The 114,308-nt window shown below is 70.9% G+C and carries 98 protein-coding genes and 1 pseudogene (1 of these 99 running past the window's edge); 61 read left to right on the forward strand and 38 right to left on the reverse strand.

Going from position 1 to position 114,308, the window contains the following annotated elements; genetic code table 11:
- Window positions 1–144: 144 nt before the first annotated feature.
- Window positions 145–639 carry a DUF3145 domain-containing protein gene (locus ACFWYS_RS08990; RefSeq protein ID WP_384765171.1) on the reverse strand — a complete coding sequence of 165 codons (495 nt, stop codon included), beginning with the start codon at window positions 637–639 and terminating at the stop codon, window positions 145–147.
- A 256-nt stretch (window positions 640–895) separates the two neighbouring features.
- Between ACFWYS_RS08990 and ACFWYS_RS08995 the strand changes: the two genes are divergently transcribed.
- Together ACFWYS_RS08995 and ACFWYS_RS09000 are read left to right on the forward strand one after the other, a co-directional pair.
- Window positions 896–1,786, forward strand: coding sequence for an SGNH/GDSL hydrolase family protein (locus tag ACFWYS_RS08995; protein ID WP_384765172.1), 891 nt, complete (start codon window positions 896–898; stop codon window positions 1,784–1,786).
- 10 nt (window positions 1,787–1,796) lie between these two features.
- The gene (locus ACFWYS_RS09000) at window positions 1,797–2,774 is read left to right on the forward strand and encodes an aldose epimerase family protein (protein WP_384765174.1); all 978 of its coding nucleotides are present in this window, start codon (window positions 1,797–1,799) and stop codon (window positions 2,772–2,774) included.
- Between the two features lie 85 nt (window positions 2,775–2,859).
- Here the strand turns inward: ACFWYS_RS09000 and ACFWYS_RS09005 are convergent, their stop codons facing one another.
- Window positions 2,860–5,298: a beta-glucosidase gene (locus tag ACFWYS_RS09005; RefSeq protein WP_384765176.1), complete on the reverse strand. Its 2,439-nt coding sequence runs from the start codon at window positions 5,296–5,298 to the stop codon at window positions 2,860–2,862.
- Between the two features lie 145 nt (window positions 5,299–5,443).
- Here ACFWYS_RS09005 and ACFWYS_RS09010 point away from each other — a divergent pair, with 145 nt between their 5' ends.
- The gene (locus ACFWYS_RS09010) at window positions 5,444–6,706 is read left to right on the forward strand and encodes a pyroglutamyl peptidase (protein ID WP_384765178.1); all 1,263 of its coding nucleotides are present in this window, start codon (window positions 5,444–5,446) and stop codon (window positions 6,704–6,706) included.
- Here the strand turns inward: ACFWYS_RS09010 and ACFWYS_RS09015 are convergent.
- Together ACFWYS_RS09015 and ACFWYS_RS09020 are read right to left on the reverse strand one after the other, a co-directional pair.
- Window positions 6,696–7,496 (reverse strand): EI24 domain-containing protein, encoded by an 801-nt coding sequence (locus tag ACFWYS_RS09015; protein WP_384765179.1) that lies wholly within the window; start codon window positions 7,494–7,496, stop codon window positions 6,696–6,698. The two genes, ACFWYS_RS09010 and ACFWYS_RS09015, sit on opposite strands and share 11 nt — an antisense overlap.
- Before the next feature lie 99 nt (window positions 7,497–7,595).
- Complete coding sequence (locus tag ACFWYS_RS09020; RefSeq protein WP_384765181.1) at window positions 7,596–8,459, reverse strand: hypothetical protein; 864 nt, start codon at window positions 8,457–8,459, stop codon at window positions 7,596–7,598.
- 183 nt (window positions 8,460–8,642) lie between these two features.
- Between ACFWYS_RS09020 and ACFWYS_RS09025 the strand changes: the two genes are divergently transcribed.
- Window positions 8,643–11,219 carry a M14 family zinc carboxypeptidase gene (locus tag ACFWYS_RS09025; RefSeq protein WP_384765183.1) on the forward strand — a complete coding sequence of 859 codons (2,577 nt, stop codon included), beginning with the start codon at window positions 8,643–8,645 and terminating at the stop codon, window positions 11,217–11,219.
- 10 nt (window positions 11,220–11,229) lie between these two features.
- The gene (locus ACFWYS_RS09030; protein ID WP_384765184.1) at window positions 11,230–12,381 is read left to right on the forward strand and encodes a serine hydrolase domain-containing protein; all 1,152 of its coding nucleotides are present in this window, start codon (window positions 11,230–11,232) and stop codon (window positions 12,379–12,381) included.
- An 86-nt stretch (window positions 12,382–12,467) separates the two neighbouring features.
- Here ACFWYS_RS09030 and ACFWYS_RS09035 read toward each other — a convergent pair whose 3' ends face one another.
- Both ACFWYS_RS09035 and ACFWYS_RS09040 read right to left on the reverse strand, forming a co-directional pair.
- Window positions 12,468–12,896, reverse strand: coding sequence for an organic hydroperoxide resistance protein (locus tag ACFWYS_RS09035; RefSeq protein ID WP_384765186.1), 429 nt, complete (start codon window positions 12,894–12,896; stop codon window positions 12,468–12,470).
- A 108-nt stretch (window positions 12,897–13,004) separates the two neighbouring features.
- Window positions 13,005–14,003: an NADP-dependent oxidoreductase gene (locus ACFWYS_RS09040; protein WP_384765188.1), complete on the reverse strand. Its 999-nt coding sequence runs from the start codon at window positions 14,001–14,003 to the stop codon at window positions 13,005–13,007.
- A 90-nt stretch (window positions 14,004–14,093) separates the two neighbouring features.
- On the opposite strand from ACFWYS_RS09040, the gene ACFWYS_RS09045 reads away from it, so the two are divergent.
- From ACFWYS_RS09045 to ACFWYS_RS09055, 3 genes are all read left to right on the forward strand, one after another.
- Entirely contained in the window at window positions 14,094–14,540 is a 447-nt protein-coding gene (locus ACFWYS_RS09045) for a MarR family winged helix-turn-helix transcriptional regulator (RefSeq protein ID WP_384765190.1), read from the forward strand.
- 90 nt (window positions 14,541–14,630) lie between these two features.
- The gene (locus ACFWYS_RS09050) at window positions 14,631–17,330 is read left to right on the forward strand and encodes a LuxR C-terminal-related transcriptional regulator (RefSeq protein ID WP_384765192.1); all 2,700 of its coding nucleotides are present in this window, start codon (window positions 14,631–14,633) and stop codon (window positions 17,328–17,330) included.
- Window positions 17,331–17,385: 55 nt separating this feature from the next.
- Window positions 17,386–17,583: a hypothetical protein gene (locus tag ACFWYS_RS09055; protein WP_272115233.1), complete on the forward strand. Its 198-nt coding sequence runs from the start codon at window positions 17,386–17,388 to the stop codon at window positions 17,581–17,583.
- Between the two features lie 36 nt (window positions 17,584–17,619).
- Here ACFWYS_RS09055 and ACFWYS_RS09060 read toward each other — a convergent pair whose 3' ends face one another.
- From ACFWYS_RS09060 to ACFWYS_RS09080, 5 genes are all read right to left on the reverse strand, one after another.
- The gene (locus ACFWYS_RS09060) at window positions 17,620–18,039 is read right to left on the reverse strand and encodes an SHOCT domain-containing protein (protein ID WP_384765194.1); all 420 of its coding nucleotides are present in this window, start codon (window positions 18,037–18,039) and stop codon (window positions 17,620–17,622) included.
- A 116-nt stretch (window positions 18,040–18,155) separates the two neighbouring features.
- The gene (locus tag ACFWYS_RS09065) at window positions 18,156–18,776 is read right to left on the reverse strand and encodes a GAP family protein (protein WP_384765196.1); all 621 of its coding nucleotides are present in this window, start codon (window positions 18,774–18,776) and stop codon (window positions 18,156–18,158) included.
- 19 nt (window positions 18,777–18,795) lie between these two features.
- Window positions 18,796–19,200 (reverse strand): SHOCT domain-containing protein, encoded by a 405-nt coding sequence (locus tag ACFWYS_RS09070; RefSeq protein ID WP_384765197.1) that lies wholly within the window; start codon window positions 19,198–19,200, stop codon window positions 18,796–18,798.
- Window positions 19,201–19,289: 89 nt separating this feature from the next.
- Window positions 19,290–20,543, reverse strand: coding sequence for a hypothetical protein (locus tag ACFWYS_RS09075; protein ID WP_384765199.1), 1,254 nt, complete (start codon window positions 20,541–20,543; stop codon window positions 19,290–19,292).
- Window positions 20,544–20,649: 106 nt separating this feature from the next.
- On the reverse strand, window positions 20,650–21,069 hold the full coding sequence (locus tag ACFWYS_RS09080) for a hypothetical protein (RefSeq protein WP_384765201.1): 420 nt from the start codon (window positions 21,067–21,069) through the stop codon (window positions 20,650–20,652).
- 190 nt (window positions 21,070–21,259) lie between these two features.
- Between ACFWYS_RS09080 and ACFWYS_RS09085 the strand changes: the two genes are divergently transcribed.
- Window positions 21,260–22,603, forward strand: coding sequence for a cation:proton antiporter (locus tag ACFWYS_RS09085; protein WP_384765202.1), 1,344 nt, complete (start codon window positions 21,260–21,262; stop codon window positions 22,601–22,603).
- Here the strand turns inward: ACFWYS_RS09085 and ACFWYS_RS09090 are convergent.
- On the reverse strand, window positions 22,575–23,990 hold the full coding sequence (locus ACFWYS_RS09090; RefSeq protein WP_384765509.1) for a DUF2252 domain-containing protein: 1,416 nt from the start codon (window positions 23,988–23,990) through the stop codon (window positions 22,575–22,577). The two genes, ACFWYS_RS09085 and ACFWYS_RS09090, sit on opposite strands and share 29 nt — an antisense overlap.
- A gap of 136 nt (window positions 23,991–24,126) precedes the next feature.
- Here ACFWYS_RS09090 and ACFWYS_RS09095 point away from each other — a divergent pair, with 136 nt between their 5' ends.
- Entirely contained in the window at window positions 24,127–25,476 is a 1,350-nt protein-coding gene (locus ACFWYS_RS09095) for a diacylglycerol/lipid kinase family protein (RefSeq protein ID WP_384765204.1), read from the forward strand.
- Window positions 25,477–25,564: 88 nt separating this feature from the next.
- Here ACFWYS_RS09095 and ACFWYS_RS09100 read toward each other — a convergent pair whose 3' ends face one another.
- Window positions 25,565–26,524 carry a hypothetical protein gene (locus ACFWYS_RS09100; protein ID WP_384765206.1) on the reverse strand — a complete coding sequence of 320 codons (960 nt, stop codon included), beginning with the start codon at window positions 26,522–26,524 and terminating at the stop codon, window positions 25,565–25,567.
- A 312-nt stretch (window positions 26,525–26,836) separates the two neighbouring features.
- On the opposite strand from ACFWYS_RS09100, the gene ACFWYS_RS09105 reads away from it, so the two are divergent.
- The 8 genes from ACFWYS_RS09105 to ACFWYS_RS09140 all read left to right on the forward strand — a co-directional run bounded on the left by ACFWYS_RS09105 (window position 26,837) and on the right by ACFWYS_RS09140 (window position 37,162).
- Window positions 26,837–28,003: a mandelate racemase/muconate lactonizing enzyme family protein gene (locus ACFWYS_RS09105; protein ID WP_384765207.1), complete on the forward strand. Its 1,167-nt coding sequence runs from the start codon at window positions 26,837–26,839 to the stop codon at window positions 28,001–28,003.
- Window positions 28,000–29,004 carry a zinc-binding dehydrogenase gene (locus tag ACFWYS_RS09110; protein WP_384765209.1) on the forward strand — a complete coding sequence of 335 codons (1,005 nt, stop codon included), beginning with the start codon at window positions 28,000–28,002 and terminating at the stop codon, window positions 29,002–29,004. The genes ACFWYS_RS09105 and ACFWYS_RS09110 overlap by 4 nt, the downstream gene beginning before the upstream one ends.
- A 111-nt stretch (window positions 29,005–29,115) precedes the next feature.
- Entirely contained in the window at window positions 29,116–30,078 is a 963-nt protein-coding gene (locus ACFWYS_RS09115; protein WP_384765211.1) for a hypothetical protein, read from the forward strand.
- A 132-nt stretch (window positions 30,079–30,210) separates the two neighbouring features.
- A complete protein-coding gene (gene chvE, locus ACFWYS_RS09120; RefSeq protein ID WP_384765213.1) occupies window positions 30,211–31,329 on the forward strand; it encodes a multiple monosaccharide ABC transporter substrate-binding protein in 1,119 nt (372 codons plus the stop codon).
- Window positions 31,330–31,361: 32 nt separating this feature from the next.
- Window positions 31,362–32,912, forward strand: a complete 1,551-nt coding sequence (mmsA, locus tag ACFWYS_RS09125) for a multiple monosaccharide ABC transporter ATP-binding protein (protein ID WP_384765215.1) — start codon at window positions 31,362–31,364, stop codon at window positions 32,910–32,912.
- Window positions 32,909–34,153: a multiple monosaccharide ABC transporter permease gene (gene mmsB / locus ACFWYS_RS09130; RefSeq protein WP_384765216.1), complete on the forward strand. Its 1,245-nt coding sequence runs from the start codon at window positions 32,909–32,911 to the stop codon at window positions 34,151–34,153. Before mmsA ends, mmsB begins: the two co-directional genes overlap by 4 nt.
- Before the next feature lie 93 nt (window positions 34,154–34,246).
- The gene (locus ACFWYS_RS09135; RefSeq protein ID WP_384765217.1) at window positions 34,247–35,395 is read left to right on the forward strand and encodes an aldose epimerase family protein; all 1,149 of its coding nucleotides are present in this window, start codon (window positions 34,247–34,249) and stop codon (window positions 35,393–35,395) included.
- A 153-nt stretch (window positions 35,396–35,548) separates the two neighbouring features.
- On the forward strand, window positions 35,549–37,162 hold the full coding sequence (locus ACFWYS_RS09140) for a pyridoxal phosphate-dependent aminotransferase (protein WP_384765219.1): 1,614 nt from the start codon (window positions 35,549–35,551) through the stop codon (window positions 37,160–37,162).
- A gap of 26 nt (window positions 37,163–37,188) precedes the next feature.
- On the opposite strand, the gene ACFWYS_RS09145 is transcribed toward ACFWYS_RS09140, so the two are convergent.
- Complete coding sequence (locus ACFWYS_RS09145; RefSeq protein WP_384765221.1) at window positions 37,189–38,157, reverse strand: arabinan endo-1,5-alpha-L-arabinosidase; 969 nt, start codon at window positions 38,155–38,157, stop codon at window positions 37,189–37,191.
- 251 nt (window positions 38,158–38,408) lie between these two features.
- On the opposite strand from ACFWYS_RS09145, the gene ACFWYS_RS09150 reads away from it, so the two are divergent.
- From ACFWYS_RS09150 to ACFWYS_RS09160, 3 genes are read left to right on the forward strand one after another with little or no spacing between them, the layout of a single operon-like run.
- Window positions 38,409–40,175 carry a hypothetical protein gene (locus ACFWYS_RS09150; protein ID WP_384765222.1) on the forward strand — a complete coding sequence of 589 codons (1,767 nt, stop codon included), beginning with the start codon at window positions 38,409–38,411 and terminating at the stop codon, window positions 40,173–40,175.
- Window positions 40,162–40,557, forward strand: coding sequence for a hypothetical protein (locus ACFWYS_RS09155; RefSeq protein WP_384765224.1), 396 nt, complete (start codon window positions 40,162–40,164; stop codon window positions 40,555–40,557). The genes ACFWYS_RS09150 and ACFWYS_RS09155 overlap by 14 nt, the downstream gene beginning before the upstream one ends.
- Window positions 40,558–40,564: 7 nt before the next feature.
- Window positions 40,565–41,470, forward strand: coding sequence for a hypothetical protein (locus ACFWYS_RS09160; RefSeq protein ID WP_384765226.1), 906 nt, complete (start codon window positions 40,565–40,567; stop codon window positions 41,468–41,470).
- On the opposite strand, the gene ACFWYS_RS09165 is transcribed toward ACFWYS_RS09160, so the two are convergent.
- A complete protein-coding gene (locus tag ACFWYS_RS09165; protein ID WP_384765228.1) occupies window positions 41,452–41,886 on the reverse strand; it encodes an ATP-binding protein in 435 nt (144 codons plus the stop codon). The two genes, ACFWYS_RS09160 and ACFWYS_RS09165, sit on opposite strands and share 19 nt — an antisense overlap.
- 130 nt (window positions 41,887–42,016) lie before the next feature.
- Between ACFWYS_RS09165 and ACFWYS_RS09170 the strand changes: the two genes are divergently transcribed.
- Window positions 42,017–42,862 (forward strand): Scr1 family TA system antitoxin-like transcriptional regulator, encoded by an 846-nt coding sequence (locus ACFWYS_RS09170; protein WP_384765230.1) that lies wholly within the window; start codon window positions 42,017–42,019, stop codon window positions 42,860–42,862.
- The gene (locus ACFWYS_RS09175) at window positions 42,859–43,050 is read left to right on the forward strand and encodes a DUF397 domain-containing protein (protein WP_384765232.1); all 192 of its coding nucleotides are present in this window, start codon (window positions 42,859–42,861) and stop codon (window positions 43,048–43,050) included. Before ACFWYS_RS09170 ends, ACFWYS_RS09175 begins: the two co-directional genes overlap by 4 nt.
- Here ACFWYS_RS09175 and ACFWYS_RS09180 read toward each other — a convergent pair.
- From ACFWYS_RS09180 to ACFWYS_RS09190, 3 genes are read right to left on the reverse strand one after another with little or no spacing between them, the layout of a single operon-like run.
- Window positions 42,984–45,920 (reverse strand): NACHT domain-containing protein, encoded by a 2,937-nt coding sequence (locus tag ACFWYS_RS09180; RefSeq protein WP_384765234.1) that lies wholly within the window; start codon window positions 45,918–45,920, stop codon window positions 42,984–42,986. The two genes, ACFWYS_RS09175 and ACFWYS_RS09180, sit on opposite strands and share 67 nt — an antisense overlap.
- A complete protein-coding gene (locus ACFWYS_RS09185) occupies window positions 45,917–46,255 on the reverse strand; it encodes a trypco2 family protein (protein ID WP_384765236.1) in 339 nt (112 codons plus the stop codon). Before ACFWYS_RS09185 ends, ACFWYS_RS09180 begins: the two co-directional genes overlap by 4 nt.
- Before the next feature lie 42 nt (window positions 46,256–46,297).
- On the reverse strand, window positions 46,298–46,873 hold the full coding sequence (locus ACFWYS_RS09190; RefSeq protein ID WP_384765238.1) for a TetR/AcrR family transcriptional regulator: 576 nt from the start codon (window positions 46,871–46,873) through the stop codon (window positions 46,298–46,300).
- Between the two features lie 186 nt (window positions 46,874–47,059).
- Between ACFWYS_RS09190 and ACFWYS_RS09195 the strand changes: the two genes are divergently transcribed.
- The 3 genes from ACFWYS_RS09195 to ACFWYS_RS09205 all read left to right on the forward strand — a co-directional run bounded on the left by ACFWYS_RS09195 (window position 47,060) and on the right by ACFWYS_RS09205 (window position 49,862).
- Entirely contained in the window at window positions 47,060–48,079 is a 1,020-nt protein-coding gene (locus ACFWYS_RS09195; protein ID WP_384765239.1) for an aldo/keto reductase, read from the forward strand.
- 90 nt (window positions 48,080–48,169) lie between these two features.
- The gene (locus ACFWYS_RS09200) at window positions 48,170–48,988 is read left to right on the forward strand and encodes a hypothetical protein (RefSeq protein ID WP_384765241.1); all 819 of its coding nucleotides are present in this window, start codon (window positions 48,170–48,172) and stop codon (window positions 48,986–48,988) included.
- A 79-nt stretch (window positions 48,989–49,067) separates the two neighbouring features.
- Complete coding sequence (locus ACFWYS_RS09205; RefSeq protein WP_384765243.1) at window positions 49,068–49,862, forward strand: intradiol ring-cleavage dioxygenase; 795 nt, start codon at window positions 49,068–49,070, stop codon at window positions 49,860–49,862.
- 89 nt (window positions 49,863–49,951) lie between these two features.
- Here ACFWYS_RS09205 and ACFWYS_RS09210 read toward each other — a convergent pair whose 3' ends face one another.
- From ACFWYS_RS09210 to ACFWYS_RS09240, 7 genes are all read right to left on the reverse strand, one after another.
- Window positions 49,952–50,623 carry a DUF4360 domain-containing protein gene (locus ACFWYS_RS09210; RefSeq protein WP_384765245.1) on the reverse strand — a complete coding sequence of 224 codons (672 nt, stop codon included), beginning with the start codon at window positions 50,621–50,623 and terminating at the stop codon, window positions 49,952–49,954.
- 207 nt (window positions 50,624–50,830) lie between these two features.
- The gene (locus tag ACFWYS_RS09215) at window positions 50,831–51,745 is read right to left on the reverse strand and encodes a sulfite exporter TauE/SafE family protein (RefSeq protein ID WP_384765246.1); all 915 of its coding nucleotides are present in this window, start codon (window positions 51,743–51,745) and stop codon (window positions 50,831–50,833) included.
- A gap of 148 nt (window positions 51,746–51,893) precedes the next feature.
- A complete protein-coding gene (locus tag ACFWYS_RS09220; protein WP_384765248.1) occupies window positions 51,894–53,411 on the reverse strand; it encodes an alpha-N-arabinofuranosidase in 1,518 nt (505 codons plus the stop codon).
- 107 nt (window positions 53,412–53,518) lie between these two features.
- Window positions 53,519–53,737, reverse strand: a complete 219-nt coding sequence (locus tag ACFWYS_RS09225) for a hypothetical protein (RefSeq protein WP_384765250.1) — start codon at window positions 53,735–53,737, stop codon at window positions 53,519–53,521.
- Entirely contained in the window at window positions 53,734–54,567 is an 834-nt protein-coding gene (locus tag ACFWYS_RS09230; RefSeq protein WP_384765252.1) for a carbohydrate ABC transporter permease, read from the reverse strand. The genes ACFWYS_RS09225 and ACFWYS_RS09230 overlap by 4 nt, the downstream gene beginning before the upstream one ends.
- Window positions 54,564–55,505, reverse strand: coding sequence for a carbohydrate ABC transporter permease (locus ACFWYS_RS09235; protein ID WP_384765254.1), 942 nt, complete (start codon window positions 55,503–55,505; stop codon window positions 54,564–54,566). The genes ACFWYS_RS09230 and ACFWYS_RS09235 overlap by 4 nt, the downstream gene beginning before the upstream one ends.
- A complete protein-coding gene (locus ACFWYS_RS09240; RefSeq protein WP_384765256.1) occupies window positions 55,502–56,857 on the reverse strand; it encodes an extracellular solute-binding protein in 1,356 nt (451 codons plus the stop codon). The genes ACFWYS_RS09235 and ACFWYS_RS09240 overlap by 4 nt, the downstream gene beginning before the upstream one ends.
- Window positions 56,858–57,094: 237 nt before the next feature.
- Here ACFWYS_RS09240 and ACFWYS_RS09245 point away from each other — a divergent pair, with 237 nt between their 5' ends.
- The 3 genes from ACFWYS_RS09245 to ACFWYS_RS09255 are packed head-to-tail and all read left to right on the forward strand — an operon-like array spanning window position 57,095 to window position 60,403.
- Window positions 57,095–57,715, forward strand: coding sequence for a toxin-antitoxin system, toxin component family protein (locus ACFWYS_RS09245; RefSeq protein WP_384765258.1), 621 nt, complete (start codon window positions 57,095–57,097; stop codon window positions 57,713–57,715).
- 14 nt (window positions 57,716–57,729) lie between these two features.
- Window positions 57,730–58,986, forward strand: a complete 1,257-nt coding sequence (locus tag ACFWYS_RS09250) for an MAB_1171c family putative transporter (RefSeq protein ID WP_384765511.1) — start codon at window positions 57,730–57,732, stop codon at window positions 58,984–58,986.
- Entirely contained in the window at window positions 58,979–60,403 is a 1,425-nt protein-coding gene (locus ACFWYS_RS09255; RefSeq protein ID WP_384765260.1) for an FAD-dependent oxidoreductase, read from the forward strand. Before ACFWYS_RS09250 ends, ACFWYS_RS09255 begins: the two co-directional genes overlap by 8 nt.
- Before the next feature lie 23 nt (window positions 60,404–60,426).
- Here ACFWYS_RS09255 and ACFWYS_RS09260 read toward each other — a convergent pair whose 3' ends face one another.
- Together ACFWYS_RS09260 and ACFWYS_RS09265 are read right to left on the reverse strand one after the other, a co-directional pair.
- Window positions 60,427–61,281, reverse strand: a complete 855-nt coding sequence (locus ACFWYS_RS09260; RefSeq protein ID WP_384765262.1) for an SMP-30/gluconolactonase/LRE family protein — start codon at window positions 61,279–61,281, stop codon at window positions 60,427–60,429.
- A complete protein-coding gene (locus ACFWYS_RS09265; protein WP_384765264.1) occupies window positions 61,278–62,051 on the reverse strand; it encodes an IclR family transcriptional regulator in 774 nt (257 codons plus the stop codon). The genes ACFWYS_RS09260 and ACFWYS_RS09265 overlap by 4 nt, the downstream gene beginning before the upstream one ends.
- 252 nt (window positions 62,052–62,303) lie before the next feature.
- Between ACFWYS_RS09265 and ACFWYS_RS09270 the strand changes: the two genes are divergently transcribed.
- The gene (locus ACFWYS_RS09270) at window positions 62,304–64,319 is read left to right on the forward strand and encodes a TerD family protein (protein ID WP_384765266.1); all 2,016 of its coding nucleotides are present in this window, start codon (window positions 62,304–62,306) and stop codon (window positions 64,317–64,319) included.
- Between the two features lie 27 nt (window positions 64,320–64,346).
- Here ACFWYS_RS09270 and ACFWYS_RS09275 read toward each other — a convergent pair whose 3' ends face one another.
- Complete coding sequence (locus ACFWYS_RS09275) at window positions 64,347–64,823, reverse strand: hypothetical protein (protein WP_384765267.1); 477 nt, start codon at window positions 64,821–64,823, stop codon at window positions 64,347–64,349.
- Between the two features lie 138 nt (window positions 64,824–64,961).
- On the opposite strand from ACFWYS_RS09275, the gene ACFWYS_RS09280 reads away from it, so the two are divergent.
- Window positions 64,962–65,552 carry a DUF2269 family protein gene (locus tag ACFWYS_RS09280; protein WP_384765268.1) on the forward strand — a complete coding sequence of 197 codons (591 nt, stop codon included), beginning with the start codon at window positions 64,962–64,964 and terminating at the stop codon, window positions 65,550–65,552.
- A 114-nt stretch (window positions 65,553–65,666) separates the two neighbouring features.
- Window positions 65,667–66,521, forward strand: a complete 855-nt coding sequence (locus ACFWYS_RS09285) for a hypothetical protein (protein ID WP_384765270.1) — start codon at window positions 65,667–65,669, stop codon at window positions 66,519–66,521.
- A gap of 20 nt (window positions 66,522–66,541) precedes the next feature.
- Here the strand turns inward: ACFWYS_RS09285 and ACFWYS_RS09290 are convergent, their stop codons facing one another.
- From ACFWYS_RS09290 to ACFWYS_RS09300, 3 genes are all read right to left on the reverse strand, one after another.
- Window positions 66,542–68,974 carry a hypothetical protein gene (locus ACFWYS_RS09290; RefSeq protein ID WP_384765272.1) on the reverse strand — a complete coding sequence of 811 codons (2,433 nt, stop codon included), beginning with the start codon at window positions 68,972–68,974 and terminating at the stop codon, window positions 66,542–66,544.
- Window positions 68,975–69,093: 119 nt separating this feature from the next.
- On the reverse strand, window positions 69,094–70,341 hold the full coding sequence (locus ACFWYS_RS09295) for a PucR family transcriptional regulator (RefSeq protein ID WP_384765274.1): 1,248 nt from the start codon (window positions 70,339–70,341) through the stop codon (window positions 69,094–69,096).
- Between the two features lie 2 nt (window positions 70,342–70,343).
- Window positions 70,344–70,496 carry a hypothetical protein gene (locus ACFWYS_RS09300; RefSeq protein WP_384765276.1) on the reverse strand — a complete coding sequence of 51 codons (153 nt, stop codon included), beginning with the start codon at window positions 70,494–70,496 and terminating at the stop codon, window positions 70,344–70,346.
- 287 nt (window positions 70,497–70,783) lie between these two features.
- On the opposite strand from ACFWYS_RS09300, the gene ACFWYS_RS09305 reads away from it, so the two are divergent.
- The 11 genes from ACFWYS_RS09305 (at window position 70,784) to ACFWYS_RS09355 (ending at window position 85,249) form a co-directional block, all read left to right on the forward strand.
- A complete protein-coding gene (locus ACFWYS_RS09305) occupies window positions 70,784–71,770 on the forward strand; it encodes a DUF3068 domain-containing protein (RefSeq protein ID WP_384765277.1) in 987 nt (328 codons plus the stop codon).
- Between the two features lie 219 nt (window positions 71,771–71,989).
- Entirely contained in the window at window positions 71,990–73,138 is a 1,149-nt protein-coding gene (locus ACFWYS_RS09310; RefSeq protein WP_384765279.1) for a glycosyltransferase family 4 protein, read from the forward strand.
- 152 nt (window positions 73,139–73,290) lie between these two features.
- The gene (locus ACFWYS_RS09315; protein ID WP_384765280.1) at window positions 73,291–73,968 is read left to right on the forward strand and encodes a class I SAM-dependent methyltransferase; all 678 of its coding nucleotides are present in this window, start codon (window positions 73,291–73,293) and stop codon (window positions 73,966–73,968) included.
- Complete coding sequence (locus ACFWYS_RS09320) at window positions 73,965–78,410, forward strand: DUF3367 domain-containing protein (protein WP_384765282.1); 4,446 nt, start codon at window positions 73,965–73,967, stop codon at window positions 78,408–78,410. The genes ACFWYS_RS09315 and ACFWYS_RS09320 overlap by 4 nt, the downstream gene beginning before the upstream one ends.
- Window positions 78,407–79,798: a condensation protein gene (locus tag ACFWYS_RS09325; protein ID WP_384765284.1), complete on the forward strand. Its 1,392-nt coding sequence runs from the start codon at window positions 78,407–78,409 to the stop codon at window positions 79,796–79,798. Before ACFWYS_RS09320 ends, ACFWYS_RS09325 begins: the two co-directional genes overlap by 4 nt.
- Window positions 79,795–80,550 carry a class I SAM-dependent methyltransferase gene (locus tag ACFWYS_RS09330; protein ID WP_384765286.1) on the forward strand — a complete coding sequence of 252 codons (756 nt, stop codon included), beginning with the start codon at window positions 79,795–79,797 and terminating at the stop codon, window positions 80,548–80,550. Before ACFWYS_RS09325 ends, ACFWYS_RS09330 begins: the two co-directional genes overlap by 4 nt.
- Window positions 80,551–80,564: 14 nt before the next feature.
- On the forward strand, window positions 80,565–81,479 hold the full coding sequence (locus ACFWYS_RS09335) for a hypothetical protein (protein WP_384765287.1): 915 nt from the start codon (window positions 80,565–80,567) through the stop codon (window positions 81,477–81,479).
- Entirely contained in the window at window positions 81,476–81,712 is a 237-nt protein-coding gene (locus ACFWYS_RS09340) for a Trm112 family protein (protein ID WP_384765289.1), read from the forward strand. The genes ACFWYS_RS09335 and ACFWYS_RS09340 overlap by 4 nt, the downstream gene beginning before the upstream one ends.
- On the forward strand, window positions 81,709–82,512 hold the full coding sequence (locus ACFWYS_RS09345; RefSeq protein ID WP_384765291.1) for an FkbM family methyltransferase: 804 nt from the start codon (window positions 81,709–81,711) through the stop codon (window positions 82,510–82,512). Before ACFWYS_RS09340 ends, ACFWYS_RS09345 begins: the two co-directional genes overlap by 4 nt.
- Entirely contained in the window at window positions 82,478–83,077 is a 600-nt protein-coding gene (locus tag ACFWYS_RS09350; RefSeq protein ID WP_384765293.1) for a hypothetical protein, read from the forward strand. Before ACFWYS_RS09345 ends, ACFWYS_RS09350 begins: the two co-directional genes overlap by 35 nt.
- 87 nt (window positions 83,078–83,164) lie before the next feature.
- Entirely contained in the window at window positions 83,165–85,249 is a 2,085-nt protein-coding gene (locus ACFWYS_RS09355; RefSeq protein ID WP_384765295.1) for a hypothetical protein, read from the forward strand.
- A gap of 4 nt (window positions 85,250–85,253) precedes the next feature.
- Here ACFWYS_RS09355 and ACFWYS_RS09360 read toward each other — a convergent pair whose 3' ends face one another.
- On the reverse strand, window positions 85,254–86,132 hold the full coding sequence (locus ACFWYS_RS09360) for a RimK family alpha-L-glutamate ligase (protein ID WP_384765297.1): 879 nt from the start codon (window positions 86,130–86,132) through the stop codon (window positions 85,254–85,256).
- A 132-nt stretch (window positions 86,133–86,264) separates the two neighbouring features.
- Between ACFWYS_RS09360 and ACFWYS_RS09365 the strand changes: the two genes are divergently transcribed.
- The 6 genes and pseudogenes from ACFWYS_RS09365 (at window position 86,265) to ACFWYS_RS09390 (ending at window position 92,280) form a co-directional block, all read left to right on the forward strand.
- Window positions 86,265–87,353, forward strand: coding sequence for a MerR family transcriptional regulator (locus ACFWYS_RS09365; protein ID WP_384765299.1), 1,089 nt, complete (start codon window positions 86,265–86,267; stop codon window positions 87,351–87,353).
- A 52-nt stretch (window positions 87,354–87,405) separates the two neighbouring features.
- Entirely contained in the window at window positions 87,406–87,849 is a 444-nt protein-coding gene (locus ACFWYS_RS09370) for a helix-turn-helix domain-containing protein (RefSeq protein WP_384765301.1), read from the forward strand.
- Between the two features lie 58 nt (window positions 87,850–87,907).
- Window positions 87,908–88,345 (forward strand): VOC family protein, encoded by a 438-nt coding sequence (locus ACFWYS_RS09375; protein WP_384765304.1) that lies wholly within the window; start codon window positions 87,908–87,910, stop codon window positions 88,343–88,345.
- 287 nt (window positions 88,346–88,632) lie between these two features.
- On the forward strand, window positions 88,633–91,020 hold the full coding sequence (locus ACFWYS_RS09380; RefSeq protein WP_384765306.1) for a glycosyltransferase: 2,388 nt from the start codon (window positions 88,633–88,635) through the stop codon (window positions 91,018–91,020).
- Window positions 91,017–91,571, forward strand: a pseudogene (locus tag ACFWYS_RS09385) (acyltransferase family protein); the annotation flags it as partial. The gene ACFWYS_RS09380 and the pseudogene ACFWYS_RS09385, both read left to right, overlap by 4 nt.
- Window positions 91,572–91,653: 82 nt before the next feature.
- Window positions 91,654–92,280, forward strand: a complete 627-nt coding sequence (locus tag ACFWYS_RS09390; RefSeq protein ID WP_384765308.1) for an acyltransferase family protein — start codon at window positions 91,654–91,656, stop codon at window positions 92,278–92,280.
- Between the two features lie 108 nt (window positions 92,281–92,388).
- Here the strand turns inward: ACFWYS_RS09390 and ACFWYS_RS09395 are convergent, their stop codons facing one another.
- Entirely contained in the window at window positions 92,389–93,096 is a 708-nt protein-coding gene (locus ACFWYS_RS09395; protein ID WP_384765310.1) for a FadR/GntR family transcriptional regulator, read from the reverse strand.
- A gap of 229 nt (window positions 93,097–93,325) precedes the next feature.
- On the opposite strand from ACFWYS_RS09395, the gene ACFWYS_RS09400 reads away from it, so the two are divergent.
- From ACFWYS_RS09400 to ACFWYS_RS09430, 7 genes are all read left to right on the forward strand, one after another.
- On the forward strand, window positions 93,326–94,723 hold the full coding sequence (locus tag ACFWYS_RS09400) for an SLC13 family permease (protein ID WP_384765312.1): 1,398 nt from the start codon (window positions 93,326–93,328) through the stop codon (window positions 94,721–94,723).
- Window positions 94,724–94,796: 73 nt separating this feature from the next.
- A complete protein-coding gene (locus ACFWYS_RS09405; protein WP_384765314.1) occupies window positions 94,797–96,254 on the forward strand; it encodes an acyl-CoA synthetase in 1,458 nt (485 codons plus the stop codon).
- Window positions 96,251–97,705, forward strand: coding sequence for a carboxyl transferase domain-containing protein (locus tag ACFWYS_RS09410; RefSeq protein WP_384765316.1), 1,455 nt, complete (start codon window positions 96,251–96,253; stop codon window positions 97,703–97,705). The genes ACFWYS_RS09405 and ACFWYS_RS09410 overlap by 4 nt, the downstream gene beginning before the upstream one ends.
- Window positions 97,706–97,826: 121 nt before the next feature.
- Window positions 97,827–98,216, forward strand: a complete 390-nt coding sequence (locus tag ACFWYS_RS09415) for a CU044_2847 family protein (RefSeq protein ID WP_384765317.1) — start codon at window positions 97,827–97,829, stop codon at window positions 98,214–98,216.
- Entirely contained in the window at window positions 98,213–98,335 is a 123-nt protein-coding gene (locus ACFWYS_RS09420) for a hypothetical protein (RefSeq protein WP_384765319.1), read from the forward strand. Before ACFWYS_RS09415 ends, ACFWYS_RS09420 begins: the two co-directional genes overlap by 4 nt.
- A gap of 306 nt (window positions 98,336–98,641) precedes the next feature.
- A complete protein-coding gene (locus ACFWYS_RS09425) occupies window positions 98,642–99,676 on the forward strand; it encodes a rod shape-determining protein (RefSeq protein WP_384765321.1) in 1,035 nt (344 codons plus the stop codon).
- Between the two features lie 140 nt (window positions 99,677–99,816).
- On the forward strand, window positions 99,817–100,347 hold the full coding sequence (locus ACFWYS_RS09430; protein ID WP_384765513.1) for a hypothetical protein: 531 nt from the start codon (window positions 99,817–99,819) through the stop codon (window positions 100,345–100,347).
- 42 nt (window positions 100,348–100,389) lie between these two features.
- Here ACFWYS_RS09430 and ACFWYS_RS09435 read toward each other — a convergent pair whose 3' ends face one another.
- Window positions 100,390–101,304, reverse strand: coding sequence for a DUF4231 domain-containing protein (locus ACFWYS_RS09435; protein ID WP_384765323.1), 915 nt, complete (start codon window positions 101,302–101,304; stop codon window positions 100,390–100,392).
- 216 nt (window positions 101,305–101,520) lie between these two features.
- Between ACFWYS_RS09435 and ACFWYS_RS09440 the strand changes: the two genes are divergently transcribed.
- The 5 genes from ACFWYS_RS09440 (at window position 101,521) to fxsT (ending at window position 110,223) form a co-directional block, all read left to right on the forward strand.
- On the forward strand, window positions 101,521–101,724 hold the full coding sequence (locus tag ACFWYS_RS09440) for a hypothetical protein (protein WP_384765325.1): 204 nt from the start codon (window positions 101,521–101,523) through the stop codon (window positions 101,722–101,724).
- Window positions 101,725–101,887: 163 nt separating this feature from the next.
- A complete protein-coding gene (fxsBH, locus tag ACFWYS_RS09445) occupies window positions 101,888–104,080 on the forward strand; it encodes a radical SAM/SPASM protein FxsBH, inactivated beta-hydroxylase extension form (protein WP_384765515.1) in 2,193 nt (730 codons plus the stop codon).
- 1 nt (window position 104,081) lies between these two features.
- A complete protein-coding gene (locus tag ACFWYS_RS09450) occupies window positions 104,082–104,855 on the forward strand; it encodes an AAC(3) family N-acetyltransferase (RefSeq protein ID WP_384765326.1) in 774 nt (257 codons plus the stop codon).
- A gap of 104 nt (window positions 104,856–104,959) precedes the next feature.
- Complete coding sequence (locus tag ACFWYS_RS09455) at window positions 104,960–106,291, forward strand: TIR-like protein FxsC (RefSeq protein ID WP_384765327.1); 1,332 nt, start codon at window positions 104,960–104,962, stop codon at window positions 106,289–106,291.
- Window positions 106,288–110,223 carry an FxSxx-COOH system tetratricopeptide repeat protein gene (fxsT, locus tag ACFWYS_RS09460; protein WP_384765329.1) on the forward strand — a complete coding sequence of 1,312 codons (3,936 nt, stop codon included), beginning with the start codon at window positions 106,288–106,290 and terminating at the stop codon, window positions 110,221–110,223. The genes ACFWYS_RS09455 and fxsT overlap by 4 nt, the downstream gene beginning before the upstream one ends.
- Window positions 110,224–110,230: 7 nt before the next feature.
- Here fxsT and ACFWYS_RS09465 read toward each other — a convergent pair whose 3' ends face one another.
- The 4 genes from ACFWYS_RS09465 to ACFWYS_RS09480 form a co-directional block, all read right to left on the reverse strand.
- Window positions 110,231–111,106, reverse strand: coding sequence for an alpha/beta fold hydrolase (locus ACFWYS_RS09465; RefSeq protein ID WP_384765330.1), 876 nt, complete (start codon window positions 111,104–111,106; stop codon window positions 110,231–110,233).
- A gap of 157 nt (window positions 111,107–111,263) precedes the next feature.
- Entirely contained in the window at window positions 111,264–112,622 is a 1,359-nt protein-coding gene (locus ACFWYS_RS09470; protein WP_384765332.1) for a hypothetical protein, read from the reverse strand.
- A gap of 221 nt (window positions 112,623–112,843) precedes the next feature.
- Complete coding sequence (locus ACFWYS_RS09475; protein ID WP_384765334.1) at window positions 112,844–114,088, reverse strand: sensor histidine kinase; 1,245 nt, start codon at window positions 114,086–114,088, stop codon at window positions 112,844–112,846.
- Between the two features lie 11 nt (window positions 114,089–114,099).
- Window positions 114,100–114,308 carry the 3' portion of a response regulator transcription factor gene (locus ACFWYS_RS09480; RefSeq protein ID WP_384765336.1) on the reverse strand. It continues 469 nt past the right edge of the window, so 209 of the gene's 678 nt are visible here — the last part of the coding sequence; its start codon lies beyond the right edge, outside the window; its stop codon occupies window positions 114,100–114,102.

Consider the following 114,308-nt stretch of genomic DNA (forward strand, 5'->3'; position numbering starts at 1 on the left):
TGGGGGGGCAAAAAGGTGGTGGGGGCGTACTGGACTATCTGCGCAGAATCCAAACTTTTGTGACGCGCCCCCCCCCCGAAGGGGGGGGGCTCTTCACATGTCCGATCGCATGTCCGATCGCATGTCCCGTCACATGTCCGGGCGCTACACCACCTGGTGCAGCCAGCGCACCGGCGCGCCCTCGCCCGCGTATCTGAACGGCTCCAACTCGTCGTCCCACGGCTTGCCCAGGAGCTTGGCGATCTCCGCCTCCAGGTCCGTCTCGCCCTGCTGGGAGCGGGCCAGGGCGGCGCGCAGCCGGTCCTCGGGGATCAGGATGTCGCCGTGGATTCCCGTCACCGCGTGGAAGATTCCCAGGTCGGGAGTGCAGCTGTAGCGCTCGCCCTCGGCGGTGGGGCAGGGCTCGGCCGTGACCTCGAAGCGCAGCAGGTGCCAGCCGCGCAGGGCGGAGGCCAGCTTGGAGGCCGTGCCCACCTCGCCCTGCCAGGAGAACTCCGAGCGCCAGGTGCCGGGTGCGGCGGGTTGCCGGATCCAGTCGAGGTTGACGCGCGTGCCGAGCACGCCGGCGACGGCCCACTCGACGTGCGGGCACAGCGCGCGCGGCGCGGAGTGCACGTACAGAACCCCACGTGTCGTCACCGGTACCTCCGGGCAGAGCGGGCATCTTGCGAACTGGCGGACGATCGTGGCCGGGCAGCCACGTTGATGGCGAGGCTACCGTGCGGCGGCGCAAGGAGTGTGACGTACCGTCCGTCCCGATGCCGCCAAACGCCCGCCATTCACCCGGCAGGACGCTTGTACGGGTGTGAGCCGTTGCATGAGCGCGGTGGGAACCCTTGTGCGTTGTTATTGGTTGGAGACCATGACGGGGCCGAGCGAGGGGATGGACCAGGGCATGCGCAAGCGACGGGACCTTTCGCGCGCTGTTCTGGCCGCGGTGACCGCGGCCGTGCTCGGTGTCGCCGGCTGCGATGCCGTCGGCGGTGACGCGGAGGGCCCGTCGGGGACCGAGGCGCGGAGCGCGCGGCCGTCGCCGAAGCCGACGCCCGCCTGGGACCGCAGCCCCGCCTCGATCGCGGCGGTGGGTGACTCGGTCACGACCGGCTTCGACGCCTGCGCGGTCCTGTCGGACTGCCCCGAGGTGTCGTGGGCGACCGGCAGCCGCGCCGACGTCGACAGTCTGGCCGTACGCCTGCTGGGGAAGGCGAAGGCGGCCGAGCGGAGTTGGAACTACGCGGTGACCGGGGCCCGGATGGCGGACGTGCCCGGGCAGATGGCACAGGCGGCGCTGCGCAGGCCCGAACTGGTGACGGTGATGGCGGGGGCGAACGACGCCTGCCGGGACACCGCCGACGCGATGACCTCGGTTGCCGATTTCCGGACACAGTTCGAGGACGCGATGAGCACCCTGCGGGACGCGCTGCCGAAGGCCCAGGTGTATGTCGCGAGCGTGCCGAACCTGAAGCGGCTGTGGGAGCAGGGCCGTACCAGTGCGATGGGCAAGCAGGTGTGGAAGCTCGGTATCTGCCCGTCGATGCTGAGCGACCCCGACGCGCTGACCGCGGCGGCCAACGAGCGGCGTGCGACGGTGCAGGAGCGGGTCGAGGCGTACAACAAGGTGCTGGAGCAGGTGTGTGCGAAGGACCGGCGCTGCCGGTTCGACGACGGGGCGGTGTACGACTTCCGGTTCGGCGTCGCGCAGCTCAGCCAGTGGGACTGGTTCCACCCGAGTGTGAACGGTCAGGCGCGACTGGCGGAGATCGCCTACCGGACGGTGACGAATTAGGGTTTCGCTCATGAGCGAACACTTCGGCACACTTTCCGACGGCACGGAGATCCACCGCTGGACCCTGGAGCGCGCGGGCGTACGGGTACGGGTGCTGTCGTACGGCGGGATCGTGCAGTCGCTTCAGGTGCCGGACCGGGACGGGCAGGCGGCGGACGTGGTGCTGGGGTTCGCCGGTCTGGACGGCTATCTGTCCCACCCGGGGCCTTATCTGGGCGCCCTCATCGGCCGGTACGCCAACCGGATCGCGGGCGGCCGCTTCCCGCTGGACGACCTGACGTACGCGCTCGAACCCAACAACGCGCCCAACTCCCTGCACGGCGGTGTGCACGGCTTCGACAAGCGGGTGTGGGAGGTGACGCCGGTCGAGCACGGGGTCCGGCTCAGCCGGGTCAGCCCGCACGGCGAAGAGGGGTTCCCGGGGCGTCTTGAGGTCTCGGCGACGTACACCCTGTCGTCCGACGGCTCGCTGCGGATCGCGTACGAGGCGGTGACGGACGCGCCGACCGTGGTGAATCTGACCAACCACAGCTACTTCAACCTCGGCGGAGCGCAGTCGGGCAACGCGGGCGGCCATGAACTGCGGCTGGCCGCCTCCCGGTTCACACCGGTCGACGCGGACCTCATTCCGACCGGCTCGCCGGACGAGGTCGAGGGCACCCGCTTCGACTTCCGTGAGGCGCGGAAGGTCGGCGCCGGGTACGACCACAACTTCGTGCTGGACAAGGGGGTGACGGAGAGTCCGGAGCTGGTCGCCGAGTTGTACGACCCGTCGAGCGGGCGGGTGCTGACGATCGCGACCACCGAGCCGGGCCTCCAGCTCTACACCGCGGACCATCTGAGCGAGCCCTTCGCCCCCGGCGACGGCATCGCGCTGGAGACCCAGCACTTCCCCGACTCCCCGAACCGGCCGGACTTCCCGAGCACGGTGCTGCGGCCGGGCGAGGTGTACCGCTCGGAGACGGTGTACGGCTTCGGCGTCCGGTAGTTCACGGGCGCCCGAGTGGCCCCGGAGCCCCGGTCCGGGGCGTCAGGACCCGGACCGGGACTGTTCCTGGGGCACTTCTCCCGCATCAGACGTTAATCGTCGCCGCCACCCGACGGTCGGCGATCGAGCGCCCCACCTGGATCTCGTACGAACCCTTCACAAAGATCCATGAACCGGTCTCCTCGTCCCACATCTCGAAGGCCCGGCGCGGCAGCTCGACCACCGTCTCGACGCTCTCCCCCGGCCCGGCCTCCACACCGGCGAACCCGGCCAGCCACCGCGCCGGGCGGTCGGTGTCCGGCCCGCCCGGCGCCAGATAGACCTGCACGACCTCGCGCCCCGCACGCGCACCGGAGTTGCGCAGCCGGACCGTCACCGTCGTGCCCCGGACCTCGGCGGACTCGTACGTCCACTCGGTGTAGCCGAGGCCGTGCCCGAAGGGGTACGACGGGACCCGGCCCGCCCGCTCCCAGGCCCGGTAGCCGATGAAGACGCCCTCGGTGTACGGGAGCCGACCGTCCGCGGGGACGACCTCGGTGACCGGGGCGTCGGCCAGGGAGCCCCAGGTGGTGGGCAGACGTCCGCCCGGCTCGTGCGTGCCGGTGAGGACGTCGGCCAGGGCCGCGCCGCCCTCCTGTCCCGGGAACCAGCCGATCAGCACGGCGGCGACGTCCTCGCGCCAGGGCAGTTCGACCGGGGAGCCGGAGTTGACGACCACGACGGTGCGGGGGTTGGCGGCGGTGACGGCGCGGACCAGGTCGTCCTGGCGGCCGGGGAGTGTCAGGTCGGTGCGGTCGAAGCCCTCGGACTCGACGCGCTCGGTGGTGGCGACCACGACGACGGCCGTGTCGGCGTTCCGGGCGGCCTCGACGGCCTCGGCGATCAGTTCGTCGGGGTCGCGCCGCGGCTCCTGGTGGCAGAGGGTGAAGCTCACGACCTTCATCGGGATGTGCTCGGGGAACTCGACGACGTATGTGAGGGAGACCTCGACGGGTCGGCCCGCGGTGAGTTCGGGGTGGGCGTGGGGGACGGGGGCGCCGAAGAAGGTGATGAAGGGGTCGTCCTTGGCGGGGCGCTGGACGTCGTCGTAGTACGTCGTGCCGTCGACGGTGAGGGTGAAGGCACCGATGCCCTTGATGCCGAAGGTGTGCGGGCCGGTGTCGCGCGGGGTGAAGGTGCCGGTCAGCTCGACGGTGTGCAGTGCGTCGTGGGTGACGCCGTCGGGGAGGTCCGGGCCCGTCCACTGAATGTGCCCGGCCGGGGCGGAGCCGCTGCCGAGGATGTTCCCCTCGCGGTCCCGGCACACGGCGCGCAGGTCGAAGCCCTTGTCGGCGATGCCGAGTTCGGTGTTGGGGTCGGCGCCGACGGCGTAGGTGAGGGTGCCGTCGGGGAGGGCGGCGGTGAGGCCGTCGAGCGGGGAGACGACACGGGCGGGGAAGACGGTGGCGGAGCCGCCGCCGAGGACGCGGGCGTCGCGGGCGGCGGCTCCGATGAGCGCGACCGTGCCGTGGGGCCGTAGCGGGAGGGCGGCGTTGTGGTTGCGGACCAGGACGAAGGAGCGGCGGGCGATCTCGCGGGCCAGGTCCGGGCCGTCGACGGTCTCGGGGTACTCGGTGACGGCGGGCTCGGCGCCGTCCAGGATGCCGACGCGGGCGGCGAGCCGCAGGACGTTGCGCACCGCGTCGTCGACCTTGGCCTCGGCCACCTTGCCCTCCCGTACGGCCTGGGCGAGGGCGGCACCGTAGACGGTCTGCGGCCCCGGCATCGCGGCGTCGAGGCCACCCTCGATGGCACCGACGGTGTCGCGGGCGGCCATCCAGTCGGAGACGTTGTAGCCGTCGAAGCCCCATTCGCCGCGCAGGACCTCGTTCACGAGGTGGTGGTGCTCGGTCATCGTCGTGCCGTTGACCGTGTTGTAGGCGGTCATGATGCCCCAGGGGCGGGCGTTCTCGACGATGATCTCGAAGGGCGCCAGATAGAGCTCGCGCAGGGCGCGTTCGGAGACGACGTTGTCGACGGTGAAACGCTCGGTCTCGGCGTCGTTGGCGACGAAGTGCTTGACGGTGGTGCCGACACCGCCGGACTGCACGCCGGCGACATACCCGGCACCGATCGTCCCCGTCAGGAACGGGTCTTCGCTGTACGCCTCGAAGTGCCGCCCGCCGAGCGGGGAGCGGTGGAGGTTGACGGTCGGGGCGAGGAGCACATGGACGCCCTTGCGGCGGGCCTCCTGGGCGAGGAGGGTGCCCGCGCGGCGGGCGAGCGCGGGGTCCCAGGCGGCGGCGAGGGCGGTGGGCGAGGGCAGCGCGACGGACGGGTCGTCGGCGGTCCAGCGCACACCCCGGACACCGATCGGCCCGTCGGACATGACAAGGGACTCCAGTCCGATCTCGGCGACCGCGGGCAACGTCCACGTGTCCTGCCCGGAGAGCAACCGCGCCTTCGCATCGAGACCGAGCCGACCGAGCGCGGCCTCGACGACCGCCTCACGCGCTGCGTCGGCCTGGGTACGGGTTCCCGCCATGTGGGTGCCTCCTCGTCGAAGTCCACGGACACCTCCATCCTGCCCGGCCATGGCGTAGACCTCTCCCGTCACGCGATACTTCCGGCGTCCCGCACGACGGATGCTCTGCCTCACCCCCCACCGTGACGGAAGGACCGTAACTCCCTTGAATTCCATACGTGTTCGGATCGGCGTCCTCGGCCTGGCCCTGCTGGCCGGTCTCTCGGCCCCGACGGCGGGGACCGCTGCCGCCGCCGGGACGGCCGCCGCTCCCACCGTCGAGGAGCAGCGACTCGACAAGGCGGTTCCGCAGGAGATACTGCGCCGCTCCGGATTCGACGCCCCGGCGGCGGAGTTCGCCCGTGATCTCGGCGCCGCGGGCTCCTACGCCCAGGCCCGGCGTGTCGTCGTACGGGAAGGGTCGGCGCTGTGGCGCAGGGCCGTTGAGCGGGCGCAGGGGCGGGGGCCGGCCGGGGGTGATCTGAGCCGGGATGACGACCGGCCGCTGTACTGGGCGCGGTTGTCGATGACGCGCGAAGTGCGGGGATGGGAGCCGGAGTTCGGGCTGAGTGAGGGGCAGCGGGCCGCGCTGCTGGGAGAGCTGGAGCGGGCCTCGCGCGGGCACGCCGATGTCCGCTATCCGCACGGCGGTCACGGGATCAAGCGGATCCTCGTCACCGGCTTCGACCCGTTCACGCTCGACCGGGACATCCGTATCTCCAACCCGTCCGGCGCGACCGCGCTCGCGCTCGACGGGACGGTGGTCGAGACGGCGAAGGGGCCGGCGCGGGTGGAGACCGTGGTGTTCCCGGTGCGCTGGCAGGACTTCGCGGACGGAACCGTGGAGCGGACGCTGCGGCCGTATCTGCCGAAGGTCGATCTGTTCACGACCGTGAGCCAGGGGCGGGTCGGGCGGTTCGACGTCGAGCGGACCAACGGGGCCTGGCGGGGCGGGTTCCCGGACAACGACAACATCAGCCGGACCGAGACGGTGCCCGTCCCCGATCCGGCCTCGCAGCCGCAGTGGACGACGACGACCCTGCCGTACGCGAAGATCGTCGCCGCGAACACCGGACGGTTCCCCGTGTACGACAACACGAGCGTGACCGAGATCCCGGCGGGCGGTACCGAGGCCGTCGTACGGCCGGACGGGCCGACGCCCGGCTCGACCGCGCGTGCCGGAGGTGGCGGGGACTACCTGTCCAACGAGATCGCCTACCGTGCCACGCTGCTCCGTGACCGGCTCGGCCTGCACGACACACTGCCGGGCGGGCATGTGCACACGCCGGTGCTGCAGTTCGGCGCGGGGAACACGGATCCGGCGACGGGGTCGGTGACCGATCCCGAGTTCGTACGGAACCGGCTGGACATCATCGCCCAGGTCCGGGCGATCCTGAAGGCGGCGGCGGAGAGCCCGGTCACCAGCTGACGGTCTCCCCGCCGGGTGCGGTCGCCTCCGCGCCCTCCTCCTCGGTCTCCTCGCCCATCAGCTCCCGCGCCATGAGCGTGGCCCCGGCGACCGCACCCGGCATCAGGAACACCGCGACGAACGGCACCAGGAAGGCCGCGGCGAGCGGCGTGCCGAAGCCCCAGACCAGGGTCTTGCGGGAGCGCAGGAGGGCCAGGCGGTCGCGGAGTTCGACGCGGCGGCGCTGCAGGGCGACGGCCGTGAGCTCCTCGGTGAGGAAGAAGCCGGTGACGACGACACCGAGCACCGGTACGGCCGTCTGGCCGACGACCGGGATGAACCCGAGGGCGAAGAGCAGCACACCCCACAGGGCGGCGCGCAGCACGACCCGCAGACTGTCGCGGCCGGAGATCCACAGCTCGCGCCAGAGCGGCAGGCCGGACTCGGGGGCGGTGCCGTCGGGCGAGACGTCCCGGTCGACGTTCTCGGAGAGCTTCTCGTAGAAGGGCTGGCCGATCAGCAGGGTGACCGCGGTGAAGGTGACCACGGACAGCAGCAGGCCCAGCGCGAACAGGACGGCGGTGAGGAAGCCGCGGAACAGGCCCTGCCAGGGGCTCGACCAGTCGTCGGCGAACGGCGTCGACCAGGCCACGAAGGCCTCGCCCCAGATGGCGAGGGCCACCAGGGCAGCCGCGTACAGGGCCAGGGTGATCAGGCCCGGGATCAGGCCGAACTCGTACTGCTTGCCGTGTCGGGCCACCCATCGCTGGCCTTTGAGCAGATACCTGAAACCGGCACCAAGATCGCGCATGATGGGAACTCTAGTCCGGCCTTGTCACATGGGAGTCACGGTCCCTTCGGGGCACGGTCACCGTGGGCCGCCGGGGGAAGGTGGGCGCCGTCCCGCCCTTCATCCGGGCGTCACCGCCACCACCACCCCCTGCTCGGCCGCCGGGCTCACCGCCGCCGACACCCGCACCGCCACCGCCCGGGCCAGCCGCCCCGCGTGCGAGGCCCCGGCGAGCAGCGCTGGCTGGATCCGCTCCAGCCCGGCCACCAGGAACTCCTCGCCCGCGATCAGCACCGGGCGGGCCGCCTTCGTGGTCGCCGCCGCCGCCTCCGTGAGGTCGGCCAGCGGCGGCAGGGTCACCCGGACGACGTTCGCGCCGGCGGCGGCCGCGCGCTCGGCCAGGGCCACCTGGAGCGGCATCAGCGGGGCGAGCGCGGCCGTCAACGCGTCGGCGATACGGCGCAGCTCCGGCGACGACTCGCGCAGGACCTCCGCCGCGGACCGCAGCAGCGGCGTCAGGGCGAGCAGCACGCCCGCGGCGACGCCCGCCGTCGCCGGCAGCAGCGGCGAGGTCGCCTCGACCAGCTCGCCGAGCGCCGCCGCGAACTCCTCCACGGCCGGTTCCACCGCGTCAAGGACCGGCATCAGGCTGTCGCCCAGGGCCGTCAGCAGGGCCTGCGCGGGCTCGCTCACCGGGTGGACGGCGAGAGGTGCCCCGCTGGCACCGAGACGGGTGAGGGTCTCGACGATGCGGTAGAACGCCTCCTGGGCCTGCGGCGACTCGCTCGCCTCGGCCAGTTCGGCGGTGGTCTGCCGCAGCACGCGCAGCACCTCGGCGCCCGAACCGTCTCTGGGGTCGAAGGTGTTGATCGCGATACGGGTGATGTTCCCGGCCGTGTCCAGGAGCTGGCCGGTGATGTCGGTCGTGCTGCGTGCCATGCGGAGTACGTCGTCCCTGCTGGGGAGCGAAGGAATCGTGCCCATGGGGCTCTCCTCACCGTTGAGCCGTTCGTCCTTCCACCGCCGGTGCCGCTCACAGCATGCCCCTCCGGACGCCCCGGCAGGGGCCGTCCGGGGCAACCGTGACGACAACTCCCTCTTGTTGCCGTTGAGTCGAACAGGTACACCTCGCCGTACCGATCTTTGGACGCTCCGGAGGAGGTACAGGTGCGCACCACGAGAACCGTTCCTGCGAGACCCGTTCCTGCCAGACCCGTTCCTGCCAGACCCGTTCTGTTCACCGCCCTCGCCCTCAGCACGGCGGGCTCCCTGCTCCTCGCCCCGCAGCCGGCCGTGGCGAAGCCCGGCCCGCCGGTGCACCGCGAGGCCGCGCTCGACCGGCATGCGGCGCTTACACCGGCGAGCGCCGCCCAACGGGCCCTGGCCGGCGCCGGGGAGGCCACCGGCCCGATCGCCGACGACAGCCGCGGCTACCCCCGCCGCCGGGTCCTCACGCCGGACCCCGAGAACCCGGCCGACAAGTCCATCAAGCTGGGCCTCACCCCGTACCACGCCATCGCGCCGAAGCTGAACACCCTTCAGGCCCTCGGCGACCGGGTGAGCGTCGAGGTCGCGGGCCGCTCGGCGGGCGGACACCGGCTGTATCTCGTCACCGTGACCGCCCCGGAGTCGGCCCGCCAGAGCCGGGCCCAGGCGCGGATGCGCGAGCTCATCGAGGACGCGCCCGCGCTCGCCGCCAAGTCCCCGGGGCTCAGGAAGACGTACAAGACCCCCGTCTTCCTCAACAACAACATCCACGGCAACGAGTGGGAGGGCACCGACGCCTCCCTGAAGCTCATCGAGAAGCTGGCCACCGCGGACGACGGCCGCACGCGCGACCTCCTCTCCCACAGCCGCCTGTACTTCAACATCACCGCCAACCCGGACGGCCGGATCGCCGGGACCCGCGCGAACGCCAACGGCTTCGACATGAACCGGGACTTCGTCACCGCCTCGCAGCCCGAGGTGCGGGCGATGCGCAAGATCATGGTCGACAAGCAGCCGGCCGTCATGCTCGACCTGCACGGCTACGTCAACGGCACCCTCATCGAGCCCACCACTCCCCCGCACGGCGAGAACTACGAGTACGACCTGTTCCTGAAGAACACCTACGCCAACGCGCTCGGCATGGAGTCCGCCGTCAACGGCCTCGGCTACACGCCCGCCGAGGACGGTGTCGAACCGGCCCAGATCCCGTTCCGTGACCAGGCGGAGGGCTGGGACGACTGGCCGCCGGTCTTCACCCCGCAGTACGCGGCCTTCCACGGCACGGTCGCCGCGCACACGGTGGAGATCCCGCTGGCGGTGAACAACGAGGAGTACGACACCCTGCCGGTCCCCGAACTGCGCCGCCGGTCCGCGATCAACGTCGACGTCGCCGGGGCCGCCCTGCGCGCCACCCTCGACTTCGTGCGGTCCAGGCGCGCCTCACTGCTCGCCGACCAGATCGAGGTCTTCCGGCGCGGAGCCGCGGGCGCCGCCCAGGTGCCGGTGTCGCCGCAGACCGTACCGGGCGTGCCCGGCATCGGCCCGGAGGACGTCTACACGACCACCTTCCCCCGCGCCTACGTCCTCCCGGCCGCAGGCACCACCACGGCCCGCCTCGTGGACCACCTGCTGGCCAACGACGTACGGGTCACCCGCGCCGCCCACCCCTTCCGCCTCGCCGGAACGACGTACCCCAGGGGCTCGTACGTCATCGACATGCACCAGCCCAAGCGCGGCCTCGCGAACGCGCTGCTCGCGGACGGGCGGGACATCAGCGACAAGGTCTCGGTGATGTACGACATCTCGGGCTGGAGCCTCGGCCGCCTGTGGGGCGCGTCCGTGGGCACCCTGCCGGGTGTGCCGTACGGCGTCCTGCTCCCCGTGCGTGCGGCGGCACCGGTCTCCTACGTCGCCCCGCGCGGCGACCTGCGGCTGCGTCTGGACGACCCCGCCGAGGTGGCCGCCCTCAACTCCCTGCTGCGCAAGGGCGTCAGGGCGCGCGGCGCCGCGGACGGCAGCGCGATCGTGCCGGGCTCGGCGCGCAAGCAGGCGGCGGAAGCGGCACGTACGTACAACGTCGCCTTCCGCACCACGAAGCTCACCGGCACCACCCCGCTCCACCGCACCCGCGTGGCCGCCGCCGTCACGCCGGGCGAGCTGTTCGCGCTGCGGGAGATGAACTTCGAGGTCACTCCGGTCTCGACGGACCTGCTGAACGCCGGTTTCGACTGGTCGTCGGTGGACGTCCTGTTCGCGTCGACCGACCTCGACCACACCGGCCTGACCCGCGAGGCCCGCACCGCCCTGGACGCCTTCCTCGCCGGCCACGGCCTGGTCGGCCGTGGGGTCACCGGCGCCGCGCTGGGCTCGGCGACCGGTCTGCTGGCCGCGAAGCCGGTCGAGGGCAACGGGGACGCCAACGGCGTGGTGCGCGTGCGGAACTCGGCCGGCGCGCTGATGTCCGGCGCCCCGGACCACGGCTTCGTGTACGCGCCCGTGTGGTTCACGGACCTCGGCCCGAAGGTCCGGGTGGAGCAGTCGTACGCGACCGGGAACCCACTGGTCTCCGGGCACTGGCGCCCCGCGCAGGACGGCTCCGGCGGACCGGCGGACGCGGCCGGCCGGGCATCGGTGATCAGCGGCCCGCGGGCGGTTCTGTTCGGCACCGAGCCCCTCTTCCGGGATCACCCCAAGGGAGAATTCGCCCAGGTCGGCAGGGCGTTGTTCAGCGTGGCGCAGGCCACCGGCAGCAGATAGAGGAGAGCGGATGACGCCAGTGATCCACGGCACGGTCGCGGACGGCTTCGAGACGGTGCGCGAGGAGTTCACCGCGTTCGTGGCGGGTGAACGGCCCGACTACGAGGGCCAGTTGTGCGCCTATGTGCACGGCCGGAAGGTCGTCGACCTGTGGGCCGGTGAGGGCTGTGAGCCCGACTCGCTCTACGGCGTGTTCTCCTCCACCAAGGGCGCCGCGTTTCTCGTGGTCGCGCTTTTGGTGCAGGAGGGCACGCTGGAGCTGGACCGCAAGGTGACGTACTACTGGCCGGAGTTCGCGGCCGAGGGCAAGGGCGCGGTGACGCTGCGCGAGCTGCTCTCGCACCGGGCGGGGCTGATCGGCCTGGACGCCGGTTTCACCGAGGCCGAGCTGGCCGACGACCGGGCCATCGCCGAACGGCTCGCGGACCAGCGGCCGTTCTGGCGCCCCGGCACGGCCTTCGGCTACCACGCGTTCACCATCGGCGCGCTGGCCGGCGAGGTGGTCCGGCGGGCCACGGGGCGCACGCTCCAGGAGGTGTACGAGGACCGGATCCGGGCGCCGTACGGCCTGGACCTCCACCTCGGGCTGCCCGAGGCGCTGGAGCCCCGATACCGCTCGGTGCGGCCGATGGCCCCCACGCCGGAGCAGCAGGCGGTCCTGGACTCGGAGCCGACGGGTCCGCACAGCCTGGCGTCGATCGCGTTCAACATGCAGGTGCCGGATCCGGTCGAGCTGCTGGACCACGCCAACTCCCGTACGGTGCGCGCCAAGGGCCCCGCGTCGGCGGGCGGGGTCGCCGCGGCGCGTGGCCTCGCCGGGATGTACGCGGCGGCGATCAGCGAGGTGGCCGGACAGCCGCCCCTGCTGAAGCCGGACACCATCGCCGAGGTCGGCCAGATCCACTCGTCCGGCTACGACCTGGTGGCCCGCACGCACAAGTCGTTCGGCCTCGGCTTCCACGCGGTCAACGACCCTTGGTACCCGTTCCTGGGCGCCGGGGCCTTCGGCCACAGCGGGGCGGGGGGCTCGCAGGCGTTCGCGGATCCGCGCAGCGGACTGGCCTACGGCTACACCCGTCGGCGTTACGCCTTCCCGGGCGGGGCGGCGCCGGAGAACGACCGGCTGGTGAGGGCGGCGCACGCGGCGGCGCTGGCGGGCTGACCCGACACCGGCCGACCGGCCCGTGCAACGACGGAGGCCGCACCCCACGTCCAGGGGTGCGGCCTCCGCTTACGCAACGAACGGCGTCAGAGCAGCGTCACGCTGATGTTGCCGCGCGTCGCCTTGGAGTACGGGCAGACCTGATGGGCCTTCTCAAGCAGCGCCCGGGCGGTCTCGGTGTCGACGGCCGGGATCGCCGCCGAGATCTCCACGATGATCCCGAATCCGTCGTCGTTCCTGCCGATGCCGACCTTCGCGGTGACGGTGGCCCCGGAGACGTCGGCCTTCTCCTGGCGGGCGACGACGCCGAGCGCTCCCTGGAAGCAGGCGCTGTACCCGGCCGCGAACAGCTGCTCCGGGTTGGTGCCGGCACCGCTGCCGCCCATCTCCTTCGGCGGGTTCACTACGACGTCGAGCCTGCCGTCGTCGGTGGCGACCCGGCCGTCGCGGCCGTTCTCGGCGGTGGCGACGGCGGTGTACAGGACATCGGCTCGACCTATGGGGGTGCTGGACATGCGGTGTCTTCTCCTCCTCGGTCCGCCGCGACTCGCGCCCACGATCGCGACGGAATTCGGAAAGAAGTTACCGCATGCCGGAAATCCAGCACAGACCTTCGGGCAGACCTACAGCTTGACGATCATCTTCCCGATGTTGTCGCCGCGCAGTACCCCGAGGAACGCCTCCAGGTTGTTCTCGATGCCCTCGACGACGGTCTCGCGGTACTTGAGCTGCCCGGAGGCGACCCAGGGCCCGACCTCCTGGACGAACTGGGGCTGGAGGTCGTAGTGGTCGCCGACCAGGACGCCCTCGATGCGGAGCCGGTTCTGGATGATCTTGACCATGTTGCGCGGGCCGGGCGGCGGCTCGGTCGAGTTGTACTGGGAGATCATGCCGCAGATCACGGCACGGCCGCCCAGGTTGAGCTCGCCGATCGCGGCTTCGAGGTGATCGCCGCCGACGTTGTCGAAGTAGACGTCGATGCCGTCGGGGGCGGCCTCCTTGAGCTGCTCCCAGACCGGGCCGTTCTTGTAGTTGAAGGCGGCGTCGAAGCCGTACTCCTCCACCAGCAGCTTGACCTTCTCGTCCGACCCGGCGGAGCCGATGACCCGCGAGGCGCCCTTGAGCTTGGCGATCTGGCCGACCTGGCCGCCGACGGCACCGGCGGCGCCGGACACGAAGACCGCGTCGCCCTCCTTGAAGGCGCCGGTCCGCAGCAGGCCCGCGTAGGCGGTCAGGCCGGTCATGCCGAGGACGCCGAGGTAGGTGCTCAGCGGCGCGACCTCCGGGTCGACCTTGACGGCGGCCGTGGCGTCCATCACCGCGTACTCGCGCCAGCCGAAGAAGTGCAGGACATGGTCGCCGACGGCGATACCCTCGGCGTTTGACTCGACGACCTCGCCGACGGCCCCGCCCTGCATGACCTTGCCGAGCTGGAAGGAGGCGGCGTAGGACTTGGCCGCCGACATGCGGCCGCGCATGTACGGGTCGACGGAGAGGTACTTGTTCCGGACGAGCACCTGGCCCTCACCGGGGGTCGGCATCGCCGCCTCGACCAGGGCGAAGTCCTCGGGCTTCGGCCAGCCGACGGGACGGCTGAGCAGGTGCCATTCGCGGTTGATCATGACGATTGCCTTTCAGATTTACTTCAGTACCTGAAACAACCATGCTCCTCAATATTTCACGTTGTCAAGTAACGAGGTAGGCTGGGGCGCATGTCCACTCCTCACAAGACCCGGCCCGACGCACTGACCATGGAGGTCGTCGAGCTCATCGGCGACGTGGTGGCCCGCTTCTACTCGGACTACGAGGACGCCGCCGGCGAGTACGCCCTCACCGGGGCGCAGGCGCGGCTGCTGAGTCTGCTGTCCCTGGAGCCGCTGCCCATGCGCAAGCTGGCGCACAAGCTGAAGTGCGAGCCGTCGAACGTGACCGGGATAGTGGACCGGCTTGAGGGACGCGGCCTGGTGGAGCGGCGGCCGGATCCCTCGGACCGGCGGGTGAAGGTGGCCGCGGTGACGGACGAGGGGCTGCGGGTGGCCCGCGACCTGCGCGAGGGCCTGCGGTTCGCCCGGGAGCCGCTGGCGGGACTGTCCGACGAGGAGCGGGAATCCCTGCGGGATCTGCTGCGCCGGATGCTGGGCGTGGACACCGCGTCCTGACGCGTCGCTTGCGGGTCGTCTGGTGCGGGGCGACGATCGTGGGGTGGGTGTAGTTTCGTTCGGCCATCCATGAGGTCTGTGATGGGCGTGATGTCGCACTCCGTGGGAGTCGGAGACGGCCACGGCGATCCCGGCGTGAAGGCGGTCACTCCGGACGGTGACCCGGTGCTCGCCGCACGGCTCGCCGTGCCGACGGTCCCCGGGACGTTCGTGCGCAGACAGCGGCTCGTGGAGCAGCTCGCCGAAGGCGCGCGCAGTCCGTTGACGCTGGTCAACGGCCCTGCGGGGGCGGGCAAGACACTGCTGGTCGCCGACTGGATCACGGCCTTCGACCCGGGGGACGTGGCCTGGCTGACCGTGGAGCCGCAGGACAGCGCGCCCGGTGTCTTCTGGGCCTATGTCCTGCACGCCTTCCGCCATCACGGCGTCGCCCTGCCCGAGTACATCGGCAGCCCGGCCCGCCCCGGCGAGGTGGACCACTCACTGCTGGCCCGGCTGGCGGCCTGGCTGAACGGGCGGGAGTCGCGGGTGGTCCTCGTCCTGGACGAGTTCGACCGGGTGGCGGGCTGTACCGAGGTGGCCGACGGGCTGCAGTTCGTGCTGCGCCATGCCGGTGCGGGGCTGCGCCTGGTGATCATCAGCCGTACGGAACCGCTGCTGCCGCTGCACCGCTATCGGGCCGCCGGTGAGCTCGTCGACATCCGCGCCGACGACCTGGCCTTCCGGGCCGAGGAGACGTCGGCCCTGGTCGACCGGCACGGGCTGCCGCTGTCGGCCGAGGGCGCGCGCATGCTGACGGAGCGCACCGGGGGCTGGGCGGCGGGGCTGCGGCTGTGCACGCTGGCGGCGCAGCGGGCCGTGGACCCGGAGAGCTTCCTGAAGGACTTCGAGGCCGGGCACAGCACGGTCGCCGACTATCTGCTGGGCGAGGTGCTGCGCGTGCACCCCGCCGAGACCCAGGACCTGCTGCTGCGCACCAGCATCCTGGAGGAGACGCACCCCGATCTCGCCAACGCCCTGACCGGGCGGGACGACGCGGAGCCGATCCTGGAGGAGCTGCAGCGGGCGAACGCGTTCGTGGAGCCCGTCGGGCACTCCTGGTACCGGCTGCATCCGCTGTTCGCCGAGATCCTGCGGGTGCATCTGGGCGTCCGCCATCCCGGCCTGGAGCCGGAGCTGCACCGTACGGCGGCCAAGTGGCTGATCGGGGCGGGGCTGCTCGACGAGGCTCTGCCGCACGCGGCGGACGCGGGTGACTGGGAGCTGGCCGCCGCCGAGTTCATCGACCATCTGGCGATCGGCCGGCTGCTGACGGGGCTGGCCGCCGAGCGGCTGGACGGTCTGTTCGCCCGGATGGCGCCGGAGGTGTCGGGGCCCGCGCCCGATCTGGTGCGTGCGGCGCGTGAGCTGGCCCGGCACGACGTCGACCGGGGTGTCACCTATCTGCGGCGGGCGGAGGAGCAGCTGCCCGACGGCGACTCGGGCGACGGCGCCGCGGTGCGGTTGAGCTGTGCGGTGCTGCGGGTGCTGGCCGCCCGGGTGGCGGGCTCGGCGGACATGGCGGAGACGGCGGCGCGGGCGGCCGCGGAGGCCGAACGCGCCCTGCCCGACGGCCAGTTGGGGCAGTCCCCGGAGCTGACCGCCCTCATGCTCACCGACCTGGGATCGGCCCAGCTGTGGGCGGGCCGCTTCGAGGCCGCCCGCTCGACGCTGTCCGACGCCGTGCGGGCCGCCGAGGGGCCCGCGACGGCCTTCCCCCGGCATGAGGCGCTCAGCAGGCTGGCGCTGATCGACTTCCTGCACGGACGGCCCGGCCGGGCCGAGGCGCATGCCCGGGACGCGATCGCCGAGGCCGAGCACTCGGGGCTGCCGGTGTCCGACCGGACCGGGATGGCACAGCTCGTCCTGGCCGCCGTGGCGATCGACCGGGACGACCTGGCGGCGGCGCAGGGCCATCTCGACCAGGCGGCCGCCACCTCCGCCGCCTCCCGCGATCCCATCGTGGCCGCCGAGCTGGCGGTCCTGCGGTCCCGGCTGCTGTGCGCGCGGGGGGACTCCCGGTCGGCCCTGCTGGCCCTGGACGACCTGGCGGAACAGCCCCTGGTCTCCGCCGAGCCCTCGGCGTGGGTGAGCGACCGGATCGCCACGGCGACGGCGGCGGCGCATCTGGCCGACGGTGATCCGAAGTCCGCGGTGCGGGTCTTCGAGGACCGGCCGGCGCACGGTCCAGAGAGCCTGGTGGCCGAGGCGCGGGCGTGGGTGGCGGCGGGCGGCGGCGAACGGGCGCTGCGGATCCTGGACCGGCTTCCCGACCGCCACAACCGGGGTCCTGCCATCGACGTGCGGGTGCTGCTGACCCGGGCGCAGGCCGTGGACGCGCTCGGCGAGTCGGCCGCCGCGGAGGGCCTGCTGCTGCGGGCCCTGGCCGCGGCCCGTCCACATCATCTGCGGCGGCCGTTCCTGGAGGCCGGGCCGTGGCTCGGACGGCTGCTGCTGCACCGGCCCGCGCTGGCCCGCGAGCACGCCTGGCTGACCGGCACCCTCGCGCGAGAACCCGGCGCCGCACGGCCCCGGAACGCGTATCCGGGCTCCCGCCCGGAGCCGCTCAGCGCTCGGGAACAGGACGTCCTGGAGCGGCTGGCCCAGCTGATGTCCACCGAGGAGATCGCCGCCGATCTGCATCTGTCGGTCAACACGGTGAAGACCCATCTGAAGAGCATCTACCGCAAGCTCGACGCCACCCGGCGCGGCGAGGCGGTCCGCCGGGCCCGCGAGTCCGGGCTGCTCTGATGTGTCACCTCGCCCGGGTGATGCTGTCCGTCGCCAGGTCGCCCAGCATGAGGACATGCGCTACGAGATCCGCATCGACGGACAGATGTCGGACGACCTGACCACGGCGTTCCCCGAGTTGGACAGCTTCGTCGTCCCCCACCAGACCGTGCTGTACGGGCAGGTCAACGACGATGCGCATCTGTACGGCCTGTTGATCCGGTTCCAGTCGCTGGGACTGCGCATCGTGGAGTTCCGCCAGGTCCCGGAGTGAGCCGCCGGGTGAACCGCCGGCGGCCACCGCGGGGGCTCAGCCCGCGAGCACCTTCGCCTTGGCCCGCTCGTACTCGGCGTCGGTGATGTCGCCGTGGTCGTGCAGCCCGGCGAGCTTGGTGAGCTCGTCCGCCCGGGTCGCCCCAGCCCCGGCCCCGGCCCCGGTCGCGGGGGCGCCGGCGGCCGCCTCCTGGACGTAGGAGCGGAACGCCTGCTCCTGCTTCTGTGCCTGACGCATGTCGCGTTCGCCCATCCCGCGCCCGCGGGCGATCAGGTAGATGAAGACGCCGACGAACGGCAGCACACAGACGAAGACCGTCCAGCCCGCCTTGGCCCAGCCGCCCATGCTGTCGTCCCGGAAGATGTCGCCGAAGACCCGGAACAGCATGACGAACCACATGACCCACAGGAAGAACCAGAGCATGGTCAGGAACGCGTCGAGCAGCGGGTAGTCCACTGTTGCCTCCACATACCGGCCGCCGCGAGAGGCGCGGCGGCGCTCCAACCCTGTCGTGCTCCACGCTGCGCCTGTCGGCCCCCGACGGCATCACCCGGAGCGGGTGGGGTGTCGCGTCACGCGAGGATCAGCACGATGAAGATCGCGCAGACGATGATGTTGATCAGCCAGCTGTGGGTGTTCATCCAGTCCCGCACGTGCGGCATCGCGGCGACCGCCCGGTGGTGGAACGCCAGCAGGAACAGCAGCGGCAGCGCGGCGATGAGCACGGTCGCCCCGATGAACGGCAGCGCCGCGGCGAAGTTCGCGTCGGCCTGCGACAGGTTGGTGCCCACCGTCAGCATGACGATGATGTCCGACGGCATCAGCAGGATGACGAGCAGGCCGACCTTCAGGGCCTGCGCGGGGCCCGCCGACATGAGCGTGCCCAGCCATGTCGGTGGCTGGACGGTCTCCCGCCGTACCCAGTTCTTGATCGCGGCCGCCGCCAGCAGAGCGACCAGCACATACTGGATGATCTTGCCGGCGGATCCGGAGTCGCCGGGATCGCCCAGGTCCAGCAGGGAGGCGAGGCCCAGGGTGATCGCGGTGCCGACGGTGGTGGCGACGGCGACCCCGGTGAGGAAGCCGAGCGAGACCCGGACGGCCCGGGGTGTGGTGACGAAGATGATGGCCGACATGATCTGCGGGCCGGCCATCATGGTCACGGCCAGCGGCAGCACATTCAGGCCGTCCACGTCGGCACCCCGTCCCGGATCAGCCGGTCAGGACCTTGGACTTGGCCCGCTCGTACTCGGCGTCGCTGATGGCGCCCTTGTCGTGCAGCGCGGCCAGCTTGCCCAGTTCGTCCGCCTTGGCGCCGGGCGCCCTCGGCGCGGGTCCGGCGGCGGCCTCCTGGACGTAGGCGCGGAACGCCCGGTCCCGGTCCTGCGCCTGGCGCAGCTCCCGCTCGCCCATGCCGCGCCCGCGGGCGATCAGGTAGACGAAGACGCCGAGGAACGGCAGCACGCACACCGTCAGCGTCCAGCCCGCCTTGCCCCAGCCGCTGAGCGTGTCGTCCCGGAAGATGTCGACGACCACGCGGAACAGCAGCATGATCCACATGATCCACAGGAAGAACCACAGCATGGTGAGGAACACGTTGAGCAGGGGATAGTCCATGGTCGCCTCCGCAGGCCGGCCGCCGCGACGCCCGCGCGGCTCGTGGGTGCCAGAGACCCTCACGATGCGCCGGGCCGGTCCATCCGGCATCACCCCTCACGGGTGGCCCTCGCCATCTCGACCCGGCCGCCCGCCGCGAGCAGCGCCAGGATCGCCAGGATCGCTACGAGGACCAGGGCGAAGACCACGGTGGTGATGGCGGTGGGGCGGTTCCACACCGCGAACACGAAGGCCACGACGGCCAGCACGGACAGGGTGATCGACCTGCGGTGGGTCTGCGCCCACACCCCGACCCGGCCGGCCCGGATCTCGTGGCCGTCGGCCCAGCCGGCCAGCGAGTCGGCGGTGCGGTCGGCGCCGCGGCGGATCGCCACCGGCAGCCGGCCGGGGCCGATCAGATAGGCGCCGAGCGCGATCACGACGCCGAGCACGATCGTGGTGACCAGGGCGTAGCGCAGGAAGCGCAGCAGTGTGTCGAAGACGGCCGCCGCGGCCGCGTCGGACTGCACTGCGGCCGGGAGGTGGTCCAGGTAGAAGCGGCGTACGACGACCAGGGCGATGGCCACCACCAGACAGGCGAACGCGGCGCCCAGCGCGGTACGGGCCAGCGCCCGGCGCCGTCGGCGGGCCAGCAGCACCCCGGCCACGCCGATCAGGACGGTGAGGACGGGCAGCCAGTGGCCGACCACGTCCAGCAGGTGGGCGCCGTCGCGGATCTTCTCCAGTTCCTCGGACTGGAACAGCACCAGCTGCTTGTTCACGTCGGGGATGGCCGCGGCGGGCGACAGACCCGCGTCGACGAGCTCCTTCTTCACCTGCTCGACGAGGGTGCCGACGTCGAGGGTGACCGTGCCGCCGGAGACCCCCACCGCGCCCCGGCCCTCTCCGGTGAGGGCGTGCACGACGGCGTTGTGGGCCCGTTCGTTGGCGTCCTTCCACACGGTGGCGAAGGCGTCGCTGTGCACGATCCGGGTGACGACCCGGTTGACCGCGCCGTCCACGGCCGAGTCGATCTGCGGCCCCAGCCCCCGGATCGCTGCGGTCGCCTTGGGCGGCAGCCCTTGCGACTTCAGCCAGTCGGCGAGCTCCCCGGCGGCCTGGTCGCCGTCGATCCGGGTGTCCACGGCGTCCGAGATCCGGTTGACGGCCGCGTCCTGGATGGCCGGTTCGGTGGCCAGCGGGGCGACCGTCTCGACGTACCGGTCGGTGTCGAGGGCGATGTCGTGCACCCACACCGTGATCAGTGCGACCGGCACCAGGATGCAGGTGACGACGATCAGCACCGCGGAGGCCGTGGCACGGGCGATCCGCCCGGGCGCGGAGGTCTGGTGCGCGGCGCTCATGCGGACTCCTGGTCTGCCGGGGCCCCTCCCTACCCCTCAATTGCGTCCGCGCACCACGGAAACGGCATGTCGAACAGGCCCATTCGGGCGAGCACCACGCTCGCCGCTAGTCGGCGAGCGGGTCCTTCCTCACCACGCACAGCGCCCAGATGATGAACGCGTACAGCGCGATCAGCGTGAGCGACCAGACCGGGTAGTACGGGATGGACAGGAAGTTGGCGATGAGCAGCAGTGCCGCGATGCCCACGCCGAGGACCCTCGCCCAGGTCTTCGCCGCGAACAGGCCGAAGCTCACGACCACCGCGATCGCCCCGAACAGCAGCTGGATCCAGCCCCAGCTGGTCAGATCGAACTTGAAGACGTAGTTGGGGGTGGACACGTACACGTCGTCCTCGGCGATCGCCATGATCCCGCGGAAGACGTCGAGGAGTCCGGCGATGAACAGCATCACTCCGGCGAACAGTGTCAGGCCGGTGGCGGCGACCTGCTTCCCCTCTCGGTGCCGGGGAGTAGCGGTGGTGGCCATGTCCGGCCTCCTTTCCTCACCGGGCTGCGGCGCGCAGCCGTACACCACGAGGGTGATCCCCGAGGGCCGCGCCCGTCGTCACCCCCGGAGGGTGAGGACGGGCCGGTCGCCGTCCTGCTGCCATGAGGACGAGGAAACGGGGGCGCCAGTGCTCGCCAGTCCTCGCCGGTCCTGAGGAGGTGGCGGCGCGATGAGCGACGGTGCCTGGGCGGGGCTGGCGGTGGCGGGTGTCACCGCCGCCTACGCCCTCGGCTCACGCCGGCTGTCGATCACGCCGGTCACGTCGGCGATCGTGTTCACGGGGAGCGGCCTGCTCATCGGTCCGCTCCTCCTCGACGTGATCGACGTCGAGCACTACGCCGCCCCGGTCACGGCCCTGTTGGAGGCGGCTCTGACCCTGGTCCTGTTCACCGACGCCATGACCGTCCGGCGGCCCGACCTGACCGTCGGCGGATTCCTGCCCGGCCGGCTGCTCGGCATCGGGCTGCCGCTGTGCATCGGCGCGGGCTGGCTGCTGGCCTGGCCGCTGCTGCCCGGGCTGACCGTGTGGGAGCTGGCCCTGGTGGGGGCGATCCTCGCGCCGACCGACGCGGCCGTGGGCAAGACGGCCATGTCCGAGCCGACCGTGCCGCCGCTCGTGCGCCACGGCCTCAACGTGGAGAGCGGGCTGAACGACGGCCTGATCCTGCCGTTCTTCATCGTCTTCGCCGCCAGTGTCCCCGGCACCTCCTACGCGGAGGAAGGCATCGCGGGCGCCTTCTGGCGCTCCCTGCTGCTCAGCAGCGCCCTCGGTCTGCTGGCCGGCGACGTCGGCGGACGGCTGCTGCGGATCGCCCGGGCCCGGGACTGGGTCGCCCGGCGCTGGGGGCAGGTGTACGTGCTCGGCGTCGCCGTGGCCGCGTACGAACTGGCCGTCGTCACCGACGGCAGCGGCTTCATCGCGGCCTGGGTCGCCGGGTTCGCCTTCGGACACGCCCTGCGCCGCCATCGCCCGGGCGGCCTGCCGGTGCCGCACGGCCCGGACCACACGCCCGAGTTCGCCGAGACCCTCGGATCGCTGCTGGCGTCGATCAGCCTGATGGTCTTCGGGGCGGTGCTGCTGGGCCCGGCGCTGGAGCATCTGACCTGGAAGATCGTCCTGTACGCGGTGCTCAGTCTGACGGTCGTGCGGATGCTGCCGGTGGCCGTCGCCCTGGCCGGGAGCGGGCTGCGGAGGCCCACGGTCGCCTACATCGGCTGGTTCGGGCCGCGCGGCCTCGCCTCCGTCGTCCTGGCGCTGCTCATCGTCGAGGAGCACGTGCCGGGGACGGAGACGCTCGGCCGGGTGGTCGCCGTCACCGTCGGCCTCAGCATCCTCTTCGAGGGCCTCTCGGCCACGGCTCTCGCCCGGCGGTACGGCCGCTGGTACGCGCGCGCCTCTGCCGCCGCCGGCGAGCGGGGGCTTCGGGAGGACGTGGCCGTGCCGGTCGAGTCCGTGGTCGAGTCCATGGCGGACAGGCGCCGGATCAGGCCACCAGGTCGGTCCGGGCGGTGACGCGGCCCTCGGCCACCGCCTCGCCCAGTGCCCTGTGGTCGCGCTCGTTCTGGTCGGCGTAGGACCGGGCGAACTCCACCAGGGCCCGGTCGAAGGAGTCGCTGCGGCCGAGATAGGCGGCGATGGCGATCGGGTCGCCCGAGCGGGCGTGTGCGCGGGCCAAGGAGGCGCCGCACATCTGGGCGAACAGCGCCAGGGTCTCGGCGTCCATGGTCTCGGGGCGGGCGATGCCCTTCCAGTCCCGCAACTGCCGTACATAGAAGTCGCGTTCACGGCCGTCGATGCCCGTGACGTGCTCCCAGCCGAGGAAGATGTCGCTGGCGGCCTGCATGAGCCGCTGCCCGGTGACCACGCGCTCGCCCTGGTTCTCGTACTCGCTCGCACCGCAGTAGGGGGCCAGGACCGACGCGTTCGCCTCCTTGGCCTGCAACAGCAGCGGGTCCTCGTCGTCGCGGCCGACCAGCAGGATGATCCAGCACCGGGTGCCGACGCTGCCGACCCCGACGACCTTGCGCGCCATGTCGGCGACATGGAACCGGCTCAGCACGTGCCGCCGCTCCGACGACAGCGTGCGCATGTAGCCGGCGACCAGATCGCGCAGCATCTGTTCCAGTTCCCCGCGTTCCGCGCTCGCCAGGAGCTCGTCGAGCGGTGTGATCAAGGGTGGATCGGAGATGATCCGCTGGACGCCGTCCTCGACCCGGGTCAGCTTCGCGGCCGCCTGGAGACTCGTCCGGGAACGAGCCTTCACCGAGGCCCGGGAAGCCCGCTGCTCGTCGTCCTTGCGCAGCGGTACGTCCAGCAACGCCTGCATCTGGTCGAAGTCGTCCCGCGCGTACCAGACGTCGAGGGTGCGCCACCCGGCGAACTCCCGCATGCGCTTGCGGTACGCCTCCACCCCGGCGCGCACGAGGGCGTCGCACTTCTTCGCCGGGAACTCGTTGGCCCGGCCGGCGATCACCAGGCTCGCGGCGAGCCTCTTGACGTCCCACTCGAACGGGCCCGGCAGGGTCTCGTCGAAGTCGTTGATGTCGAAGACGAGATGGCGTTCCGGGGAGGCCAGCAGCCGGAAGTTCAACAGGTGCGCATCGCCGCACAGCTGGGCGTACAACCCGGTGTGGGCACTGGCGCCGAGGTCGGACGCCATGATCGCCGCCGCTCCCCGGTAGAAGCGGAACGGCGATTCGAGCATCCGGCCGTACCGGACGGGGACCAGTTCGCTCACCCGGGTGGCGGACTGCCGCTCGATGATGTCCACGGGGTCCGGGCGTTTCTCGTCCGGCGCGTACACGGCGTGGGAAGAGCGCGGCACACGCATGCGTGCCTCTTTGCCGAGTGTGGCGCGCTCGGCCGGGGAGAGCGGCCCCTCGTTCCTCGGGGAGTTCATCGGGGAGAGCGGAGCGTCGTGCGTCGTCGCCATGACCGGACCTCCTTGCCTGCCCGCATGGTCACAATCCGGCGCGCCTGTGGGATCACCCGGAACAGGTGATGTGGGGCCGGGACCCGGGCGGTGCGATGCCCCTGTGGACGGTTCACGGAGGCCCGCCGCGACATCTGGGACGTCCGGTACGGCCGGGCGTCCCCGGGCGGCGGCCCAGCGGTGGGCGGCGCGGCTGGCACTGCTGGTCGCGGCGGCCGCGATCGCCCTGCTGCTGGCGTCCGCCGGAGTACGGAGCCTGACGCTGCTCGTCGTCGGCGTGGCGGGGCTCGCCGCCACGGCGGCCGCGCTGTGGTGGGCCCTCTCCCGGCATGGCACGGCACGGGCGCTCGCCGCCGCCCTGGCCGTACTCCTGCCGCTCGCGGTGCTGGTGGGCTACGCGACGGTCGGCCTGCTGTGGGCCGTGCTGGCGACCCTGGCGCTGTGGCTCCTGGCTGCGCTGATCGGACGGGCCGCCCTCGGCGCCGGCCTCGCACCGGCCGCTCCCCGGCAGCACCCCGCCGCACCGCCCATGGCGCCGTTCCTCATCATGAACCCCCGCTCGGGGGGCGGAAAGGTGGGCCGGTTCGACCTCGTTGCCAAGGCCCGGGCGCTTGGTGCCGAGGTCGCCGTACTCGACCCGGCCCACCCACAGGACGTCGCGGAGCTGGCCCGCGGGGCGGTGGCGCGGGGTGCGGACCTGCTCGGGGTGGCGGGAGGGGACGGCACCCAGGCGCTGGTGGCGGGGGTGGCGGCGCGGCACGGGCTGCCGTTCCTGGTGATCTCCGCCGGGACGCGCAACCACTTCGCCATGGACCTCGGCCTCGACCGGGACGACCCGTCGACCTGTCTGGACGCCCTCACCGACGGCGTCGAGCTCCGTATCGACCTCGGTCTCATCGGCGAGCGCGTCTTCGTCAACAACGCGTCCTTCGGGGTGTACGCGGCGGTCGTGCAGAGCCCCGCCTACCGCGACGACAAGGTGCACACCATCCTGCGGGAGCTCCCGGAGCTGCTGACCCACCAGGTCGGACCGCGGCTGACCGTCAGCGCCGGCGACTCGGTCATCGACGCGCCCCAAGGGGTTCTGATCAGCAACAACCCCTACCAGCTGGGCGACGCGGCCGGGCTCGGCCGACGGGCGCGGCTGGACTCCGGGGTCCTCGGTGTCCTCGGCGTCAAGGTCGACAACGCCGCGCAGGCGGCCGGTCTGCTGCGGGGCGGGCACGCGCGCGGGCTCACCCTGCTGACGGAGAGCGAGGTGGTGGTCGACTCCGACGCCCCCGACGTCCCGGTCGGCGTCGACGGCGAGGCCCTCCAGCTGCGCACACCCGTCACCTGCCGCATCGCACCCGGCGCCCTGCGCGTCCGGGTACCACGGGAGCGGCCGGGAGTGCCCGAGGCCAGACCGCGGGTGGACTGGCGGGCACTGGGGCGGCTGGCATTGCAAAAGTGAACGACCCTCGGGCGCCACCGGTGCAACGACCTACGCGCACCAGCGGCGGAACGGTCCGGCTACACGCACCACCGGCGGAACGGCCTGCCTACGTGCACCACCAGAGGAACCGGTTGCACGTCTCCGACGGTGTCGGATCCGGGGTCGGGACCGATGTGGTCGGCTTCTCGGTCGGCTCCTGGGTCTGCGGGTCGGACGTGGGAGCGGGTGCCGAGGTGGACGTACCGGAACCGCCGCCGCCCGTCGTGTCCGACCCCTCGTCCTCGTCGGCGGCCTTGTCCTTGTCCTTCTTCTTGTCGTCCTCGTCCTTCGGCGACTTCGAGGCCGAGGGAGACGCCGAGGGATCCGGTGACGGGGAGTTCCGGTCCACCCCCGTCGCCGCGTCCGTCGCGTCCGGGGACGCGGTGACCTCCTCCGAGGCCGCGCCCTCCGCCGACTCGTCCCCGGCCGCCGCCGGCTTCGGGCCCGACCCCGGGGCGTCCAAGCCGAGTTCGGCGAGGCTCAGACCGCCCGCGGCCAGCACGAACCCGGCGGTGATCAACAGAACCCGGCGACGGCGGCGCCGATGCGCGGCGGCCTTGCGATCGCGACGGCTCACCCCGCCCGTGGACTCGTCGTCGTCCAGGTCGCCGTCGTCCAGGTCGTCGCCAGCACGGCCATCGTGCTCACGATCACGGTCATCGTGCTCACGCGTGTCGTCGTGGCCGCCGCGGGCATCGCCGTAGCCGTCGCGAGCGCCGCTGTCGTCCGGGTACTCGCCCGCAGGGGCGGCGGCGTAGTCGTCCCGGTACTCACCACTGCCGTAGCCGCCATAGCCGCCGTAGCCGTCATACCCGGCGCTCTCGTACTGCCCGCCGTACTGCCCACCCTGCTGCCCGCCGTACTGACCCGCGTGAGCGGGCATCTCCTGGGTCATGGGCGGCATCTGGGGATACGCGTCACCCGCGTCCGCGTCCACGTACACGTGGAGCTGTTCGATCGTGGCACCGCACCCGGGGCAGGCGAGGGCGCCATTCAGGTGCCGTCGGCACGGGTGGCAGTAGTCCATGACGCGGGAAGACTAAGTTCCGCACAGGGAAGGTTGATAGTCACGGCTGTGAAAGTTGTGTATGGAACTTCCTGTTCCGGCATGGCGAGTTGACGGATATGCCAGGACACGCCAGACACGCCCCCCACCCTCCGTGAACCTCCGCCCGAAATCCGTATCGAAAGGGGTGTCGAAACCGTTATGCGTTCGACCCATTGACACCCCCGCCGCCGCCTCCCTACTGTCACGTCAGCATTTCGAACGTGTGACGAAATCTCGAACACGCCGGAGTGCAACGCCAAGTAGCCGACGACGCAGCAAGGGGCAACTGCCGTGCGCATCACCGGAATCAGCACACACGTGGTCGGGACGCCGTGGCGCAACCTGACATACGTCCAGGTGCACACCGACGAGGGCATCACCGGAGTCGGCGAGACCCGGATGCTGGGCCACACCGACGCGCTGATCGGCTACCTGCGGGAGGCCGAGGCCAACCACATTCTCGGTTCGGACCCGTTCGCCGTGGAAGACCTGCTCCGCCGGATGAAGTACGGCGACTACGGCCGCGCCGGCGAGATCGTCATGTCCGGCATCGCCGTGATCGAGATGGCCTGCTGGGACATCAAGGGCAAGGCCCTCGGGGTGCCGGTCTGGCAGCTGCTCGGCGGCAAGGTCACCGACAAGGTCAAGGCGTACGCCAACGGCTGGTACACCACGGAGCGGACGCCCGAGGCGTACCACAAGGCCGCGCAGGGCGTGATGGAGCGCGGGTACCGGGCGCTCAAGATCGACCCCTTCGGCACCGGCCACTTCGAGCTCGACCACGAGCAGACGCTGTACGCCCTCTCCCTCATCGAGGCGGTCCGCGACGCCATCGGCCCCGACGCCGAGCTGATGCTGGAGATGCACGGCCGCTTCTCCCCCGCCACCGCCGTACGGCTCGCCAAGGAGCTGGCGCCCTTCAAGCCGGCCTGGCTGGAGGAGCCCTGCCCGCCGGAGAACCTGAAGGCGCTGGAGAAGGTCGCCGCCAAGGTCGACATCCCGGTCGCCACCGGCGAGCGGATCCACGACCGCATCGAGTTCCGTGAGCTCTTCGAGAGCCAGGCCGTCGACATCATCCAGCCCGACGTCGGCCACATCGGCGGCATCTGGGAGACCCGGAAACTGGCCGCGACCGCCGAGACCCACTACATGCTGGTCGCCCCGCACAACGTCGGTGGCTCGGTCCTGACCGCCGCCTCCCTCCAGGTCGGCTTCACCTCCCCGAACTTCAAGATCCTGGAGCACTTCAACGACTTCGCCGACGCGGAGATCAAGAAGGTCGTCAAGGGCGCCCCGCAGGTGAACCCGGAGGACGGCTGCTTCCACCTCTCCGACGCCCCCGGTCTCGGGGTCGAGTTCGACGCCGACGCCGCCGCCGAGTTCCCGCAGCAGCAGGCCCGGTTCGACCTGTGGGCCGAGGGCTGGGAGCAGCGCAAGCCGAAGGGCGCCGGGCAGTGAGCACCGCCGTCGTCATCGAGGCGCCCGGCGAGCACCGGCTCACCGAGCACACGCCCCGTGAGCCCGGCCCCGGCGAGGCCCTGGTCCGCGTCCACGCGGTCGGCATCTGCGGCAGCGACCGCGAGGTGTACCAGGGCAACCGGCCCGAGGGGTACGTCCGTTACCCGCTGACGCCGGGCCACGAGTGGTCCGGGACCGTCGACCGGGTCGGCGCCGGAGTCCCCGGCTCCCTCGTCGGCCGCAAGGTCGTCGGCGAGGGCTTCCGCAACTGCCAGGTCTGCGACCGCTGCCACGCGGGCGAGACCACGCTGTGCAGCGCGGGGTACGAGGAGACCGGGTTCACCCAGCCCGGCGCCATGGCGACGACGCTCACGCTCCCGGCCCGGCTGCTGCACGTCCTGCCGGACGACTGCGACCTCACGGCCGCCGCGCTGCTGGAGCCGGCCGCCTGCATCGCCGCCGCGGCGATCAAGGCGAACGCCCTGCCGGGTGAGCGGGTGGCCGTGGTGGGCACCGGGACGCTCGGGATGTTCGCCGTTCAGTTCCTGAAGGCGGGCTCGCCGGCCGAGCTGCTCGTGGTGGGCACCCGGAGCGACCGCGAGGCGCTGTCGCGGCAGTACGGCGCCACCGACTTCCGCACCAAGGACCAGGAGCTCCCGGACGACTTCGACGTCGTCATCGAGACCGCCGGGTCCGCCGACGCCGCGCGCACCTCCGCCGCGCTGCTGAGGCGAGGCGGGCGGCTGATCCTCACCGGGATCCCGGCGTCGGGCGCGCAGGGCCTGGACCCGACCGATCTCGTCGTACGGCAACTGGAGGTGCACACCGTGTTCGGGGCGCCGCCGGACGCCTGGGCGCACACGGTGCGCGTGTTCGCGGCGGGGCTGCTCGATCCGCTGCCGCTGGTCACGCACGAGCTGCCGCTTCAGGAGTTCCCGCAGGCGATCGAGCTCGTCGGGTCCGGCGATCCGAAGGTGGGCAAGGTCCTGCTCCACCCCTAGACGTACGCCGGTACGGGGGCAACCTGACGGCTCCCGTACCGGCGTACCCCAGAGCCGCGCACACCCTGAGCCGCGAACCTCGTCCGACATATCGAACAAGAAGGACATCTTGTGACCGACGCCTCCGCAGCCCGTCGACCCGGTGAGCAGGCGCTCGCCGCCCTCGGCCTGGGCGCGCCCGACCTCTCCCCCGCCGACGCCTCGCCGCACACCTTCCCGGGCGGCGGCAGATGGCGCACCGAGATCCCCTCGTGCGAGGGTCCCGAAGCGCTGGCCGTCGTCCTGAAGGAAGCCTCGCGGCTGGACGTGCCGATCCACCGGATCAGCCAGGGCAGCGGTATCTGGATGCTGACCGACGCCGAGATCACCGAGATGGTCGACGCGACGAACGAGCGTGACATCGAGCTCTGCCTGTTCACCGGTCCGCGCGGCACCTGGGACATCGGCGGCTCCACGCGCACCGACTCGCGGGGGGCCGGACTGCGCGCACGGGGCCATGACGCGGTCGCCGGTTGCGTCGAGGACGCCGTACGGGCCACGGAGTTGGGCGTGAAGTGCCTGCTCGTCGCCGACGAGGGCGTGCTGTGGACGCTGCACCGGGCGCGCGTCGCCGGGATCATCCCGGCCGACACCACCCTCAAGGTGAGCGCGCTGATCGGTCCGGTCAACCCGGCCGCGTACGCGGTCTACGAGAACCTGGGCGGCGACTCGATCAACGTGCCCAGCGACCTCACGCTCGACCACCTCACCGAGATACGGCGGGTCTCCGCCGCCCCCATGGACATGTACATCGAGGCCCCCGACGATCTCGGCGGCTATGTGCGGATGTACGAGGTCGCCGAGCTCATCCGGCGCGGCGCACCGCTCTATCTGAAGTTCGGGCTCTCCAAGGCCCCCGGGATCTATCCCTACGGGCACCACATGAGGGACCTGACGCTGGCCACCGCCAAGGAACGCGTACGGCGCGGACGACTGGCGCTGGACCTGCTCGCACGGCACGGAGCCGACGGCGACATGGCACCCCTCGGCTCACGGCTGCCCGGAAATCTGCGGCGCTTCGAAACTCGCGCATAACGTTCCGGACAAACCCCCTTCACAGAAGACGACGTAGTCGAACACAATCCCACACACCCTCGGTCGACCCGCACAGCCCTCGCAGAGTCGTCGCTTCGCCAGACCGAGCCCTGCTCACACACATCAAGGATGATGACCATGCGCACTCGCAGAGCCGCACTCGCCGCCATAGCCGGAGCCGCCTCCCTCGCCCTGACCCTGTCCGCCTGTGGCCAGAGCGGTGAGGGCGGCAGCAAGGAGGAGGGCGGCGACACCAAGGGCGCCACCATCGGCATCGCGATGCCGACCAAGTCCTCCGAGCGCTGGATCGCCGACGGCAAGAACGTCGTCGCGGACCTGGAGTCGAAGGGCTACAAGACCAAGCTGGTCTACGGCGAGGACGACCCGGACCAGCAGGTCTCGCAGATCGAGAACCTGATCACCCAGGGCGTCAAGGCGCTCATCGTCGCGGCCATCGACAACAAGTCGATGAACAACGTGCTCCAGCAGGCCGCCGACGCCAAGATCCCGGTGATCTCCTACGACCGCCTCATCCTTGGCACCAAGAACGTCGACTACTACGCGTCGTTCGACAACGAGAAGGTCGGCGAGCTCCAGGCCACCTACATCGTCGAGAAGCTCGGCCTGAAGGACGGCTCCAAGAAGGGACCGTTCAACATCGAGCTGTTCGCCGGCTCCAACGACGACAACAACACGCGCTACTTCTTCGGCGGCGCGATGAAGGTCCTCCAGCCCTACATCGACAAGAAGCAGCTCGTCGTCAAGTCCGGCCAGACCAAGCTGACCCAGGTCACCACCCTGCGCTGGGACGGCGGCAAGGCCCAGAACCGCATGGACGAGATCCTGACGTCGGCGTACAAGAGCGCCCGGGTCGACGCGGTGCTCTCGCCGTACGACGGCATCTCCATCGGCATCCTCTCGGCGCTGAAGTCGGACGACTACGGCTCCGCGAGCAAGCCGCTGCCGATCGTCACCGGTCAGGACGCCGAGGTCGCCTCGGTGAAGTCGATCATCGCCGACGAGCAGTCGATGACCGTGTACAAGGACACCCGCGAGCTCGCCAAGGTCGCCTCGAACATGGTCGACTCGGCCCTCAACGGCAAGAAGCCCGAGGTCAACGACACCAAGACCTACGACAACGGCTCGAAGGTCGTCCCCGCCTACCTGCTCACGCCGGTCAGCGTGGACAAGACCAACTACCAGAAGGAAGTCGTGGACTCCGGCTACATCAAGGCAAGCGACCTCAAGTAACCGCCGGCCCACTCTGATTGGAAGGCACGACCATGGCGGGACCCGTCCTGGAAATGCGCTCGATCGTCAAGACCTTTCCCGGCGTCAAGGCGCTGTCGGACGTCACACTGACCGTCCAGCAGGGCGAGGTCCACGCCATCTGCGGGGAGAACGGCGCCGGTAAGTCGACGCTGATGAAGGTCCTCTCCGGCGTCCACCCGCACGGCACCTACGAGGGGGACATCCTCTTCGAGGGCGAGGTCTGCGAGTTCAAGGACATCCGGGCGAGCGAGCAGCACGGCATCGTCATCATCCACCAGGAGCTGGCGCTCTCGCCGTTCCTCTCCCTCGCGGAGAACATCTTCCTCGGCAACGAGCATGCCAAGGGCGGGTTCATCGACTGGCGGGAGACCCTGCGGCACGCCACCGAACTGCTGCGCCGGGTCGGTCTCTCCGACCACCCGGACACCCGCGTCGCCGACATCGGCGTGGGCAAGCAGCAGCTGGTGGAGATCGCGAAGGCGCTGTCGAAGAAGGTGAAGCTGCTCATCCTGGATGAGCCGACCGCGGCCCTGAACGACGAGGACAGCGGCAAACTCCTGGATCTGATCCTGGAGTTGAAGAAGCAGGGCATCACCTCGATCATCATCTCCCACAAGCTCAACGAGATCCGCAAGGTCGCCGACTCGGTGACGATCCTCCGTGACGGCCAGACGATCGAGACCCTCGATGTGAAGGCGCCGGAGACCACCGAGGACCGGATCATCAGCGGAATGGTCGGCCGGGACCTGGAGAACCGCTTCCCGGACCGCACCCCGCACGAGCCGGAGAAGGGCTCCGCCCCCGCGCTGGAGATCCGCAACTGGACCGTGCACCACCCGATCGACCAGCAGCGCAAGGTCGTCGACGATGTGTCGCTGTCCGTGCGGCGCGGCGAGATCGTCGGCATCGCGGGCCTGATGGGCGCCGGCCGCACCGAGCTCGCGATGAGCGTCTTCGGGCGGACGTACGGCCGTTACCACGGCGGCACGGTCCTCAAGGACGGCAAGGAGATCCGTACGAAGACAGTCCCCGAGGCGGTCAAGAACGGCATCGCGTACGTCACCGAGGACCGCAAGCACTACGGCCTCAACCTCATCGACACCATCAACCGCAACATCTCACTCAGCGCGCTGGGCAAGGTCGCCAAGCGGGGCGTGGTCGACGAGCACGAGGAGCGGCAGGTCGCCGAGGGCTTCCGCAAGTCCATGAACATCAAGGCGCCGACCGTCTTCGAGCCGGTGGGCAAGCTGTCCGGCGGCAACCAGCAGAAGGTCGTCCTGAGCAAGTGGATCTTCGCGGGTCCGGACGTGCTGATCCTGGACGAGCCCACGCGCGGTATCGACGTCGGTGCCAAGTACGAGATCTACACGGTCATCGACCAGCTGGCCGCCCAGGGCAAGGCGGTCGTCTTCATCTCCTCCGAGCTGCCCGAGCTGCTCGGCATGTGTGACCGCATCTACACGATGGCCGCGGGGCGGCTGACCGGTGAGTTCTCGCGGGCCGAGGCCTCGCAGGAATCGCTGATGCGTCAGATGACAAAGGACAAAGAGGTATCCCGATGAGCACGGATGTGACCGCCAAGACCCCGGCCCCCGCGCCGCCGGGCAAGAGCGGAGGGGCCGCGGGTGACGGCCTGCTCCAGCTGGTGATGGACGGCATGCGCCGCAACATGCGGCAGTACGGCATGCTGTTCGCGCTCGGCCTGATCGTGGTGCTGTTCGCCGTGTGGACCGACGGCGACCTGCTGCTGCCGCGCAACGTCTCCAACCTGGTGCTCCAGAACAGCTACATCCTGATCCTCGCGATCGGCATGATGCTCGTGATCATCGCGGGCCATATCGACCTGTCGGTCGGCTCGTTGACGGCCTTCGTGGGCTCGATGGCAGCCGTGTTCATGGTCAAGAACGACATACCATGGGTCCTCGCCGTGGCGCTGTGCCTGGCCATCGGCGCGCTTGCGGGTGCGGCGCAAGGGTTCTTCATCGCGTATCTCGGCATACCGTCGTTCATCGTGACCCTGGCGGGCATGCTGATCTTCCGTGGTCTGACCGAGATCTTCCTTGAGGGCCAGACGCTCGGCCCGTTCCCCGAGGGTCTGCAGAAGGTCGCCAACGGCTTCCTGCCCGAGGTCGGTCCGGAGACCAACTACCACAACCTGACGCTGCTGCTGGGCTTCGCCCTGATCGGCTTCGTGGTGCTCCAGGAGTTCCGTGACCGCAAGCGGCAGCAGGAGTTCGCGCTGGACGTGCCGCCCACCAGCCTCTTCCTGCTCAAGCTGGTCGCGATCGGCGCCGCCGTGCTCACCATCACACTGCTGCTGGCCAGCTACAAGGGTGCCCCGATCGTGCTGCTGATCCTGGGCGCGCTGCTCGTCGGCTTCGGCTACGTCATGCGCAACGCGATCATCGGCCGGCACATCTACGCCATCGGCGGCAACCTGCCCGCGGCCAAGCTGTCGGGTGTGAAGGACAAGAAGGTCGTCTTCCTGATCTTCCTGAACATGGGCATGCTCGCGGCCCTGGCGGGTCTGGTCTTCGCCGCCCGCTTCAACGCGGCCTCTCCCAAGGCCGGCCTCAACTTCGAGCTGGAGGCGATCGCCGCCTCGTTCATCGGCGGCGCGTCGATGAGCGGCGGCGTCGGCACCGTCCTCGGCGCGATCATCGGTGGCCTGGTCCTGGGCGTGCTGAACAACGGTATGAACCTCGTCGGCATCGGCACCGACTGGCAGCAGGTCATCAAGGGCCTGGTGCTCCTGACGGCGGTCGGATTCGACGTGTGGAACAAGCGCAAGGTCGGTTCGTAAGTCCCCATCGGGCCCCGCCGGAAGGCGGGGCCCGGTTCATTCCCAGCAGCTTCCGCTGCTTCCGCAGTTTCCCAACGAAGTGGAGCCGCAAGCATGGACATGAGCAGACGTACGGTCATAGCCGGGGCCGCGGCGGCGGGGATCACCGCCGCGACCGTCGGCACCGCACACGCCACCACGGGAGGCAACAAGCCGGTGAAGTCCCTCTTCGGCACGCTCGCCGACGGCACGAAGGTCTACAGCTGGGCGCTGGCCAACGGCGGCACCCGGATGAAGGTCCTCTCCTACGGCGGCATCGTGCAGTCCCTGGAGGTCCCGGACCGGCGTGGCCGGTACGCCAACATCTCCCTGGGCTTCGACAACATCGAGGACTACGTCGCCAAGAGCCCGTACTTCGGCGCGCTGATCGGCCGCTACGGCAACCGCATCGGGAAGGGCAGGTTCACCCTGGACGGCAAGAGCTACCAGCTCTCCGTCAACGACGGCGAGAACAGCCTGCACGGCGGCGCCAAGGGCTTCGACAAGCGCGTGTGGGACATCGAGCCGTTCACCAAGGGCTCCGACGTCGGCCTGCACCTGCACTACACCTCCGTCGACGGCGAGATGGGCTACCCGGGCACGCTCAAGGTGAAGGTGACGTACACCCTCACCAAGCACGGCGACTGGCGCATCGACTACGCGGCCACCACCGACAAGGCCACGGTCGTCAACCTCACCAGCCATGTGTACTGGAACCTCGCCGGCGAGGGCAGCGGCACGATCGAGAACCACGAGCTGAAGATCGCCGCGTCCCGCTACACCCCCGTCGACTCGGGCCTCATCCCCACCGGTGAGCTGGCCCCCGTCGCGGGCACCCCCTTCGACTTCCGCCGCACCAAGGCGATCGGCGAGGACATCCGCGAAGCACACCAGCAGCTGCTGTACGGCAAGGGCATCGACCACAACTGGGTGCTCGACAAGGGCATCTCGCCGCGCCCCGAGTGGTGCGCCACGCTGAAGGACCCGTCCTCCGGCCGCACCCTGCGCATGGCGACCACCGAGCCGGGTCTGCAGTTCTACTCCGGCAACTTCCTCGACGGCACGCTCGTCGGTTCGGGCGGCAGCGTCTACCGGCAGGGCGACGCGCTGTGCCTGGAGACGCAGCACTTCCCGGACTCGCCGAACAAGCCGTCGTTCCCGTCGACGGTGCTGCGGCCCGGACAGACGTACCGCTCGACGACGGTGCACTCGTTCACCTGCTGACGTTCACCTGCTGACGTTCATCTCCTGACGGATCTTCACAGGTGGCCCACAAGTTCTCACCGATTTCTCAGTGGTTGAACAGCGTCACCCCAGCCTCCGTATGTAAGGGCGGCCCGTGCTCCCCCGCGCGGGCCACCCAAACACGGAGGTTCCATGGCCGACAACGTCACCTCGCTGTTCCGCAGCACCGCGGCACACAGCCCGTCGATGGCGGCGCTGACGCGGGAGGGCGGCGACGGGGCCGGTCCGGTCGACTTCTGCATTCCCTGCAACCCGTATTTTCCGACGCCGGAGATGTTCCAGGACATGGCGTCCCGGTTGCGGGACATCATCACGTACTACCCGAGCAGCGCCGACACGATCACGGCCGAACTGTGCAGCCTGCTCCAGCTTCCGCCGCAGTGCGTGGCGATGGGCAACGGATCCACCGAGCTGATCACCTGGATCGATCACCTCCTGGTCCGTGAGTCCCTCGCCATCCCCGTCCCCACGTTCGGCCGCTGGACCGACCAGCCGATGGAGACCGGCAAGCGGGTCGACATGTTCCCGCTGCAGGAGTCCAGCGGTTTCGCCCTGGACCTGGCCCAGTACGCCGAGTTCATCCGCGCCCGGGGGACGCGGGTGGCGGTGATCTGCAACCCGAACAACCCCGACGGCGGCTACCTCCACAAGCACGCGCTCGTGCAGTTCATGGACGCGATGGCCGACCTGGACCTGGTGATCATCGACGAGTCCTTCCTGGAGTTCGCCGACGCCGAGCAGGAGCCGTCGGTCGTCCAGGAGGCGATGCTCCGCCCGAACGTCATCGTCCTGCGCTCCCTCGGCAAGAACTTCGGTCTGCACGGCATCCGCTTCGGCTACCTGGTCGCCAACCCGGCGCTCGCGGGCATGGTCCGCTCGATGCTGCCCAAGTGGAACCTCAACGCCTTCGCCGAGCACGTGGTGTTCATGCTGAAGGAGCATGGATCCGAGTACGCGCAGAGCCTGATGCAGGTGCGCCGGGACCGTCTCGACATGGCCAGCCACCTGGCCCAACTCCCCGGCCTGACGGTCTACCCCTCCCAGGGCAACTTCCTCTTCGTGCGCCTCCCCGTGGGCGCGGAAGGCACCGTGGTCCGGGACCGGCTGCTCACCGAGCACCGGATCCTGGTCCGCGAGTGCGGCAACAAGATCGGTTCGTCCAGCCGCTTCCTGCGACTCGTGGTGCGCCCCCAGGTGGACGTGCGTCGCCTGGTGTCCGGCCTGGAACAGGTGCTCTACGGGACCAGGAGGGGAGCCGCCGTACCCGAGCTCGGTACAGGGACCAACTACAGCTCGGGTACGGCGGCCGTGGACCGCTTGGTCAGCTCCACCAACGGCGCGGGGATGCCGGGTCTTGCCGCGCAGGCCATGGCGGCGCCGATGCCTGCGGCGCCTCAGCCGCAGGGGGGCGGCATGCCGATGCCGGCACCGGTCCCGGTGGCCCCGGCCGCCGCGGCCCCGGCGCCTGCTCCGACGCCCATGCCCATGCCCGCGCCGATGCCGGCGCCGGCTCCCGTGCCCACGCCCGCGCCCGCCCCCGCGCCGATGTCGTTCCCGTCGCCCGTGGCGCCGGCTGCGGCGGTGGTACCGCCCGGGCCCACCCCGCCGGGGGTGCCGGCGCGTGGGGGGCTTACGGCCGCGCAGGTGCGGGGTACGACGGGTCCGGGGCTTACTCCCGCGCCGGCCACCGGGTGGCCGAACGCGCAGAGCTGGCCGAACCCGGCGGGGATGGGACAGGCGGGGTAGGGCCGTCGGCTACGCCGGGTTCAGGGTCAGTAGGCGACGGGCCATCCGCTGCTCCAGTTCAGTAGGTTGATGCCCAGCTTGGGCGTGCCGTTGTCGTTGCCGTCGTAGTAGTGGTAGACGATCAGGTCCCCGTCGGCGTCGTTCATGATCGACTGACCGCCCGGGCCGATAATGCTGCCGTGTGACTCCAGAACCGGCGTCCCGCCGTTGCTCATCATCGAGACGCCGTTCTTGTCGACGTACGGGCCGGTGACGCTGGTGGACCGCCCGACCTTGACCTTGTAGGTGGAGCTGGTGCCCGCACAGCAGGTGTCGTAGGAGGCGAAGAGGTAGTAGTAGCCGCCCCGCTTGACGATGTAGGGGGCTTCGACGGCCTTGGTGCCGGTCGGGCGGGAGGCGAGCGAGTACCGAGTCGTATTGCTCGACAGCTGCTTCCCGGTGGACGGGTTGATCCGGATCATCTTGATGCCGGTCCACCAACTGCCGAAGGACAGCCACCACTTGCCGTCACCGTCGACGAAGAGGTTGGGGTCGATGGCGTTGTAGTCGCTGGAGGAGCCGGACGTGTAGACGGTGCCGTAGTCGGTCCAGCTGCCGGGCTGCCCGGTCGTCGAACCGGCCAGCCCGATGGCGGAGGTGTTCGAGCCGAACTTGGAGACGGAGTAGTACATCAGGTACTTGCCGCCCTGGTACGAGATGTCGGGCGCCCAGGCCTCCGGCACGGAGGAGTAGGTCGACCACCAGCCCGGGCGGCTGCCGAAGGCGTCGGCGCCCGCGCTGAAGGCGGTGCGGTCGGACGACGTCTTGCTGGCGATGCCGCCACCGGTCGCGTACAGCAGGTACTGGCCCGAGGAGGTGCGGAGCATCGTCGGGTCGTGCGTGACGACGGAGCCGGTGACCCGGCCGGGGTTGGGGTAGGCCGACGCCGAGGACGGGATCAGGGCGAGGAGGGCGGCGGCGGGGAGGGCGAGGAGGGTCGTGCGCTTGCGGCTCATGCGAACACCCCTGTTCTCTGACTCGAAATTCACGGACTCGCATGTTCTGTATTTCGAACAACGATCGTCACTTCGGACGGGAACGTAGAATCGAATCACTTGCGCGTCAATGGTCCGGGCAGCTCCAGGCATCTCCGGGCAGTCCCAACTCACCTGCCCCGACAGCGTTTCCACACCGTTTATTCACGGGGTAATCGGCCCGTCACTCCTTATGCTTGAGTGTCGGCTGAACACACTCGGGGGACGAGACAGTGACCCAGCAGAGCTCGGTGACCCAACACACCGCAACGCCTCAGCGCACCGCCCCGCACGCCAGCGAGGCGACGCGTCTGCTGTGCGCCGGTACCTACCTCGACGAGACGTTCCGCCGCACGGTGATAGAGGAGCTCTACGTCCACGACGAACGCATCGTCGCCCCCTCGTTCGGCTTCGACGCGGCCCGCGTCCTGGCCCACGCCCTGCGCGCGCAGCGGCTCCAACTGGGCTGGGCGGCGGCGGTCCTGGCGCTGTGGATCCTCAGCGTGCCGCTCACCAACTGGCTGAGCCTGATGTTCCTGATGCCGGTGGCGCTGATGTACCTGGCCACCAAGATGCGCGGACCGGCCGCACGCCCCGCCTGGTACCGCCGCTACCCGGCCTGGATCCTGCGCCTGTACGCACGCCTCTCCGTGGTCTACGCAGTGCTGACGCTGTACTCGCGCGCCACCGAGGACTACGACCTGCTGGAGTCGGTCGGCGACCTCTGGAACTTCCTCCTGGTCCCCGGCCTGACACTCGAACAGGCCGTCCTCGACACCTCTCGCCTCAACGCCTGGATCGCACTGGCGCTGCCGCTGCTGGTGGCGCTGGGCGTCGGTGTCGAGCGCCACCAGTTCTCCCGCGCGCTGGCCGGCGAGCTCTCCCGCCCGAGGTTCCCCGACGCGGCCGCCGACCCCGCCGAACGGGCCACGCAGGGCGGCCGCTTCCACCACCTGCGGGACCGCATCCGCACCGAGCAGAGCGCCGGGCTGGTGATGTACCGGGCGGACCGGCCGTTCTGCGGCGCGGGTTCCCCGTACGACACCTGGTCCCTGTCGGTCGAGCTACGCCCCCGCGACGACCTCGCCAAGCCCGCACTCCCCCTGGACAACGACACGATCCTCGACCGGATCAGGCCCTTGCTGGAGGCCCTGCGCGAGCCGTCGACCGCCCGTACCCCGAAGGGAGCGGCGGCGGTGCGGGACCGGCTGCGCCAGCTCCAGATCGACGAGTGCGTGTTCCTCCCGGTGGACGGACTGCCCGGCAGGCAGTACGCCCCTTACGCCCCCGGCCAGTTCGAGCAGCACCGCGCACGCGCCGTCGAGGAGGGCGGCGAGACCCGGCGCCACTTCCTGCGCGTACAGGTGGGCGGCTGGGAGGAGGAGATGGTCACGACCGTCTTCGTCCGAGTCCACACCCAGGGCGGCATGCTGATGCTGGAGGTCGCGCCACACGTCCTGCGCCCGGTACGGCCGCGGTTCCGCGAAGCCGACCGGCTGGCCCACGACTTCCTGCACGCCAACCCGCTCGGCAAGGCGGTCTGGGCACTGTCCCGGGTCCCGCACACCGCCGGCGAGTCCGTGGTCACCGTATGGCGCACCCTCACCCTGCTGGGCCGGGTGGCCGCCCAGGGCACCGGCCGGGCGATGCCGGACGGCCCGTCCGTGTCGATCCGCGAACTCGGCTCGGACGACGAGGCGTCGCTGTTCCAGGAGATGGACCACCAGCGCTACCTCAAGACGATCCAGGACCGGGTGGCCAACGGCGTACGCCGCGCACTGCGCGAGGCGGGCTACCGCACCGAGGAGTTCGAGCAGAAGGTCATCAACGTCAGCAACGGCGGCGTACTGATCGAGCAGGCCAGCGGAGCGTTTGCCTTCGGCGAGCACAGCGAGGCCCACAACCTGGAGGCCGGTGACCGAGGAATCGGCTATTCGGCAGCCGGGAATTCGGGAGCCGGGAATTCGGCAGGGATGGAGAGTGACAGTGGCAGCGGATGAGGAGGCGCCGGGCGGCGACGGCCGTGGTGGCACTCAGAACATCCACATCGGCTCGGCGAAGGGGGCGTTCGCCTTCGGCGCCCACAGCGTGGCGAACAACTACGAGGCCCCGCCGCAGCAGCTGGCGGCCGAGCAGGAGCAACTGCTCCGAGCGGTACGCAAGTTGAGCGCGGACCTCCAGGCGTTCGCCCGGACCCCCGAGACCGCCGAGCTGACACGGCAGCTCGGCGAGACCGAGGACGAGATCCAGAACACCGGCGAGGCGAGCCCGAGCCGCCTGACCCGCCTGCGCCAGGCCCTCCAGGACGCGGCCACGGCGGTGGGCCTGGCGGCGTCGGGGGCGGCGGTGACACAGGCGGTGGCGGCACTGCTGGGAGGGTGACGGCGGGATGAGCGGCATATCGGGGGACGGCGGGGCGCACGGGGGTGGTGGGATGCAGGACGGCGGCATCCACTGGAACGACGAGACGCAGCGCTGGGAGACGGCGAGCGGGTCGGGGGCGGTGGTCCCGCCGACGGCACCGCCTCCGCCGGTCCCCGCGTACGCCCCGCCGATACCGGCCGAGGGGCAGGGCGAGGACCCGACGTACACGGTGACGCCGCCGCCCGCATCGCTGCCGAGGTCGCGCCGTACGTCGGCGATCGTCGCGGGCGCGGCGGTTGCGGTGATCGCGGGCGCGGTGGCCTTCGGGGTGCTGGCGTTACAGGACGACGACGCCGGGACGGACGTGAGCGCATCACCGACGGCTACGGCGACATCCGCCCCAGGGGCGGGTGGCGGCGTGCCCACGGACACGGTCGGCACCTGGCCCACGGAGACGCCGTCACGGTCACCGTCACCGACCTCTGACGTGCCGTCGGGATACACGCTCCAGGAGGACACGGCGGGCTTCACGATCGCCGTACCGGAAGGCTGGGAGCGCCAGGAGAAGACCAACGGCAGCGTCTTCTACAACTCCCCCGACGGCCTGAGCCTGGTACAGATCTACACCGACACGGAGGGCCGCCTGACCCCGCACGAGTCGCTGCGCCAGACCTCCCGGACCCTGAAGAGCGCGAACAAGAACTACCGCCAACTCAGCCTCCAGGACGCCCCGTCCGGCCCCGGCGAGCAGGCGGCAGAGCTGATCTACGTGTACGACCGCCCGGACGGCACCCGGCGCCAAGTGGTCGACCGGGCCTTCGTCGCCGAGAACGGCACGCAGTACGCGGTACTGGTGGCGGGACCGGAGAAGATCTGGCCACGACAGCGAGAGACCCTCCAGGTGGCGCTGACCTACTTCGCGGCGCCGTGACCTCGCCATAGATCGACTTCAACGCGGACGGTCTTCCCGGGCGCGGGTTCGCGGTCCACGACCTCCCACCGGTCGGCCAGGGCGTCGACGAGGACGAGCCCACGCCCGTGTTCGTCGAGGGGGTGGGGAAGTCGTACGTCGCCGGGTTTCGGGGGGCGGGGTTCGGTACGGGTGTCGCTGACCTCGATACGCACGCTGCCGGTGGGGAGCGACAGCCGCAGCTCGAAGTCGCGTCCGGGGACGCGGCCATGGGTGACGGCGTTGGCGGCGAGTTCGGCGACGATCACTACGACGGCCTCGGATACGTCACTGCCGTACGGAATGCCCCATGCCTGGAGCTGATTCAGGGTGAGGTGCCGGGCGAGGCGGGCGCCTCGGGGGGTGGCGCTGAGGCGCTGGGTGAGCGGTACTGACATGTGCTCAATTTGGCGGCCGGGGAGGGTGGTTCACCAGGTGAGTGCCGCGTACGGTGCGGGAGCGTACGCGGTTACGGACTGGACAGTACGCGTGACCGACCGTGACCATGTGCGCGGGAGGTGACCGACGGTGGTCGATGGTGCGGGTGCGGTTGCGGGAACGGGTGGCGAGCCGGAGTCGTCGGACAGTCTGCGGACGTTCGGGGCGGTCGTGCAAGCGTTGCGGGAGCATGCGGGGCTGAGCCGGGAGGAGTTCGGGGACCGGGTGGGGCTGTCCAAACACACCGTGGCTTCGGTGGAGTTGGGGCGACGGATGCCGGATCCGACGTTCGCGGATCGGTCGGAGGAGGTGCTGGGGAACACGGGGGCCGTGCGGAACGCGGCCAAGCATTTGGCTCGGCAGCCGGGCTTGGCGGCGTGGTTCCGGCGGTGGGCGCAGCTTGAGGCCACGGCGATCACTCTGTACACGTACGAATGCCGATTGATTCCAGGGTTGTTGCAGACCGAGGCGTACGCGCGGACGCTGTTCACGAACCAGTTGCCGCCGCTGAGTGACGAGCAGGTCGAGGCGCAGTGGGTCGCGCGAGCGGAACGGCAAGAGTTGCTGCGAGAGCGGCCGAACACTGCGTTCGCCTTCGTCCTGGAGGAGCACGTGTTCCGGCGGCGGACGGGCGGTGTGGAGGTCACGCGGGAGCTCATCGATCACGTGCTGGAGATCGCCCAATTGCGAAACGTCGAGCTTCAGATCATGCCGACGGTTCGGGAGACGCATGCGGGACTCGATGGCCCCATGCGGCTGCTGGAGACTCCAGAGAACAAGTGGTTCTCCTACTGCGAGGGGCAACGGGGCGGTGTGCTCATTTCTGACCCGAAGGAGGTCAGCGTCCTCCAAAGGCGGTATGCCAGGATGCGTTCGCAGGCTCTTACCCTTGAAGACTCCGTGAGCCTGTTGCAGCGGATGCGAGGACAGCTATGAGCACGCCCGAACTGGCCTGGTTCAAGAGCAGCTACAGCGGCGGAGACGGTGATGACTGCGTAGAGGTCGCCACCTGCCCCCACACCATCCACGTCCGCGACTCCAAGGCGCCGACGGAGCGTCAGCTGGCCGTTTCGCCGGAAAATTGGCGGACGTTCCTCTCGTTCGTGTCCACCACCCACAGCTGACTCGGTTTGCGGCCCCCGAACGCTTCGGCGCTCAGAGCCGCAAGGTCGGGCGGTGCCACTGCGTCTCCCGCGAGCACCAGCGTCAGTTCGTTCAGGTTGGGGAACACGCGGCGCACCTGCGTCATGTGAGCCCAGTCCCGCACCCCGCGGAAGTGCAATCGCCGCACAGCGGGCAGCGGCGCAAAGGCGGTCAGCAGGTCGAGCGATCCCATCGGCAGCTCAAGGTCCAGTTCACACAAGTCCTTCCGGGTCCGCAAGAAGTCAAGGTGGGTGATCTTCCGGTTGTTCCACAAGTTGATCACCTCGACCTTCCGCGTCGGCAGATGAGCGTCGAGCTCTTCCGCGGTGTACGACCCGGTCACGCTGATCTCGGGGATCGAGTCCAAGTGCGGCAACTGGGCCAGCTGGGAACTGTTCTGAACGAACAGGCTTTGAATGCCAGCGCCGGCCAGTACTTCGCGGGCGTACTCCTCCGCAGGTTGGTGGAGCCAACCAGAGACGATCAAGTGCTCGACGCCCCTTCCACAACGCAACGCGAACTGCTTCAGCCTCTGCCGTGCGTCCGCCGTGCGGATCCTCGTAAGGGCCCCAATGGCGAACTCGTCGGCGCCGCCTTCCCCCTCCGGCCCGGGCAACAGATCCACGGACCACGCACCCAGGCTCGCGATGTCATCCGCCTCCGCATGGCTCCGCAACGGCATCAGGGCCCGTACACGCCCCCGGACGACCTCCATCAGCGCCGCGTCCAATGACAGCAGGCTGGTGGCGCATTGGGCGGCCAGCACGTGGAAATACCACTTCTCGTGGCGCCCCTCCACGACATCCCCGAACTGAACCAGCCTCTCAATGAGCAGCTGCGCATCCGTCCGCGTCGCGTGGCCGACGGCCATTACGATCACGTCCCGCCAGATTTCGTTGCCGGCCTGATTCAGGAGTTCGAGGACATACCCGCTCTCGTGGAACTCCTTCGCCGCGAGGAAGTCCTGGAACGTCCGGTGGATGAACTCGATCGCGTTGTCCGTACGCTCTTGAAGCAGACCGCTGCGTTCGATCAGGAAATGCAACGCTCGCTCAGGTGTCACCTGTGCACTGATCTGCGGCATGTCACGCATCGCGAGGTCGAGTTGCTGGGTCGCGTGATCGTGCGTCATCTGCTGCTGCGCGGTCCGCACGAGCCAAATGGCGAGCCGTTGGAGGAGGGCGTGCTGTTCGTCGGAGTCGAGGCTGACGTCGTCTGGGCGGGCGACGCCTCGCGCGGCGTCACGGCCGCCGAGGAGCATGGCGAGGGCGGCTCGGTACAGGGACCAGCGCGTCGTGGGGAGAAGGCCACGGCGGCGTCGGTGCAGGGCGCAGATCACGGCGCAGAGGAGCGGGGTCCGGGCGAGGTCGCGGAGCGCGGCGTTCTGCTCCAGTTGATGGGCGAGGTCCTGCTCCAGCGAGGCGAGGAGTTCCTGTTCGTCGCCGCACCGACGGGCGTCGTAGAGGTGCTCGGCCTCCAGGCGTGCGGCCTCGTGCCAGGCTGTGACGAAGGCCTGGATGTCCTCGTCGCTCATGGGGAGCAGCGTCAGCTCGCTGAAGCGCTCGGCAAGGAGCCAGTCCTTCTCGACCGCGTCAGGGCGGACCGTGGCCAGGCACAGGGTCTCCGGATATCTGTCGAGGAGAGCTGAGAGCCAGCGGCGAGCCTTCTCCCGTTCCTCCGGCGGCACTTCGTCCAGGCCGTCGACCAGGAGCAGCCCTCGGCCGGCCTCCAGGACTCGTCCGGCCCAGCCGTCCGGGGCGTCGTCCGAGATGACTCGTCCGGCGGACAGCAGCTCCGACACCGCTGGGAACCGTCCGCCCCGCGCGTACACCTCGCGCATCGGAATAACGAAGGGGACCAGGCCATTCAGCTCCGCAAGGTTCTCGCTGAGGGTGCCGTTCGCCGCATGCGCCGCCAGCCACCAGACGAGGGTGGTCTTGCCGGCGCCCGCCTGGCCGCGCAGCAAGGTGCGGGGGCGTGTCCTCAGCAGAGCGTCGATGCGCTGCGCGGGGGTTCCGGCCTCCTTGCGCTCATCCAGGGTGGACTCGGCTTCCAGGCTCAGATATGCCGTGTCGAGGTCCCACCGGGACTCGGTGCGGCCGAGTTCCTCGATGCCGAAGATCTCGGTCTTGCGGTACTGCGCCGCCAGGTCCTTGGCATACCGGGTTTCGAACAACTCGTCCCTGGGGTGGACGTCGGTGATCTGCTCCACCTTGCCGACCCAGCGCATCTTGCTACTCGTCGACCTTGCCATCGCGGTCATCACGGCTTCCACCGGGACCGCTTCGATCCTGACGTGGGAGCGGCCCCGGGGCACCTGCGTCACCACTCCGAGGAGCACCGCTCCCGCAAAGACAGGAGCCCCCGACAGCCCTGCCAACGGTGAGGTCCCGTCGCCTGGTTCCTCTGCGGCAGCCACGTCGAGTTCGCTGACGAGGACGTCCCTCATACGCCCGGCCACGGGCAGCACGGTCGCGCGGTACTGGTCGTACTCCAGGTCCTCGCCCATGTCCCCGTAGCGCTGGATTCGGGGGAATCCCACGATCTGGCAGTGCGAGAGCGGAGAGCCGGTGGCGACGCTGCCCGCTCTGAGCTCCCCCCAGGGAGCGGCACGTTCAGCGCTGATCACCATCGACTTGGCACGCAACAGCGCGGCGTCAAGGGCCTCGTCGGCCCATACGACCTCACACTTCACCAGCCTGCTGCCCGACGGGTGAATCACCTCGACGACATCGCTGCCGCCCACCACATGCTGCGCGGTGAGCACCGCCCGGGTTCCAAGCAGCACACCGCTGCCCTGCCCCTCCCCGAAAACCGCGACGACCCGGTCCGCGACCCTCCCCGCGATCACTCCGCGTCGCCACCCTTGCCGAACCGAGCCACACTCCCCCGACTCTCGTTCCGCACCTTCCACGGCTGCCCGGTCCGCGAGTCCAGCGCCCTCAGCGTCACCGCCACCCGATGAGTCCGGGTCGTACCCCCACCCCCATCGACCCCGGCCTCCACCACCCACGCCTTCACCTTGACGCCCCCCTTGGCCTCCCTCCGCAGCTCAACACTGAACTCCAGCTCAATGTCGCCCACTTCGAAGACCACGTCCTGCCCGGACGAACGCCCCGCCGCAGTGATCAGTTCATCCCGTACCGCCTGCACGGCATCGGCCAGTTCGATCCGGTCGTCACTCATGTGCCCAACGCTAGAGAGCCGTTGACGTCCCCCGCCATCGATTCACCCCAACCGCAGCCCCGCAACAAGGAGTTCAACCAGCCGCCGCGCGTCATAGCGAGGATCACTGTCCGCCCCGATGCACAGGTTCCCCACCCCCCGCATGAGCTCATACGCCTCGACGTCCGCCCGGATCTCCCCGGCGTCGGCCGCCGCGTCAAGCAGCTCACCGCACACCGGCACCAGCCGGTCCAGGAAGTACGCGTGCAGCGCCTCGAACCCGGCACTGTCGGACCGCATCACCGCGGCGAGCCCGTGCTTGGTCACCAGGAAGTCCACGAACAGGTCGATCCACCGCCCCAGCGCGGCATACGGCGTCTCCCCCGCCGCCAGCAGCGCCGGCCCCGCCTCGGCACACGCGTCCACCTGATGCCGGTACACGGCGATGATCAGATCCGCCCGCGTCGGGAAGTGCCGGTAGATCGTGCCCACCCCGACACCCGCCTCGGCCGCGATGTCACGCACCGGCGCGTCCACGCCCTTCACAACGAAGACCCGGGCGGCCGCGTCGAGCAGCGTCTCCTTGTTGCGCCGGGCGTCCTTGCGCTTGGGCGGGGCCGCCTCACCGTTGCCACTCATCGCGCCGCTCCCTTCACGATCACGCTTGCCAAAACGGAACCGTGTTCCGTATCGTCGATTCCACCGAAGCGGAACATCGTTCCGCTTGCTCATCATGCCAGACCCGTGCCAGACCCACGCCACAGCCATGCCAGAGCCATGTCAGAGCCCTGCCAGTACCACCCCGCAACCACGGAGGACGCAGTCATGCAGTACCGCCCCCTCGGCCGCACCGGCATCCAGGTCAGCTCCCTCGCGCTCGGCGCCATGAACTTCGGCGCGATCGGCCGCACCACCCAGCAAGAGGCCACCGCCATCGTCGACGCCGCCCTCGAAGCCGGGGTCAACCTCATCGACACCGCCGACAGGTACAGCCAGGGCGAGTCGGAGGAGATGGTCGGCAAGGCCATCGCAGGCCGCCGCGACGACATCGTGCTGGCCACGAAGGCGGGCATGCCGATGGGCGAGGAGCGCAACCACCAGGGCTCGTCGCGCCGCTGGCTGGTCACCGCGCTGGACGACAGCCTGCGCCGCCTCGGCGTCGACCACGTCGACCTGTACCAGATCCACCGCTGGGACCCGAGCACCGGCGACGAGGAGACCCTGTCGGCACTGACCGACCTGCAACGCGCGGGGAAGATACGGCAGTTCGGCTCCTCGACCTTCCCGGCCCACCGCATCGTGCAGGCGCAGTGGGCCGCCCGCGAGCACCGCCTGAGCCGGTACACGACCGAACAGCCCAGCTACTCGATCCTGCAGCGCGGCATCGAGGCCCATGTCCTGCCCGTGACCGAGGAGTACGGGCTCGGGGTGCTGGCGTGGAGCCCGCTGGCGTCCGGCTGGCTGACCGGCGCGGTGCGCGCGGGCCGGGACGTCACCACCCACCGCTCGGCGTTCATGCCGGACCGCTTCGACATGACCACACCGTTCAACCGGGCCCGGCTCGACGCCGTGGAACGGCTGGCCGAGGTCGCCGACGAGGCCGGCCTGACGATGATCCAGCTCGCGCTCGGATTCGTGACCGCGCATCCCGCCGTCACCAGCGCGCTCATCGGCCCCCGCACCATGGACCACCTGCGCTCACAACTCGCCGCCGCCGACACCGTGCTCTCCGCCGACGTCCTCGACGCGATCGACGCGATCGTCGCCCCCGGCACCGACCTCGCCGCCCACGAGAAGTACGACGCCCCGCCCGCCCTGCTCGAACCGTCACTGCGCAGGCGATGACGGCGCCGACACCCCCGCCCTTCGGGAGAGGTCTCTCGCCAACGATCCTGTGCGATACGGGAATTACCTCTTCGGATACAAAGGCAGCCAGTGGCACCTGACGAAACAGGCAGTGCGGTGGTCACGGGGCGGGCGTACCGTCTCGTGACCACCGGCTGCCTGACCATCCTGATCGCGCTGATCGTCGTACTCGGCATCGTCGTCTCCTGGTTGTGGTACCGGCACTGGCACGACGGGAACGTCAACAGCCGGCGCAGCGAGCAGGCACTCGCGTCGATCCTGAAGCAGGCCCGTGCCAAGGCGGACGACACGGCCCGCGCACTCGGCACGACCGCCGCCACCGACCCCGCCACCGATCCCGCCACCGACGCCGACGCACTCACCGAGGTGATCTGGCAGCGCACCGAGGCGCCCGTGATCAACTACAACGCGTCCCGCCGCGAGTTCACCGCCACGGCCGCGAGATCCGCCGTGTACGACGAAGCGGGCATCCTCCCCGGAGGGGGACCCGTCAAGGTGACCCGGTGTCTCGTCTTCACCTACACCCCTCACCCCGGCCGGGCGTGGACGTCGCGGGTGACCGAGCGGGACGAGGACATGTGCCGTCCGGGCACCGAGATCGGCGGCCGGGTGCGTCTCGCGTGGACGCGCATCGCCGGGATGCCCGCCGAGGACCTGACGCGAGCCGGAGTGCAGAAGGCCCTCGATCCGACCGGACAGCGGCGTTCCTACGACGTCAAGAGCGCGGCGCGCAGGGGAGACACGGTGACCGTCTCTCTCGTTGTCTCCAGCCGTGGCCCTGGCACAACGGTCGATCAGTGCTACCGCTTCACCCGGCCCGCTGCGGGCGGCGACGGCCAGAATTCCGCCACAGCGGTTCCGGCGTCCTCGTGCCGACCCCGCGGCTGACCGACAAGGAACTTGACGTTCCGCCACTTTGCTCAATTGACAGCCCGTCAACAGAATCCACTTCTACGGTGCCGTGTCCATGACAGACACACCTTCGAAAGGCACAGCGAACGCAACCCCCACCTCGATCGGCCGCCGCACCGTGCTGATCGCCACCGGCGCCACGGCCGCCACCCTGGCCGTCACCGCCGCCGCGCCCGAAGCCCCCACCGCCGGGACGACCGAGGCGGCCGACACGGCACCCGTCGCCGCCTCGGCCGTCTGCACGCTCACGAAGGAGATGACCGAAGGCCCCTACTACCTGGACGGACAGCTCGTCCGCGCCGACATCAGCGAGGACAAGACGGGATTCCCGCTGGAGCTGACCCTCACCGTCGTCGACGACGACACCTGCGCTCCGCTCGGCAACGCCCTGGTCGAGATCTGGCACTCCGACGCTCTCGGCGAGTACTCCGGCTTCGTCGGCAACAACGGCCACAACGAACCCGACAACGGCACCTTCCTGCGCGGCGGCGTCCTCACGAACTCCAGCGGCGTCGCCAAGATCACCACGGTCTACCCGGGCTGGTACCGAGGCCGCTGCGTCCACATCCACATCAAGGTGCACACGGACGTCACCCTGACCTCCGACGGCTCGTTCGAGGGCGGCCGGGAACTCCACACCGGCCAGCTCTTCTTCGCCGAGGCGATCACGACCAGAGTCGCCGCACTGTCCCCGTACTCGGCCAACACGGTCGCCCGCACCACCCTCGCCCAGGACTCCATCTACGACGACGGAGGCGCCGCGTCCGGCCTGCTGACGCTGACCGCACTGGGCGGTTCGCCGTCGGCCGGCTACTCCGGGACCCTGACCCTGGGCGTCGAGCAGGGCTGACACGCGCCGCCCGCACAGACGGGTGTCCGACCGTCAGGCACGACGCCACAGGTCGGACACCCGCAGGTGCGGCTACTTACCGGGGGCGGCTACTTACCCGGGCACTCCTTCCACGCCAGGTGGTAGATCGTGCTGATGTCCCCGTCCGTCGAGTCCATCGTCATGAAGCTGACCTTGCTCGCCGACGACGTGCCGAGGTTGACTCTCAGCTCGGTGTTGATGTTGAAGTTGCGCTGAACTCCACAGGGCGCCCAGACCAGTTGGGCCCAGTCGGTGCTGTCGGTGGCCTGCCAGTTGTCGGCCAGGGGGCCGCTGAAGGAGTGGTTGCGGAACTGCGTGTTCGGTGAGCCCTGGAAGTAGTACGAGGCCCTCTGGATGGAGCTCGCGCCGGACTGGAGGGAGGCGAAGCCGCGGTAGTCGGCGCTCGCGATGGCGTATGTGAAGCCCTGCGGGACGTGCACGACCAGGTTGAGCTGGCAGTTCTTGCGGAAGTCCGTGGGATCGGAGTTACCGCCGACCTTGGCGAGGTAGTCGCTGTAGGTCACGGTGAAGGCGGTGTTGTCCTCGGAGACGGCGACGGCGGTGGTGCCCTGGGGGCAGCCGGAGCCGTTCACCGTGGCGACCTTGATGACGATCTTGTCCGGCGGCGGGTCCTCGAAGGAGCCGCCGGAGGACGGTGCCGCCTGCGCGGGCAGTGCCGCTGTGAGCAGGGCGGCCAGCGCGCCGCCGCTCAGCAGGAATCTCAGGAGTCCACGTGCCATGGATCTCTCCCTGGGGTTGGGGGGTGGCTGCGCCTCCGGCGACCAGATCAGACCTCATTGGATCTTTGAAGAAACAGTGGGGTTTCTGTGAAGGTCGGAGGCGTTGGAATCGTAGGGAGCCTCCTGTGGTGCGGCTAGGTCGAACTCCAGCCATTTACAACAGAGTTGAGGACCACTGAGCCGCCATGCCGCCTGATGCCCGACCGGTCAGGCGCTGACGGGCTGCCGCTCCTCGACGGAACCGGTCCCGGCCGCCTTCCCTTCCCTCAGGTGGGCGCGGATCGAGTAGGCGAGGGCGGCGGCCCACAGGACGTAGAGGGCGACGTACACCGCCACGGCCGTCGCCCCCGACACCGCGAGCCAGTCGCTGTTCAGCAGGGTGCGGACATTGGTGACGAGGATGACGCCGCCCACCGCGGAGCCCAGGACGCGCGGCGGCAGGATACGGACCAGCCAGGCGGCGATCGGGGCGGCGACCAGGCCGCCGACGAGGAAGGCGGCGACCCAGACGAAGTCGATGCCCTGCGAGCCCAGCGAGAGCAGGAAGCCGAGGCTCGCGGCCACCGCGACCAGGAACTCGCTGGTGTCGATCGAGCCGATGACCTTGCGCGGTTCCATCCGGCCGGAGGCGAGCAGCGCGGGCGTCCCGACCGGGCCCCAGCCTCCGCCGCCCGTCGCGTCCAGGAAGCCGGCGACCAGTCCGAGGGGGGCGAGGAATCGGCGGCGCAACGGCAGCCCCACCCGGTCCTTGGGAAGGCCTCGGAAGGTGAAGCGGGACATGACGTAGACACCGAGGCCCAGCAGGATCAGCGACATCAGCGGGGCCGCCAGCTCGGTCGACAGCTTCGACAGGACCGTCGCACCGAGGAAGGAGCCGATCGCGCCGGGCGCGCCGATCTTGCCCACGACCTTCCAGTCGACGTTGCCGAAGCGCCAGTGCGAGGCGCCCGACATCAGCGTCGTACCGATCTCGGCGAGGTGGACCGTGGCCGAGGCGGCGGCCGGATTGGTGCCCATCGCCAGCAGCAGGGTGGTCGACGTCACGCCGTAGGCCATGCCGAGGCTGCCGTCCACGAGCTGGGCTCCCAGGCCCGCGAGGGCGAGCAGTATCAGCGTGCGCATGGGGCCGGTCCCGTCTTTCCGATGTTTCCTACCGGGTTGGTAGGGATGGACGGGACCGGACTCTAGGGCATCAGACTGAGGGCGGGCTGAGAGTGTCCATATACAGAGACTCTCAGCCCAGAATGCGGATACCTCGGATGCGGATACCTCAGCGCAGCCGGATCACGTTCCACGACATCGGTTCCAGTACGGCGGTGAGACGGCCGTCCGTCAGCGTCGTGCCCTCGACCTGGTGCGGAGCGACCCGCTCGGGGTCGTCCAGGGTGTTGCGGGCGTCCGGGTCGGCGTCCGCGAGGGCGCTGTGCTCGACGACCGTCGTCAGGTCGAGGCCGTTCAGGGCGACTTCCACCGGCAGCGCCTCGGTGCGGCTGCGGTTGACCGCGAAGACGGTGACCGTGCCGTCGTCGGCGCGTACGGCGGTGGCGTGCAGCAGGTCGGCCTCGCCGTACTTCTTCGTCTCGTACGTCGGGGAGTCCACGCGGACGTCCAGGACCTGACCGCGGCCGTACTGCGACGCCTGGGCGAAGGGGAAGAACGTCGTCTGGCGCCACGCCGGGCCGCCCGGCTCGGTCATGATCGGGGCGATGACGTTGACCAGCTGCGCGAGGCAGGCGACGGTGACGCGGTCGGCGTGGCGGAGCAGCGCGATGAGGAGCGAGCCGAAGACGACGGCGTCCATGACGCTGTAATTGTCCTCCAGGAGGCGGGGTGCCTCGGGCCAGTCGTTCTGCTCGAACGTCTTGGCGTGCTCCTCCCACTCGGGCAGGTACCAGACGTTCCACTCGTCGAAGGAGAGGTTGATCTTCTTCTTGGACTTGAGGCGGGCGCCGACGTGGTCGCAGGTCGCGACGACGTTCTCGATGAAGGACTCCATGTCGACGGCGGAGGCGAGGAAGGAGTCGACGTCGCCGTTCTCGGGCCAGTAGTAGGCGTGGAGAGAGACGTAGTCGACCAGGTCGTACGTCTCCTTCAGGACCGTCGCCTCCCACTCGGCGAACGTCGGCATCGACTGGCTGGAGGAGCCACAGGCCACGAGTTCGACGCTCGGGTCGATCTGGCGCATGGCGCGGGCCGTCTCGGCGGCGATACGGCCGTACTCCTCGGCCGTCTTGTGGCCGGTCTGCCACGGGCCGTCCATCTCGTTGCCGAGGCACCAGAGCCGGATGTCGAACGGGTCCTTGTCGCCGTGGGCGATCCGGAGGTCGGAGAGGGCGGTGCCTTCGGGGTGGTTGGCGTACTCCTGGAGTTCGAGGGCTTCCGCGACGCCCCGCGTGCCGAGGTTGACGGCCATCATCGGCTCGGCCTGGGGGCCGACCTTGCGGAGGAAGTCGATGTACTCGGAGAGTCCGAAGCGGTTGGACTCCGTCGAGTGCCAGGCGAGGTCGAGGCGGCGGGGGCGGTCTTCCGCGGGGCCCACCGAATCCTCCCACTTGTAGCCGCTGACGAAGTTGCCGCCGGGGTAGCGGATGGCTGTGACGCCGAGTTCGCGGACGAGGCCGAGGACGTCCTGGCGCAGGCCGCTCTCGTCGGCTGTGGGGTGGTCCGGTTCGAAGATGCCGGTGTAGACGCAGCGGCCGAGGTGTTCCACGAAGCTGCCGAAGAGGCGGGGGTTGACTTCGCCGACGGTGAAGGCCGGGTCGAGGGTGAAGCGGGCCGTGTTGTGCATGGTCGCCTTTCCAGAGGGGTGGTTCTTGTTTCGTTGGCGGCTGCGGGATTGTGGGGGCTGGTCGCGCCCGCGCGGCGGAGCCGCATATCGGACACAGCCCCGCGCCCCTAGAGGGCGATCGGCCAGCCGTTGGCCGTCCGGCGCAGTTGGTTCAGGCCCGGTTTGGGTGTGCGTATGACGGTCGGGTCGTGGATGATCTGCCGGCCGGTGATCGGCTGCGGGTCGGGGTGACTCGCCGTCGTCTGGGCCGTGTTGGGGAGAAGGGCCAGGATGGCCGCCGCCAGCGCGGCGCGACCTGCGGCCGTCAGTGCTCTGCGTGCTCTCACTGTCCCGCCAAACCCGTGTGAGCCACGCCCGCCACGATCTGCCGCTGGAAGAAGACGAAGACGACGATCAGCGGCAGGCCCGCCATCAGGCCGCCGGCCATGAGCTGGGCCCACTGGATGCCGTAGGAGTTCATGACGGTCGCGATGCCGTTCGGCATGGTCATCAGGTCGGGGTTGTTGGTCACCATGTAGGGCCACAGGAAGTTGTTCCACGAGGCGATGAAGGTGAAGATGCCGACCGCGGCGAGGGAGGGGCGGGCGAGCGGGACCACGATGGTGAAGAAGACCCGCCAGCGGCCGGCGCCGTCGATGAACGCGGCCTCCTCCAGCTCGCGCGGGATGCCCTGGAAGAACTTGTAGAGGATGTAGACCATCGCGGCGGGGGCGCATTGGGGGAGGATCATGCCCCAGTAGGTGTCGACCATCCCCATCTGCTGGACCGTGGTGAACAGCGGTACGCCGAGCACCGCCGGGGAGATCATCAGGCCCGCCATCACCACGCCCATCAGCACGCCCTTGCCGCGGAACTCGGTGCGGGCGAAGCCGTATCCGGCCAGCGCGCTCACCAGCAGGACGACGGATGTCACGCACACCGACACCACGAGGGAGTTGATGAACCAGTTCGTGATGTTGCCGGTCTCGAAGAGAGCCGTCCACGCCTGGCCCGTCCAGTCCTGCGGCAGCCAGTGCGAAGGGACCTCGACGGCTTCGGTCTCCGACTTCAGGGACGTGAACAGGCCCCAGGCGAAGGGGGCGAGGAACACGACGGAGACGGCCGTACCGAGGAGGGTGAGGATGATCTGGCTCGGGGTCCACGCCTTGGTCGTCATCGGGCCGCGCCCTCCTCACGGTTGCGCAGCAGCCACATCCTCACGAGGGCGACGGCCGCGATGAGCACGAAGAAGATGATGGAGATCGCGGAGGCGTAGCCCACGCGGTAGCTGGTGAAGCCCTCTTCGAGGGTGTACTGGACGAAGGTGCGCGTCGAGTTCTCCGGTCCGGGGCTGAAGTCCATCATCACGACGGCCTGGTCGAAGACCTGGAGCGAGGCGAGGATCTGCAGGGCGATGACGAGGCCGGTGATGTTGCGCAGCATCGGCAGCGTGATGTGGACCATGCGGTGCCAGGCGTTCGCGCCGTCCAGCTTGGCGGCCTCGTAGAGGTGGTCGGGGATGGACTGGAGCGCGGCGAGGTAGAGCAGGAAGCTGAAGCCGACGGTCCACCACAGGGTGGTGATGACGATGGCGAGCATCGCGTACGACTTGTCCGTCAGCCAGGGCGTCTCGATGCCGAAGACGTGGTTGATCATTCCCGTACCGGGGTTGAACAGCCACTGCCACAGGTTGCCCGCGACCGTGGACGGGAGGAGGAAGGGAGCGAAGAAGCAGAGCCTCCACAGCCATTTGCCGCGCTCTATGTGGTGGGCGAGCATCGCGAGGAGGAAGGCCAGGACCGTGATGCAGGGGACGACCAGGAGGGTGAAGTAGGCGCTGTGGCCCAGCGCGTCCCACATCAGCGGGTCCTTGAGAGCCTCGCGGTAGTTGTCGAGGCCGACGAAGCTGGCCGCCTCGCCCGAGATGTTGGCGTCGGTGAAGCTGAGGTAGACGCCGCGCAGCAGCGGCCAGATCACGAACAGGGTGAACAGGACCAGGAACGGCGCCACGAACCAGCCGCCGTGCTGGAAGCCCTGCCCCCGGCGGAGGGTGGCGCTGTCGGCGGCGGTGGTGGCGCGTGCCGGTGCGAGGACCGTCTCGGCGCTGGTGGTCATGCGGCCGTACCTCCCTGCGCGGCGGTCCTGCCGTCCATGGGGTTCTTCATCGCGAGCAGCGTGGTGAGCTCCCGCTTCATCCGGCGGGCCACGGCGTCCGGCCCCGCGGAGCCCAGCGTCGAGGAGACGACGATCGGGCCGATCCGCTGGGCGAGGACGCCGGTGGAGCCCGCGAACCACACCTTCGGCTCGGTGGCCTGGTGGTCCATGGCGGAGACGTACTCGCTCTGCGGGTCCAGCTTCCGGTACGCCGGTGTGGACAGGGTCGGCGTGTACGCGGGGATGTGGCCGCCGGCCGCCCACTGCTGGGCGTGGGTGACGACGTAGGCGGCGAGCCGGTGGGCCGCCTCGTTCGTGGCGCCGCCGCGGTCGGACTGGTGGGGCAGGACGAAGGAGTGGGACTCGGCGTGGGTGGCCTGCCCGCCGAAGACGGGCGGCAGCGGGATCGCCCCGTAGTCCAGCTTCGCTCCGGAGTAGACCGGCACCGACCAGTTGCCCTCCCAGGCGAAGGGGGCGCCGTTGATGAACTGTTCGGCGTTGACGGAGCCCAGGGCCGGGTCGGCGTATCCGTCGGTGATGTGCCGGCGCAGGAACTCCAGGACCTGGACGGCCTTGTCGGTGTCGAAGGTGACCTCGCGCTGGGCGGTGTCGAACCAGGTGCCGCCGAGCTGGGTGTAGAAGGCGAGGAAGAACCACCACTGGAAGTTCTGGTCGTTGACCCACAGGCCGATGGTCTGCAGGCCCTTCTTGGTGGCCTTCTTGGCCTCCTTGAGCACACCGAACCAGTCGTCGGTCGAGGTGACCGGCACGATCCGGCCGTCGCCGCCGAGCAGGCCCGCCCTCTTCAGCACGTCCTTGCGGTAGAAGCAGAGCTGGACGTGGATGTCGAGCGGAAGGGCGTACAGCTTGCCGTCCACGATGCCGCGCTGCCACAGCCTGGGGTTGAAGTCCTGTTCCCGTACGCCGTACCTGGCGAGCAGGCCGACGTCCCAGGGGTCCAGGAGGCGGCCGGGCGAGAAGCCGGGGACCCGGCCGAGGTGCATGACGCCGAGGTCCGGGGCGCGGTTTCCGGCGGCTGCCATGGCGAGCTTGGTGTAGAAGGGGTTGCCCCACTGGAGCGTGGAGTCCTTCACGTCGATGTCGGGGGCGGCTCTGCGGAAGGCGTCCAGCATCGCGATCATGTTGGCGCCGTCGCCGCCGCTGAAGAGGTTCCAGTACCGCACCCGGGTACGGGCACCGGAGGCGAGCGCGTCGGCGCCGGTGCCGAGGGCCGCGAACCCGAAGCTGCCGGCGACGGCCAATCCGCCCGCTGTGGCCAGAAGTTGCCTGCGGTTCAGGCCAGGTCGTCCCATTCCCTGCCCTAACTGTTCGAGATATCGAATTTTGCACGTAACTTCGAACGGGACCGTAGAGGGAAAGCGCTTTCCAGTCAATGCCCCGGGCAGCGCCTCGCGCAATGGCTGGTGCACGCATTCCGAGGGACAACGGTCGTTGGCGGTTGAACAACGGTCGCCGTACCGCATGACGCGGACACATCGGGACGCGTAGGCTCGAACAGCCCGCCGGACGGCGGAGGAACAGGGGGTGTGATGGACATCGCGGGCCTGCGCAGGAGAGCGGCCCGGGTCGCTGCGGCGCTACGGCTGCGGCGCTCTCCCACCGCCTCGGCGATGCGCGACCTGGCCGCCGATCTGAGCACCGCCCTGCGGGCCGGACCCCACCCCCCGGTCGACATACGCGAGTTGTGCCGCGCGCTGTGCGCGGAGATGAGCGCGCGGCGCGGCGGACGGCCCGTCGAGCTGCGGTTCGAGCGGTTCCCCGACGAGATCGAGGTGACCGGGCTCTGGGTGGAGTTCCAGGACTTCGACCTGGTCATCGTCGAGGAGCGGGCCGAGGCGGTGCAGCAACTGGTCATCCTCGGCCATGAGCTGTGGCATCTGCACGCCGGGCACGGACACCACCACACCCCCGGTACGGCGGCCGCACACGCCCTCGCCGACCGGCCCGCGTGGCGGGACCTCGCCCTCGCGGTGGCCGCGCGTGACGGCTCCCGGGCACGGGACGAGGCCGAGGCCGACGACTTCGGGCACCGGCTGGCCGCCGCCTTCCGGCCGCTGCTGTCGGGACGGGACGGGCGCGACACGGACACACCGCTCGGGCCGCTGCAGCGTTCGCTGGGCTATCGCGGAAGCGGGAGGTCGGCACGGTGAACAGCACTCTCGCGATGAACGGCACTCTGGCGCAGGATCCCTCCAGCGTCCTCGGCGAGATGTGGATCTCGTTCTGGATCCCGACCGTGGTCCTCACCGCCGCCCTGGCGATCAAGCTGCCCACCATCATCCGGCTCTGGCGCGACCCGCTGCTGCGCGCCGTCGGCGGCCTGCTGGTGATCGCCTGCTCCGTGTTCGTCTTCGCGGCCCCGGCGACGATCGCATGGGTCAACCGCGTCACCGGCGTACCGAACTTCGCGGCCCCCCTGGTCTACTCCCTCATCACCGCGTTCTGCGGCTCCTGTCTGCTGCTGATCATCGCCTGGCGCAACGGCCTGTCCGACCGCAGCGCCGAGACCCGCCGCGCGATGCGCCTGGTCATCTGCGCGTACTCGGGTGTGATCGTCGCGCTGTGGGTGCTGTTCGCCCTCGCGGACGCGCCCGTGGAGCGGGTGCGGGACCTGGACACGTACTACGCCAACACGCCGTTCATGCGCGAGGAGACGCTGCTCTATCTGCTCGCGCACTGCACGGCCGTCCTCATCACGTCCCGGCTGATCTGGAACTGGGTGCGCACCGACGGCCTCGACGCCTGGCTGCGCTGGGGGCTGGTGCTCCTGGGCGTCGGCTACGCCCTCAACCTCATCTTCGACGCGGCCAAACTGACCGCCGTCACCGCCCGCTGGACGGGCAACGACCTGGACTGGCTGAGCACCGACCTGGCGCCGCCGGTCGCCTGTCTGTCGGCCATCCTGATCGCGGTGGGCTTCATCCTCCCGCACGCCGGCCAGTATCTGCACGACCGCTGGCGGGTCCGGCTCGCCCACCACGAACTGCGGCCCCTGTACCTGCTGATGAAGTCCGTCAACGGCTCCGGCGTGCCGTTCGTGCTGCGTGCCTCGCCCGAGCTGCGGCTGATCCGTCGCGAGACCTTCATCCGCGACGTACTGCTGCCGCTGGCCCGGCACATCGACGAGGAACTGCGCAGGCGTTCGTACGACGCCGCGCTCGCCCTCGGCCGGCCGCCCGCGCGCGCGAAGGCGCTCGCCGCCGCCGTGACCATCCAGGACGCCGCCGACCGCCGCAGCCGGGCGCCGGACAGCAGCGGCGCCAACGGCCCCGAAACCGCCGGCACCCCCGACACGGCGGATCTCCTCCAGGAGATCGGGGCCGTCTCCCGAGCCCTTCGCCACCCCGACGAGATCGAGGCGGTCCGTGCCCACACGGCAGCTCCGGCCGCCCCAGCAGAGAACGTGCCCGTACATGACTGAACGCCCCACCACCGCCGTCGTCCTCGGCGGCTCCCTCACCGGCATGCTCGCCGCCCGCGCGCTGGCCGACGTCGCCGACCGAGTCACCGTCGTGGAACGCGACGTACTGCCATCCGGCCCCGAGCCGCGCAAGGGCCTGCCGCAGGCCCGGCACGTCCACCAGCTGTGGTCGGGCGGCGCGCACGCCCTGGAGGACCTGCTGCCGGGCATCGTCGACCGGCTGCGGGAGGCGGGGGCGAACCGGCTGCCGGTGACCACCGACATGGTCGCGCTGTCGCCGTACGGCTGGTACCGGCGGTGGGCCGAGTCGCACCACATGCTGCTGTGCAGCCGGGACCTGCTGGACGCGACGGTGCGCGAGGCGGTCCTCGCCGACGAGCGCATCGAGGTGGTCGAGGGGGTGGAGGTGCTGGGGCCGACCGGTACGGCGGCCGGGGTGACGGGCGTACGTATCCGCGAGCGCGACGGCGTTCACGACGGCCTGCACGACGGCGGCCCTGCCGAGCGAACCCTCTCCGCCGACCTGGTCGTCGACGCCACGGGACGTGGTTCGCGGGCGCCGGGCTGGCTGACGGACCTCGGGCTGCCGGCCGTCGAACGACGTGAGGTCAACTCCGGGGTGGCGTACGCGAGCCGGGTGTTCCGCGCGCCCGAGGCGGCGCGCGAGGGGTTCCCGGTCGTCAACGTCCAGCCGGACCCACGCGCCGGGAAGCCCGGGTGCGGAGGCGTGCTGCTGCCCATCGAGGACGGGCGGTGGATCGTCACCCTCTTCGGCTCCCGGGGCGGCGAACCGCCCACGGACGCGGAGCACTTCGTACGGTATGCACGCGACGACCTGCGCCACCCGGTCATCGCCGAACTGCTCGCGCACGCCGAGCCGTTGACCGACGTGGCGTACACCCGCACGACCGCCAACCGCCGCCACTACTACGAGCGCATGCGGACCTGGCCGGAGAACTTCGCCGTCCTCGGGGACGCTCTGTGCGCGCTCAACCCGATCTACGGGCACGGCATGTCGGTGGCCGCCCAGGGCGCGGTCGCCCTGCGTGACACGGTACGACGGCACGGCTGGGGTTCCCCCGGCCTGTCCCGCCGGATCCAGCGGGCGGTGGCCCGACCGGCGTCGGCGGCGTGGGACCTCGCCCTCGGCATGGACGTCTTCTACCCCGGGGCGACTCCGAACGGCCCCACCCTGCGCGACCGTCTGCTGGCGGCGTACGTCGGCCGGCTCCTGTACACGGCCACGGGGAACGGACGGATCGCGCGCCGGGTGACGGACGTGACGTCCCTTGAGCGTGGAGCTGCGGTGCTGCTGGCCCCGTCGATGCTGCTGGCCGCACTGGTCGGCCCGCTCAAGCCGGCATTGACGGGGCCGCCGTTGATGGTGGAGGAGCTCAAGGCGGCGGGGGTTCGGTAGGCCCCCCGGGGAGCGGCGTCGGCTCAGCCCTTGAACGCCGGTTGGAGCAGGCCCTTGCCCGCCCCCGGTACCACGAACACCGAGCCCGCAAGGGGCGGTGGTGAGGTGAGGCCGACCCGGGCCGTGGTGATGTACAGGTCGGTCAGGTCGGGACCGGCGAAGGCGCAGGCCGTGACGCGGGGGACGGGGAGGGGGATCACCCGGTCCAGTTCGCCGGCCGGCGTGTAGCGGCGTACCGCCGAGCCCTCCCACAGGGCCACCCACACGCACCCGTCCGCGTCCACCGTCAGCCCGTCCGGGAACCCGGCGCCGTCCTCGATCTCGGCGAAGGGCCGCCGATCGGAGACCTCCCCGTCCGCGTGGTCGAAGACGTCGATGCGACGGGTCGGCGAGTCGACGTAGTACATGAGGCGCCCGTCCGGGCTCCAGCCCGTGCCGTTGCTCACCGCGACGTCGTCGAGAACCACGCGCGCCGCACCGTCACCGGTGAACCGGGACAGCGTGCCGCCGCCCGGCGCCTCGTCGTAGCGCATGGTGCCGGCCCACAGGGCGCCGTCGGGTGCGACGGCGGCGTCGTTGGCGCGGCGGCCGGGGACCGGCTCGTGGTGCAGCCAGCGGAAGGTGTCGTCCGGGTCCAGCAGTCCCACACCGTCCCGGAGGTTCAGGACGAGGCCGCCGCCGACGCGCGGCTTGACGGCGCCGATGTGCTGCGGGGTCGTACGGACCGAACGACGTCCGGAGACGGGGTCGTAGGTGTGGATCCGGGACCGCAGGATGTCGATCCAGAGCAGCCGTCCGGTGGCCGGGTCCCAGGTGGGCCCCTCCCCCAGCGCGGCGTCCGTCTGTACCGCGACCTCGTACCCGGCCGCCGCCGTCACGCCACGCTCCGGTGCCCGAGGCGCTCCGACAGCTCGGCGGCGCCCTTGGCGGCGAGCTGCTCCAGCTCGACGCGCCGGTCGTCGCTCCAGCGGATCATGGGGACGGAGATGGACAGAGCGGCGACGACCTGCCCGGTACGGTCCCGAACCGGCGCGGCGACGCACGACACGTCCGGGTTGGACTCCCGGCTCTCGACGGCGATCCCCCGCTCACGGATCCCTGCAAGGGCCTCGCGCAGAGCGACGGGGTCGGTGATGCTGTTGGGTGTCATGCGCACCAGCTCGGCCCCGTCGGGGACCCGGGCGGTGAGTTCCGGCTCGGGAAGGGAGGCCAGCAGCATCTTGCCGACGGAGGTGCAGTGCGCGGGCAGCCGCCGCCCGGCGGCCGACACCATCCGCACCGCGTGCGTCGAGTCGACCTTGGCGATGTAGATGACGTCCGTGCCCTCCAGGATGGCCACGTGCACGGTCTCGTCGCAGGTCTCGGCGACGGACCGGGCGACCTGCTGCCCCTCGGCCGCGAGGTCGAGCTGCTCGGCGTACCGGCTGCCGAGCTGGTACGGCCGTACACCGAGCCGGTACCGTCCCGGCTGACCCGGCACCTGGACGATGTACGACCGGGCTGCGAGCGTGGTGACCAGTTCGTGCACGGTGGTGCGCGGCAGCTGGAGCTTGCGCACTATGTCGGGGGCGGAGAGCGTGCCGTCCCCGTCGAGGAAGAGCTCAAGAATGTCGAGAGCCCGGGTCACGGCTGGTACGAGGCGTCCCACGTCCGGCCCCCTCCCTTGGATGTCGGTGTGGCTGCGTTCGAAATTTCAACAGCCGATCGGGATAACGAACACAGGCTACTCAACTTGCGTTTCCCCCGGCAATGGCCCGGCGCGGACCGGCTCGAAAGCTCCGCGCGTGCGATCCCCGGCCAGTACCGTTTCCCGTGTGCGGCACGTCACACTCTGCCGTACGGGGAGACACCTGGGGCGGTCACGTGCGCGTGCCCCCGGGTGAGCGACATGGGGGGTTCCATGCATGAAATGACAAAGGGCTCGAACGTTGCGCTGCAAGCGCTGAGCGAAGACGTCGGCTCGGTGATCGTCAGCCTGGGCTGGGGCAGCCCGACCGGTGAGGGCGACGCCGATGTGTCCGTCTTACTGCTGGACACGAACGGCAAGGTCCGCAGCGACGCCGACTTCTACTTCTACAACAACCCGGTGGCCGCCGACGGCAGCGTGCAGCTCCTGGGGAAGACGCCGACGGAGAACGGCAACGAGGACCGGATCTGCTTCGACCTGACCGCGGTCCCGGCCGACGTCGAGCGCGTCGTGGTCGCCGCCAGCCGGTACGGCGAAGCCCGCTTCGGCGAACTGGAGGACCTGAAGGTCACCCTGGCCGACGCGGCCGGCGAGAACCTCCTCAGGTTCGCCATCGCCGACGCCGCCGAGGTGAGCGCGATCATCTTCGGGGAGCTGTACCGGCGGGGGGAGGAGTGGAAGTTCCGGGCCGTGGGGCAGGGGTACGACTCGGGGCTGGCGGGGTTGGCTACGGACTTCGGGGTGGATATCGAGGACGACGCACCGGCCGAAGACGCCGAGCCGGTCGGTATGCCGTTGGACCCGGCTCCCGAGCCGAGCCCGTCCGCCTCGCTGGATGCCGTACCGGCTCCCCGCCTGCCCGTGGACGAGGGCGGGCCGCGCAAACGGGCCGCCCGGCCCCGCACCGCGAAGAAGAAGACCCCCCCGCCCAGCGCTCCGCAGAGGTCCCTGGCGGAGAACGACTCCTGGAAGTCCGCCAGGCTCTTTCCCGCCTCGGCTCTCAAGAGCGACCGGGACCGGGAGATGCGTGCCACTTCGGTGCTGTTGTCGGTCATGGCCCAGGTGCCGCGGTTCGGCCGACGGCTCACCGCCGCGTTCGGGGCGCCGTCCGGTCGTATGGAGACGTTCACCGAGGTGTCCCTGCCGCACGGCGACACGCCTCGGCGCCCCGACGGAGTGATCCGCATCGAGCGTGCCGGGAAGCTGTGGACGGCACTCGTCGAGACCAAGACCAACGGCAACGCCCTCAAGTCCGACCAGGTGCAGGCCTACATGGACATCGCGGCGCGGCGCGGCTACGAGGCCGTGATCACCGTGTCGAACGACGTGGCACTGGAGGGCAGCCCACTGGTCGACGTCAAGATCGACGGGCGACGCAAGCACAAGGTGGCGCTCTGGCACCTGTCGTGGGCCGAAGTGGCTCATCAGGCACAGCTGTTGATCCGGCACGAGGGAGTCGGCAATGCGGCGCGCACCTGGCTGCTCCAGGAACTGCTGCACTATCTTCAGCACGAGAACTCCGGTTGCCACGGGTTCCAGAACATGGGCTCGGCCTGGGTGCCGGTGCGCAACGGCATCAGCGACGAGACCCTGTGTCTGGGCGACCCGCGCGCCCTTGAGGTGGTCGAGAACTGGGAGCGTCTCATCCGCCAGGTGTGTCTCAGGCTCGGCGGCGAACTCGGACAGAAGGTGCTACCCGCTCCGCGCACCAGGCGTGGCACCGACCCCGGAGCCCGCCGGCTTCAGCTGGCCGACCAACTGTGCCGGGATGGGCGACTCCAAGCGGAGCTCCGTGTCGAGAACGCCCCGGGCCTGCTCACGATCGGCGCCGACCTGCGAACCGGCAGGCTGCGAACCTCCGTCGAGATCCCGTCCCCCGACCAGGGCTACCCCCTGACCTGGGCCAAACGCCTCGTCCGCCGTCTCGCCGAGGCGCCCGCCGACCTCCATGTGGAAACCCTGGTCGAGGGCGAGACCGGCGGCCCCCGCGGCACCCTGGAACGCCTCCGGCCCGAACCGGCGGACCTGCTTCCGAAGAGCAACGCGACCCGGATCACCGGCTTCCGGCTGTCCCTCCTCAAGGGCATGGGCAGCACCCGCGGCAACGCCGAGTCCGGCTTCATCCGCAGCGTGGACGACGCGGTGCACCGCTTCTACACGACGGTGGTGGTCCACCTGGACCGGCCGGCACCACGGCGGGCCGCGGCCAAGGAGCCGGCCGGCGCGTAGCGGCGACCGAAAAGGAGGGGGTGTCGTTCAGCTCTGCGGCTTCCCCCTCCGCTCGAACACCACATCGAAGTCCGTCGTCCACCGGTCACCGTCGGCCGACTGCTCCCACTGGCCCTCCATCGTGGTGCCGTCGGGGCTGACGGTGGCCGTGAGGCGCTGGTGGAAGCCGGGGGCGTTGCGCCATTGGCACCAGGTGCGGTCGGTCATGCTGCCGTGGTAGACGCGGGACACGCCGCGGCCGTCGGCGTAGAGGATGGTGAACTCCTCGGCCGTGTCGTCGTAGCCGGTCAGGGAGACGGTGGGGAAGGGGGCGTGGGCGGCCCACGGGCCGGGGAGGGAGGTCTCGGGGGTCACGTCGGCGCGCTGGACGAAGAAGGCGCCGCCCTCCTGCCAGGCGAACTCCACCCGGAAGGGGCCTGCGCTGCGACCGGCGGCCCACATGTCCCACTCGCCCACCAGGATCTCCAGCCGGCGCAGGGCGGGGTGGGGGGTCGGTTGGCTCATCGTGGTCTCCTTCTGTTCGAGTCTTCGAGGCTTCGGCCGTGGAGCAGGCGGAGGGGTGTCAGGTACTCCCCCGCCAGTACACCGGGTTACTCCCACTGTCAGACGTCTCCATCGCGCCCGCCCGGCACGGTGTTGTCCATGTCTTCCACGTCGTCCTCCTCTGCCAAGAAGCTGAGCCGACCCGCGCGCCGGGCGCTCCTCGTCGTTCATGTCATCGCCTCCGCCTGCTGGCTCGGGCTCACGCTCGGGCTGCTCGCGCTCGCGATCACCGCGGCTACGACCGGGTCCGCGGTGATCGTGGAGGCGTCGGTGCGGTCCATGAAGCTGTTCGCCGACTGGCTGCTGCTGCCCGTCGCGTTCCTCACGCTGGTCAGCGGGCTCGTCCTGTCGCTGGGCACGCAGTGGGGGCTGGCGCGGCACCGGTGGGTCTACATCAAGTTCTGGCTGACCCTCGCCACGACCGCCGCCACGACGTTCGCCCTGCGCCCCGGCCTGGGCACCACCGTCGGCGCCGTCGCCGCGGGCGGGCCGCTGCCCGACGCCACCGACCTGATGATGGGGCCGATCGTGTCGCTGTCGGCGTATGTCTTCATGACGGTGATCTCGATCCTCAAGCCCTGGGGGCTGACCCGCCGCGGCCGGCGTCTGCGCGCCGCGTCCGCGTCCGCCCGCACTCCGGGCGGCGCCACCGCGGTCGGCACCGCCAAGTCCGCCCGACAAACAGTGTGACCCGCGCCTTCCCACTGTTTCTTCTGCAGTTCTTAGCAGTCCTTCGGCGGCAACCAACTTCCCTTCGGCGGCGACCAGTTGACGAAGTCCCGTCCCCCACGAAGGGAGTTCGTCATGCGTACCCGACTTGCCCGCCTGGGCGCCGTGATCGCCGCGCTGGTGGCGCTCATCGTCGCCCCCGCCGTCACCGCGGCCCCCGCCCAGGCGGCCGACCAGTGGAACCCGCCCGCGGGCCTCGTCCAGCCGCTGGGGGAGGTCTGGAACCACGTCGAGTCGACCTACCCCGACCTCTACGGCTTCCGCAACTACGGCTGGGACCAGGTCATGGCCAACCGCGGCAGCGTCAACTACTGCGTCCGCTGGGAGTCCGACGCCCCGGTCAGCGCCGCCCTGCGCGACCAGATCCATGCCGCGCTGAAGAAGCAGTTCGCGAAGTGGATGGCCGCCATGGTCGAGAGCGACGGCACCGGGCACAACGCCTGGCCGTACCGGAACGTGCCGGTCAATATCGTCGGCTGGGCCGTCAAGAACCGCTCCACCCTTCAGTGGACCGACAACTCCGTCGACATCTACACCGGCATGCTGGACAGCGGCGGCTCCCCGCAGTGCGCCCCGGACTGCGGCCGCTTCTTCCACCAGGACGGCGACTACGCCAGGTGCCCCGGCGGTGCCGCCCGCCACTACGACCAGTCCCTGTGGCTGACCAAGGGCTTCCAGGGCGGTGCCGGCGGTGACTGGGGCCAGCGGGTCGGCCAGGAGTACTTCACCTCCGCCCTCAGCCAGGAGAACATCCACATCTACCTGCACGAAGTCGGCCACACCTTCGGCCTCGACGACTTCTACGACTGGACCCCGACCGGCCAGTGCTGCTTCCTGATGAAGGCCGGTTCGGCCGCGCAGATCACCGAGTTCGACAAGTGGATGTTCCGCGACTTCTGGCGCCATCTGAAGAGCCGTTACGGCCTCTGAGACAAAGATCCACGGGCTGGTCAGGGGGCATGGTCGTCGCGGCGCGGCCTTCCCGGCGCTCGACCATGTGGTGGCGGTGGCGGACTCGGGCGAGGAACGGGAACGCGGTCCGGGGTCATCGCCAACCGGTGCTGCACGGTGATGTGCCGGAATTGATACACGGCACCGTTCCGGCGAAGTACGCCCAGCCTGTGGGCATCGGTGAGGAACGTCTGAAGCCGCAACGGCAACTCGCCCGTCAGGGCGAAGCGGAGACGGCTGATCATGTAGTAGGGCCAGCTCGTCGACGCGAGCGCGATCAGGGCGCCGGTCGGCCCAAGCAGGCTGAGCCAGTCCCACAGGAGGATCACGATCGTTTGACCGAGGCTGTGGTCGGGCGCCCCCGGAGGGGGAAGCACCATTACCGACGCACCCTCGATGTTGATGAGCAGCGAACCGGCGAGGCCGAACCACAGGGCCACCGTCCGGTCGATGCGAAGGGACTCCCCGGGGGTTGCCACGTCCGCCGGGCTTCCTGAACTCTCGTACCACCAGGCACCCGCCGCCAGCAGCCCGCTGACAGCCCCGGCAGCGAGAGGTGTGTCCGCCAGGTGCACCGCGCAGGAGACATACAGCACGGAGTGGGGCGCTCCCTCGGAGCAGTACATCAACATCGAGCTGACCTGGGCTGCGACGAAGACGATCAGGGCTGTCATGGTGAACCTGATCGCCGCTCCGCGCAGGCGGCGGCGCCATCCGGCCATCGAGAAGTGGCCTCGCCGGGGCGACAGCGGCGGGAGCGGCAGCCCGACCACGCTGACCACGGGCAGCAGCATGCCCAGATAGCCACCGACGACGACCATGCCGCCCAGCGTCAGTGACTGGAGTGTGAACGGCGCGACCAGCATCGCGTACACCACGTTCACGACCACGGGCACGAGAGCCGCGACACAGATGGGAACGGCCGTCACCCACAGGGGGCGCGGAAGGGAAGGACTGCGTCGAACCGTCCACTGGGCGACCAGCAGCAGAGCGGCGGGAAAGAGGAGGGTGCACATCGCATGCACCAGTACGGCAAGTTGCCACGACCCGTCGTGGCGAGCCGCCTGTTCGCGGCTCAGGCTCTCCACGTGGACAAGGAGGGGGACCAGCGCGCAGAGCCCGCCGAAGAGGGCCACCTTCCATGCCGACGCCGTCAGGGAACACCACTGACGCAGCTGCCACCAGGCAAGATCGGCCGTGCCCTGCTCGGTCAGCTTCCGGCTGAGGAAGCGCAGATACTTCTCGGCGGCCGCGGGGGTGCAGCCGCGTCGATCGGGATGGTTCGCGGCGGCCCGCTCGAACAGGCTGGGCACGAACGAGTCCAGAAGGTGAGCCTCCAAGGCCGTCGCATCGGGGAACCGCCGCCGGTCAAGCAGATCTGCCGGGTCTCCTGTCCCGTCGGCGTACGCCGCCCGCACCAGGCCGACCCCCATGGGGGACCGCAGGACCGTGGCCACAGGGGCGTCGGCGTCGGAGGCGATGTGGCGCGCGATACGTGTCCAGGCGTCTGTGGCGCCGGCCGACTGGTCGGCGAAGGACAGGAGTCGTAGCGCTTCCTGCTCGGGAACGGGGGACGGCTTCAGGAGGGCGGCGCGTGGAATCGCCCGGCACTCGCGCACCGCGTCGGTGAACTGGTCCTCCCGGCAAGTGATGACGAGTGGGGACCGTGGGTCATGGGCGATGGCCAGGCCACGGATCAGCGCACGGAGGCGGGAGGCGGGCAGTTCGTCCAGGCCGTCCAGTACGGGGATCACATGATGCCCGGCGATCAGGTCCGCGGCGGCGCTGGGGCCGAAGCGCTCGGCGTCCTCCAGGAGTGGATACGACCGCCTCAGCTCCCGGGCGATCCACTGCGCGGGGGTCTCCCACTCGGGGTCGAAGGAGGCGGCCGACAGGGGAACCGGTACCTGCCTCACCTCCGGATGGTCCAGCAGCCCCAGGGTGAGCAGCAGCGCGCAGGTGCTCTTGCCGGTCCCGCCCTCGCCGACGAGAACGAGCCGTTGGCCCGGCCGCTCGGCCCAGCACCGCACGAGATCGGCGACCCGGTCGAACCGCGTGCCGTCCGCGATGCCACTCAGCTCGCCGCGGTCCGCCACCCGACCCGCACCGAACGATGTCCACGCAACCGGAAGGGGCCAGGGAGAGAAGAGCTGTCGCAAGGTCGCCTCGCGCCCCCACTGCTCTCGTACGAGCGCTGCCAACGCGCTTGCGGCCGCCTCCCGTTGTGTCTCCGAGGACCTCTGAGCGGCGGTGGGAGAGCGCCACGCCCACGGAGCACCGACGGCCAGGACGGAGGCCACCAGGCTCAGCAGGGCAACCACGAACCCTGCGGCCTCCTTGTCCAGGCTCCCGGCGGCCACCGCGCCCAGGCCCACGACGACAAGAGCGGCCATCCAGGTGGCCGCCCATCGCCCACGTCTGCCCTGGAGCATGTCTTCCCCCGACCCGCCGCGCGGTACGACCTCGTCTCAGTAACGAGGCCGACGCGCTTGGGTCGCCTGGGCGCACGGGGCAGTCAACGGGAGCGTGCCCGCACCGTCGTCACCACCGGCTACCGGTGCGCCTCCCCCAGCACCCCCCTCAACCGCTGGGCCCGCAACACCAGTTCCAGCTCGAAGCGCCGGTCCGGGTCGTCCATCTCGTCGCCCCACAGTTCCCGGATCTGGCGCAGCCGGTAGCGGACCGTCTGGGGATGGACCCCCAGGCGGGCCGCCACCTCCGGTGCGCCGCCCCTCGTCTCCAGCCAGGCCAGTAACGTCTCGGCCAGTCGCCGGCCGTGGGTGGGGCCGCAGTGCTGCAGGGGGGCCAGGCATCTGAGGGCCAGGTCGTCGATGAGTTCCTCGGGTTGCAGGAGTACCAGGGCCTCGGTGTGCTCGGTGCAGTAGAGGACGTCGCCGGCCGGCAGCAGGTCCCGTTCCATCAGGTGTACGGCGGCCTCGGCCCAGCGCAGTGACTTCGCCGCGTCGGCGAGCGGGACCGGGGGGCCTATCGCGCCGGCCCAGCCGGTGAGTGCCCGGTGCAGGAGTTCGGGGCGGCCCGCGGCGTCCGGTTCGGGGACGACCATGCGGGGCTGCTCGTACTCCAGGTCGAGCAGCACCCCCTGCCCCACGGCCGGTGCCACGGCCTCCCGCGCCGGGCGCAGCAGTACGCCCACGGCGACCTTCTCGGGCAGCGGCCAGCCGATCCGGGCGGCCCGCTCGGACAGGGCGTCCGCCGGGTCGCCCCGGTGGCGTTCGGCCAGCAGCAGTTCCATCAGGCGGCGTTGCAGACGGAGCCGTTCGCCCGCCTGGCGTGCCGCCGCCTCGGCGTAGCCGCGCACCGACTGGTCGACCAGGCCGTCCAGGTACTGGTAGCCCGCGTCCACCAGCTCGTACATCGCGGGCGGCGGGATGTCGACGCGCTGGCCGATCTCGGCGAAACGGCGCCAGGCCAGCCGTACGCCCATGCGGTAGATCGCCTGGAGGGAGTCGAGGGAGCGGCCGTTGAGGCCCTCGCCCCGGCCGAAGTCCTGGAAGACGCCGGGTGGGACGGTGGGGCGGCCCTCCGAGGTCTCCAGGTGCTGGACGAAGACCTCGATCGCGCGCCGGATGCCGACCAGGGCCATCGGCTCGCCCGACTCGTCCAGGACGACGGGCAGTTGGGGGTACTCGCGCTGGATCTCGGTGAGGATCTCCTGGGCGAGGGCGGGGGCGTCCGCCATGGCCAGCTCCGCGAAGCGGCGGACCTGGAAGCGGGGTACGTCACGCCACGCCGAGCGGGGTACGGCGGCGGGGGAGGCCGGGGAGCGGGTGGCGGCCACGGTCAACTCCCCTGGCCCGCTTGCTCGTAGGTGATCAAGGGTGTGTTCGGCTGGTCGGGCGTCGCTTCCAGCAGTGCGACGACGCCGAGCGCGGCGCCCACCGCGAGTACGGCGCCGAGCGCGACGGTCAGCATGGCGGCGAGCAGTCTGGACATCGCAGGGTCAGCCTCTCTGTCCGAGATCCCGGAGATCGTCCCCACCCCGGTGGTACCAGCCTGATCCCGACCCCTGCCTGTCGGGTTCAGTCTCGACAAGCTGTGACAGCCCGTCAAGGCGTTCCGGCAAGTCGTCCGACAAGTCGTCCATCGAGACGGCCGTCAAGGCGTTGACACTCCGTCCGAGGACGCCTACGGTTCCCGGCCCAAGAACGGCCAGGCAACAACCGTGCACCGACCCGTGCATCGACCTGCATCGACCATGCGTCAAACCCCAGGAGTGCCGGATGCGCCGTACAGCCTCACCTCTCTCCCTGATCCTGCTGGGTCTCGGCACGTTTCTGCTGGTACTGGCGCCCATGCTGGCCTGGTACGTGACCCCGCGTGCCGCCGTGAACCCCATCGACATCGACACCACGGCCGTCTACAAGGGCACCGGAAGCGTCTTCGACACCGACAAGATCGAGACCGTGCAGGATCAGCGGATCACCGTCACTCAGCAGGTGCGCGGCAATGTGGCGGAAAGTGAGCGCAGCGGCAACGCCGTCTGGGATGTGATCACGACCGTCGACACCGACAAGTCACTCCCCGCCGCCGACCCGCACGACGCGCTGGACTTCACTCCGCACCGCTGGGTGATGGACCGGAAGACCACCAGGCCGGTGCACTGCTGCAAGGAGACCCCGTACATCGAGGGCGAGGCCTATCTGAAGTTCCCGTTCGATGTGCAGAAACGCTCCTACCAGTGGTGGGACAACAGCGGCGGGACCACGGTCACCATGCGGTACGACGGCACCGAGAAGATCCAGGGGTACACGGGCTATCGGTTCACCGCGACGGTCGCGCCCCGCAAGGTCGGCACCCGGCTCGTCCCCGGCAGCATCGTCGACCAGCCGAAACGGCCGCAGGTGCTGGCCGAGGAGTGGTACTCCAACCACGGGTTCAAGCTGGTCGTGGACCAGCGCACGGGGCGCGTGATCTACGCCCAGACCGGTCCGCGCCGCACCCTGCGCGCGCCCGGCGTCGACAAGGACGCGGTGGTACTGCTGGACAGCGAGAAGATCGCCTTCACCACGGCCACCCAGAAGGAGGCCGTACGACAGGCGAAACAGGACAGCGGGCTGCTGCGCATGGTGGGTGAGACGCTGCCCATCGGGGCTGCTGGGGCGGGATTCGTGCTTGCGGTGGTGGGTGCCGTTCTGGTGGCACGAGGCCGGAAAGAGCCGGAATCCCCTGGGACGGTCGAGATGCCCCAGCCTTCGCTCACAATGTGACGTGACGTCAGCTCTAATAAAGCCGGAAATTGTCACGCCGGTGAGTAGCCCTGGCGAACGGCTCGGCGAAAACTGTCCACCCCCACCCGGACACAGCCTGTCCACACCCCACGCACAACGACCGTAAGCGACCGAAAAAACTGCGAATCCCCCCACGGGACCACAAACCCTCCCCTCCCCCACGCTGAGTTCCGCACCCTGAGACGAGTTGGAGCGCACATGCCCCAGCACGTGCCATCCCCGCTGCGCGCCACGCTCCCCACGGCGTCGCAGCACCCTCCGGCGCTCCCCCCACATCCGCGCCGAATCGTTTTTCTCGCCCATCGTGACCTGGGCAACCGATCCGCCGGCGGCTCCGAGCTGCTGGTCGACCGTCTCGCCGACGGCCTCACCCGGCTCGGCCACCAGGTCACCCTGCTGTGCGGGGGCCCCGCGGCCTACCGCGACTACAGAGTCGTGTCGGCGGGCGGCTCCTACGGCCACTATCTGCGCGCCAGATCCGCCTTCGCCCGTCAGGTCGGGGACTGCGATCTGCTGGTCGAGGTCTGCAACGGAATGCCGTACTTCTCGCCCCTGTGGCATCGCGGGCCCACATTGTGCCTGGTCAACCATGTGCACACCGATCTGTGGACCATGCGTTTCGGCGGCGCGCTGGCGCCTGCGGCCCGCCTTGGCCGAAGACTGGAGCACTGGGCGCTGACCGGTGCGCAGCGGCGGAGTCTGATGGTCGCCGTCTCTCCGTCGACCGCGCACGCGCTGCGGGATCTCGGGGTCGAGCGGGAGCGTATTCGCGTCGTGCACAACGGGGTCGAGGAGCCGGGCCCTCTGGGAGATCGCTCGCCGGAGCCTCTGTTCGTCGCCGTCGGGCGGCTTGTCGAGTACAAGCGGATCGATCTGCTGCTGCGGTTGTGGGAGCGGGTGCGGCCCGTGACCGGTGGGCGGCTCGTCATCGTCGGTGACGGACCCGAGCGTCAGCGGTTGGAGCAGCTCGCCGGGCCCGGCGTCGAGTTCACCGGGCATGTCTCCGAGGCCGAGAAGCACCGGCTGCTGTGCGCGGCCTGGTTGCTGATGCATCCCTCTGCCGTGGAGGGGTGGGGACTCGTCGTCACCGAGGCCGCGGCCCGGGAGACGCCGGCCATTGCCTTTGATGTGCCCGGGCTACGGGATTCCGTCGTGGACGGGGAGACCGGGGTGCTCGCGCGCGGGGAGTCGTCGTTCGCGGCCGCGTGGTGTGCGCTTGCGCTGTCCGGGCATCGGCGGAAGCTGATGGGGAAGACCGCGCGGGATCGGGCGGCGCAGTATCGGTGGGATCGGACGGTGAGGCAGTTCCTCGCGGTTGCCTCGGAGGCCGTGCGGGGCGCGCCGTGACGCCTAAACGCCGAGTTGGTGAGGTTGTCTCGCGGATACCGGTGGTTCGTGGCTGGTCACGCAGTTCCCCGCGCCCCTACAGGGGCGCTTCGTCGCCACGCACCGCCAAGGACCCCTCCTTTCAGCGGTCCCTTGCCCTCTTCCGTGCGTTCATGCATGAGCAGGACGACCCCGAGGCCTGCTACTCACTGCTCGCCCGCGACGCCGCCGACCAGGTCGAGGCCTACGGCGGGTCCGTCGCCGGGCGTACCGTCGTGGACGTCGGTGGTGGCAGTGGGTACTTCACCGAGGAGTTCCGGCAGCGGGGCGCGCATGCGTTCCTCTTCGAGCCGGACATGGACGAGCTCGGTGAGAAGCCTCCCGATGGCGCCGTGATCGCCGACGGGTATCTGCTGCCCCTTCAGGACGGCGTCGCCGATGTCACCTTCTCCTCCAATGTGCTGGAGCATGTGGCGGATCCGCAGACGTTTCTGAGTGAGCTGGCTCGGGTCACCCGGCCCGGTGGGCTGGTCTATGTGTCGTTCACCAACTGGCTGTCCCCCTGGGGCGGCCATGAGTGGGCGCCCTGGCACTACTTCGGTGCCGAGCGGGCCCGTGCGCGTTATCGGCGGCGTACCGGGCGGGCCGCCAAGCACACCCTCGGCGAGAACCTGTTCGCCGTGCACATCGGCGCCACCTTGCGGCAGGTCCGCGCCCGTGACGACGTCGAGATCGTCTCGGCGCGTTCCCGCTACTGGCCCTTCCTCGCGGAGACCGTCGTGAAGGCGCCCGGCATACGCGAGTTCGCCACCTGGAACCTCCTCCTCATCCTCCGGCGGTGTCCACCATGACGACGACCACGGTCCAGGCTCCTCCCCCGGCAGCCGTGCCCACCTCCGTGCCCGCCTCGGGGCCCCCGGAGGGTCCGAGGTCGCGGCGCTGGCTGCTGGGGTTCTGGGCCGTGGTGTTCGTGCTGTTGCTGGCGGTGCAGCCGGGGCGGCAGACGTTCGACACCAAGCTGGGTGTGACCGTCGATCCGGGGCAGTTCTTCGCCGATCTCGGGCAGTTGTGGTCCGACCAGGGCAGCTTCGGCGGGATCCAGAACCAGTACTCGGGCTATCTGTGGCCGATGCTGCCGTTCTACTGGCTGGCCGATGTCGTGGGGCTGCCGGTGTGGCTGGCGACGCGGTTGTGGCTGTCGCTGATCGTGTCGGTGGCGTTCTGGGGTGCGCTGCGGCTGGCCGAGCGGCTGGGGGTGGGGAGTGGGAGGTCGCGGCTGGTGGCGGCCGTCGCCTATGCGCTCTGGCCCGTCTTCACCATCGTCATCGGATCCACGTCGGCCGCCGCGCTGCCGGGTGCGGTTCTGCCGTGGGTGCTGCTGCCGCTGACCAGTGAGCGGTACGCCGCCCGGGTCGCCGCGCTGCGGTCGGCGCTGGTCATCCCCTTCATGGGCGGGGTCAACGCCGCCTCCACGCTGGCCTCGTTGCTGCCCGTCGGGCTGTATCTGCTGTCCCGTCCGCCCGGTCCACGGCAGCGGAAGCTGATCGCCTGGTGGGTGCCGGGGGTGATCCTGGCGACCGCCTGGTGGGTGATCCCGCTTCTGCTGCTCGGCACCTACGGCGAGAACTTCCTTCCCTATGTGGAGAGTTCGCAGACCACGACCGAGACCATGTCGGCGACCGAGGCGTTGCGCGGCGCCGGGAACTGGGTCGCCTATCTGCACTTCGGGGAGGCCTGGCTGCCGGCCGGCTGGACCGTCGCCGCGTCCGTCGTCGTGATCGTCTGCTCGGCGCTCGCCGCCGGGCTGGGGCTCGCGGGGCTGGCGCGGCGGGACATGCCGGAGCGGCGGTGGCTGGTGCTGACCGTGGTGACGACCGCGCTGATCCTGCTGGCCGGGTACGGCGGGGCGTTCGGCGCGCCCTTCCACGAGACCGTGCAGGGCTGGCTGGACGGCGCGCTGGTGCCGTTCCGGAACATCTACAAGTTCCAGACGGGGCTCGCCCTGGCGCTGGTGCTGGGGCTCGCCCATCTGGTCGGAGTGGCGGGCGAGACGCGCGGGGCGCGGCCGGTGCGGGGGCGGCGGTACGCGCCGTTGATCGCGGCCGCGCTGGTGCTGCCGGGACTGATGTGGCCGTATCTGAACGGCTCGATCCTCAACCCGGGGTCGTTCAAGGAGATACCCAAGTACTGGCAGGCCACGGCCGACTGGATGGAGAAGTACTCGCCCGACGCCCGCGTCCTGGTCGTGCCGGCCACCGCGCACGGCATCTACACCTGGGGCTCGACCATCGACCAGCCCCTGGACGTCGTCGCCGACTCCCGCTGGGCCCAGCGGGACTACGTCCCGTTCGGCGCCCCCGGCAACCGGCGCGCCATGGACGCCGTGGAGCAGGCGCTGACGAGCGGCGCCCAAGTGCCGGGGCTGGCCGACTACTTGAGCCGGGCGGGGATCTACTACGTCGTCGTCCGCAACGACCTCGATCCGGACCAGATCGGCTCCGTCCCGTCGACGGCCGCCAAGCGAACCCTCGAACAGTCCGGGTACGAGCGGGTGACGGGCCTCGGGCCGGTGATGACCGGCGGGACGATCGCCCCGGACACCCCGCTCCAGGTGGAGGGGCTGTATCCACGGCAGCGGGCGGTGGAGATCTACCAGCCGGTGAGCCAGGACGTGCCGCGCCCGCACCAGGCGGGGCTGCAGCCGGTCGCCGACACGGCCGTCGTCTCCGGCGGTCCGGAGGCGCTGCTGCCGCTGGCGTCCGAACTGCGGGGCAGGGCAAGCGTGTTGACCGGCGACAACCATCCCGGGCTCGGCTCACCGCCGCTGCAGGTGGTCGGCGACGGCATGCGGCGCGCGGACACCCGGTTCGGGCTGGTCAGCGGCACCACGTCGTACACGTACACGCGCGGCGAGCGCAATGCGCCGGATGCCGCGCAGGACGCGGGGGAGAAACCGCACCAGATCCTGCCGAGCACCGGCCTCGACCACCAGACCGTCGCCGAGTTGCGCGGGGCGCGGTCGGTGACGGCTTCGTCGTACGGCAGCTGGCTGTTCCATCTGCCGCAGTTCGACCCGGTGAACGCCTTCGACGGCAATCCGGACACGGCGTGGACCGAGGGCTCGGAGGGCTCGCCGGAAGGGGAGTGGCTGCGGATCGCCTTCGCGGGCGGCTCGTACGACATGCCGTCGTCGTTCAAGGTGTCGCCGCTGCCGCAGGAGGGTGTGCGGGAGGCGGCCACCCGGGTGCGGGTGGAGACGGAGAAGGGGGCGGTGAGTTCCGTCCTGCGGCCGGACGGCTCGACCCAGTCGGTCAAGGCGCCCGCGGGTGCGACGAGGTGGATGAAGCTGACGATCACGGACTCCGTGGCCCGGCGGGCCGGGCTGACCGGGGCGGGCTTCTCCGAGATCGACCTGCCGGACGTCCAGGTGACCCGGCTGCTGCGGCTGCCCGCCGACGCCGAGAAGTCCGGAGCCGCCGCCGAGATCGTCTCCCTGTCCCGTGCGGCCGACCCGACCGGGCTGTCCCCGACGGGCACGGAGGCGGGCCTGCACCGGCGCTTCACGACGTCGGCGGAGGGGACGTACGAGATACGGGCGAACGCGGTGCCGGTGGCCGGCGAGGAGCTGGACAAGCTGCTGTACAAGGTGGCGCCGGAGCAGACGAACCGGATCGTGGCCACGGCGGACTCCACCGCGCGGCTGGGCGCCGGGCTGTCGCCGCGCAACCTCACCGACGGCGATCTGACCACGGCGTGGATCGCGGGCGACCGGCCCACGATCCATCTGCGCTGGCCGGGGAAGCAGGCGGTGGGCGAGGTCGTGCTGGCACCGGCGGGCGGGCTCTCCACCCGTCCCATCGAGGTGCACATCAGCTCCCCGGACGGCGCGGCGATCGCGGGCGTCGACGAGAACGGCAACGTCCGTTTCCCGCCGATCACCACCGACCGCCTGGACATCACGATCACCGAGACCGCCCCGCTCACCCTCTACAACCCGATGGTGGGCGAGGACCTGCGGCTGCCGGTGGGCCTGACCGAGGCCTACATCCCGGCCCTCGACCAGTACCGGACCCCGCAGCCGCGGGAGACCCGGCCCTTCTCGCTGCCGTGCGGGGAGGGGCCGGTGGTGTCGATGGACGGCGAGCTGTACCGGACCAGTGTGCGCGGGACCGTACGGGACCTGGTCGAGCGGCGCGGGGTCGAGGTGACGCTCTGTCAGCGCGGGCGGGACGACGCCGAGTTGCGGCTGACCGCCGGTGACCATCAGGTCGAGGCCGGGGACGCCGGGCCCCTCGCGGTGACCGAGATGACCCTGACGCGCGGCACGGTCGCCGAGGCCGCGACGGCCGGGCGTGAGCTGAAGGTACGGGACTGGCTCGGCGACCGGCGCGCGGTGACGGTCGGGTCGGGCGCGGCGAGCTATCTGACGACGTACGAGAACTTCAACGACGGCTGGCGCGCCACGCTGGACGGCAAGGAACTGACGCCGGTACGGCTGGACGGCTGGCAGCAGGGCTGGCGGATCCCGGCGGGTGCGGGCGGCGCGGTCGAGCTGTCCTACGAGCCCGCGGTGACCTACGAGGGCGGGCTGATCGGCAGTGCGGTCGCGCTCGCGCTGCTGGTCGGACTGGCGCTGTGGCGCCGCCGGGCCCCCAACCCCGACGAGCCGCAGCCCGCCCCGCCGCTGCCGGGGCTGTGGCTCGGCACGGTGGCCGTGACGGTGGTCGGTGTGTTCATCGCCGGATGGTTCGCGTTGCTGGTGCCGGTGCTGGCGGTGGTGGCGTGGCGGCGGCATACGGTGCTGGTGCCGATCGCGTTCGCGGCCCTCGCGGGGGCCGGGGTCGCCGCGGCGACCGGGGCCGGGGAGCCGGTGGGGGCCGGAGAGGGCGCCTTCGGTCCGGTGGCTCAACTGCTGGCGCTGATCGGGTTGTTCGCCGGGGTGGCGGGGGTGCGGGAGCCTGCGGTGGCTGTGGGAGCGCCGGGAGCGGCCGGTTCCACGGCTGTGCTGCCGCCGGTCGCCGGAGGCGGCGTTCCGGGACCCGGCACGGCCGCGCCGCAGACGCCCACACGGCCGTTGCCGCATCGGGAACGCGGGCGTAGTCCGCTGGGTGAGCCGCCCGGGGCGGCCGAGCCCCGGCCCGCCTCCGGGCCGACCGTCTCCGCCCGTGGGCCCGGCGGGCCGGAGCCTGATCCGCCGACGGCGCGCATCGCCCCGCGCAAATCGAGGTTCCGGGCTACTCGTCCCGAGGACACGTCGGAGGCAGAGGACACGGGGAAGGGCGAGGCCACATGACCGCACTGCAGCAGCCCGCACGCGCCGACGGTCCGCTGCGGCCGCCGGTACGCGTGCCGTTCCCCGTCGTGGACGAGGTCGCCCGGCACTGTCTCCAGGAGGAGGAGCCGGAGACGGTGCACATCGAGGTCCATCTGCCGGGGCCGCTGGACGCGGGCCGACTGCGGGCGGCCTTCGGCGAGGCGCTGCGCCGGCACCCCCGGATTCTCATGCGGGAGGCGCCGGGGCGGTGGTACCGGCGCCGGTACGAGTGGGAGCTGACGGCGGAGCCCGACGTGGAGGTGGTGAGTTTCCCGGCGCCCGGGAGGGACGCGTTGCGGGATGCGCGGACCCGGGCGCTCACCGAGGCGCCGCCGCTGTCCCTTTCGCCGCCGATCAGGCTGGAGGTGGTGGAGGGGGCGGGCTCCGTCGAGGGCAGCGAGGCGACCGACGCCGTAGGTGTACGGCCGCGCGGAGCCGACGGTGCACAGCCACGCACCGCACGGACGACCGTCCTCTTCCTCACCATCAACCACACCGCCCTCGACGGCCCCGCCTGCCTCCGGGTCCTGGCCACCGCCGCCGAGCTCTACGGCGGCAAGGACAACTCCCCCGCCGCACCCCCCAACCGCACCACCCCCGAGGCACCCCCGCCCCCCGAGGACACCCCCTCCAACTGGTCCCACCCCGCCCGCGTGGCCCCCGGAACCCCCGAGCCCTCCCCCGGCAACGGCATGCTCGTCACCGAGCTCCCGCTCCCCCACCGCCCCAAGGGCTCCCCCTACACGGTCAACGACCAGCTCATGGTCACCACGGCCCTGACCCTCGCCCACTGGAACAGAGAGCACGGCGACCGCCCCCGCCCGCTGCGCATCACCATGCCCGTGGACGACCGCCCCCGGGACGTCACCATGCCCATCGGCAACGGCACCCGACTGGTCGAAGTCCCCTTCTCCCCCGAGGAGTTGACGGTGCACGACCCGGCCGACATGCCCGCCTTCCTGCACCGCACGGCCACCCGGACCCGCGCCCTGAAGGCCCTGCCCCGCCCCCAGCTGGGCCACGGCGCCTCCCTGCTCACCGCCCCCTGGGCCCCCGTCGCCGTCCGCGCCGCCCTCACCCGCGGCCTGCGCAGAGCCGCCGCGCCCTGGACCTCGACCACGCTCCTCAGCAACATCGGCCGTATCCCGTACCCCCTGGACTTCGGCGAGGAGGCAGGCCGCGCGCACGCCGTGTGGTTCTCGGCGCCCGCCCGGATGCCCCGCGGCCTGACCGTCACCACCGCGTCGACCGCGGGCCGGCTGCATCTCGCCCTGCGCTGGTCCCGGGCCCTGCTCAGCCATGGCGACGGAGCCCATCTGCGGGACCTCTTCGAGCACTACCTGCACTCCACGGAGGTGACCCCGTGACGACCGCCCCGGCGAAACCCCCCGAACTGCGCGACTTCTACGAGAACCCCGACGTCCCCGTCGCCTCCGGCACGCCCCGCAGCCGCCGCCAGGCCCGCATGCTCGCCGAGGCCCTGGGACCGGCGGCAGCCACCCCTTCCGGCCGCACCCGCACGATCCTCGACATCGGCTGCGGCGACGGCACCGCCGCGGCCACCGCCGCCCCCTTCCTCCCCGGCCACCGCATCGTCGGCATCGACTGGTCCCAGGACGCCCTGCGCCGGGCGCGCACCCGGATCCCGTACGCCGTCCGCGGTGAACTCACCGACGGCGGGCTGCCGTTCAGGTCCGGGTCCGCCGACGCCGTGCTGTTCAGCGAGGTGATCGAGCACCTCGTCGACCCGGACGCCGCCCTGGACGAGATCCGCCGCGTGCTGCGCCCCGGCGGCCACCTCATGCTGTCCACCCCGAACCTGGCCGCCTGGTACAACCGCGGTCTGCTGCTGGCCGGGGTGCAGCCGGTGTTCTCGGAGGTCAGCCTGCGGGCGATCCACGGCCGGCCGGGACGGGAGGTCGTGGGGCATCTGCGGCTCTACACGGCCCGTGCGCTGAGGGAGTTCGTGGCCGCGTCCGGCTTCGAGGTCGTACGCCTCGCGGGCGCGCCCTTCCACGGCGTACCGCGCCCGCTGCGCCCCCTGGACCGGCTGGCCTGCGCCAGGCCGTCGCTCGCGTCGATCCTCCTGCTGCATGCACGGCGGACCCAGGGGGCCTGACCATGTGGTGGGGAGTGGCCGCGGCACTGTTGGCGAACACCCTGTACAGCCTCGGTTTCGTCCTGGAGAAACGGGCGCTCACCGCTTTGCCGCAGGTGAGCATCCGGCAACCCGCTCGGCTGCTGCGGCTGGTGCTCGGCAGCCCGCTGTGGATCGGCGGCTCGCTCTCCCTGGCCGCCGGATTCGGGGCGCAGCTCGTCGTCTACCGCACCCTGCCGATCGCCGCCGCGCAGGGCATCTTCGTCTCCGGGCTCGTGCTGCTCGTGCTGCTCTCCGCGCGGCTGCTGGGTGAGAAGACCAGTGGGCGGGAGCGGTACGCGCTCGGTGCGATCCTCGCCGCGCTGCTGATGGTCGTACTGTCGCTGCGGGAGGGTTCGGAGACGGTCAGCCAGGCCGCGCCGTACCCGCTCATCCTGCTGGTGTGCGTGCCGTCGCTGGGCGCGGGCGTGTGGCTGTACAACTCGGCCGAACGCAGGACCCGGCACCGGCACCGGCTGCCGACGACCGGCGTCGAGTACGGCGTGGCGGTGGGGCTGCTGTACGGGGTCAGCTCGCTGGCCATCAAGGGCGTGTCGAGCTACCTGACGACGAACGGAGTCGGCGGCGCCGTACTGGACCTGCTGCGCTCCCCGTACCCGTACCTCCTCCTCTTCACCGGCGCGTTCGGGCTGGTCATGTCGCAGGCGGCGCTGCAACGCTGCCGGGCCTCGCTGATCGTGCCGGTGTGCACGACGGTGACCTGTCTCTACACGGCCGTGCTCGGCACGCTGTCGTTCGGCGAGGCCCTGCCCGAGGACCCGCTGCGGCTGGCCCTGCGGGTCGCGGGTACGGCGCTCGCCATCGCCGTACTGCTGTCCATGCCGCGGCACGACCCGCCCGCGCAGTCTCCGCAACCCCCCATAGGCGCCAAGGAGTTGACCCCGCCATGAAACCCGACGACCCGCTGCTGCGGATCCTGGCCTGTCCGCTCGACAAGGGACCGCTGCACCTCGTCGTACCGGATGCCGCCGAGGACGAGGAGGAGCCGCCCGAGTCGCTGTACAACCCGCGTCTGCATCGGCGTTACCCGATCGTCGACGGCATACCGCAGCTGCTGCCGGCGTCCGGGGAGCAGGTCTCCGACGACGAACACGAGGAACTCCTCAAACGGATGACTCCATGACTCTGACCGCGAGCATCGCCCCGCTGTTGCCCACCCGCCTGGTCGCCGCCGTCGCCCGGGCCGTCTACCCGCGCTTCGAACCGGAGCTGGCCCGGCTGGCGGAGCTGTGTCCCGCCGGGTGCGGCACGGCCGTGGACGTCGGCGGCTGGTACGGCCCGTGGACGCGGCGGCTGTCGCGGCGGGCCCGCCGGGTGGTGACCGTGGAACCGGTCCCGCACCTCGCGCGCCTCCTGGCGGCGACGGCCCCGCCCAACGTCCGGGTCGTGCAGGCCGCGGCGGCCGAGCGCCCCGGCGCGGCCCGGCTCTGGCTGCCGCCGCACGACGCGGGCGACCGGGGCGTGTCCTCCCTGGTCCGCCGGAACATCCACGCCAAGGCCCTGCCGGTCAGCTGTGTCACGCTCGACGAACTCGGCCTCAAAAGCGTCGACTTCATCAAGGTCGACGTGGACGGCAGCGAGCTGGCGGTGCTGCGCGGCGCGACCGGCATCCTGGCCCGCGACCGGCCCGCCCTGTTCATCGAGCTGGAGTCCCGTATCCAGCCGATCGCCCCCGTGGTGACGTACCTGTCCCTCCTCGGCTACGACGGCTGGGTCCTGCCCGGCCGTGACTGGGTCCCGCTGACCTCCTTCCCGCTGGAGGCCCACCAGGCCGAGGCCTGCCACGTCGTCACCCAGGGCCTGCTGCGCCGAGTCCTGCCCTTCCGGGGCCCGAGGTACGTCAACTCGGTCCTCTTTCTCCCCGACGGCCGCCGCCCGATCGGCGACGATGGAGCGCATGCCCTCCGGAAAGCCCCCCGCTAGCCCGTTCACCGCCCTCCACTTCCAGCTGGTGCTGCTGCGCCGCATGGCCGACCACAATCCGGACCTGGTGGAGAACGCCCGCCGGGAACTCGGCGTCTCCCTCGCCGAGATGCGCGAGGCGAACAAACGCTGGCAGGCGATGGTCCGCTCCCCCCGGTCCCGCACGGCCGCCTCCCGCTACCGCTCGGTCCTCGGCACCCCCGAGTCCGTGATCACCCGCAAGATCGGCGACCTGGACTGCGAGGCCTGGCTGTGGCCGCTCCCCCTCTGGCCCGACCTGCGCTTCGAGGTACTCCTCGCCCCCAACGGCACGGTGTGGAACGAATGGGTGGTCCGTGCGCCCGGGGCGAAGGCGCCGACCCTGCGCACCCTCACCGACCTCACCCCCTGGTCCTGCACGGTCGACGAGGCCGCCCGCGCCTTCGCCCCCGCCCGCCCGCTGGAGGGGACGGCGCCGACGAGGTGGGGGCTGGCGTTCACGGCGCCGGACGGGGAGGGGGTTCGGCGGGAGGTGGTGGCGGAGTTCACTTGGGGGTTGTTGCAGCGGGTGGCGGTCCAGGCCTGAACTTGACCGGACTGTGAGGTTTTTGCGGAACCGCGCTGTCAACTCCCGCTACTCGGCTATATGTCAGCTGTGACTGTGCCAAGAGATGTGGACGAAGCCCGCAACGTGCTCCGAGCCGCGCTGGGCGACGGTGAGACATGGTTCGAGGCCGCGCAGGCGGCCCCAGAGGTATCAGGCGCCTGGCCGCAGGAGCTACGGGAGGAGGCCGACGCGCTGCGCCGGCTGCGCACGCGGGTGTCCACGACGCTGATCAACGTGGCGCTGCTCGGCTACTTCTCGTCCGGCAAGAGCTTCCTGCTCAGCGGGCTGCAGGGCGGCCTCGACCTGGTGGACGTGCCCCCATCGGAGCCGGACGGTGAGCCCGGCGAGAAATACGTCGGACTGCTGCCGTCCTCCCCCGTGCCGACGACGGCCTGCCCGGCCAGCGTGGTCCCGGTGGACGGCCAGGCGGATGTCGACGCCTCGGGCACCGGGTTCCTGCGGGTGAGGTTCACCGACGCGCCGCCGGACGAATGGGAGGACGTGGGCAACTCACCGGCGCCGTCCGTGGTCGCGGCGTATGCGATGCACGCCGCCGACATCGCCGACCGGCTCCGCCCGCACCGGGGGCGCGAGGTGGCGGAGGTGGAGCTGCAGCTGGCCGACACGCCCCTGCCGGCCAAGTTCTACGACCTGCCCGGCGTCGGCTCCCCCAACCCGGTCCACGACACGATCGTCCGCCGAGCTCTGCTGGAGGCCGACTGCTACCTCTACGCCACCCCTGCCGACCGCACCCTGTCGGACGAGGACCTGAAGCTCATCCGCGACCTGTACGACCACTGTCTGCTGTCGGGTCCGCAGGGCCGCCGCAAGCGGGTGGTGTGGGTGGTCACCGCGATCGACCGGGCGGACCACTACGACCTGCGCAACCAGCCCGCGTGGAAGGCGACGGTCGACCGGAACAACCAGTACCTGAAGGAGAACTTCACCCTGCCGAACGGCGAGCCCGACCTCGGCTTCTTCGGCGGGGGCTTCATCGCCGTCTCCGCCGCGCGGGAGGCCCGTGCGGCCAAGCTGGCCGCGGAGGGCGCGGAGGCAGCCGCCCACCGCGAGCGCAACAAGAGCAAGATGGACGAGCTGCGCCAGGCGCTTGAGGACCTCATCAGCTCGGGCACCGGCATCCGGCACATCGCGGCGGTGGCCGCCTGGGCGCGCTACGCGATCGCCCCACGGCACGAGGTGCTCGACCAGTTGCTGCAGACCGAGCGCCTGGAGATCGACGAGCTGAAGGAACGGCTGGAGAACCAGCGCCGCCGGGTGCACCTCGTGGAAACCGCCCTGCCCGCCATCAGGGAGGAACTGGAACGCAAACTGCACGACCGCGTCCGGCGCGCCACCCGGCCGTTCAGCCGCCTCGCCGCCCACCTGCATGCCCACCTCGACGCCACCATCAGGGAAACCGACCTGAACAAGACGGCGAAGGCGCATCAGGTCCAACTCCTCAAGGCGCAGACCCTGCGCGCCTGGCTGGAGACCGCCACCGGCCCCGTCACGCTGTGGTCCCAGGAGTACGACGACTTCAAACAGGAAGTCGTCCGCACCGTCGACCGGCACTTCGGCGACCGGCGGCTCGCCGGACGTCTCCCCGAGTTCACCTTCGACGTCAACGACGTGTCGGTGCCCCAGCAGACCCGGCAGAGAACGACGACCGGGTACGACATCGTGCAACGGGCAGCGGCCCTGGTCGGCCTCGCCGCCCCCGTGGCGGCGGGCGGCAGCTGGGTGTACGGCTTGGCCGCGGCGGGGACCCTCGTGCCCCCGGCGGGACTGGTCGCCGGGGTCGCGGCGCTCGTCTACGCGGTGGTGCAGAAACACAAGCACAGCGCCAGCTCGCTCGATGTCCTGCGCGAGGAATGGATCCAGGACATCGACAGGGAAGCAGCGGCCGTGCAGGAGCAGTTCACCCTGGCGGCCGGTGTCCGGGGGACCGAGGTCATCGATCACCTGGCCGACAATCTCGCCCAGTACCGGGAGATGCTTGAGGAATCGAGCGCCCTGATCCAGGAACGCATCGCCCAGCCGGAGAACCGGGCCCGGCAGGAGGTCATCGACCAGCTGGAGCCCTTGTGCGCGGAGGGCTCCAGGATCATCGGCGTGCTGCGGGGCCTGGAGCGGCTCAGCGACGGGGCGTGAACCGCTACCGCTGCGCGGCCGACGCCAAGACCGCCTCCACCACCCCGGGCACCGACCCGGGGTGCAGGGACAGGAACAGGTTCGGTTCCACCAGCTCCAGCTCCATCACACGCGGCTCCCCGTCCTCCCCGTCGACGAGGTCCACGCGCGCGTACAGCAGCTCGGGAGCCTCCGGTACGGCGGCCAGGGCGCGCTCGGCGACGGCCAGCTCGGCGGGGGTCGGGGTCCAGGGTTCGAGGCCGGGGTGGGCGGTCTTGCGGTCGTCGTAGGGCGTGCCCGGGGTGAGGACGGCGCCCTTGCGGCTGGCGTGCAGGAGGCTGCCGCCGTAGAACTGCAGCGCGCGTTCCCCGCTGACGTCGATGCTCTTGATGTAGGGCTGCACCATCGCCGTGAAGCCCTCCGCGTGCATGCGCGCGAGCTGTCGTACGGCCGTGTCGTGCTCGTCGGGCGTGTAGCGGGCGGCGAAACGGGCGCCCGCTCCGGAGGTGGGCTTGACGACGTACTCGTGGTCGACGGGGAGGCCGTCTACACCGTCGCCGGGGGCCATGTACCGGGTGGGCACGACGGGCACCCCGGCCTTCGCCAGATCGCCGAGGTACCGCTTGTCGGCGTTCCAGCGCACCACGCCGACCGGGTTCGCCAGCCGGGTGGCCTTGCCGCACCGCTCCGCCCACGCCAGGAACTCCGTCGCGCGCCAGCTGTAGTCCCAGGTGGAGCGGAGCACGGCGAGGTCGTACCCGCCCCAGTCCACCGCGTCGTCATCCCAGTACACGGCCTCCGCCTCGGCCCCCGCCTCCCGCAGCGCCGCCACCAGCACGGGGAGATCGCGGTCGACGGTGACCTCGGGGCCGGGGCGGCAGGTGACGAGGGCTATGCGGGGCACGGCGGGTTCCTCCCGGATCGGACGGTTGTGCGATCCGCAGGCTAGCAACCGCTTCCGGAACCGGGTAAGGCCGCTTGACCTTCACCTTCGGTGAAGCCACAGCATCGGTGCGAGGAACCGGAAGGGATCGCGATGAGCAGGAACATGCTGACGATCGGAGCCTTCGCCAAGGCCTGCCGCCTGTCACCGAAGGCACTGCGGCTGTACGACGAGCTGGACCTGCTGAGGCCCGACCGGGTCGACCCGGCCACCGGGTACCGGTACTACGCCGTCGAGCAACTGGAGCAGGCCCGGCTGGTGGCATGGCTGCGGCGGCTGGGGATGCCCCTGGCCCGCATCCGTCGGGTGTGCGCCCTGCGACCGGCCGACGCCGCCCGCGAGATCCGTGCCTACTGGGCGCAGGTCGAGGCGGAGACGGCCGCTCGGCGGGATCTCGCCGAGTTCCTCGTCCGACACATGTCCGGCACACCGAGGAAGGACACCACCATGCTGGAACTCCGCTACTGCGCCCACTCCGATCGAGGTCTGGTCCGCCCCGCCAACCAGGACACCGCCTACGCCGGCTCCCGACTGCTCGCGGTGGCCGACGGCTACGGGCCGACGGGCGGCCCCGCGAGCGACGCGGCGGTGGAGGCGCTGCGCTTCCTGGACACGGACGAGCTCCCGGCGGGCAACGTCCTGAACCTGCTGGAGGACGCGGTGCGGGGCGCGACGGAGGCGGTCCGGGACGTGGCGGGCGGGGCGGACGGGGTGGCCGGGGCCGGGGCGGACGCCGGTACGACGCTCACGGCCCTGCTGTGGACGGGGTCCCGGCTGGCGCTGGTCCACATCGGTGACTCCCGTGCGTATCTGCTGCGCGACGGCGCCCTGTTCCGTATCACCGACGACCACACGGTGGTCCAGTCGATGATCGACGAGGGCCGTCTGACCCCGGAGGAGGCCACGACCCACCCCCAGCGCATGCTGCTCCTCAAGTCCCTCTCCCCCGCCACGCCCGCGACCCCGGACCTCCGCCTCCAGGACCCCGAGCCCGGCGACCGCTACCTCCTCTGCTCCGACGGCCTGTCCCGCGTGGTCCCCGACGCCCGCATCCGCCACCTCCTCACCTCGGCCCCGGCCCCCGACACCGCCGTCCACGCCCTGATCGCGGCGGCGAACGAGGCGGGCGGGCCGGACAACGTCAGTTGTGTGGTGGCGGACGTGGTGGAGACGGCGGCCTGACGGAGCCGCCGGGCCGGTCTGCCGGTCTGGCTGCCTGCGCGGCGGTCGCACAATGGGTCCCGTGGGACATGTTCCGATCGCGCGTCATCTGCTCCGCGCCAAGGATCTCGCGGACGCCCGCTACGGCGAGGCGCTCACCGTGGCCGACATGGCCGCGGCCGCCGCGCTGTCCCCGGCCCACTTCAGCCGCAGCTTCAGGGCGGCGTTCGGTGAGTCGCCGCACCAGTACCTGCTGACCCGTCGCCTGGAACGGGCCGCCGCCCTGCTGCTCGCGACCGACTGGACGGTGGCCGAGGTCGGCGTCGCCGTCGGGGCGCGGAGTATCGGGTCGTTCACCACGAGTTTCCGCAGGATGTACGGGACGACCCCGCAGGCCTACCGGGCGGCGCACCCGCCCGCCGCGCGGCATGTGCGCATCCCCCGCTGTGTGGCGATGGCCTACGGACGACCGCGGAACCGCACGTTTCGAGAAGACACGGGATTGCCGGCTGCCTAGCGTCGATTCCAGGTGACCGATCCAGGTGACCGATCCAGGTACCGACGAGGGAGCAGCCATGACGACGATCAAGATCGCCAATGCCCAGTTCTGGGTCCACGACCAGGACGCGGCGCTCGACTTCTACACCAAGAAGCTCGGCTGGGAGGTCCGGGCGGACGTGACGATGGAGGCGTGGAGCTTCCGGTGGCTGTGCGTCGCCCCGCCCGGCGGGGACGGTCCGGCGCTGGTGCTGATGCCCGTGCCGGGGCCGCCGATGCTGGACGGGGCGAGCAGTTCCCAGCTGTCGGACCTGGTGGCCAAGGGGGCGGGCGGCACGCTGTTCCTGGAGACCGACGACTGCAAGGCCGCGTATGACGAACTGTCCGCCCGTGGCGTCGAGTTCAACGACCCGCCCACGGCACAGCCGTACGGGATCGACACGTCGTTCCGGGACCCGTCGGGCAACAACATCCGGCTCACCCAGGTGATGGAGTTCGATCCGGAACGGGGTTGAGGCTCGCCGGTTGCGCCGGTTGCCGAGCGGCTTGGCGGCGACGCCGGCTTCTCGGGCGAAAGGTACGGCCGGCCGACCAGGTGCCGGACGGAGAATGCCCGCCGCCCGTTCCGCACTGCCCGTTGCTCTCACACTCGGTCACGCAATTCCCCCCACCTCCTTGGCATGGGCACGCAAAGGCAATCAAGGTGTTACACCGCCGCAGGTGTGGCGTCACGACGCTCGGTGAGGCTACGTAGCGACAAAAGGTCCTCCCCCCACATCCGAACAGGATTGGACCCTCATACATGCACACCGAACTGAGGCGCGCACCCGCGCCCCGGAACAGTCCGGCCTGCCCGCCGACCGACGGGTCGTCGCAAGGCCGTGTCCTCGCGGTCGGCACCCCCGGCCCCCGACGCGAACGGCTCACCCGCACCCTCGAATCCACCGGCTACGCGGTCACCCACGCCGCCCCGGGCGAGGTGGGTCGCAGCGTCGAGCACACCCCGCCGGACGCGATCGTCGCCCTGGACGGCCACGGCGGCGTCGAACAGGCCCTGGCCGTCGTACGGGAGATACGCACCGCACCTCAAGGTCAGGTCCTGCCGCTCGTCATGGTCACCGCCGACCGTGAACCCGCGGGCGTGGCAAGCCTGTTGCGCGGCGGAGCCGACGACTGTCTGTCCGAGACCGCCGAACCCGTCGAGCTGTCGGCCCGGATCGCCGCCAAGCTGCACCGCGTCCCGGTCCCCGTCGACCGGCTGGCCCTCGACCCGCTCACCGGCCTGTACTCCGCGCCCCACTTCCGCGCCGAGCTCGACCGGGAACTGCGCCGCCCCGGAAGCCGTCCCGGGCGGCGGGCCGGTGTCCTCGCGGTGGTCGGCGTGGCCGAGGCGGACGCGCTGGTGGAACGGTTCGGGGCGCGGGTGCGCCGCGAGGTCGCCGAACGCCTCGCCGCGGTCGCCGAGCGGCTCGGCAACGGCAGCAACCGGCTCGGCCGGGACGAGGAGGGGCGGCTGCTCGTCCTCATGCCCGGCGTGGACGAGGAGACCGCTCGCCGTGCGCTCCAGGAGTTCGCCACCACCGTGGCCGGCACCCGGTTCGTGGTCGCCGACGAGAACGTACGGCTGACCCCGGCCGTCGGCTGGCTCCCCCTCACCGACGCGGAAGACCCTACCGACGACCGCGCAGACGACCGCGCCGTCGACCGGGCGGGCGACGCCGTGGCCGAGGCCCTGCGCCACCGCGACCTGCGCCCCGTCCGCTACGAGCCCTGGATGCGGGCCACCACCCCGCGCCGCCGCCCCCGCCAGGTCGTACGCCCCCTCCTGCTGGCCCTCTCGCCCCTGCTGGCACTGCTCATCGGCGTGGGCGTGCCGTTCGCGCTGTACGAGCAGGCGTACGCGGTGCTCGGCTGGGACGTCGCCTCGGCGGTCTACTGGGTGGTGGTCGCGGGACTGATCCTCTCCGCCTCCCTGATCCTCCTCGAATGCCTCTTCGCGCTGGACGCGCCCGCCCGGCCCCGGGCGCCCGCGCAGCCGTACCCGCCCGCGAGCGCCGTCATCGCCGCCTACCTGCCGAACGAGGCCGCGACGATCGTCGACACCGTCGAGTCCTTCCTGCGCCTGGACTACCCCGGCGACCTGGAGATCGTCCTCGCCTACAACACGCCCCACGCGCTGCCGGTCGAGGACACACTGCGTGAAATCGCCCTCCGCGACCCGCGGTTGGTGCTGCTCCCGGTGGCCGGCAGCACCTCCAAGGCGCAGAACGTCAACGCCGCCGTCTGCCGGGTGCGCGGCGAGTTCGTCGGCATCTTCGACGCCGACCACCACCCGGCGCCGGACGCCTTCCGGCACGCCTGGGACTGGCTGTCCAACGGTTACGACGTCGTCCAGGGCCACTGCGTGATCCGCAACGGCGACAGCTCCTGGGTGGCCCGGCAGGTGGCCGCCGAGTTCGAGGCGATCTACTCCGTCAGCCACCCGGGCCGTACCCGTCTGTACGGCTTCGGCATCTTCGGCGGCTCCAACGGCTTCTGGCGCACCGACCTGCTGGCCCGTACCCGGATGCACGGCTCGATGCTGACGGAGGACATCGACTCGACGCTACGCGCGTTGACGGAGGGCGCCCGTATCGCCACCGACCGGACCCTGATCTCACGCGAGCTGGCGCCCACCCGCCTCAAGCCGCTGTGGAACCAGCGCTCACGCTGGGCCCAGGGCTGGCTCCAGGTCTCCCTGCGCCACCTCCGGCAGGCCCTGCGCAACCCGTCCTTCACGCCCCGTCAGAAGGCGGGATTAGCGGTCCTGCTGGGCTGGCGCGAGGTCCAGCCGTGGCTCTCCCTCCAGATCCTCCCGATCCTCCTCCACTCGGCCCTGCGGGCGGGCGGCGCGGACCAGATCAACTGGGCCACCCCGGCCTGTCTCGTCGCCTTCGCCTTCACCCTCTCGGCGGGCCTGGTGCAGACGGGGTTCGCGGGCCGCCTCGCCGTGCCCGAACTGCGGCGCAGGCGCGGCTGGTTCTGGCTGCACGCACTGATCTCGACCGTCTTCTACACCCACTTCAAGAACATCGTGGCCCGCCAGTCACACCTCAGGGAGCTGCTGGGAGACCGCCGCTGGAGGGTGACGCCCCGCGCGGCGGCGACGGCGGGGTCCACGGCTCCGGCGAAGGCGGTGAGCGGCCAGTGACCAACACCCCGAAGCCACCACGCCCCCTGAAGCCCTCCCGCAGCACCGAACTCCAGGGCTTCCGTGGCCTGGCCGCCCTCAGCACGGTCGTCTTCCACGTCTGGCAGCAGTACTACGTCTACGACGCGCAGGGCTCCCACCCGCCGGTCGACGACCCCTACCTCGGGGCGCTGATCTCCCTGGAGGTCATCGACCTGTTCTTCGTCATGTCGGCGTACCTGCTGACGCTCTCCTACGCCCGGGCCGCGATCGACGGCGACGACCGCACCCGCCCGCGCCGGGACTTCCTCTTCCGCCGGGCGGCGAGGATCCTCCCGCTCTACGTCCTGGCGGTCCTGCTGGTCTGGTCCCTGCGCAACCCGTCCCTGCCCGGCGACTGGCGCGACCTGCTGGAACACCTCACGTTCACGCATGTCTTCGACCAGCAGCGGATCTTCTACACCCTGGGCCCCACGTGGTCGCTGTCGCTGGAGATCGCGTTCTATCTCACCCTGATCGCCGTCGGCCCGCCGGCGATCCGCGTCTGCCGGCGCCTGCGCACCCGCCGAGCCCGTGTGCTGCTGTGCGCGTCGGGCTGCGCGGCGCTCTATCTGGCGCCGGTGGCCTGGATCGCCGTCGCCCACCACGCCCTCGGTGTCCCGCACACCAAACTGGCCCGTCTACTTCGGACCGCAGGCCCGCCTGGGCGGCTTCGCGGCCGGGATGGCCCTGGCGGTACTGCTGGTGGCACTGGGCGAACGGGGCCGGATCGGCGCCCGTACGGCGACGGCACTGGCGGTCACCTCGGCGGTCGGCCTGTACGCCCTGTCGTACCACTCCGACCCGGAGAACACCTGGCACACCTACTACCACCCCCTGGCCGCGCTCCTCTGGTTCGCCCTGCTCTACGCCACCCTCCACGTCCGCACGACGGCCCGCCCCCGCTGGCACGCCCTGCTGCGCTCGGGCTGGCTGACGGGTGTGGGTCTGGTCAGCTACAGCCTCTACATCTGGCACGAACCCCTGATGCTGGCCCTGTACGACTCCGGCGCTCTGCCCCGCTCCCAGGCGGGCTTCCCGCTGGCCGTGCTGTTCGTCGTCGCGGCCGGAGTGCTGGTCGCCGCCGTGAGCTACTGGGCGGTGGAGTATCCGGGCAGCCTGCTGGTGGGTCTGCGAGACAAGAAGGGCCGCCCGCGGGAGTTCTATCCGGAGCCAGGTCCAGTGCCGGTGCCGGTGCCGGTGCCGGTCCCGCAGCGGGAAGCTGAGCCCGCCGTGCGGTGAGCCGGCCGAGAGGCCTTCGATACGCCGCTGTCCCGACCGGGGGCAGCGGCGTCACGGCGTCATGGCCGTGGGCGATGAGCAATGAGCGAGCGGAACTCTGTGTCGCGTCTAGCGCTCGTCCTCCGGCTCCCAGTCCAGCAACCGCACCTTCGCCACCGTACGGACATGGCGCCGCATGGCCGCCGCCGCCTGCGCCGGGCGCTGGTCGGCGATCGCGTCGAGGATGGCCTGGTGCTGGGCGAGGGAGCGGGCGGGGCGGTGGGGCTGGCGGAGGGATTCGGTGCGGCTCTCGGCGATCTGGCCGGCGATGGAGCGCATGAACTCGGCGAGGATGCTGCTGTGCGCGGCGGCGGTGACGGCTGCGTGGAAGAGCCGGTCGCCCTCCACTCCGTGGTGGTCGTCCTCGATCTCCTTCGCCATGTGCGCGAGAGCCGAGCGCATCGCCGCGAGGTCCTCCTCCGTGCGGCGTTCGGCGGCCAGTTCGGCGAGTTTGGTCTCCAGGGCCTCACGGGCCTCCAGGACGTCCGGGAGGCGTCGGCGGCGCTCGACCATGCGCTCCACCGGCTCCACGTCGAGGCTGTCCCGCACGAGATACGTACCGCCCCCGTGCCGCACCTCCACCAGGCCCTGCACCTCCAGGACCACGATGGCCTGCTTCACGGAGGCCCGGCTGACCCCGAGCCGCTGGGCCAGGTCGCGCTCGGTCGGGAGCCGGTCCCCGGCGCCGAGGCCGCCCTCGGCGACGTACGAACGCAGCCGGTCGAGCACCTGCTCGTAGAGGCGCTGCTTGGTCATGGGGCGCAGGGCGTCGGTCACGGGCTCCCCCTCTCGCCGGGAGCGTAACACCGGGCGGTCAGGTGGCAGAGTGGCTGAGCCAATTTCCGCCAGAACCCTTGACGCCGCCCTCCGCCGACCCCACGCTATCCAGCCAGCAGGCCAAATTGGCTCAGCCACTTGGCCACTGCGCCGCTACTGCCTTGATCACCGCCCTGACCACTGCCGCCGTTCCCCCCAACAGCTCCGGGACCCAAAGACGGGAGCCCGTATGTCCCCCGAACTCATCTCGATCCTCGTCCTCGCCGTGGTGTTCGTCATCGCCACGACCCGCTCGGTCAACATGGGCGCGCTGGCCTTCGCCGCCGCCTTCGCGGTCGGCACGCTCGTCGCCGGCCTCGACGCGGACGGCATCTTCGCCGGCTTCCCCGGCGACCTATTCGTCGTCCTCGTCGGCGTCACGTACCTCTTCGCGATCGCCCGCTCCAACGGCACCACCGACTGGCTGGTGCACGCCTCCGTCCGGCTCGTCCGGGGCCGGGTGGCGCTCATCCCCTGGGTGATGTTCGCCCTCACCGGCGCACTCACCGCGATCGGCGCCGTGAGCCCCGCCGCCGTCGCGATCGTCGCACCGATCGCCCTGAGCTTCGCGGCGCGTTACCGGATCAGCCCGCTCCTGATGGGCGCCATGGTCGTCCACGGCGCGCAGGGCGGCGGCTTCTCCCCGATCAGCATCTACGGCTCGATCGTCAACGGCATCGTCGAGCGCGAGAAGCTGCCGGGGAACGAGGTCACGCTGTTCCTGGCGTCCCTGATCGTCAACCTCGTCATCGCAGGTGTGGTGTTCGTCGTATGCGGGGGTCTGCGGCTATGGCGACAGGGCTCACTCGCCGAGGGCGCGGGAGACGCTCCTCAGGGGCGCGGGGCTGCAATCGATGTGCGGCTACCGCCGCGCGGGCGCGACCAGCCACAACCGACCGGCACAGGGGCCACGGCGGATCCAGGCACCCACCCCTCCCCCTCCACCACCGCGACCGCCACCCGCGAACCGGCCCCCACCGCCCCTCTCCCCCTCACCCCACCCCGAATCGCCACCCTCCTCTCCCTGGTCGCCCTCGTGGTCGCCGTCCTCGTCCTCGACCTGGACGCGGGCCTGACCGCGATCACCCTCGCCGTCGTCCTCAGCACCGTCTGGCCGGACGACAGCCGCAAGGCGGTCGGCGAGATCGCCTGGCCGACCGTGCTGCTGATCTGCGGTGTGCTGACCTACGTCGGCGTACTGGACGAGATGGGCACCATCACCTGGGCCGGAGAGGGCGTCAGCGGCATCGGCGTACCGCTGCTGGCCGCCGTACTGCTCTGCTACATCGGCGCGATCGTCTCGGCGTTCGCCTCGTCCGTCGGCATCATGGGCGCGCTCATCCCGCTGGCCGTGCCGTTCCTGGCGCAGGGCGAGATCGGGGCGGTCGGGATGGTGGCGGCGCTCGCGGTGTCGGCGACGGTCGTGGACGTGAGCCCCTTCTCGACGAACGGCGCGCTGGTGCTGGCCGCGGCACCGGACGTCGACCGTGAGCGTTTCTTCCGGCAGCTGATGATGTACGGAGGGATCGTGGTGGCGGTGGTACCCGCGGTGGTGTGGCTGGTGATGGTCGTGCCGGGCTGGGGGTAGGTCGGTGGACGACACCCCTCGGTGTCCGTCGAACAGTTCCCGGTGTCCGTTGAACAGTTAAGGAGTACGACGCGTGTCCTCTCTCTTCCCGGCCCTGACCGGCAGCCGGGCGGCCGACCGGCCCGCCCTGCGGTTCGGCGACCGTTCCCTGACGTACGGCGAACTCGGCGCCGCCTCCGGCGCCCTCGCGGCGCGGATCGGCGGGACGGGCAGAGTGGCCGTCTGGGCGACCCCGGCGCTGGAGACCGCCGTGGCGGTGGTGGCGGCGCTGGAGGCCGGTGTCGCCGCCGTGCCGCTCAACCCGAAGTCCGGGGAGAAGGAGCTGGGGCACATCCTGTCGGACAGCGCACCGAGCCTCGTACTGGCTGCGCCCGATGACGAACTCCCGCCTCCTCTGCGGGAGTTGGAGCGGCTGGACGTGGACGTACGGGCGGCCGGCCCCCGCCCCGACGAGCAGGCTGTCGCACCGGCCGGTGATGACGACCCCGCCCTGGTCGTCTACACGTCCGGCACCACCGGCCCGCCCAAGGGCGCCGTCATCCCGCGCCGGGCGATCGCCGCCACCCTGGACGCGCTCGCCGACGCCTGGCAGTGGACCGGCGACGACGTCCTCGTCCACGGGCTGCCCCTGTTCCATGTGCACGGCCTGGTCCTCGGCATCCTGGGCCCGCTGCGCCGGGGCGGATCGGTCCGCCATCTCGGCCGCTTCGGCACGGAGGGCGTGACGCGCGAGCTGACCGGCGGCGCGACCATGCTGTTCGGCGTGCCGACGATGTACCACCGCATCGCCCAGGCGCTCCCCGAGGAACCGGAGCTGGCGAAGGCGCTGGGCAGGGCCCGGTTGCTGGTGTCGGGGTCGGCCGCGCTGCCCGTGCACGACCACGAGCGGATCACGGCCGCGACCGGACAGCGGGTCATCGAGCGGTACGGCATGACGGAGACGCTGATGAACACCAGCATCCGCGCGGACGGCGAACCGAGGGCCGGTACGGTCGGCGTGCCGCTGCCGGGTGTGGAGCTGCGGCTGGTGGAGGAGGACGGGTCGCCGATCACGTCGTACGACTCCGAAACCGTGGGCGAGATCCAGGTGCGCGGCCCGAACCTGTTCACCGAGTACCTCAACCGCCCCGACGCGACGGCGGAGGCGTTCACGGCGGACGGCTGGTTCCGCACCGGCGACATGGCGGTGCGCGATCCCGACGGCTACGTCCGTATCGTCGGCCGGAAGGCCACCGACCTGATCAAGAGCGGGGGTTACAAGATCGGGGCTGGCGAGATCGAGAACGCGCTCCTGGAGCACCCGGGAGTGCGGGAGGCGGCGGTCACCGGGGAGCCGGACGCGGATCTGGGCGAGCGGATCGTGGCGTGGGTGGTGCCCGCCGATCCCCAGTCGCCGCCTGACGCGGGCGAGTTGGCCGACCATGTCGCCTCCCGTCTGGCACCGCACAAGCGGCCGCGCACGGTCCGCTACCTGGATTCCCTCCCCCGCAACGACATGGGGAAGATCATGAAGCGGGCGCTGACCTCATGACGGAACGGCTCGCGGCACGCCAGGTCATCGCCCTGCTGACCGACGACTCCAGCTTCACCGAACTCCCCTACCCGGAACGGCAGTCCGGGCCCGACGGCCCCCTCGCCTGGGACGGCTACGACGCCTCACGCGCCCGTGCCACTGAGCGGACCGGCGAGCAGGAGTCGGTGGTCTGCGGCACCGGCACCGTCGGGGGCACGCGCGCGGTCCTGATCGCGTTCGAGTTCGGTTTCCTGGGCGGCTCGCTGGGCGAACGCACAGGTGACCGGCTGGAGGCGGCGTACACCCACGCCCGCGCCCACCACCTGCCCGTCGTCCCGCTGGTGGCCACGGGCGGCAGCCGGATGCAGGAGGGCATGCTCGCCCTGACCCAACTCCAGCGCGTGGCCCGCCAGTCGGCGCTGACCCGGGAGGCCGGGCTGCCGCAGATCGCGGTGCTCCGGGACCCGACGACGGGCGGCGGCTGGGCCACCCTCGGCGCGGGCGCCGACGTCACCCTCGCCCTCCCGGGCGCCCAGATCGGCTTCGCCGGCTCCCGGGTCCGCCCACCCGACGCGGACCCGGCGGCGTACACGGCGGAGGCCCAGCTGACGGCGGGGGCGGTGGACGCGATCGTGGCACCCAAGGACCTACGGCGGACGTTGGCCCTGTGGCTCCGCCTGCTGTCAACGCCCTCAAGGGCCGCGGGGCTGCAATCGATTTGCGGCTGCCGCCGCGCGGGCGCGACCAGCCACGATGGCGCCGCACACGACCCACAACCTGTTGCGGCACATGCGGAGCACTCGGCCCCGGCCCCCCTGCCCGCCGCCCTCGGCACCCACGACCGTCCCACCACCGGCTGGGACGCCGTCCGTCGCGCCCGCTCCCCCCAACGCCCGCACGCAGAGGCCTACTTGGCGGCCTACTTCACCCACCGCGTAGCGATCAGCGGCGACCGCTGCGGCGGCGCAGACCCCGACGGCATGCTCTGCGGCTTCGGCGAGCACGAGGGACGGACCGTCGCCTACGCCGCCCAGACCGGAACCGCCACCCGCCCGGCGGGCTACCGCACCGCCGCCCGGCTGATCCGCCTCGCGGACCGGCTCGGCATCCCGGTGCTGACCCTGGTGGACACGCCGGGCGCGGCGAACGACGCGGAGGCCGAGCGGCAGGGCGCGGGCGCGGCGATCGCGGACCTGTTCGGCGCGGTGGCCGCCGCCCGCGTCCCGATCACGACGCTGCTGATCGGCGAGGGCGGTTCGGGCGGCGCGCTGGCGCTCGCGGCACCCGGCAACACCTGGGCCACGCCGGACAGCTACTTCTCCGTCATCGCACCGGAGCTGGCGGCGGCGATCCTCAAGCGGGAGGCGGGGGAGGTGGAGGCGACGGCGGATCAGCTCCGGGTACGGCCGCAGGACCTGGTGGAGCTGGGGGTCGTACGGGGCATCGTCGGCGCCCCGGGAGGCGACTGACGTCGCCACGCTCCGCGAATCCCGCGCAGAGGAATCCGGGACATCTCCAAGTGACGTCCGTAACAATGGAGTTCTGCGAGGTCACACCACGGGGGAAGCGGGCGGCGCCATGGACGGGTTGATGGAGTTCGAGACCGACGGCGGCGCCCGGGTCGTCGTGGAGGGCGTCGACGACGAGCACGGCGCCCGTCTCGTGTCGCGCGGCGGCGACGGGCCGGCCCGGGCGGCGCGCACCTTCGAGAGCGCCCTGGACGGCGTCCGCGCGGCTGCCGAGTCCGCGCTGCGGGTCTTCCGGGACGGCTCCCTGAAGCCGGACACCGTGGAACTCGAATTCGGCGTGAAGCTCACCGCGGAGGCCGGGGCCGTCATCGCCAAAGGGACCACGGAGGGCCATCTGGTGGTGAAACTCAGCTGGGCCCCGGACCGGTCCCCGGCTGACCAGGGAGCCAGAGCTTCGGCGGATCGGGAAGCCAGGGCCGCGGCGGATCAGGAGCCCGCCGGACAGTCATGAGCGGCGTCGCCCGGCACGCCCGGATCGTCTGCGGAGGCGAGGTCGGCGCGGGCGGCGGACCGGCCGGATGCCGCCCGGCCACGTCATGGCCCGCCACCGCCCCGAGCCGGGCGCCCTGACCTCAGCCGTCTGCTGCCGCACCCCGTCGACACGGCGTATCTCACCGTGCCGCACCCGCGCCCCATACTCGACGCCGCGCATTCCGCGGAACCCGACACGCGGGACTGACACCCCATCAGAAGCAGAACCCCCCATTCAGCGGCACCCCACCCGGCCCCCTCCGAAAGGCGCCCCCTCCCGGCCGCCCGCACGATCGATGCAAAGGAGGCCCGCCGAACGCCGGCCCCGCACACGACCCCACACCCCAAGCGAGGCCCGCCACCCACCCGGCGGACCCATGGTCTGCGTTTTCGGGAGGACCCCCCATGACCGCCACGCTGGAGCAGCTTCGCCGCTGCCACTTCGCCGTCGACCTGGGGGCGGCCAGGACCCGCGTCTATGTGAAGGGCTCCGGACTCGTCGTAGACCAGCCTTCCTGCGCCGCCGTCAACACCCGCACCGGCGCCCTCATCGCGGTCGGCGAGTTCGCGGAGCGGATGACCGGCCGCACCCCGGACTACATCCGGGTCGTCAAACCCGTCTCCGGCGGCACCGTGGTCGACATCGAGATGGCGCAGCGGATGCTGCGGCACCTCCTCGGCGACAAGATCCGCCGCGCCCTGCGCCGCAAGCCGTTCCTGCGCGCCGCGGCCTGCACCCCGCACGACGCCGACCCGCTCGCCCAGCGTGCCGCCATAGAGACCCTCGTCGGCCTCGGGGCCCGGCACGTCGATCTGGTCGACACCCTCATCGCCGCTGCCGTGGGCTGCGGACTGCCCGTGGAGCAGCCCGAGGCCAGCATGATCATGGTGTGCGGGGCGGCCTCGACCGAGGTCGCCGTGCTCTCCCTGGGCGCCATCGTCGCCGCCGAGCGCGTCCGCGGCGGCGGCGAGGCCGTGGACCACGCGATCGTGCAGCACCTGCGGCACGAGCACGAGCTCATGCTGCCCAGCCAGAACGTACGGCCCCTGCAGCTCGCGCTGTCCGGCAACGGGCTCACCTCCCACGGCCCCACCTCCACCGAGATCCACGGCCGCGACGTCTGCACCGGCCTGGCCCGCAGTGTCCGGGTCGACACCGCCGCCGTACGGGACGCCATCCAGACGCCCCTGACCGCCGTCCTCGACAGCATCGGCAAGGTGCTGCGCGACTGCCCGCCCGATCTGGTCGCCGACCTCGCCGACCGAGGGATCATGATGGTCGGCGGAAGTGCGCTGCTGCCCGGCTTCGACCAGATGCTGCGCCAGGCCACCAACATGCCCGTGAACATCGCCGAGCGGCCCGACATCTGCGCCGTGCAGGGCCTGGGCACGATGCTGGAGGGCAAGATCGAGCCACTGGAGCTGGACACGGCCATCTGAGCCGCCCGCCGGACCGGCCCTGGTCCCGGCCGTGCCCAAGTACGCCCCCTACGCGCTCCCATCACACGACGCTACGGTGGATTCACCGACGGTGGCAGGAGGGCCCTCTCGTGACGACCGGCACCGGCACGACCGGAACCATCACGCACCGCACGCCTCGGACCGATTCCGCACCCGTTCTCGCGACCCGCACCACCCTGCGTATCGGCATCACCGGACACCGCGCGATCCCCGGCCCCGCCCTGCCGTCCGTGCGCGCGGAGATGCGCCGGCAACTCAGCGGTGACGGCGACCTGGAGGCCGTCAGCAGCCTGGCGGCCGGCGCCGACCAACTGTTCGCGGAGATCGCGTTGGACAGCGGCGTACCCGTGACGGCCGTGATCCCCGGCATGGACTACGAGGCGCACCTCGGCGACGAGGAGACCCGGGCCAGGTACCGCAGGCTCCTCAAGTCCTGTGCCCGCCGCGTCGACATGCCGGCCGAGCCCACGCACGAGGAGGCGTACCTCGCGGCGGGCCGCTGGATCGTGGACCACTCCGACCGCCTGGTCGCCGTCTGGGACGGCCGCCCGGCCCGCGGCGTGGGCGGTACCGGCGACGTGGTGGCGTACGCGCGGCGCACCGGGGTCCCGGTGACGGTCCTGTGGCGGCCCGGCGTGCAGCGCGACTGACCGCGCACACGCCCTGAGAGCGCTCCCCTCGCTGACATCACCTCAACTCCCGAACCGGCCGAGCCAGTCCGAGTGCTGGGGCGACACGAGCCGTTCCGCCTCCGCCACCGCGTCGGCCCACCGCTCCTCCGTCACGGTCGTCCCCATCGCTATCCGGATCGTCTCCAGTTCCTGCTCGATGAGCGAATGGGCGTAGGTCAACGGCCGGTGACGCCGCATCTCCTGCCAGGCCACGCCGGCCGCGGCGGCCGTGCTGAGCAGCCCGGTCAGGTCCCAGCCGGAGATCACTCCCGTGGCCCTGAGCACGGCCGCGACCAGCGCCAGCAGAGTCAGTGCGGCCGTCATGGCCGACCAGTGCGTCGAGGCGCGGTGCGCCTGCGCGGCCCGGCGCTTGTACCAGGCATGCTGCTCCATCACCCGGTCGCGGAGGTAGATGTCCCGGCGCACCTCGAACGGCTTCGCCCGGACCGCCCGCATGGCCGGGGTGATCTGCGCCGCGCCCCGGACATAGGGCCCGTCCCGTACGTCCTCCCAGCCGACCTTGCGCAACTCCCGGAGCCGTTCCTCCAGTTGCTCCTCGAAGCGGTCGTCGGGGTGGAGCAACCGGGAGTGGAACGGCCCGCCGTGCACCATGTACATCCATGCGAGCGACTTCAGCAGCTCGGCCACGGCGCGGTCCGTCACCCAGTGCACACGGGCGCGGCGGCGGGAGGTGCGGATGCCGATGACGACGGTGAGGGCGTACAGCCCGGCCGCCAGGGCCGCCGGGATGTGGCTGTCGAGGCGCTCGGCCAGCATCGCGGCAGCGGTGGCCAGCAGAAGGACGACGAGCTGGACCCGGACCGCCCGGAATGCCTCACCCTGATGGACCACCGCCCGCTGGTCGCTCTCACGAAAGAGCGGCGGTAAGTCGCCGTCACTCAACGTGACACTTGGGCCTGGAGTTCCGGCTGCCATTTATTCCCCCGTAGTGCCGGCAAGTGAACATTTGAAGCCGCGTCAACCCAGACGCGCGCCCCCGGTAGGCGACCGCCCACCCTGCGTGTTACTGTCCGCGCAAGAGGTACTCGAAGAAGTCCACCACAGGTGTTCAGGTCGTATCCAGACGTCAACAGGTCCCAACGCCCATCGGTTCCCCACCCTGCGACGGGAAACGGGCTGAATCTGTCGACCATGATCTGGAGCCATGAGAAAGCCATGAACCACACGACCGCGAAGATCCAGCACGAATCGACCGCGCCACGGCCGGCCCGTCGATCCACTCCTCTTTATTCCGTCACCACCGACAAGGCGTCTGCCGTGAAGGCGACCAGCCGGGTGACCGATGCCGCTGGATGGCGCTCGAAGAAGCCGATCACTTTCGACGCCGCACTCTGAGCGAAGTCGGATCCTCACGAACCCGGCCTTCCCGGCGGAAACGACCGCCGGGAACCCGGAAGTCACAACCGGAGTACCTCAACTCACTTGATCGGGTGAGGACTTGACCGCGCTCCACGGGTCGGCACCCCATATGCTGTGCCGGGTGACGCGTATCCAGGAAATGGTCCTGAAGATCCATAGCAGATGCAATCTCGCTTGCAATATCTGCTACATGTACGAGCTCGCCGACCAGAGCTGGAAGACGCGCCCGACCGTGATCTCCCAGGAAACGGTCACACAGGTCGCCCAACGCCTGTCCGATTACGCCAAGGCGCACCGGCTCGATTCCATCGCCGTAATTCTTCACGGTGGCGAACCCCTTCTCGTGGGTCCCACGCGACTGCGCCGGATCTGCGAGGAAATCACGCACATCCTGTCCCCCGTCACCACCGTGGACCTCCATATGCACACCAATGGCATCCTTCTTCATGAACGCCATCTGGAGATCCTCAAAGAATTCGACGTCAAGGTCGGTATCTCCGTGGACGGCGATCAAACGGCCAATGATCGTCACCGGCTGGACCGAAAGGGACGGAGCAGTTACGAGAAGGTGCTGCGGGGGATCGAGCGGCTGCGGGCACCCGAATACCTGAGCCTTTACCAGGGCATCCTGTGCACCGTCGACGTGGAGAACGACCCGGTCACGGTCCATGACGCGCTCGCGCGACTGCAGCCGCCCCGCATCGACTATCTGCTGCCGCATTCCACCTGGGACAGCCCACCGCCGACCGGAAGCACCGGGTCCCCCACGCCGTACGCCGACTGGCTGCTGGGGGTCTTCGACCGGTGGCTGGAGCAGGGCCGCCCGATGGAGGTGCGCACCTTCGACTCGGTGCTCAGCACCCTGCGCGGCGGTCCCAGCCTCACCGAGGCCATGGGGCTGGCTCCGTCCGATCTGGCGGTCGTGGAGACCGACGGCGCCATCGAGCAGGCCGACTCGCTGAAGGCGGCCTATGACGGGGCTCCGGCCACCGGCTACGACGTCTTCCAGCACACCTTCGACGACTTCGCCCGGCACCCCGGCGTGCGTGCCCGGCAGTCCGGTATCGACGGTGTCAGCGAGACCTGCCGGCGCTGCGCCGTCGTGGAGTCGTGCGGCGGCGGGCTCTACACCCATCGCTACAGCACCGAACGGGGCTTCGACAATCCGTCCGTCTACTGCGACGACCTGCGGGCCTTCATCGACGGCGTGGCGGAGCGGATCACGGAACGCACGCTCTCCCCGGCCGTGCACGACATCGGCGAACTGCACGTCGCGCAGGGAGAGTTGACCCGCAGCCTGCTCCGGCGGGCGAACGACCGGGCGGCGCAGGACACTGACTGGGCGAGTGCCTGGCAGACGCTGCTGTTCCTCGACGGGGACGCCGACGCAGGGCCGGAGCTGGAGGTGCTGCTGGCCCACCCCTATGTGCGGTCCGCACTGCGCCGGGTCTGGAGCGAGGGGCCCCTCTCCGGCTGGCTCGCCGCCCTGACCGTGGCCGCGGGGGTGCGTGGCCGGACCGAGGTGACCGTGGCGTGGGAGCAGGGGAACCGGCGGCTGCACCTGCCGACGCTGGGCACGCTGACCCTGCCGGTGTCCGGCCGGGTCGAGGTCACCACGTACCCGGACGGCTTCGCGGTGCGCCATGCGGACGGTGTGCAGCGGGTACGGGTGGACGAGGACGACCACGGGGCGTGGCGGCCCCTACGACCCCTGCAGTCGGTGCCGTCGGCGCAGTCGGTGCACACCCTGCGGTCCGTGGCGGACGGGCCGCTGGTCGATGACGCCGATCCGGCCCGGCGCTGTTTCCCCGCCGACGTCCACGAGCCGTTGGAGCCCACGGACCGTGCGCTCTTCGGCAAGCGGCTCGCCCTGGCCTTCGAGCTCGCCGACGAGCAGCTGCCCGGCTGGCGCGGCGATCCGGGCCTGTTCGTCCCCCGGGTCGTGACACCGTTGGCCAAGGGCGCCGGTGTCCAGCTCGGCGAACACGCCCCCGGTGCGCTGGGGGTCGCCGTGGACGCCGAACCCGAGGTCGTCGCCCAGCAGTTGCCCCGGCTCGGCCGACGGGCCAGGTTCTTCGCCCTGCGGGAGACGACCGACCTCACCGTGCCGGGCCGCCCGGCCGGCCGGCTGCTGGACGAGGCCGACGACGCGCTCGCCACCGCCTGCCGGGCACCGGACGAGTGCTTCGACGCGGGGCCCCGGGCGGTCGCCCTGAAGGAGGCCCACCGCGCGCTCACCGCACTGGCCGACGAGCCGGAGCGGGACCTCACCGAGACCGGGGCGGCCTTCGTCGGCCAGCTCCGGGCCGACTGGCGGAAGTGGGCGCAGTAGCATGACCGCCTTTGACGAGTCGGCCGAACTCTCCCTGATGCTGGGCAAGTTGGGCGTCCGGGCGGGCGGCGTGCTCATGGTGCACGCCTCGCTGGGGGGCAGCGGGCTGCGGGCAACCGACGTACGCGATGCCCTGCTCGACGCACTCGGCCCCGGGGGCACGCTGGTGGTGCCCGCCTTCACCCAGGAGAACTCGCGTACGTCGCGGGCCCACCGGGCGCGGACCGTCGGGATGACGGAGCTGGAGCGGGAGCGGTTCCGGGCGTCGATGCCGGCCTTCGACCCCGGCGGCACGCCCTGCACGGCGATGGGGATGCTCGCCGAGTGCGTCCGTACGTCGCCGGGGGCCGTGCGCAGTGCGCATCCGCAGACGTCCATGGCGGGGCTCGGTCCACGCGCCGCCGAGCTGCTCGACGGGCACGACCCGCACTGTCTGCTCGGGGAACGCTCCCCGCTCGCCCGGCTGTACGAGGCGCGGGCTCAGGTGCTGCTGCTGCGGGTGGGGTTCGAGGTGTGCACCGCGTTCCATCTCGCCGAGTACCGGACGACTCCGCCGCGGCCCGAGCGTACGTATCACTGTGTGGTCGGTGAGCGGGGGAACTGGGTGTCGTACGAGGACACCGCGCTCGATGACTCGGATTTCGCCGCGCTGGGCGGGCGGCTGCCCGAGGAGCTGGTGGTCCGGGGCCGACTCGCCGGAAAAGAGGTCGCCTTGGTGGAGATGCGGCCCGCCGTCGATTTCGTCTGCGAGCAGATGTCCGGATATCGACACTGAATGACGTGAAACCGGCGACACGTTCGGCCGGATCGTCGGGCACATTGTTGGTCCGGCCGGATGACACCGTCGGCGAGGCGTCGTCAGCCGTTGCAGGGGGGCGCGTGAACGTACCGGAGCGGGGTCGAGAGTCGGACAACCGGCCCTACTTCTTTCTGAGTTACGCCCACACACCGCCCTGGAGCACAGGTGGCGGCGACCCCGACCACTGGGTCCATGTGCTCTTCACCGACCTGTGCGACCACATCATGGCGCTGACGGACCTGCCCGCCGGAGCGCCCGCCGGGTTCATGGACCGTGAAATGCGTTCCGGTGACGGATGGCCGGAGAAGCTCAGTGAGAACCTGGCCATGTGCCGGGTGTTCGTCCCCCTCTTCTCACCTCGCTACTTCACCAGCGAGATGTGCGGGCGTGAGTGGTTCGCGTTCAACGAGCGGATCCTGCGGGCCCGGGCCCGGGGGGCCGGCGACGTCCCGGCCATCGTCCCCGCGCTGTGGACACGCGTCGAGTACACCCAACTCCCCGATTCCGTACGGCACATCCACATCGACAACGCCTTCGGGGAGCGGTACGCCGCCCACGGGATATACGGGCTGATCAAACTCAACCGGCTGCACGACGAGTACGAGGAGACGGTGCTGGGGCTCGCGCAGCGCATCGTGCGGGTCGCCCACGAGTCCCCGCTGCCCGCCAGCCGGCCCCGCCCGTACGAGTCCACGCCCAGCGCCTTCAAGCCGCGCGGCGAGGGACCCCGCCACATCCATCTGACCGTGGCGGCGCCCACCCGCGACACCATCCCCGAGCACCGCGACAGGCGCCCGTACGGCGAGGACCCGCAGGACTGGAACCCGTATCACTCGGAGAGCACCCGGCCGCTGCCCGCTCTCGCCGAGGAACTGATCCGGTCGCTGGACTACCGCATCACGGTGTCCTCCTTCGACGACGAGGACACCAGTGGTGAGGAGACGGCCGACCCGGGTGCCGGGGGCGATCACGAGAAGGAGTGGCCGTCGGGCCGGCCGGGCATCCTCCTCGTCGACCGCTGGGTCCTCACCGACGAGGAACACCGGCGCAGGCTCAAGGAGTTCGACTCGCTGGCGCGCCCCTGGGTCAGCGCCGTCATCCCCTGGAACCGGTCCGACGTGCAGTGCCACGGCGAGGAGGGCCGCAAGCTCGCCGAGGACCTGGAGCGCACCCTGCCGCTCATCCTGGACCGGGGCCGGCGCACCGAGTCCCGGATGGCCGTGAACGGCGTCCCCAGCCTCAAGGCCTTCACCGACGTCCTGCCCGCGGTCGTGGCCCACACGACCCGGCAGTACCTCAAGCACGCGGAGGCGCACCCGCCCCCGGGCCCGCATGTGCCACGGCCCCGTCTCATGGGCCCGACCCATCAGCCGTACCCGGATGCGGAACCCGACAGCGGAGGAGAAGCATGACGGCCGCGCACGACGGACGCATCATCACCTTCTACTCGTACAAGGGGGGAACGGGCCGCACGATGGCCCTGGCCAACACCGCGTGGATCCTCGCGGCCAACGGCCGGCGTGTCCTCGCCGTCGACTGGGACCTGGAGGCGCCCGGCTTACACCGGTTCTTCCATCCGTTCCTCGATCCCAACGCCCTCGCGGCGACCACGGGAGTCATCGACATCATCAACGAGTACGCCTGGGCGGCGACCACCGGCACCCAGCGCTCCGGGCCCTGGCACCTGGACTTCGCGGACGTCGAGCAGCACGCCATCTCACTGACGCCGGAGCGCCTGGGCCTGCGGTTCGCGGACGGCGGCTCGCTCGACTTCCTGTCCGCCGGACGGCAGGACCGCACCTACTCGGCCACGGTGTCGTCGTTCGAGTGGGACAACTTCTACGAGCGCCTGGGCGGCGGCCTGTTCCTCGACGCGCTGCGCGACAGCATGCGCGCGTCGTACGACTACATCCTGATCGACAGCCGCACCGGTCTCTCGGACAACGCCGACATCTGCACCATCCAGATGCCCGACGTCCTCGTGGACTGCTTCACGCTCAGCGACCAGTCGATGGACGGCGCCGCCGCGGTGGCCCGCAGTGTCCAGGACGGCTACCGCAAGCGCAGGATCCGGGTACTGCCGGTGCCGATGCGCATCGACGAGGGCGAGAAGGAGAAGGTCGACGCCGGACGGGCGCTGGCCCGGCTCAAGTTCGACGGCCTCCCCAAGGGGACCGACGACAGCGACCTCAGCCCCGAGGACCAGACCGCCTACTGGGGGAACGTCGAGATCCCGTACCGGCCGTACTACGCCTATGAGGAGACCCTGGCCACCGTCGGGGACGAGAGCGGCATCGCCAACTCGCTGCTGTCCGCGTTCGAGCGCCTCACCGCCGTGATCTCGGACGGCGAGGTCACCTCCCTGCCCCCGGTCCCCGAGCCGGTGCGGCTGCGCTGCCGTGACGCGTTCCTGCGGCGGCGGCCCATGACGAGCACGGCGGAGATCGTGGTGGCGTACGCGGCGGAGAACCGTATGTGGGCCGACTGGATCGAGGCGCGGCTGAAGCGGGCCGGCTGCCAGGTGACCCTGCACGACATATCGGCCGGTCCCGTCGAGCGCACGGACGTCACGGTGCGGACCCTGGTGCTGCTGTCGAACGCCTTCCAGAAGTCCCGGTACGCCGACGCGGTCTGGCGTGCCCTGACCGAGTCCGACGCGGACGCGCCGAGCGGCGTGATGATCCCGCTGCGGGTCGACGAGGTGCGGCTGCTCACCTCCTACCTGGACCACAACCCGGTCGACCTGCACCGCCTGGACGAGGCGCACTGTGTCGCCGGTCTGCTCGGTGCCGTCGGCCTGCCCGCGCAGTCGGTCGAGTCCGGCACGGTCGGCCCGCGCTTCCCCGGCAACACGCCCGCGCACTGGAACGCGCCGATGCGCAACAGCACGTTCACCGGCCGCAACCTCATCCTCGACCGGGTGCGCGACCAGCTCGCCGGCGGCGTGTCCGGGGTCGTGCCGCAGCCGCTGACCCTGTTCGGGCTCGGCGGGGTCGGCAAGACGCAGGTGGCCATCGAGTACGTGCACCGCTTCATGGCCGACTACGACCTGGTGTGGTGGACGTCGGCCGAGCACGAGGACAACGTGCTCGCCTCGCTCGCCGACCTGGGCGCCCGGATCGGCGCGCCGGGTGGCGACGACATGACCATGGCCGGCCAGGAGGCCGTGCAGATGCTGGCCCGCGGACTGCCGACCAAACGCTGGATGCTCGTCTTCGACAACGCCGACGACCCGTCCTGGCTCACCCGCTACTTCCCGCAGGGCGGCGGCGGGCACATCCTCATCACCTCACGCAACCAGGCATGGGGGCAGCAGGGCTCGTCCATGCCCATCGACGTCTTCCTGCGCGACGAGAGCGTCGAGCACCTCACCCGCAGGGCCTCCGGGCTGAGCTCCGGCGAGGCCGACCAGGTGGCGAACGCGGTGGGCGACCTGCCGCTCGCGGTCGAGCAGACCGCGGCCTGGCTCGCCGAGACCGCCACCCCCATCGACGACTACCTGCGGCAGCTGGCCGAGCAGACCACCGACGTCCTGGCGCTCAACCAGCCCGCCGACTACTCCCACCCGGTGGCGGCGACCTGGAACATCTCCATCGCCCGCCTGAAGGAACGATCCCCCGCCTCCGTACGGCTGCTCCAGTTGTGCGCGTTCCTGGCGCCCGAGCCGATCTCGTCCCAGCTCCTCTACAGCAAGGAGATGATCGACGCTTTGCGGCCCTACGACCCGTCCCTGCAGGAGAGCCTGCTGCTGGGCCGGGTCGTCCGGGAGATCGGCCGGTTCGCGCTGGCCAAGGTCGACCAGGTCAGCAACAGCATCCAGGTGCACCGGCTGGTGCAGGCCGTGATCCGCTCCCAGCTGACCGAGGAGGAGCAGCAGCAGGCCCGGCACGTCGTGCACACCGTGCTCGCCGGTGCCCGTCCGGACGGCGACGAACCCACCGACGACCCGGAGACCTGGCCGCGCTTCGCCGTGGTCTGGCCGCACCTGGGCGCCTCGGACGCCCGCAACTGCACCGAGGCCCCGACCCGCCGTCTGCTCATCGACCGCGTCCGCTACCTCTGGAAGCGCGGTGACTTCCCCGGTGCGCAGCGCCTCGCCGAGGATCTGCTCGCCCACTGGAAGGATCTGCTCGGCGAGGACGACGTGCAGTATCTGTATCTGCGCTGCCAGCTGGCGAGTGTGCTGCGGTCCCAGGGGCGCTATGTGGAGTCCCGCGCGATCGACGAGGAGCTGCTGGAGCGGCAGAGCCGCGTCCTCGGGCCGTCCCACCCGCACACCTATGTGACGACGTCCAACCTGGCCAGCGATCTCGCGGCGCTCGGCGAGTACCGGTCGGCGGTCGGCCTCGCCCGCGAGGCGCACGACGGGTTCAGCCAGATCTTCCACGAGTCGCACCGCCGTACCCTGAGCGCCGCCAACAACCTGGCGCTCGCCCTGCGCATGGTGGGCCGCTACGGCGACGCACGTGTCCTGGACCAGGACACCCTGGACCGGCGCATGGAGGTCCTGGGTCCCGACCACCCCTACACGCTCGCGTCCGCCGAGCGGCTGGGCCGCGATCTGCGCGAGGTCGGGCGCTACTCGGAGTCGGTGGCGCTGCTGTCCCGCACGTACGACGCCCACAAGCGCATCCTGGGCAAGGGCTTCCCGGGCACCCTGCGGTGCGCCAAGTCGCTGGCCGTGTCGCTGCGCCGGGCAGGGCAGTTCGAGGACGCCCGACGGCTGACGACGGCGACCCGTGCCCAGTACCGGGCGCAGTACCCGAAGCCGACCCCGGACTCGCTGGCCTGCGATCTGAACCTGGCCGCCGACCTGTTCGCGGCCGACGAGCGCGACGCCGCGCGCGAGGTGGCCCTGGAGGCGCTGGCCGAGTACCGGAAGGTGCCGGGCGAGGCCCACCCCTACACCCAGGCCGCCCTCAACAACCTCGGTATCTTCCACTGGGGCTGCGGCGACATCGAGGAGGCGGCGGAGGTGTTCCGCCAGGTGCTGCCGCGCATGGCGGAGGTGCTGGGGGACCAGCATCCGCACATCCTGTTCACCGAGATCAACTACGCCAACGTCCTCGCCGATCAGGGCCGTCTGGAGGAGGCGCTGGAGCTGGAGCAGAAGGCGATGGTCACGCTGGGCACCGTGCTCGGGCAGCACCATCCGGAGACCCTGGCGGTGGTCGCCAACTTCACCCTCACACTGGACGCGCTGGGCCGGGGCGAGGAGGCCCGCCGGGCGCGCGACGAGACCATGGAGGAGCTGCGCCGGCTGCTCGGGGAGGACAACGGGATCATCCACGTCGCGTCCGAGGGGCGCCGCATCTACCGGGACCTGGAGCCGTTGGCCGTGTGACCGCCGGTCAGACGACGGGTCCGCCGATGAGCCAGTCGATGATCCGGGGCAGGGCGCGCAGGGCGGTGAAGTGCGCCGCCCCGGGGTCGACGACCTTCCTGGAGTGCGGTATGCGTGCGGCCAGCCAGGAGGTGTGGGAGACCGGCGAGAAGACGTCGTGCTCCCCGTGCCAGAGCAGCACGGGCACCTTGATGTCCGCGGGATCGAACCCCCAGGGCCCGGTCAGTGCCAGGATGTCGTCGATCCAGCCGTAGGGGGAACGGCGCAGCGCCTCCCGGAAGTTGCGCAGCATCATCGAGCGGATCGCCGTGTCCGCGACGATCGACCGGTCGTCGTCGGTGAGGTCCTTGCGCAGCTGGGCGAGCAGCCGCTCGGGGTCCCGCCCGATCGCCGTGGACCTCGGGATGAGCCGGGCCGCGAACCGTTCGGGGTCGGTGTACGCCGTGCGGAACTCGTCGACGTTGGACGGTGCCATGCCGGCGAACCAGTCGAGTCCCTCCGCGTCGCGCGGGGCGAGTCCGACGAGGGCGGCGGCCCGGGTCACCCGGTCCGGCAGCAGGGCGGCGCAGGCCAGCGCGTGCGGTGCGCCGCCGGAGCGGCCGACCACCGCGAAGCTGTCCAGCTCCAGCGCGTCGGCGACCACCGAGACGTCCTGGACGACGTCCGCGACCTGGCGGCCCTGGTGGCGGTCCGAACCGCCGTACCCGGGGCGGTCGTAGCTGATCAGACAGGCACCCCGGTGGTAGAGGAACATCGGCCGGGGGCGGGGGCCGACGCGGCTGCCCGGCATGCCGTGCAGCAGGAACACCGCCCGCCCCCGGGGGTCGCCCGAGACCTCCACCCGCAACTGCCGCCCGTCCGCCGTCCGCACATGGTCAGACACCGCCGCGCTCCCCCTCTCGAAGCCCCACACCGGGGCCACGATGCACGTCCTTTGCCCACACGCGGATGCGGCGAAACGACGGATTCGCCCAACCACCTTGCCCACAAGGCGACTTGGGCTGCCATCAGGTGACCGCAGCCCCGGCCGGCCGCTCCCGTCACTTCATCTGCGCCACAGCGGCACCGAGGCCGGCCGCGAGCCGTTCGGCCGCCGCGACGTCCTTGCGGTCGGCGGCCTCCCGGGCGTGGCGCAGTTCCGCGGTGACCTCGGCGGACGCCGCGGAGTCGTCCCGCAGCCGGTCCCAGGCGAGTTCGAGAGCGGTGACGTCGCCCGCGACCGGCCCCTCGGCCCCGGCCGCCGCGTCGATCCCCAACTGCCGTGCCCACAGGGCGAACCGCGCGAGGTCGACCGTCCGCACGGGTTCATGGCGCAGCCGCAGGTCCGAGGTGTTCTGCGCGACCCGCAGCGCGGCGTCCACCGACTCCTCCTCGTCCTTGGCGGCGACGGCCCCGGCGAGCGTGTCGAGATCACGGGTCATCTGACGGTCCAGCAGCTTCGGTACGGCGTCGGAGGCCCGGTACGCCGTCCAGGCGGCCCGCACCGCGCCGAGGTCGGCGTCGGTGACCTCGCCGTCCTGCGCGGCCCGTGCCGCACGGTCGAGCGCGGCCAACCGCGTGGGCAGCGGCCCCTGTTGGGCGTCGGTGGGCACGGCGAGGGACACCGCCTCCAGGTCGCCGCCCTGGCCGCCCGTGGAGAACTCGCCGTAGCCCGGGGCGAAGATCTTGTCCTCGGTCGAGCCGTCCATGTGCACCTCGCGCACGGTGATCGCGCCGTCGACCTTGCCGTACGGCCCGTCGACGGTCCGGTCGACCTCCTTGACGGTGACCTCCTCGAAGACGACGCCGGGCAGGTTCTCCGGCCGGTAGACGTCTCCCTGCTGCGGATCCGCGGGCATGATCATCGCGGCGGGTGCCTCGTCCCGGCCGGCCTGCCACGTGCCCTCCGTGTCCGCGACCACGCCGTCCTCGTAGTTGAAGACGTCCTCGCCGAGGTACCAGACGGAACCGTCGTCGGCCTGGGCGTACCAGTCGAGGGCGACCTCGTGGACACGGCCGGCGGAGTAGGCGACGTACTGCTCGGTCAGCGCGTGGACCGTCTTGCCGTCGAAGGTGATCGTCTTGGTGCCGGGCAGGGTGCTCACCTCGGTGCGGAACACCTCGCCGTCCGCCTGGCCGCCCATGACGACCTGGTCGACCTCGCTGGTGGGGTGCAGGGGGTTGGTGATCCGGGTCGGGTGCGTGAAAGCCGGCTCGGCCAGGTCCACGCGGGCGCTCTCGGGCGCGAGCGGCAGACACTCCTTGCCGGTCTCGCCGGTCGCCTCGTCGACGACGTGCACACAGTCCCCGGCGCCGCCCGTCGGCTCCGTCCCGCCGGCACTCCCGGTGCAGGCGCCGGCCATCAGCACGACGGCACCCACGACGGCTCCCGGCCACAGAATCCTGCGCTGAGTGTTCATGGCGGCCTCCTCGATGCCGATGCCGATTCCGAGTCGATGTCGATGTCGATGTCGATGCCGATGCCGATGCCGATGCCGACGGGTCGAGAGTCCCTCAGGGGCGCTGAACAACCCCTGAACGGTTCTGAACGCTGTGTCAGAGAGGGCTTGAGCGGGAGGTGGAGGAGGGTTGTGGATTCGTGGGCAACGGACGAAAACCCGAGCCCTCAGGCGAACGACCCTCACTCCCCCGCCGATGGCAGAACCACCACGAACCGAGCCCCGCCCAACCCCTCGCTCACCCCGGCCTCCACCCGCCCCCGATGCGCCCCCGCCACCTCCGCGACGATGGCGAGGCCCAGTCCCGCGCCGCCGGCTCCCCTGGCCCGGGACTCGTCCAGTCGTACGAAACGGTCGAAGACCCGGGTCCGTTCGGCGGCCGGGATGCCGGGGCCGTCGTCCTCCACCACCAGCCGGACCCAGCCGTCCCCGGCGTCCGTGAGCTCGAACGCCACCCGGGTGCGGGCGTGCCGGGCGGCGTTCTCGCCCAGGTTGCGGACCAGGCGCCCGAGGGCTTCCGCGTCGCCGGTGACGCGGGCCGCGCCGACCGCCGTGCTGTCGACGCGCGGGGCGGGCGAGGCCGAGCGCAGTCGGCGTACCTCCGCCAGGACCAGGTCGTCCAGGTCGACGGGGCGCCGTCCGCCCTGCAGCAGGGCGCTCTCGTCGGCGCGGGCGAGCAGCAGCAGGTCGTCGACGAGGCGCTGCATGCGTACGGCCTCGTCCAGGACGGTGCCGGCCAGGGAGCCGGTGTCGGACCGCCCGGGGTGGGCGAGGGCGACCTCGGCGTGCTGGCGGACGGTGGCGACGGGTGAGCGCAGCTCGTGCGAGGCGTCGGAGACGAACCGGCGTTGCGCGGCCTCGGCCCGGGCCACCCGGCGCAGCGCCCGGCCCACGGCGATCCAGGTCGCGGCGGCCGCGAGGACGAGCAGCACGGGCAGGCCGATGAGCAGCAGCCAGGTCACCGTGTCCGTGGCCTCGGAGACTCCGGCGGCGTCCCGTCCGTCGAGGACGACCAGGTCGCGGCCGTCGTCCCGGGCGCCGACCGCGACCACCAGGAAGGGGTCGTCGTCCAGCGGGGTGTCGACGGAGGCGCTTCCGCCAGGGGCCAGCCGGGCCAGCGCGGGCTGTCCCGCGACGTTCTCGCTGGCCGCGACGACCGTGCCGTCCGCGGCGATGACCTGCAGGAACTCCTCGTCGGGCGCGGTCACGGTCGGCGCGGGCACGCCGCGGCCGGCCTCGATGACCCGGGCCACGTCCGAGGCCCGCGCCCGGGCGGCGTCCCGTACGTCGTTGCTGAGCTCGGTGCGCAGCCCGACGACCAGTCCGACGCCGGCGGCGACCAGGGCGACGGCGACGGCGAGCACGACGACGACCGTGGCCCGGACCCTTACCGCCCGCAGCCGGCGTTCGTACCGTTCGCCCGCCATGAGGGCACCCGTCACCCGTCGTCGGGCACGAGCCGGTACCCGTGCCCCCGCGAGGTCAGCAGCGACCGCCGTCCGAAGGGCCGGTCGACCTTGTTGCGCAGCCGCCGCACGTACACCTCGACGATGTTCGGGTCGCCCTCGAAGTCGTCGCCCCAGACGTGGTCGAGGATCGTCCGCTTCGTCACCGCCTCCCCGGTCCGCCGCAGCAGGAACTCCAGCA

This window comes from Streptomyces sp. NPDC059010 (genome assembly GCF_042740355.1).
Classification (GTDB): Bacteria; Actinomycetota; Actinomycetes; order Streptomycetales; family Streptomycetaceae; genus Streptomyces.

Excerpts from the sequence above, each read along its gene's own strand:
- ACFWYS_RS08995 (WP_384765172.1), top strand. The coding sequence starts at position 896 with ATGCGCAAGCGACGGGACCTTTCGCGCGCTGTTCTGGCCGCGGTGACC.
- ACFWYS_RS09000 (WP_384765174.1), top strand. The coding sequence starts at position 1,797 with ATGAGCGAACACTTCGGCACACTTTCCGACGGCACGGAGATCCACCGC.
- ACFWYS_RS09005 (WP_384765176.1), bottom strand. The coding sequence starts at position 5,298 with ATGGCGGGAACCCGTACCCAGGCCGACGCAGCGCGTGAGGCGGTCGTC.
- ACFWYS_RS09015 (WP_384765179.1), bottom strand. The coding sequence starts at position 7,496 with ATGCGCGATCTTGGTGCCGGTTTCAGGTATCTGCTCAAAGGCCAGCGA.
- ACFWYS_RS09020 (WP_384765181.1), bottom strand. The coding sequence starts at position 8,459 with ATGGGCACGATTCCTTCGCTCCCCAGCAGGGACGACGTACTCCGCATG.
- ACFWYS_RS09030 (WP_384765184.1), top strand. The coding sequence starts at position 11,230 with ATGACGCCAGTGATCCACGGCACGGTCGCGGACGGCTTCGAGACGGTG.
- ACFWYS_RS09035 (WP_384765186.1), bottom strand. The coding sequence starts at position 12,896 with ATGTCCAGCACCCCCATAGGTCGAGCCGATGTCCTGTACACCGCCGTC.
- ACFWYS_RS09040 (WP_384765188.1), bottom strand. The coding sequence starts at position 14,003 with ATGATCAACCGCGAATGGCACCTGCTCAGCCGTCCCGTCGGCTGGCCG.
- ACFWYS_RS09045 (WP_384765190.1), top strand. The coding sequence starts at position 14,094 with ATGTCCACTCCTCACAAGACCCGGCCCGACGCACTGACCATGGAGGTC.
- ACFWYS_RS09050 (WP_384765192.1), top strand. The coding sequence starts at position 14,631 with ATGTCGCACTCCGTGGGAGTCGGAGACGGCCACGGCGATCCCGGCGTG.
- ACFWYS_RS09055 (WP_272115233.1), top strand. The coding sequence starts at position 17,386 with ATGCGCTACGAGATCCGCATCGACGGACAGATGTCGGACGACCTGACC.
- ACFWYS_RS09070 (WP_384765197.1), bottom strand. The coding sequence starts at position 19,200 with ATGGACTATCCCCTGCTCAACGTGTTCCTCACCATGCTGTGGTTCTTC.
- ACFWYS_RS09075 (WP_384765199.1), bottom strand. The coding sequence starts at position 20,543 with ATGAGCGCCGCGCACCAGACCTCCGCGCCCGGGCGGATCGCCCGTGCC.
- ACFWYS_RS09080 (WP_384765201.1), bottom strand. The coding sequence starts at position 21,069 with ATGGCCACCACCGCTACTCCCCGGCACCGAGAGGGGAAGCAGGTCGCC.
- ACFWYS_RS09085 (WP_384765202.1), top strand. The coding sequence starts at position 21,260 with ATGAGCGACGGTGCCTGGGCGGGGCTGGCGGTGGCGGGTGTCACCGCC.
- ACFWYS_RS09090 (WP_384765509.1), bottom strand. The coding sequence starts at position 23,990 with ATGAACTCCCCGAGGAACGAGGGGCCGCTCTCCCCGGCCGAGCGCGCC.
- ACFWYS_RS09100 (WP_384765206.1), bottom strand. The coding sequence starts at position 26,524 with ATGGACTACTGCCACCCGTGCCGACGGCACCTGAATGGCGCCCTCGCC.
- chvE (WP_384765213.1), top strand. The coding sequence starts at position 30,211 with ATGACCATGCGCACTCGCAGAGCCGCACTCGCCGCCATAGCCGGAGCC.
- mmsA (WP_384765215.1), top strand. The coding sequence starts at position 31,362 with ATGGCGGGACCCGTCCTGGAAATGCGCTCGATCGTCAAGACCTTTCCC.
- mmsB (WP_384765216.1), top strand. The coding sequence starts at position 32,909 with ATGAGCACGGATGTGACCGCCAAGACCCCGGCCCCCGCGCCGCCGGGC.
- ACFWYS_RS09135 (WP_384765217.1), top strand. The coding sequence starts at position 34,247 with ATGGACATGAGCAGACGTACGGTCATAGCCGGGGCCGCGGCGGCGGGG.
- ACFWYS_RS09140 (WP_384765219.1), top strand. The coding sequence starts at position 35,549 with ATGGCCGACAACGTCACCTCGCTGTTCCGCAGCACCGCGGCACACAGC.
- ACFWYS_RS09145 (WP_384765221.1), bottom strand. The coding sequence starts at position 38,157 with ATGAGCCGCAAGCGCACGACCCTCCTCGCCCTCCCCGCCGCCGCCCTC.
- ACFWYS_RS09160 (WP_384765226.1), top strand. The coding sequence starts at position 40,565 with ATGAGCGGCATATCGGGGGACGGCGGGGCGCACGGGGGTGGTGGGATG.
- ACFWYS_RS09165 (WP_384765228.1), bottom strand. The coding sequence starts at position 41,886 with ATGTCAGTACCGCTCACCCAGCGCCTCAGCGCCACCCCCCGAGGCGCC.
- ACFWYS_RS09175 (WP_384765232.1), top strand. The coding sequence starts at position 42,859 with ATGAGCACGCCCGAACTGGCCTGGTTCAAGAGCAGCTACAGCGGCGGA.
- ACFWYS_RS09185 (WP_384765236.1), bottom strand. The coding sequence starts at position 46,255 with ATGAGTGACGACCGGATCGAACTGGCCGATGCCGTGCAGGCGGTACGG.
- ACFWYS_RS09190 (WP_384765238.1), bottom strand. The coding sequence starts at position 46,873 with ATGAGTGGCAACGGTGAGGCGGCCCCGCCCAAGCGCAAGGACGCCCGG.
- ACFWYS_RS09195 (WP_384765239.1), top strand. The coding sequence starts at position 47,060 with ATGCAGTACCGCCCCCTCGGCCGCACCGGCATCCAGGTCAGCTCCCTC.
- ACFWYS_RS09205 (WP_384765243.1), top strand. The coding sequence starts at position 49,068 with ATGACAGACACACCTTCGAAAGGCACAGCGAACGCAACCCCCACCTCG.
- ACFWYS_RS09210 (WP_384765245.1), bottom strand. The coding sequence starts at position 50,623 with ATGGCACGTGGACTCCTGAGATTCCTGCTGAGCGGCGGCGCGCTGGCC.
- ACFWYS_RS09215 (WP_384765246.1), bottom strand. The coding sequence starts at position 51,745 with ATGCGCACGCTGATACTGCTCGCCCTCGCGGGCCTGGGAGCCCAGCTC.
- ACFWYS_RS09220 (WP_384765248.1), bottom strand. The coding sequence starts at position 53,411 with ATGCACAACACGGCCCGCTTCACCCTCGACCCGGCCTTCACCGTCGGC.
- ACFWYS_RS09230 (WP_384765252.1), bottom strand. The coding sequence starts at position 54,567 with ATGACGACCAAGGCGTGGACCCCGAGCCAGATCATCCTCACCCTCCTC.
- ACFWYS_RS09235 (WP_384765254.1), bottom strand. The coding sequence starts at position 55,505 with ATGACCACCAGCGCCGAGACGGTCCTCGCACCGGCACGCGCCACCACC.
- ACFWYS_RS09240 (WP_384765256.1), bottom strand. The coding sequence starts at position 56,857 with ATGGGACGACCTGGCCTGAACCGCAGGCAACTTCTGGCCACAGCGGGC.
- ACFWYS_RS09245 (WP_384765258.1), top strand. The coding sequence starts at position 57,095 with ATGGACATCGCGGGCCTGCGCAGGAGAGCGGCCCGGGTCGCTGCGGCG.
- ACFWYS_RS09250 (WP_384765511.1), top strand. The coding sequence starts at position 57,730 with ATGAACGGCACTCTGGCGCAGGATCCCTCCAGCGTCCTCGGCGAGATG.
- ACFWYS_RS09255 (WP_384765260.1), top strand. The coding sequence starts at position 58,979 with ATGACTGAACGCCCCACCACCGCCGTCGTCCTCGGCGGCTCCCTCACC.
- ACFWYS_RS09270 (WP_384765266.1), top strand. The coding sequence starts at position 62,304 with ATGCATGAAATGACAAAGGGCTCGAACGTTGCGCTGCAAGCGCTGAGC.
- ACFWYS_RS09275 (WP_384765267.1), bottom strand. The coding sequence starts at position 64,823 with ATGAGCCAACCGACCCCCCACCCCGCCCTGCGCCGGCTGGAGATCCTG.
- ACFWYS_RS09280 (WP_384765268.1), top strand. The coding sequence starts at position 64,962 with ATGTCTTCCACGTCGTCCTCCTCTGCCAAGAAGCTGAGCCGACCCGCG.
- ACFWYS_RS09285 (WP_384765270.1), top strand. The coding sequence starts at position 65,667 with ATGCGTACCCGACTTGCCCGCCTGGGCGCCGTGATCGCCGCGCTGGTG.
- ACFWYS_RS09290 (WP_384765272.1), bottom strand. The coding sequence starts at position 68,974 with ATGCTCCAGGGCAGACGTGGGCGATGGGCGGCCACCTGGATGGCCGCT.
- ACFWYS_RS09300 (WP_384765276.1), bottom strand. The coding sequence starts at position 70,496 with ATGTCCAGACTGCTCGCCGCCATGCTGACCGTCGCGCTCGGCGCCGTA.
- ACFWYS_RS09305 (WP_384765277.1), top strand. The coding sequence starts at position 70,784 with ATGCGCCGTACAGCCTCACCTCTCTCCCTGATCCTGCTGGGTCTCGGC.
- ACFWYS_RS09310 (WP_384765279.1), top strand. The coding sequence starts at position 71,990 with ATGCCCCAGCACGTGCCATCCCCGCTGCGCGCCACGCTCCCCACGGCG.
- ACFWYS_RS09315 (WP_384765280.1), top strand. The coding sequence starts at position 73,291 with ATGCATGAGCAGGACGACCCCGAGGCCTGCTACTCACTGCTCGCCCGC.
- ACFWYS_RS09320 (WP_384765282.1), top strand. The coding sequence starts at position 73,965 with ATGACGACGACCACGGTCCAGGCTCCTCCCCCGGCAGCCGTGCCCACC.
- ACFWYS_RS09325 (WP_384765284.1), top strand. The coding sequence starts at position 78,407 with ATGACCGCACTGCAGCAGCCCGCACGCGCCGACGGTCCGCTGCGGCCG.
- ACFWYS_RS09340 (WP_384765289.1), top strand. The coding sequence starts at position 81,476 with ATGAAACCCGACGACCCGCTGCTGCGGATCCTGGCCTGTCCGCTCGAC.
- ACFWYS_RS09345 (WP_384765291.1), top strand. The coding sequence starts at position 81,709 with ATGACTCTGACCGCGAGCATCGCCCCGCTGTTGCCCACCCGCCTGGTC.
- ACFWYS_RS09350 (WP_384765293.1), top strand. The coding sequence starts at position 82,478 with ATGGAGCGCATGCCCTCCGGAAAGCCCCCCGCTAGCCCGTTCACCGCC.
- ACFWYS_RS09365 (WP_384765299.1), top strand. The coding sequence starts at position 86,265 with ATGAGCAGGAACATGCTGACGATCGGAGCCTTCGCCAAGGCCTGCCGC.
- ACFWYS_RS09370 (WP_384765301.1), top strand. The coding sequence starts at position 87,406 with ATGGGTCCCGTGGGACATGTTCCGATCGCGCGTCATCTGCTCCGCGCC.
- ACFWYS_RS09375 (WP_384765304.1), top strand. The coding sequence starts at position 87,908 with ATGACGACGATCAAGATCGCCAATGCCCAGTTCTGGGTCCACGACCAG.
- ACFWYS_RS09380 (WP_384765306.1), top strand. The coding sequence starts at position 88,633 with ATGCACACCGAACTGAGGCGCGCACCCGCGCCCCGGAACAGTCCGGCC.
- ACFWYS_RS09400 (WP_384765312.1), top strand. The coding sequence starts at position 93,326 with ATGTCCCCCGAACTCATCTCGATCCTCGTCCTCGCCGTGGTGTTCGTC.
- ACFWYS_RS09410 (WP_384765316.1), top strand. The coding sequence starts at position 96,251 with ATGACGGAACGGCTCGCGGCACGCCAGGTCATCGCCCTGCTGACCGAC.
- ACFWYS_RS09415 (WP_384765317.1), top strand. The coding sequence starts at position 97,827 with ATGGAGTTCGAGACCGACGGCGGCGCCCGGGTCGTCGTGGAGGGCGTC.
- ACFWYS_RS09420 (WP_384765319.1), top strand. The coding sequence starts at position 98,213 with ATGAGCGGCGTCGCCCGGCACGCCCGGATCGTCTGCGGAGGCGAGGTC.
- ACFWYS_RS09425 (WP_384765321.1), top strand. The coding sequence starts at position 98,642 with ATGACCGCCACGCTGGAGCAGCTTCGCCGCTGCCACTTCGCCGTCGAC.
- ACFWYS_RS09435 (WP_384765323.1), bottom strand. The coding sequence starts at position 101,304 with ATGGCAGCCGGAACTCCAGGCCCAAGTGTCACGTTGAGTGACGGCGAC.
- ACFWYS_RS09440 (WP_384765325.1), top strand. The coding sequence starts at position 101,521 with ATGATCTGGAGCCATGAGAAAGCCATGAACCACACGACCGCGAAGATC.
- fxsBH (WP_384765515.1), top strand. The coding sequence starts at position 101,888 with ATGGTCCTGAAGATCCATAGCAGATGCAATCTCGCTTGCAATATCTGC.
- ACFWYS_RS09450 (WP_384765326.1), top strand. The coding sequence starts at position 104,082 with ATGACCGCCTTTGACGAGTCGGCCGAACTCTCCCTGATGCTGGGCAAG.
- fxsT (WP_384765329.1), top strand. The coding sequence starts at position 106,288 with ATGACGGCCGCGCACGACGGACGCATCATCACCTTCTACTCGTACAAG.
- ACFWYS_RS09470 (WP_384765332.1), bottom strand. The coding sequence starts at position 112,622 with ATGAACACTCAGCGCAGGATTCTGTGGCCGGGAGCCGTCGTGGGTGCC.
- ACFWYS_RS09475 (WP_384765334.1), bottom strand. The coding sequence starts at position 114,088 with ATGGCGGGCGAACGGTACGAACGCCGGCTGCGGGCGGTAAGGGTCCGG.